Annotated in this window: 110 protein-coding genes, 3 tRNA genes, 1 other RNA gene and 2 pseudogenes (2 of these 116 running past the window's edge); 65 read left to right on the forward strand and 51 right to left on the reverse strand. The window is 69.2% G+C overall.

The window, feature by feature from the left end:
- From ACAG26_RS08000 to ACAG26_RS08010, 3 genes are all read left to right on the forward strand, one after another.
- Window positions 1–490 carry the 3' portion of a tRNA adenosine deaminase-associated protein gene (locus ACAG26_RS08000; RefSeq protein WP_370481003.1) on the forward strand. 32 nt of this gene lie to the left of the window's left edge, so only the last 490 of its 522 coding nucleotides appear in the window; the start codon falls outside the window, past its left edge; its stop codon occupies window positions 488–490.
- Between the two features lie 15 nt (window positions 491–505).
- Window positions 506–1,000 carry a nucleoside deaminase gene (locus tag ACAG26_RS08005; RefSeq protein ID WP_370481004.1) on the forward strand — a complete coding sequence of 165 codons (495 nt, stop codon included), beginning with the start codon at window positions 506–508 and terminating at the stop codon, window positions 998–1,000.
- 29 nt (window positions 1,001–1,029) lie between these two features.
- Window positions 1,030–1,120 (forward strand) — tRNA-Ser (locus tag ACAG26_RS08010).
- Between the two features lie 93 nt (window positions 1,121–1,213).
- On the opposite strand, the gene ACAG26_RS08015 is transcribed toward ACAG26_RS08010, so the two are convergent.
- Complete coding sequence (locus ACAG26_RS08015; protein WP_370481005.1) at window positions 1,214–1,981, reverse strand: aquaporin; 768 nt, start codon at window positions 1,979–1,981, stop codon at window positions 1,214–1,216.
- 162 nt (window positions 1,982–2,143) lie between these two features.
- Between ACAG26_RS08015 and ACAG26_RS08020 the strand changes: the two genes are divergently transcribed.
- Together ACAG26_RS08020 and ACAG26_RS08025 are read left to right on the forward strand one after the other, a co-directional pair.
- Window positions 2,144–3,502, forward strand: coding sequence for a wax ester/triacylglycerol synthase family O-acyltransferase (locus ACAG26_RS08020; protein ID WP_370481008.1), 1,359 nt, complete (start codon window positions 2,144–2,146; stop codon window positions 3,500–3,502).
- 4 nt (window positions 3,503–3,506) lie between these two features.
- Window positions 3,507–3,965 (forward strand): NUDIX domain-containing protein, encoded by a 459-nt coding sequence (locus ACAG26_RS08025; protein WP_370481010.1) that lies wholly within the window; start codon window positions 3,507–3,509, stop codon window positions 3,963–3,965.
- Window positions 3,966–3,982: 17 nt separating this feature from the next.
- On the opposite strand, the gene ACAG26_RS08030 is transcribed toward ACAG26_RS08025, so the two are convergent.
- Window positions 3,983–4,411 (reverse strand): lipoprotein LpqH, encoded by a 429-nt coding sequence (locus tag ACAG26_RS08030; RefSeq protein WP_370481011.1) that lies wholly within the window; start codon window positions 4,409–4,411, stop codon window positions 3,983–3,985.
- Between the two features lie 230 nt (window positions 4,412–4,641).
- Here ACAG26_RS08030 and ACAG26_RS08035 point away from each other — a divergent pair, with 230 nt between their 5' ends.
- Genes ACAG26_RS08035 through ACAG26_RS08045 form a run of 3 tightly spaced genes read left to right on the forward strand, consistent with a single transcriptional unit; the run spans window position 4,642 to window position 8,620 of the window.
- Window positions 4,642–5,283, forward strand: a complete 642-nt coding sequence (locus tag ACAG26_RS08035) for a TetR/AcrR family transcriptional regulator (RefSeq protein ID WP_370481012.1) — start codon at window positions 4,642–4,644, stop codon at window positions 5,281–5,283.
- Window positions 5,283–5,726 (forward strand): MmpS family protein, encoded by a 444-nt coding sequence (locus tag ACAG26_RS08040; protein WP_370481014.1) that lies wholly within the window; start codon window positions 5,283–5,285, stop codon window positions 5,724–5,726. The genes ACAG26_RS08035 and ACAG26_RS08040 overlap by 1 nt, the downstream gene beginning before the upstream one ends.
- Window positions 5,723–8,620 carry an RND family transporter gene (locus ACAG26_RS08045; protein WP_370481015.1) on the forward strand — a complete coding sequence of 966 codons (2,898 nt, stop codon included), beginning with the start codon at window positions 5,723–5,725 and terminating at the stop codon, window positions 8,618–8,620. Before ACAG26_RS08040 ends, ACAG26_RS08045 begins: the two co-directional genes overlap by 4 nt.
- A gap of 353 nt (window positions 8,621–8,973) precedes the next feature.
- Here the strand turns inward: ACAG26_RS08045 and ACAG26_RS08050 are convergent, their stop codons facing one another.
- The 7 genes from ACAG26_RS08050 to ACAG26_RS08080 all read right to left on the reverse strand — a co-directional run bounded on the left by ACAG26_RS08050 (window position 8,974) and on the right by ACAG26_RS08080 (window position 17,041).
- On the reverse strand, window positions 8,974–11,859 hold the full coding sequence (locus ACAG26_RS08050; RefSeq protein WP_370481016.1) for an RND family transporter: 2,886 nt from the start codon (window positions 11,857–11,859) through the stop codon (window positions 8,974–8,976).
- Entirely contained in the window at window positions 11,856–12,284 is a 429-nt protein-coding gene (locus tag ACAG26_RS08055; RefSeq protein WP_370481017.1) for an MmpS family protein, read from the reverse strand. Before ACAG26_RS08055 ends, ACAG26_RS08050 begins: the two co-directional genes overlap by 4 nt.
- 175 nt (window positions 12,285–12,459) lie before the next feature.
- Complete coding sequence (gene ligD / locus ACAG26_RS08060; RefSeq protein ID WP_370481018.1) at window positions 12,460–13,500, reverse strand: non-homologous end-joining DNA ligase; 1,041 nt, start codon at window positions 13,498–13,500, stop codon at window positions 12,460–12,462.
- The gene (locus ACAG26_RS08065) at window positions 13,500–14,555 is read right to left on the reverse strand and encodes an ATP-dependent DNA ligase (protein WP_370481019.1); all 1,056 of its coding nucleotides are present in this window, start codon (window positions 14,553–14,555) and stop codon (window positions 13,500–13,502) included. The genes ligD and ACAG26_RS08065 overlap by 1 nt, the downstream gene beginning before the upstream one ends.
- 99 nt (window positions 14,556–14,654) lie before the next feature.
- The gene (locus ACAG26_RS08070; protein WP_370481020.1) at window positions 14,655–15,887 is read right to left on the reverse strand and encodes a cytochrome P450; all 1,233 of its coding nucleotides are present in this window, start codon (window positions 15,885–15,887) and stop codon (window positions 14,655–14,657) included.
- Between the two features lie 78 nt (window positions 15,888–15,965).
- Complete coding sequence (locus ACAG26_RS08075) at window positions 15,966–16,871, reverse strand: hypothetical protein (RefSeq protein ID WP_370481021.1); 906 nt, start codon at window positions 16,869–16,871, stop codon at window positions 15,966–15,968.
- 84 nt (window positions 16,872–16,955) lie between these two features.
- A tRNA-Ser gene (locus ACAG26_RS08080) sits at window positions 16,956–17,041 on the reverse strand.
- 67 nt (window positions 17,042–17,108) lie between these two features.
- On the opposite strand from ACAG26_RS08080, the gene ffs reads away from it, so the two are divergent.
- From ffs to ACAG26_RS08095, 3 genes are all read left to right on the forward strand, one after another.
- Window positions 17,109–17,203: signal recognition particle sRNA small type (ffs, locus tag ACAG26_RS08085), an RNA gene on the forward strand.
- A 66-nt stretch (window positions 17,204–17,269) separates the two neighbouring features.
- Entirely contained in the window at window positions 17,270–18,562 is a 1,293-nt protein-coding gene (locus ACAG26_RS08090) for an aminotransferase class I/II-fold pyridoxal phosphate-dependent enzyme (protein WP_370481211.1), read from the forward strand.
- Between the two features lie 10 nt (window positions 18,563–18,572).
- Window positions 18,573–20,408, forward strand: a complete 1,836-nt coding sequence (locus ACAG26_RS08095; RefSeq protein WP_370481022.1) for a DNA polymerase III subunits gamma/tau — start codon at window positions 18,573–18,575, stop codon at window positions 20,406–20,408.
- A gap of 48 nt (window positions 20,409–20,456) precedes the next feature.
- Here ACAG26_RS08095 and ACAG26_RS08100 read toward each other — a convergent pair whose 3' ends face one another.
- Both ACAG26_RS08100 and ACAG26_RS08105 read right to left on the reverse strand, forming a co-directional pair.
- Window positions 20,457–21,770, reverse strand: a complete 1,314-nt coding sequence (locus ACAG26_RS08100; RefSeq protein WP_370481023.1) for a class I SAM-dependent methyltransferase — start codon at window positions 21,768–21,770, stop codon at window positions 20,457–20,459.
- Window positions 21,767–23,146: an FAD-binding protein gene (locus ACAG26_RS08105; protein WP_370481025.1), complete on the reverse strand. Its 1,380-nt coding sequence runs from the start codon at window positions 23,144–23,146 to the stop codon at window positions 21,767–21,769. The genes ACAG26_RS08100 and ACAG26_RS08105 overlap by 4 nt, the downstream gene beginning before the upstream one ends.
- A 91-nt stretch (window positions 23,147–23,237) precedes the next feature.
- Between ACAG26_RS08105 and ACAG26_RS08110 the strand changes: the two genes are divergently transcribed.
- Window positions 23,238–23,675, forward strand: a complete 438-nt coding sequence (locus ACAG26_RS08110; protein ID WP_370481027.1) for an SRPBCC family protein — start codon at window positions 23,238–23,240, stop codon at window positions 23,673–23,675.
- Between the two features lie 73 nt (window positions 23,676–23,748).
- Here ACAG26_RS08110 and ACAG26_RS08115 read toward each other — a convergent pair whose 3' ends face one another.
- The gene (locus ACAG26_RS08115) at window positions 23,749–24,474 is read right to left on the reverse strand and encodes an Rv3717 family N-acetylmuramoyl-L-alanine amidase (RefSeq protein WP_370481213.1); all 726 of its coding nucleotides are present in this window, start codon (window positions 24,472–24,474) and stop codon (window positions 23,749–23,751) included.
- A 134-nt stretch (window positions 24,475–24,608) separates the two neighbouring features.
- Here ACAG26_RS08115 and ACAG26_RS08120 point away from each other — a divergent pair, with 134 nt between their 5' ends.
- On the forward strand, window positions 24,609–24,944 hold the full coding sequence (locus ACAG26_RS08120) for a YbaB/EbfC family nucleoid-associated protein (protein ID WP_370481030.1): 336 nt from the start codon (window positions 24,609–24,611) through the stop codon (window positions 24,942–24,944).
- Window position 24,945: 1 nt separating this feature from the next.
- Entirely contained in the window at window positions 24,946–25,557 is a 612-nt protein-coding gene (gene recR, locus ACAG26_RS08125; RefSeq protein WP_071029143.1) for a recombination mediator RecR, read from the forward strand.
- A gap of 104 nt (window positions 25,558–25,661) precedes the next feature.
- Here recR and ACAG26_RS08130 read toward each other — a convergent pair whose 3' ends face one another.
- Complete coding sequence (locus ACAG26_RS08130) at window positions 25,662–26,375, reverse strand: type 1 glutamine amidotransferase (RefSeq protein ID WP_370481031.1); 714 nt, start codon at window positions 26,373–26,375, stop codon at window positions 25,662–25,664.
- Window positions 26,368–27,597, reverse strand: a complete 1,230-nt coding sequence (locus ACAG26_RS08135) for a MurT ligase domain-containing protein (protein WP_370481033.1) — start codon at window positions 27,595–27,597, stop codon at window positions 26,368–26,370. Before ACAG26_RS08135 ends, ACAG26_RS08130 begins: the two co-directional genes overlap by 8 nt.
- A 72-nt stretch (window positions 27,598–27,669) precedes the next feature.
- Between ACAG26_RS08135 and ACAG26_RS08140 the strand changes: the two genes are divergently transcribed.
- Entirely contained in the window at window positions 27,670–28,662 is a 993-nt protein-coding gene (locus tag ACAG26_RS08140) for a DEDDh family exonuclease (RefSeq protein ID WP_370481035.1), read from the forward strand.
- A 94-nt stretch (window positions 28,663–28,756) separates the two neighbouring features.
- On the opposite strand, the gene ACAG26_RS08145 is transcribed toward ACAG26_RS08140, so the two are convergent.
- The gene (locus ACAG26_RS08145; RefSeq protein ID WP_370481038.1) at window positions 28,757–29,302 is read right to left on the reverse strand and encodes a helix-turn-helix domain-containing protein; all 546 of its coding nucleotides are present in this window, start codon (window positions 29,300–29,302) and stop codon (window positions 28,757–28,759) included.
- 260 nt (window positions 29,303–29,562) lie between these two features.
- Here ACAG26_RS08145 and ACAG26_RS08150 point away from each other — a divergent pair, with 260 nt between their 5' ends.
- The gene (locus tag ACAG26_RS08150; protein WP_370481039.1) at window positions 29,563–30,876 is read left to right on the forward strand and encodes an AAA family ATPase; all 1,314 of its coding nucleotides are present in this window, start codon (window positions 29,563–29,565) and stop codon (window positions 30,874–30,876) included.
- On the opposite strand, the gene leuA is transcribed toward ACAG26_RS08150, so the two are convergent.
- The 3 genes from leuA to ACAG26_RS08165 form a co-directional block, all read right to left on the reverse strand.
- On the reverse strand, window positions 30,854–32,674 hold the full coding sequence (gene leuA / locus ACAG26_RS08155; RefSeq protein ID WP_370481042.1) for a 2-isopropylmalate synthase: 1,821 nt from the start codon (window positions 32,672–32,674) through the stop codon (window positions 30,854–30,856). The genes ACAG26_RS08150 and leuA overlap by 23 nt on opposite strands.
- 172 nt (window positions 32,675–32,846) lie before the next feature.
- Entirely contained in the window at window positions 32,847–34,076 is a 1,230-nt protein-coding gene (locus ACAG26_RS08160) for a hypothetical protein (protein WP_370481044.1), read from the reverse strand.
- A 35-nt stretch (window positions 34,077–34,111) separates the two neighbouring features.
- Window positions 34,112–34,672 carry a hypothetical protein gene (locus ACAG26_RS08165; protein ID WP_370481046.1) on the reverse strand — a complete coding sequence of 187 codons (561 nt, stop codon included), beginning with the start codon at window positions 34,670–34,672 and terminating at the stop codon, window positions 34,112–34,114.
- 223 nt (window positions 34,673–34,895) lie between these two features.
- Here ACAG26_RS08165 and ACAG26_RS08170 point away from each other — a divergent pair, with 223 nt between their 5' ends.
- The 11 genes from ACAG26_RS08170 (at window position 34,896) to egtE (ending at window position 45,525) form a co-directional block, all read left to right on the forward strand.
- Entirely contained in the window at window positions 34,896–36,161 is a 1,266-nt protein-coding gene (locus ACAG26_RS08170; protein WP_370481048.1) for an aspartate kinase, read from the forward strand.
- Window positions 36,161–37,204 (forward strand): aspartate-semialdehyde dehydrogenase, encoded by a 1,044-nt coding sequence (locus ACAG26_RS08175; protein ID WP_370481050.1) that lies wholly within the window; start codon window positions 36,161–36,163, stop codon window positions 37,202–37,204. The genes ACAG26_RS08170 and ACAG26_RS08175 overlap by 1 nt, the downstream gene beginning before the upstream one ends.
- Before the next feature lie 118 nt (window positions 37,205–37,322).
- Entirely contained in the window at window positions 37,323–38,363 is a 1,041-nt protein-coding gene (locus ACAG26_RS08180; protein WP_370481215.1) for a DUF4185 domain-containing protein, read from the forward strand.
- A gap of 78 nt (window positions 38,364–38,441) precedes the next feature.
- The gene (locus tag ACAG26_RS08185) at window positions 38,442–38,765 is read left to right on the forward strand and encodes a hypothetical protein (RefSeq protein ID WP_370481052.1); all 324 of its coding nucleotides are present in this window, start codon (window positions 38,442–38,444) and stop codon (window positions 38,763–38,765) included.
- 139 nt (window positions 38,766–38,904) lie between these two features.
- Window positions 38,905–39,240, forward strand: coding sequence for a hypothetical protein (locus ACAG26_RS08190; RefSeq protein ID WP_370481053.1), 336 nt, complete (start codon window positions 38,905–38,907; stop codon window positions 39,238–39,240).
- A gap of 143 nt (window positions 39,241–39,383) precedes the next feature.
- Complete coding sequence (locus ACAG26_RS08195; protein WP_370481054.1) at window positions 39,384–40,043, forward strand: sensor domain-containing protein; 660 nt, start codon at window positions 39,384–39,386, stop codon at window positions 40,041–40,043.
- Window positions 40,044–40,189: 146 nt separating this feature from the next.
- On the forward strand, window positions 40,190–41,482 hold the full coding sequence (gene egtA, locus ACAG26_RS08200; protein WP_370481218.1) for an ergothioneine biosynthesis glutamate--cysteine ligase EgtA: 1,293 nt from the start codon (window positions 40,190–40,192) through the stop codon (window positions 41,480–41,482).
- On the forward strand, window positions 41,479–42,759 hold the full coding sequence (egtB, locus tag ACAG26_RS08205; RefSeq protein ID WP_370481056.1) for an ergothioneine biosynthesis protein EgtB: 1,281 nt from the start codon (window positions 41,479–41,481) through the stop codon (window positions 42,757–42,759). The genes egtA and egtB overlap by 4 nt, the downstream gene beginning before the upstream one ends.
- A complete protein-coding gene (gene egtC / locus ACAG26_RS08210; protein WP_370481057.1) occupies window positions 42,759–43,448 on the forward strand; it encodes an ergothioneine biosynthesis protein EgtC in 690 nt (229 codons plus the stop codon). The genes egtB and egtC overlap by 1 nt, the downstream gene beginning before the upstream one ends.
- A complete protein-coding gene (gene egtD / locus ACAG26_RS08215) occupies window positions 43,448–44,413 on the forward strand; it encodes an L-histidine N(alpha)-methyltransferase (RefSeq protein ID WP_370481058.1) in 966 nt (321 codons plus the stop codon). The genes egtC and egtD overlap by 1 nt, the downstream gene beginning before the upstream one ends.
- Window positions 44,362–45,525: an ergothioneine biosynthesis PLP-dependent enzyme EgtE gene (gene egtE / locus ACAG26_RS08220; protein WP_370481059.1), complete on the forward strand. Its 1,164-nt coding sequence runs from the start codon at window positions 44,362–44,364 to the stop codon at window positions 45,523–45,525. The genes egtD and egtE overlap by 52 nt, the downstream gene beginning before the upstream one ends.
- Window positions 45,526–45,595: 70 nt before the next feature.
- Here the strand turns inward: egtE and ACAG26_RS08225 are convergent, their stop codons facing one another.
- Window positions 45,596–46,276 carry a class I SAM-dependent methyltransferase gene (locus ACAG26_RS08225; RefSeq protein WP_370481061.1) on the reverse strand — a complete coding sequence of 227 codons (681 nt, stop codon included), beginning with the start codon at window positions 46,274–46,276 and terminating at the stop codon, window positions 45,596–45,598.
- A 135-nt stretch (window positions 46,277–46,411) separates the two neighbouring features.
- On the opposite strand from ACAG26_RS08225, the pseudogene ACAG26_RS08230 reads away from it, so the two are divergent.
- From ACAG26_RS08230 to ACAG26_RS08240, 3 genes and pseudogenes are all read left to right on the forward strand, one after another.
- Window positions 46,412–46,678 (forward strand): annotated as a pseudogene (locus tag ACAG26_RS08230) (helix-turn-helix domain-containing protein); the annotation flags it as partial.
- Between the two features lie 211 nt (window positions 46,679–46,889).
- Window positions 46,890–47,309 (forward strand): hypothetical protein, encoded by a 420-nt coding sequence (locus tag ACAG26_RS08235; RefSeq protein ID WP_370481236.1) that lies wholly within the window; start codon window positions 46,890–46,892, stop codon window positions 47,307–47,309.
- Window positions 47,310–47,444: 135 nt separating this feature from the next.
- A complete protein-coding gene (locus ACAG26_RS08240; protein ID WP_370481220.1) occupies window positions 47,445–48,437 on the forward strand; it encodes an alpha/beta fold hydrolase in 993 nt (330 codons plus the stop codon).
- A 26-nt stretch (window positions 48,438–48,463) separates the two neighbouring features.
- Here ACAG26_RS08240 and ACAG26_RS08245 read toward each other — a convergent pair whose 3' ends face one another.
- From ACAG26_RS08245 to ACAG26_RS08255, 3 genes are all read right to left on the reverse strand, one after another.
- The gene (locus tag ACAG26_RS08245; protein WP_370481063.1) at window positions 48,464–51,088 is read right to left on the reverse strand and encodes a LuxR C-terminal-related transcriptional regulator; all 2,625 of its coding nucleotides are present in this window, start codon (window positions 51,086–51,088) and stop codon (window positions 48,464–48,466) included.
- A gap of 64 nt (window positions 51,089–51,152) precedes the next feature.
- Entirely contained in the window at window positions 51,153–51,356 is a 204-nt protein-coding gene (locus tag ACAG26_RS08250; RefSeq protein WP_370481065.1) for a hypothetical protein, read from the reverse strand.
- A gap of 75 nt (window positions 51,357–51,431) precedes the next feature.
- A complete protein-coding gene (locus tag ACAG26_RS08255) occupies window positions 51,432–52,919 on the reverse strand; it encodes a glutamate--cysteine ligase (RefSeq protein WP_370481067.1) in 1,488 nt (495 codons plus the stop codon).
- A gap of 80 nt (window positions 52,920–52,999) precedes the next feature.
- Here ACAG26_RS08255 and ACAG26_RS08260 point away from each other — a divergent pair, with 80 nt between their 5' ends.
- Together ACAG26_RS08260 and ACAG26_RS08265 are read left to right on the forward strand one after the other, a co-directional pair.
- Complete coding sequence (locus tag ACAG26_RS08260; protein ID WP_370481070.1) at window positions 53,000–53,233, forward strand: antitoxin; 234 nt, start codon at window positions 53,000–53,002, stop codon at window positions 53,231–53,233.
- Window positions 53,230–53,667, forward strand: a complete 438-nt coding sequence (locus tag ACAG26_RS08265; RefSeq protein WP_370481071.1) for a type II toxin-antitoxin system VapC family toxin — start codon at window positions 53,230–53,232, stop codon at window positions 53,665–53,667. The genes ACAG26_RS08260 and ACAG26_RS08265 overlap by 4 nt, the downstream gene beginning before the upstream one ends.
- Window position 53,668: 1 nt before the next feature.
- On the opposite strand, the gene ACAG26_RS08270 is transcribed toward ACAG26_RS08265, so the two are convergent.
- A complete protein-coding gene (locus tag ACAG26_RS08270) occupies window positions 53,669–54,445 on the reverse strand; it encodes a class I SAM-dependent methyltransferase (protein ID WP_370481222.1) in 777 nt (258 codons plus the stop codon).
- Between the two features lie 30 nt (window positions 54,446–54,475).
- Between ACAG26_RS08270 and glpK the strand changes: the two genes are divergently transcribed.
- Window positions 54,476–55,993, forward strand: coding sequence for a glycerol kinase GlpK (glpK, locus tag ACAG26_RS08275; protein WP_370481073.1), 1,518 nt, complete (start codon window positions 54,476–54,478; stop codon window positions 55,991–55,993).
- 89 nt (window positions 55,994–56,082) lie between these two features.
- Here the strand turns inward: glpK and ACAG26_RS08280 are convergent, their stop codons facing one another.
- Window positions 56,083–56,790: a PadR family transcriptional regulator gene (locus ACAG26_RS08280; protein ID WP_370481075.1), complete on the reverse strand. Its 708-nt coding sequence runs from the start codon at window positions 56,788–56,790 to the stop codon at window positions 56,083–56,085.
- A 97-nt stretch (window positions 56,791–56,887) separates the two neighbouring features.
- Window positions 56,888–57,757 carry an RDD family protein gene (locus ACAG26_RS08285; RefSeq protein WP_370481077.1) on the reverse strand — a complete coding sequence of 290 codons (870 nt, stop codon included), beginning with the start codon at window positions 57,755–57,757 and terminating at the stop codon, window positions 56,888–56,890.
- A 37-nt stretch (window positions 57,758–57,794) separates the two neighbouring features.
- Between ACAG26_RS08285 and ACAG26_RS08290 the strand changes: the two genes are divergently transcribed.
- Window positions 57,795–58,787 (forward strand): stage II sporulation protein M, encoded by a 993-nt coding sequence (locus ACAG26_RS08290; protein WP_370481079.1) that lies wholly within the window; start codon window positions 57,795–57,797, stop codon window positions 58,785–58,787.
- A 78-nt stretch (window positions 58,788–58,865) separates the two neighbouring features.
- Here the strand turns inward: ACAG26_RS08290 and ACAG26_RS08295 are convergent, their stop codons facing one another.
- Genes ACAG26_RS08295 through ACAG26_RS08315 form a run of 5 tightly spaced genes read right to left on the reverse strand, consistent with a single transcriptional unit; the run spans window position 58,866 to window position 64,123 of the window.
- The gene (locus ACAG26_RS08295) at window positions 58,866–60,188 is read right to left on the reverse strand and encodes a DUF58 domain-containing protein (protein ID WP_370481081.1); all 1,323 of its coding nucleotides are present in this window, start codon (window positions 60,186–60,188) and stop codon (window positions 58,866–58,868) included.
- Window positions 60,188–61,171, reverse strand: a complete 984-nt coding sequence (locus ACAG26_RS08300; protein WP_370481083.1) for an AAA family ATPase — start codon at window positions 61,169–61,171, stop codon at window positions 60,188–60,190. The genes ACAG26_RS08295 and ACAG26_RS08300 overlap by 1 nt, the downstream gene beginning before the upstream one ends.
- Complete coding sequence (locus tag ACAG26_RS08305; protein ID WP_370481086.1) at window positions 61,168–62,310, reverse strand: DUF4350 domain-containing protein; 1,143 nt, start codon at window positions 62,308–62,310, stop codon at window positions 61,168–61,170. The genes ACAG26_RS08300 and ACAG26_RS08305 overlap by 4 nt, the downstream gene beginning before the upstream one ends.
- Window positions 62,292–62,942: a DUF4129 domain-containing protein gene (locus tag ACAG26_RS08310; protein WP_370481088.1), complete on the reverse strand. Its 651-nt coding sequence runs from the start codon at window positions 62,940–62,942 to the stop codon at window positions 62,292–62,294. The genes ACAG26_RS08305 and ACAG26_RS08310 overlap by 19 nt, the downstream gene beginning before the upstream one ends.
- Window positions 62,943–62,947: 5 nt before the next feature.
- Window positions 62,948–64,123 (reverse strand): hypothetical protein, encoded by a 1,176-nt coding sequence (locus ACAG26_RS08315; RefSeq protein ID WP_370481090.1) that lies wholly within the window; start codon window positions 64,121–64,123, stop codon window positions 62,948–62,950.
- Between the two features lie 138 nt (window positions 64,124–64,261).
- On the opposite strand from ACAG26_RS08315, the gene ACAG26_RS08320 reads away from it, so the two are divergent.
- From ACAG26_RS08320 to frdD, 7 genes are all read left to right on the forward strand, one after another.
- Window positions 64,262–64,726, forward strand: coding sequence for a GatB/YqeY domain-containing protein (locus tag ACAG26_RS08320; protein ID WP_370481091.1), 465 nt, complete (start codon window positions 64,262–64,264; stop codon window positions 64,724–64,726).
- Window positions 64,723–66,525: a glycoside hydrolase family 15 protein gene (locus tag ACAG26_RS08325; protein WP_370481092.1), complete on the forward strand. Its 1,803-nt coding sequence runs from the start codon at window positions 64,723–64,725 to the stop codon at window positions 66,523–66,525. Before ACAG26_RS08320 ends, ACAG26_RS08325 begins: the two co-directional genes overlap by 4 nt.
- A 96-nt stretch (window positions 66,526–66,621) precedes the next feature.
- Window positions 66,622–66,855 carry a hypothetical protein gene (locus tag ACAG26_RS08330; RefSeq protein WP_370481094.1) on the forward strand — a complete coding sequence of 78 codons (234 nt, stop codon included), beginning with the start codon at window positions 66,622–66,624 and terminating at the stop codon, window positions 66,853–66,855.
- 9 nt (window positions 66,856–66,864) lie between these two features.
- The gene (gene frdA / locus ACAG26_RS08335; protein ID WP_370481096.1) at window positions 66,865–68,604 is read left to right on the forward strand and encodes a fumarate reductase (quinol) flavoprotein subunit; all 1,740 of its coding nucleotides are present in this window, start codon (window positions 66,865–66,867) and stop codon (window positions 68,602–68,604) included.
- 2 nt (window positions 68,605–68,606) lie between these two features.
- A complete protein-coding gene (locus ACAG26_RS08340; protein ID WP_370481098.1) occupies window positions 68,607–69,350 on the forward strand; it encodes a succinate dehydrogenase/fumarate reductase iron-sulfur subunit in 744 nt (247 codons plus the stop codon).
- Window positions 69,347–69,739 (forward strand): fumarate reductase subunit C, encoded by a 393-nt coding sequence (locus ACAG26_RS08345; RefSeq protein WP_370481100.1) that lies wholly within the window; start codon window positions 69,347–69,349, stop codon window positions 69,737–69,739. Before ACAG26_RS08340 ends, ACAG26_RS08345 begins: the two co-directional genes overlap by 4 nt.
- Entirely contained in the window at window positions 69,736–70,095 is a 360-nt protein-coding gene (gene frdD / locus ACAG26_RS08350; RefSeq protein WP_370481101.1) for a fumarate reductase subunit FrdD, read from the forward strand. The genes ACAG26_RS08345 and frdD overlap by 4 nt, the downstream gene beginning before the upstream one ends.
- Here frdD and ACAG26_RS08355 read toward each other — a convergent pair whose 3' ends face one another.
- Both ACAG26_RS08355 and ACAG26_RS08360 read right to left on the reverse strand, forming a co-directional pair.
- Entirely contained in the window at window positions 70,096–70,515 is a 420-nt protein-coding gene (locus tag ACAG26_RS08355; RefSeq protein WP_370481103.1) for a hypothetical protein, read from the reverse strand.
- A gap of 30 nt (window positions 70,516–70,545) precedes the next feature.
- On the reverse strand, window positions 70,546–70,938 hold the full coding sequence (locus tag ACAG26_RS08360) for a hypothetical protein (RefSeq protein WP_370481105.1): 393 nt from the start codon (window positions 70,936–70,938) through the stop codon (window positions 70,546–70,548).
- A 200-nt stretch (window positions 70,939–71,138) separates the two neighbouring features.
- Here ACAG26_RS08360 and ACAG26_RS08365 point away from each other — a divergent pair, with 200 nt between their 5' ends.
- Complete coding sequence (locus ACAG26_RS08365; RefSeq protein WP_370481106.1) at window positions 71,139–71,426, forward strand: hypothetical protein; 288 nt, start codon at window positions 71,139–71,141, stop codon at window positions 71,424–71,426.
- A gap of 50 nt (window positions 71,427–71,476) precedes the next feature.
- On the opposite strand, the gene ACAG26_RS08370 is transcribed toward ACAG26_RS08365, so the two are convergent.
- The 3 genes from ACAG26_RS08370 to ACAG26_RS08380 all read right to left on the reverse strand — a co-directional run bounded on the left by ACAG26_RS08370 (window position 71,477) and on the right by ACAG26_RS08380 (window position 73,880).
- Window positions 71,477–71,550: transfer RNA gene (locus ACAG26_RS08370), tRNA-Pro, on the reverse strand.
- Between the two features lie 288 nt (window positions 71,551–71,838).
- Window positions 71,839–72,945 (reverse strand): PLP-dependent cysteine synthase family protein, encoded by a 1,107-nt coding sequence (locus ACAG26_RS08375; protein WP_370481108.1) that lies wholly within the window; start codon window positions 72,943–72,945, stop codon window positions 71,839–71,841.
- The gene (locus tag ACAG26_RS08380; protein ID WP_370481110.1) at window positions 72,942–73,880 is read right to left on the reverse strand and encodes a metallophosphoesterase; all 939 of its coding nucleotides are present in this window, start codon (window positions 73,878–73,880) and stop codon (window positions 72,942–72,944) included. Before ACAG26_RS08380 ends, ACAG26_RS08375 begins: the two co-directional genes overlap by 4 nt.
- Before the next feature lie 137 nt (window positions 73,881–74,017).
- Between ACAG26_RS08380 and ACAG26_RS08385 the strand changes: the two genes are divergently transcribed.
- The 4 genes from ACAG26_RS08385 to ACAG26_RS08400 are packed head-to-tail and all read left to right on the forward strand — an operon-like array spanning window position 74,018 to window position 77,155.
- A complete protein-coding gene (locus tag ACAG26_RS08385) occupies window positions 74,018–74,803 on the forward strand; it encodes a prolipoprotein diacylglyceryl transferase (RefSeq protein ID WP_370481113.1) in 786 nt (261 codons plus the stop codon).
- Entirely contained in the window at window positions 74,800–75,222 is a 423-nt protein-coding gene (locus tag ACAG26_RS08390; RefSeq protein WP_370481115.1) for a hypothetical protein, read from the forward strand. The genes ACAG26_RS08385 and ACAG26_RS08390 overlap by 4 nt, the downstream gene beginning before the upstream one ends.
- 2 nt (window positions 75,223–75,224) lie before the next feature.
- A complete protein-coding gene (locus ACAG26_RS08395; RefSeq protein ID WP_370481118.1) occupies window positions 75,225–75,608 on the forward strand; it encodes a hypothetical protein in 384 nt (127 codons plus the stop codon).
- 8 nt (window positions 75,609–75,616) lie between these two features.
- Window positions 75,617–77,155: a radical SAM protein gene (locus ACAG26_RS08400; protein ID WP_370481121.1), complete on the forward strand. Its 1,539-nt coding sequence runs from the start codon at window positions 75,617–75,619 to the stop codon at window positions 77,153–77,155.
- A gap of 12 nt (window positions 77,156–77,167) precedes the next feature.
- Here ACAG26_RS08400 and ponA2 read toward each other — a convergent pair whose 3' ends face one another.
- Window positions 77,168–79,594, reverse strand: coding sequence for a transglycosylase/D,D-transpeptidase PonA2 (gene ponA2 / locus ACAG26_RS08405; protein ID WP_370481123.1), 2,427 nt, complete (start codon window positions 79,592–79,594; stop codon window positions 77,168–77,170).
- 324 nt (window positions 79,595–79,918) lie between these two features.
- Here ponA2 and ACAG26_RS08410 point away from each other — a divergent pair, with 324 nt between their 5' ends.
- Window positions 79,919–80,272, forward strand: coding sequence for a WhiB family transcriptional regulator (locus ACAG26_RS08410; protein WP_071026907.1), 354 nt, complete (start codon window positions 79,919–79,921; stop codon window positions 80,270–80,272).
- Window positions 80,273–80,398: 126 nt separating this feature from the next.
- On the opposite strand, the gene ACAG26_RS08415 is transcribed toward ACAG26_RS08410, so the two are convergent.
- On the reverse strand, window positions 80,399–81,547 hold the full coding sequence (locus ACAG26_RS08415; RefSeq protein WP_370481127.1) for an ArsA family ATPase: 1,149 nt from the start codon (window positions 81,545–81,547) through the stop codon (window positions 80,399–80,401).
- Window positions 81,544–82,575 (reverse strand): ArsA-related P-loop ATPase, encoded by a 1,032-nt coding sequence (locus ACAG26_RS08420; protein WP_370481130.1) that lies wholly within the window; start codon window positions 82,573–82,575, stop codon window positions 81,544–81,546. Before ACAG26_RS08420 ends, ACAG26_RS08415 begins: the two co-directional genes overlap by 4 nt.
- Window positions 82,576–82,676: 101 nt before the next feature.
- Here ACAG26_RS08420 and ACAG26_RS08425 point away from each other — a divergent pair, with 101 nt between their 5' ends.
- Genes ACAG26_RS08425 through ACAG26_RS08435 form a run of 3 tightly spaced genes read left to right on the forward strand, consistent with a single transcriptional unit; the run spans window position 82,677 to window position 84,070 of the window.
- On the forward strand, window positions 82,677–82,838 hold the full coding sequence (locus ACAG26_RS08425; RefSeq protein WP_095407091.1) for a DUF4177 domain-containing protein: 162 nt from the start codon (window positions 82,677–82,679) through the stop codon (window positions 82,836–82,838).
- On the forward strand, window positions 82,835–83,290 hold the full coding sequence (locus ACAG26_RS08430) for a RidA family protein (protein ID WP_370481136.1): 456 nt from the start codon (window positions 82,835–82,837) through the stop codon (window positions 83,288–83,290). Before ACAG26_RS08425 ends, ACAG26_RS08430 begins: the two co-directional genes overlap by 4 nt.
- Before the next feature lie 3 nt (window positions 83,291–83,293).
- Complete coding sequence (locus tag ACAG26_RS08435; protein ID WP_370481139.1) at window positions 83,294–84,070, forward strand: MBL fold metallo-hydrolase; 777 nt, start codon at window positions 83,294–83,296, stop codon at window positions 84,068–84,070.
- An 87-nt stretch (window positions 84,071–84,157) separates the two neighbouring features.
- On the opposite strand, the gene crp is transcribed toward ACAG26_RS08435, so the two are convergent.
- Together crp and ACAG26_RS08445 are read right to left on the reverse strand one after the other, a co-directional pair.
- Window positions 84,158–84,832: a cAMP-activated global transcriptional regulator CRP gene (crp, locus tag ACAG26_RS08440; RefSeq protein WP_059101725.1), complete on the reverse strand. Its 675-nt coding sequence runs from the start codon at window positions 84,830–84,832 to the stop codon at window positions 84,158–84,160.
- Between the two features lie 104 nt (window positions 84,833–84,936).
- Complete coding sequence (locus tag ACAG26_RS08445; RefSeq protein ID WP_370481225.1) at window positions 84,937–85,245, reverse strand: hypothetical protein; 309 nt, start codon at window positions 85,243–85,245, stop codon at window positions 84,937–84,939.
- A gap of 216 nt (window positions 85,246–85,461) precedes the next feature.
- Between ACAG26_RS08445 and nth the strand changes: the two genes are divergently transcribed.
- The 4 genes from nth to marP are packed head-to-tail and all read left to right on the forward strand — an operon-like array spanning window position 85,462 to window position 88,803.
- Window positions 85,462–86,142, forward strand: a complete 681-nt coding sequence (nth, locus tag ACAG26_RS08450) for an endonuclease III (RefSeq protein WP_370481228.1) — start codon at window positions 85,462–85,464, stop codon at window positions 86,140–86,142.
- A 21-nt stretch (window positions 86,143–86,163) separates the two neighbouring features.
- Complete coding sequence (locus ACAG26_RS08455; RefSeq protein ID WP_370481141.1) at window positions 86,164–86,796, forward strand: TlpA family protein disulfide reductase; 633 nt, start codon at window positions 86,164–86,166, stop codon at window positions 86,794–86,796.
- A 25-nt stretch (window positions 86,797–86,821) separates the two neighbouring features.
- A complete protein-coding gene (locus tag ACAG26_RS08460) occupies window positions 86,822–87,619 on the forward strand; it encodes a CoA pyrophosphatase (RefSeq protein ID WP_370481142.1) in 798 nt (265 codons plus the stop codon).
- Window positions 87,616–88,803 (forward strand): acid resistance serine protease MarP, encoded by a 1,188-nt coding sequence (gene marP, locus ACAG26_RS08465; RefSeq protein ID WP_370481144.1) that lies wholly within the window; start codon window positions 87,616–87,618, stop codon window positions 88,801–88,803. Before ACAG26_RS08460 ends, marP begins: the two co-directional genes overlap by 4 nt.
- Here the strand turns inward: marP and ACAG26_RS08470 are convergent.
- Window positions 88,796–89,752, reverse strand: coding sequence for an alpha/beta fold hydrolase (locus ACAG26_RS08470; RefSeq protein ID WP_370481146.1), 957 nt, complete (start codon window positions 89,750–89,752; stop codon window positions 88,796–88,798). The two genes, marP and ACAG26_RS08470, sit on opposite strands and share 8 nt — an antisense overlap.
- A complete protein-coding gene (locus ACAG26_RS08475; protein ID WP_370481147.1) occupies window positions 89,753–90,271 on the reverse strand; it encodes a phage holin family protein in 519 nt (172 codons plus the stop codon).
- Window positions 90,272–90,439: 168 nt separating this feature from the next.
- Between ACAG26_RS08475 and ACAG26_RS08480 the strand changes: the two genes are divergently transcribed.
- Window positions 90,440–91,153, forward strand: a complete 714-nt coding sequence (locus tag ACAG26_RS08480; RefSeq protein ID WP_370481149.1) for a S1 family peptidase — start codon at window positions 90,440–90,442, stop codon at window positions 91,151–91,153.
- 86 nt (window positions 91,154–91,239) lie between these two features.
- Here the strand turns inward: ACAG26_RS08480 and acs are convergent, their stop codons facing one another.
- Window positions 91,240–93,192 carry an acetate--CoA ligase gene (gene acs, locus ACAG26_RS08485; protein ID WP_370481150.1) on the reverse strand — a complete coding sequence of 651 codons (1,953 nt, stop codon included), beginning with the start codon at window positions 93,190–93,192 and terminating at the stop codon, window positions 91,240–91,242.
- An 89-nt stretch (window positions 93,193–93,281) separates the two neighbouring features.
- Here acs and ACAG26_RS08490 point away from each other — a divergent pair, with 89 nt between their 5' ends.
- Genes ACAG26_RS08490 through ACAG26_RS08510 form a run of 5 tightly spaced genes read left to right on the forward strand, consistent with a single transcriptional unit; the run spans window position 93,282 to window position 99,055 of the window.
- Window positions 93,282–94,895: an ABC transporter substrate-binding protein gene (locus ACAG26_RS08490; protein WP_370481152.1), complete on the forward strand. Its 1,614-nt coding sequence runs from the start codon at window positions 93,282–93,284 to the stop codon at window positions 94,893–94,895.
- Window position 94,896: 1 nt separating this feature from the next.
- Window positions 94,897–95,823 (forward strand): ABC transporter permease, encoded by a 927-nt coding sequence (locus ACAG26_RS08495; protein ID WP_370481154.1) that lies wholly within the window; start codon window positions 94,897–94,899, stop codon window positions 95,821–95,823.
- Window positions 95,816–96,685 (forward strand): ABC transporter permease, encoded by an 870-nt coding sequence (locus tag ACAG26_RS08500; RefSeq protein WP_370481156.1) that lies wholly within the window; start codon window positions 95,816–95,818, stop codon window positions 96,683–96,685. Before ACAG26_RS08495 ends, ACAG26_RS08500 begins: the two co-directional genes overlap by 8 nt.
- Window positions 96,673–98,310 carry a dipeptide ABC transporter ATP-binding protein gene (locus ACAG26_RS08505; RefSeq protein WP_370481159.1) on the forward strand — a complete coding sequence of 546 codons (1,638 nt, stop codon included), beginning with the start codon at window positions 96,673–96,675 and terminating at the stop codon, window positions 98,308–98,310. Before ACAG26_RS08500 ends, ACAG26_RS08505 begins: the two co-directional genes overlap by 13 nt.
- Window positions 98,300–99,055: an oxidoreductase gene (locus ACAG26_RS08510; RefSeq protein WP_370481161.1), complete on the forward strand. Its 756-nt coding sequence runs from the start codon at window positions 98,300–98,302 to the stop codon at window positions 99,053–99,055. Before ACAG26_RS08505 ends, ACAG26_RS08510 begins: the two co-directional genes overlap by 11 nt.
- 410 nt (window positions 99,056–99,465) lie before the next feature.
- Here the strand turns inward: ACAG26_RS08510 and ACAG26_RS08515 are convergent, their stop codons facing one another.
- Window positions 99,466–100,323 (reverse strand): HAD-IB family hydrolase, encoded by an 858-nt coding sequence (locus tag ACAG26_RS08515; RefSeq protein WP_370481162.1) that lies wholly within the window; start codon window positions 100,321–100,323, stop codon window positions 99,466–99,468.
- 438 nt (window positions 100,324–100,761) lie between these two features.
- Here ACAG26_RS08515 and ssd point away from each other — a divergent pair, with 438 nt between their 5' ends.
- The 3 genes and pseudogenes from ssd to ACAG26_RS08530 all read left to right on the forward strand — a co-directional run bounded on the left by ssd (window position 100,762) and on the right by ACAG26_RS08530 (window position 103,563).
- Complete coding sequence (gene ssd, locus ACAG26_RS08520; protein ID WP_370481164.1) at window positions 100,762–101,844, forward strand: septum site-determining protein Ssd; 1,083 nt, start codon at window positions 100,762–100,764, stop codon at window positions 101,842–101,844.
- Window positions 101,841–102,827: pseudogene (locus ACAG26_RS08525) on the forward strand (TadA family conjugal transfer-associated ATPase); the annotation flags it as partial. The gene ssd and the pseudogene ACAG26_RS08525, both read left to right, overlap by 4 nt.
- 205 nt (window positions 102,828–103,032) lie before the next feature.
- A complete protein-coding gene (locus ACAG26_RS08530; RefSeq protein WP_370481167.1) occupies window positions 103,033–103,563 on the forward strand; it encodes a hypothetical protein in 531 nt (176 codons plus the stop codon).
- A 16-nt stretch (window positions 103,564–103,579) separates the two neighbouring features.
- Here ACAG26_RS08530 and ACAG26_RS08535 read toward each other — a convergent pair whose 3' ends face one another.
- The 3 genes from ACAG26_RS08535 to ACAG26_RS08545 form a co-directional block, all read right to left on the reverse strand.
- Window positions 103,580–103,861 carry a hypothetical protein gene (locus tag ACAG26_RS08535; protein WP_370481169.1) on the reverse strand — a complete coding sequence of 94 codons (282 nt, stop codon included), beginning with the start codon at window positions 103,859–103,861 and terminating at the stop codon, window positions 103,580–103,582.
- A gap of 201 nt (window positions 103,862–104,062) precedes the next feature.
- Window positions 104,063–104,395, reverse strand: a complete 333-nt coding sequence (locus ACAG26_RS08540) for a tRNA-binding protein (protein WP_370481170.1) — start codon at window positions 104,393–104,395, stop codon at window positions 104,063–104,065.
- 73 nt (window positions 104,396–104,468) lie between these two features.
- Entirely contained in the window at window positions 104,469–105,629 is a 1,161-nt protein-coding gene (locus ACAG26_RS08545; protein ID WP_370481171.1) for an alpha-hydroxy-acid oxidizing protein, read from the reverse strand.
- 292 nt (window positions 105,630–105,921) lie between these two features.
- On the opposite strand from ACAG26_RS08545, the gene ACAG26_RS08550 reads away from it, so the two are divergent.
- Entirely contained in the window at window positions 105,922–106,587 is a 666-nt protein-coding gene (locus ACAG26_RS08550) for an HAD family hydrolase (protein ID WP_370481174.1), read from the forward strand.
- Window positions 106,588–106,703: 116 nt separating this feature from the next.
- Here the strand turns inward: ACAG26_RS08550 and ACAG26_RS08555 are convergent, their stop codons facing one another.
- Genes ACAG26_RS08555 through ACAG26_RS08565 form a run of 3 tightly spaced genes read right to left on the reverse strand, consistent with a single transcriptional unit; the run spans window position 106,704 to window position 108,855 of the window.
- The gene (locus tag ACAG26_RS08555; protein ID WP_370481176.1) at window positions 106,704–106,970 is read right to left on the reverse strand and encodes a F0F1 ATP synthase subunit C; all 267 of its coding nucleotides are present in this window, start codon (window positions 106,968–106,970) and stop codon (window positions 106,704–106,706) included.
- Between the two features lie 11 nt (window positions 106,971–106,981).
- Window positions 106,982–108,226: a glycosyltransferase gene (locus ACAG26_RS08560; protein WP_370481178.1), complete on the reverse strand. Its 1,245-nt coding sequence runs from the start codon at window positions 108,224–108,226 to the stop codon at window positions 106,982–106,984.
- The gene (locus ACAG26_RS08565) at window positions 108,223–108,855 is read right to left on the reverse strand and encodes a TetR/AcrR family transcriptional regulator (RefSeq protein ID WP_370481180.1); all 633 of its coding nucleotides are present in this window, start codon (window positions 108,853–108,855) and stop codon (window positions 108,223–108,225) included. The genes ACAG26_RS08560 and ACAG26_RS08565 overlap by 4 nt, the downstream gene beginning before the upstream one ends.
- A 326-nt stretch (window positions 108,856–109,181) precedes the next feature.
- Here ACAG26_RS08565 and ACAG26_RS08570 point away from each other — a divergent pair, with 326 nt between their 5' ends.
- Window positions 109,182–110,009, forward strand: coding sequence for a hypothetical protein (locus ACAG26_RS08570; protein ID WP_370481182.1), 828 nt, complete (start codon window positions 109,182–109,184; stop codon window positions 110,007–110,009).
- A gap of 144 nt (window positions 110,010–110,153) precedes the next feature.
- On the opposite strand, the gene ACAG26_RS08575 is transcribed toward ACAG26_RS08570, so the two are convergent.
- On the reverse strand, window positions 110,154–111,572 hold the 3' portion of the coding sequence (locus ACAG26_RS08575; RefSeq protein WP_071027599.1) for a phosphoenolpyruvate carboxykinase (GTP). 405 nt of this gene lie beyond the right edge of the window; the window shows 1,419 of its 1,824 coding nt (coding positions 406–1,824); its start codon lies beyond the right edge, outside the window; its stop codon occupies window positions 110,154–110,156.

The raw sequence follows: 111,572 nt of genomic DNA on the forward strand, positions 1-111,572 counted from the left end.
GTCCGCGGATATCCCGGACGGTTTCGGGGTGGCTGTGGTGCGTGAAGACGGCCGGTGGCGGTGTACGCCGATGCGGCCCAAGGCGCTGACGAGTCTGGCCGCCGCCGAGACCGAGCTGCGCGAATTACGCAGTGCTGGCGCTGTTTTCGGCTTGCTCGACATCGACGACGAGTTTTTCGTCATTCTGCGTCCGGCGCCCGCGGGAACCCGGCTGCTGTTGTCGGACGCCACCGCCGCACTGGACTACGACATCGCCGCGGAAGCGTTGGAGAACCTGGACGCCGAGATCGACCCGGAGGATCTGGAGGACGCCGACCCGTTCGAGGAAGGCGATCTCGGGTTGCTCGCCGATATCGGACTGCCCGAAGCGGTGCTCGGCGTGATCCTCGACGAAAGCGACCTGTATCCGGACGAGCAGCTGGGCCGGATCGCCCGGGAGATGGGCTTCGCCGAGGAGTTGTCGGCGGTGCTCGACCGCCTCGGTCGGTGAGCCGCGCCGACGACGATGCAGAGCGCGCAGCGCGATGAGGAGGAGCGGCGCGCGGTGACCGACGACGACCTGGTCCGCGCCGCGTTGGCGGCGGCGGCCACCGCGGACCCGCGCGATGTGCCGGTGGGGGCGGTGGTGGTCGGCGCCGACGGGACCATCCTGGCCCGCGCCGCCAACGCCCGTGAGGCGCTCGGCGACCCCACCGCGCACGCCGAGATTCTGGCGATGCGGGCGGCGGCGGCGGTGCTGGGCGACGGGTGGCGGCTGACCGGCGCCACCCTGGCCGTCACCGTGGAGCCGTGCACGATGTGCGCGGGTGCGCTGGTGATGGCGCGGGTCGCGCGGCTGGTGTTCGGTGCCTTCGAACCCAAGACCGGGGCGGTCGGTTCGCTGTGGGATGTGGTCCGCGACCGCCGGCTCACCCACCGGCCGGAGGTGCGCGGCGGCGTGTTGGCCGACGAGTGCGCCGCACCGCTGGAGGAGTTCTTCGCCCGGCAGCGATTGGGATGACGCGCCCTCGGTTCGGTAGGCTGTGCGGCGGTGGCGTGTCCGAGCGGCCTAAGGAGCACGCCTCGAAAGCGTGTGACGGGTAACCCCCGTCCGAGGGTTCAAATCCCTCCGCCACCGCCAAACTTGCCCGCTGCGGGCGTCGAGATCGACGCAACCGTGCGTTGCACTCGCGAATTTGCGCGCTGCCGTCGATCTCGGTGACCCGAGCAGGTCCTATGCGGCGGCTTCCGCCGCGTCGGCCGGCTCCTCGGCGCTGCGCGGCACCAGGTACAGGTGGGTCAGCGCCGCCACCACCCCGCCGACCAGGGGCGCCACGATAAACAGCCACAGCTGGGCCAGCGCGTCCCCGCCGACCAGGATCGCCGGGCCCAAACTGCGGGCCGGGTTGACCCCGGTACCGGTGAGCGGGATGCCGAGCAGGTGCACCGCGCCCAGCGCCAGCCCGATCGCCAGCGCGGCCGCCGTCGCGTTCCCGATCCGCGAGGTCACCGACAACACGACCAGCACGAAGATGAAGGTCAGCACCGCTTCGGCGGCGAAGGCGCCGGCCCACCCGATGCCGACCTGGGAGTTCTCGCCCCAGCCGTCGGTGCCCAGCCCGGTGCGGCCGGCCGCGTACTGCGAGCTGGAATGGAAGATGCCGTACAGGGCGGCGGCCCCGAGAATGCCGCCGACGAACTGGGCGACCCAGTAGCCCAGCCCCTCCACGATCGACATCCGCCCGCTACTGACGAACCCGATAGTGACCGCCGGGTTGATGTGCGCGCCCGAGATCGGGCCCAGCGCATAGGCCAGGATCAGCATGACCAGGCCGAACGCCAGCGCGGTGGCCACCACGCCGGCCGCGACGCTGCAGCCGGCGGCGCCGTCGATGAGCAGGCCACGGCCCCAGTCGCCAAACGACAACGTCGCGACGCCGACCCCGACGAAAACCAGGATCGCGGTGCCGAGGCACTCGGCGAATAGTTTGCGAGCATCCATGTCGACCTCCGTGCTAGGAGCGGTCAGTGCTGCTTTTCATGGTTGGTCGATCCGGCAGCTTGCACAGCACATTTGTGGAATCGTTATGAGGCCGACGCGGCGGGGAAATACAACGTTGCGCGAGACGAACGTTGGCACCGCGCGCGGACAGGGGAGTGATTGATGAAGCTGATGACGCCGACGGATTCGATCTTCCTGCTGGCCGAAACCCGCGAGCACCCCATGCATGTGGGGGGGTTGATGCTGTTCGAGCCGCCGCCGGGCGCCGGCCCGGAATTCGTCGGCGAGATCTACCACTCGATGATCACCCACCAGGACTTTCAACCCACGTTCCGGCAACGACCGGCAACGGTGCTGGGTGGGATCGCCAACGTGGGGTGGTCCTACGACGACGACATCGACGTCGACTACCATGTGCGCCGCTCGGCGCTGCCGGTGCCGGGCCGGGTCCGCGACCTGCTCGAGCTGACGTCGCTGCTGCACGGCAGCCTGCTGGACCGGCACCGCCCGCTCTGGGAAACGCACGTGGTGGAGGGGCTCAACGACGGCCGGTTCGCGGTGTACGTGAAGTTTCACCACGCCCTGGTCGACGGCGTCTCGGCGCTGCGGCTGGTGCAGCGCACGCTGTCGACCGATCCGCGCGACCCGCAGCTGCGCACGCCGTGGAGCCTGCCGCGCCGGCGGCGGCCGCAGCCCAGCGGCGCGTCCCTGCTGCAGACGCTGACCGGAACGGTGGGAAGTGTTGCCGCCCTGGGGCCCTCGACGGTGTCGCTGGCCCGCGCCGCGCTGTTCGAGCAGCAGCTGACCCTGCCGTTCGCGGCACCGCGCACCATGTTCAACGTCAAGATCGGCGGTGCGCGGCGGTGCGCGGCGCAGTCCTGGTCGGTGGATCGGGTCAAGGCCGTCAAGCGGGCCGCCGGGGTGACCGTCAACGACGTCGTGCTGGCGATGTGCGCCGGGGCGTTGCGGTACTACCTGGCCGAGCAGAACGCGTTGCCGGACGCGCCGTTGGTGGCGATGGTGCCGGTGAGTCTGCGCACCGAGGCCGAGGCCGACAGCGGCGGCAACATGGTCGGAACCATCCTGTGCAATCTGGGCACCGATACCGACGATCCCGCCCAACGCCTGGAGACCATCAGCGAATCCATGCGGCGCAATAAGAAGGTGTTTACCGAACTGCCGCGGCCGCAGGCGCTGGCGTTGTCCGCGCTCAATATGGCCCCGCTGGCGCTGGCGGCGATCCCCGGCTTCGTGTCCTCGACGCGGCCGCCGTTCAACATCGTCATCTCCAACGTGCCGGGCCCGGTCGAGCCGATGTACTGGCGCGGCGCTCGGCTCGACGGCAACTATCCGCTGTCCATCGCGCTGGACGGGCAGGCGTTGAACATCACGCTGGTGAACAACGCCGGCAACCTGGACTTCGGTCTGGTCGGCTGCCGTCGCTCGATCCCCCACCTGCAGCGGCTGCTCGGGCACCTGGAAACCGCGCTCAAAGACCTGGAACGCGCGGTCGGCGCCTAACCCGGTGCCGAAACTCAGCGCGGGCCTGCTGCTTTACCGGACGACGCACGGCGCCATCGAGGTGCTGCTCGCCCATCCGGGCGGCCCGTTCTGGGCGCGCAAGGACGACGGGGCCTGGTCCATCCCCAAAGGGGAATACACCGCCGGCGAAGACCCCTGGCATGCCGCGCAGCGCGAATTCACCGAGGAGGTCGGGCTGCCCCCGCCGCCGGGGCCCCGGACCGACCTCGGCACGCTGCGCCAGCCGAGCGGCAAGCAGCTGACCGCCTTCGCGGTGGCCGGTGACCTCGACCTCACCGATGCGCACAGCAACACCTTCGAGATGGAGTGGCCCAAAGGTTCCGGGCGGGTGCGGCAATTCCCGGAGGTGGATCGGGTCGGCTGGTTCACCCTCGCGCAGGCGCGGGTCAAGCTACTGAAAGGGCAAGTGCCCGTTCTGGATCGCCTCGAGACGGCGTGCTAACAGTGGGTCGTGCCCGGCTACGGGCAGGTCACGTCGACCTCAAACGGTTTGCTTTCCGGGTTGGCGACGGTGTCCAACTTGCTGGCGGTGCCGGAAATCTTGTACTGCTTACCGTCCTTGGTCGCCTTGGTTTCGGTCGCGGTGCCCGACACCGGCATGTCCTGCACATACATGAGTTGGGAGCCGTCGACATCGCCGAACACCACGCTGCGCACCTCGGGGGAATCGGTGTCACTGAGCATGGCGACCACCCCGGTGTTGGGGTCGCCGATGGTGATGGCCAGCGTTCCGTCGTGGCTGGCGCATTTAACGCCGCCCTGCGGGTGCTGTTCCTGGCCGCCGACGGTGACTTTTGCCTCGGGCTTGGAGCTGCCCTTCGAACACCCCGACAGGCCGGCGACCACGACCGTCAATCCGGCCACGGCAACCACCACTTCACGCTTCACCACGCTGCTCCTCTGCTGTTGTCGCGATCCGACCGCGCCGGACCGTCCCAGCATTGTGGCCTCTCCGACGGCGGGAAGCCACCGGCGCGGTGCGCGGGCGCTGCGCCACTACCGCAATGGCGATCGGGTGTGCGCTAGATCACATCACAGGACCGGGGGTGGTGTACGACACATTCTTGCAGTATCCTGAAAACTTGCATGACTCCGCAAGATAGGGCAGGTTTGGCGTCGTGTCGGAGATCGGGCTGCGCGAGCGTAAAAAGTTCGCCACCAAAGAGGCGTTGAGTCGGGCCGCACTGGAGTTGACGATCGAGCGCGGGCTGGACGCCGCCACCGCGGAATCGATCGCCGAAGCCGCCGGTGTGTCCACCCGCACGTTCCACAATTACTTTTCCAGCAAGGAAGATGCTGTGCTGTTCATGCTGGACAAGTCCGTGGAGGAGCTAGTCGAGCGGTTTGCTCAACGCAGCCCCGAGGAGCCCGTGCTGGATTCGCTGGAGTCCATCCTGGTCGGCTTCGTCGAATCCGCCGACGGCCTGGAGTGGATGATCGCGGTGACCCGGCTGATGGCCGACCATCCCGCGTTGATCGCCCGGCACGTGGCGCTATCGGACTCCAAATCCGACGCGATGCTCGCCGAGATCGGCCGGCGCACCGGCACCGACCCCGACGTCGACCTGTATCCCCGGCTCGTCTATCACACCACCGGGGCGATTGCCCGGGCCGCCCTCGAACTACACATCAACGGCGGCAACGACGGTGCGCCGCCGCGAGCGGTCCTGGTTGACGCGGTTCGCGACGGCTACGCCCAACTTCGTCGCGGCCTGCCGCAATCAGCATCGGTAATCGGTAAGCCGGAGGTGAGTGGGTAATGGACCGGGTGGCCTTCCGGGTGTTGGCGCGGGTGTGGATACCGCTGATCATGGTGGTGGTCATCGTCGTCGCCGGGTTCGCCGTGATGCGCATCCGCGGTATCTTCGGGTCCCACAAACTTGAGACCTACGCCGGCAGCATGTCGGACGACGACGTCAATTCCGACCCCAAACACGTGACGTACGAGATCTTCGGACCGCCGGGCACCATCGCCGACATCAACTACATCGACCAAGAGGGGCAACCCCACCAGGTCAATGGTGCCGAGGTGCCCTGGTCGTTCACGATCATCACGAACGCTCCGTCGATGACCGGCAACATTCTGGCGCAAGGCAATAGCAACGTCCTGGGCTGCCGGATCACTGCCAACGGTGAAGTCAAAGACGAGAGGACCTCACACGAAGTGAACGCCTACATCTACTGCTTCGCGAAGTCGGCATGAGCATCCTGCCTCCGCGCACCGCGTACGCGACGGATTCCCTGGCCCGGTGGATCCGCCGGCTCGCGGTGCCCATCCTGTTGATCTGGCTGGGCATCGTGTTCTTCGTCAACACCGCCGTGCCGCCACTGGAAGAGGTGGCGAAAGCCAATACGGTTTCCATGAGCCCCAAGAGCGCGCCGTCGGTGCAGGCGATGGAGCGGATGGGCAAGGTGTTCAAGGAATCTGATTCCGACAACATCGCCATGATCGTGCTGGAGGGCGACCAACCGCTGGGCGCCGATGCGCACAAGTACTACGCCGACTTGATGAAGCGGCTGGAGGCGGACACCAAACACGTCCAGCACATCCAGGACTTCTGGGGCGATCCGCTCACCGAGTCGGCGGCGCAAAGCAAGGACGGCAAGGCCACCTACGTTCAGCTGAACCTCGCCGGAAACATGGGGGAGTCGTTAGCGAACGAGTCCGCCGAGGCGGTTCGAAAGATCGTCGACGAAACGAAGCCGCCCAGCGGAGTCAAGGTCTACGTCACCGGTTTCGGGCCGCTGCAGGCCGACGTGCAGCACGCCGGTGACCGGACCATGGTGAAGATCACCGTGGTGACGTTCGTGGTGATCATCACCATGCTGCTGCTCGTCTACCGCTCAATCATCACCGTGATCGTCCTGCTGGTCATGGTGGGGCTGGAACTGTCCGCCGCCCGCGGCATCGTGGCCATGCTCGGGCACTATCACGTGATCGGCTTGTCGACCTTCGCGACCAACCTGCTGACCTCGCTGGCGATCGCGGCCGGGACCGACTACGGCATCTTCCTTTTCGGCCGCTATCAAGAGGCGCGTCAGGCCGGTGAAGACCGAGAATCCGCCTACTACACCATGTTCCATGGGACCGCCCATGTGATCCTGGGTTCGGGCCTGACCATCGCCGGCGCGACCTATTGCCTGAGCTTCACCCGGATGCCGTACTTCCAAACCCTGGGTGTGCCCTGCGCGGTGGGCATCCTGGTGGGTGTTGCGGTGGCGCTGACGCTGGGGCCGGCGGCCATTGCGGTGGGCGGCCGGTTCGGGCTGTTCGACCCCAAACGCAAAATGAGCACCCGCGGCTGGCGACGCGTGGCCACGATGATCGTGCGCTGGCCCGCACCGGTGTTGGCCGCCTCCTTGGCGATCGCCATCGTCGGCCTGGCGGCGCTGCCGGGGTACACGCCGAACTACGACGACCGCAAATACATCCCCCAAGACATTCCGGCCAACCAAGGGTTCGCCGCGGCCGATCGGCACTTCAATCAGTCCCGGATGAACCCCGAGATGCTGCTGATCGAAACCGACCACGACATGCGGAATTCGGCGGACTTTCTGGTCATCAACAAAATCGCCAAGGCCGTCTTCCAGGTGCCCGGCATCTCCCGGGTGCAGGCGATCACCCGACCGCAGGGCACACCGATCGAACACACCTCGATCCCGTTTTTGATCAGCATGCAAGGCGTGGGCCAGCTGCAGAACATGAAGCTGATGAAGGACCGCATGGCCGACATGGAGAAGCAGTCCGAGGAAATGGGCAAGACCGTCCAGACCATGAAGCACATGTATGCGTTGATGACCGAGCTGTCCGGCATCACCCACGACATGGTCGGTGAAATGCACAAGTTGCAGGGCACCATCCACGAGATGCGGGACCACATCGGCGACTTCGACGATTTCTGGCGGCCGATGCGCAACTACTTCTACTGGGAACCGCACTGCTACGACATCCCGATCTGCTGGTCGATCCGGTCCATCTTCGACGTCATCGACGGTATCGACGAAATGACCGACTCGATGGACACCATGATCGGCAGCATGGACCGGATGGACGCGCTGATGCCGCAGATGGTCGCGCAATTCGGGCCGATGATCGAAATCATGAGCAACATGCAGGTGATGATGCAGACCATGCACAGCACCATGTCGGGCATGTACAACCAAATGGACGAGATGAGCAAGGACTCGACGGCCATGGGGCAGGCGTTCGACGCCGCCAAAAACGACGACTCCTTCTACCTGCCACCGGAGGTCTTCGACAACCCCGACTTCAAGCGCGGCCTGAAGATGTTCTTGTCGCCGGACGGCAAGGCGGTCCGGATGATTATCTCCCACCGCGGCAACCCGATGACCGCCGAGGGCATCGCCCATGTGGACCCGATCAAAGAGGCCGCCGTCGAGGCGGTGAAGGGCACCCCGCTGGAGGACGCCACGATCTCGCTGGCCGGCACCGCGGCGACGTTCAAAGACATCAGCGAAGGCAACAAGTACGACTTGATGATCGCCGGGATCTCGGCGTTGTGCCTGATCTTCATGATCATGCTGATCATCACGCGGAGTTTCGTCGCCGCACTGGTCATCGTGGGGACCGTGGCGCTGTCGCTGGGGGCCTCGTTCGGTCTATCGGTGCTGATTTGGCAGTACATCCTGGGCATCGAATTGAACTGGATGGTGCTGGCGATGTCGGTGATCATCTTGTTGGCGGTCGGATCGGACTACAACCTGCTGCTGGTGTCGCGGTTCAAAGAGGAAATCCATGCCGGGCTCAACACCGGCATCATCCGCGCGATGGGCGGTACCGGCAAGGTGGTGACCTCCGCGGGCCTGGTGTTCGCCTTCACCATGGCCTCGATGGTGGTTAGCGACCTGCGGGTCATCGCTCAGGTGGGGACCGCGATCGGGCTCGGGTTGCTGTTCGACACGTTGATCGTGCGCTCCTTCATGACCCCGTCGATCGCGGCGCTGATGGGTCGGTGGTTCTGGTGGCCGATGAACGTGCGCAGCCGCCCCGCACCACCGACGGCGGTGCCGTCCAAGGACTCGGCCGTCGACGACGCGGTCACCGCCGAGCTACCGGTGTCCGCGGATCGGCGGTAGCGACCTCTCCCGCCTGCGCTTGAGGCCGTCGGGGATGGGCCTAGCGTGCCGAGACTGAAGCTAGGGCGCCGAGCCTGAGCTGACGGCGCCGAGACTGAGCCGGCGGCGTCGAGCCTGTACTGAGAGCGTGTTCCCCGCCGAATTTTCGCTCTGCGTTCAGGCTCGATGCCATGGATACAGTCTCGACGCGCTGGATGCAGGATGGGCGCCGTGAACAGTCTCGGCGCAGCAGCAGACCAGGGCAGCGAGGCGAAACCGCACCCACGCCAGCCGATCTCGCCGCGCCAGGAGCGCGTAACGCGCCGGCGCGGCCTTACCCGAGCCGCAGCGCCGGCGCGCCGGCCGGGCCGCCCTTACCGGGCGGCCACGGCCTCCTGCGGTTGCCGCTGCGGCACCGCTGCCGCCGGCCGGGTGCGCACCCGCTGCGGCCACCAGAACCACGGCCCCAGCAGCGCCGCGATCGACGGTGTCATGAACGACCGGATCACCAGAGTGTCGACGAGCAGACCCAGCCCGATCGTGGTGCCGACCTGCCCGATGATGCGCAGGTCGCTGATCACCATGGAAATCATGGTGAACGCGAACACCAAACCGGCTGAGGTGACCACGGACCCGCTGCCGCCCATCGAGCGGATGATGCCGGTCTTCAGGCCGGCATGGATCTCCTCTTTGAAGCGGGACACCAGCAGCAGGTTGTAGTCCGATCCGACCGCCAACAAGATGATCACCGACATCGCCAGCACCATCCAGTGCAGATTGAGCCCGACGAGGTGCTGCCAGATGAGCACCGACAGTCCAAACGAGGTGCCCAGCGACAGCAACACGGTGCCCACGATCACGGCCGCGGCCACCACACTTCCGGTCACCACCAGCATGATGATGAAGATCAGGCACAGCGACGAGATCCCGGCGATGATCAGGTCGTAGTTGGAGCCGTCCTGCATGTCCTTGAACATGGCCGCGGTGCCCCCCAAGAACACCTTGGAGCCTTCCCACGGCGTGCCCTTGAGCGCCTCGTGCACGGCTTTCTTGATCGGTTCGATGTGCGAGATGCCTTCCGGCGACATCGGGTCACCCTCGTGGGAGATGATGAACCGGATCGCCTTGCCGTCCGGCGAGATGAACATCTTGATGCCGCGCTTGAAATCGGGGTTGTCGAACGCTTCCGGCGGCAAATAGAACGAGTCGTCGTTTTTCGCGTCGTCAAACGCCTGCCCCATGGCGCTGGAGTTCTTTTGCATCTCCTGCGTCATGTCCTGCTGGCCGGCCTGGGTGGAGCGCATGGTCAGCATCAGGGACTTCATGGTCTCCATGGTGGAGATCATCGGCGGCATCAGCGCCACCATCTGCGGCATGAGGCGGTCGAGGTTGTCCATGTCGGGCAGGATGTCCTCGATGTCCCCGGTCATCTGATCGACGCCGTCGATCGCGTCGAAAATCGACCGCAGCGACCAGCACATCGGGATGTCGTAGCAGTGCGGCTCCCAGTAGAAGTAGTTGCGGATGGGCCGGAATTGATCGTCGAAATCGGCGATCTTGTCCCGCAAGTCCTCGATGTCGGAGACCATGGTGTGCATCTTGGTCACCATGTTGTGCGTGGTCGCCGCCATCTGCGTGGTGATGTTCATCATCTGGTGCATGGTGTTGATCGTCTTCTGCATCTCGTCGGCCTGCACCAGCATGTTGTCCATCAGGTTCTGCATGTACTTGTTGTTCAGCGTCTGGCCGGTGCCCTGCATGCTGATCGAAAACGGGATCGTCGAGTGGTTGATCGGGGTGCCCTGCGGCCGGGTGATCGTCTGCACCCGCCCGACTCCGGGCACCTTGAACACGGCCTTGGCCACCTTGTCGATCACCAGGAAGTCGGCCGGGTTGCGCAGATCGTGGTCGGTTTCGATCAGCAACAGTTCGGGGTTCATCCGGGCCTGGGAGAAATGCCGGTCAGCGGCCGCATACCCCACGTTCGCCGGAATGTCGGCGGGCAGGTAGTGGCGGTTGTTGTAGTCGGTTTTGTACCCGGGCAGGGCGAGCAACCCGACCAGGCAGACCGCCGTGGTGGCGATCAGCACGGCCCCCGGCCAGCGGACGACCAGGGCGCCGACCTTGCGCCAGCCGCGAATCCGCATCTGCCGCTTGGGATCCAACAGGCCGAAATGGCTGGCGACCACCACCACCGCCGCACCCATGGTGAGCGCGGCGAACACCACGACGATCATGCCGATCGCCAACGGGACACCCAGGGACTGGAAGTACGGCAGCCGGGTGAAGTGCAGGCAGAAGGTCGCGCCGGCAATCGTCAGGCCCGAGCCCAAGATCACGTGCCCGGTCCCGCGGTACATGGTGTAAAACGCGGTTTTTCGGTCTTCACCGTCCCCGCGGGCTTCCTGATAGCGGCCGAACAAGAAGATCGCGTAGTCGGTGGAGGCGGCGATGGCCAACATCACCAGCAGGTTCACCGCGAAGGTGGACAGGCCAATGATGTTGTAGAACCCGAGGAATGCGACCACGCCGCGGGCCGCGGCCAATTCCAGCACCACCATCAACAGCACCAGCAGCACCGTGACGATCGAGCGGTAGACGAACAGCAGCATGGTGATGATCACCACGAAGGTCAGCGCCGTGATCAGCTTGAGGCTGCGGTCACCGGCAATGTGCTGATCGGCGGTAAGGGGTGCGCCCCCGGTGGCATACGCTTTGACCCCGGGTGGTGCCGGGGTGTTCTTGAGGATGTCCTGGACCGACTCGACCGACTCGTTGGCCAGGCTCTCGCCCTGGTTACCGGCCAAATACACCTGGACGTAGGCGGCTTTGCCGTCCGGGCTCTGCGATCCCGAGGCGGTCAGCGGGTCGCTCCAGAAGTCCTCGACGTTCTCGACGTGTTTTGTGTCCGCCCGGAACTTGGCGACCAGTTCGTCGTAGTACTTGTGCGCGGCGTCGCCCAGCGGCTGTTCGCCTTCCAACACGATCATCGCCGAGCTGTCGGAGTCGAATTTCTGGAAGACCTTGCCGACTTCCTTCATCGAGATCATCGACGGCGCGTCTTGCGGGCTCATCGACACCGAGCGCATCTGGCCGACCTCATCGAGCTGAGGCACGACGACGTTCAGCAGGACGGTGACCGCGATCCAGATCAGGATGATCGGCACCGACAGGCGGCGGATCCAGCGTGCGATCGCGCCCTGGGCGGCCTGTCCGGGCAGCTCCAAGCCTTCGGTCGGGGCGTCCATCGGCGCGCTCATGCCGACTTCACAATGCAGAAGGTGTAGGCGTTCACTTCGTGGGAGATCCTTTCAGCCTTGACCACGCCGTCGACGGTGATCCGGCAGCCGATGGTGTCGCTGTGGCCCTGCGCCAGCAGGGTGGGACTCACCGCGGGGTCGGTGGTCTTCAACGTCAGCGACCACGGCAGGGTGGCGCCGTCGAGGCGCTGCGGTTTGGCGCTGAGGTCGAGGTAGTTGATGTCGGCCACGGTTCCGCTCGGGCTGAAGATGTCGTAGACCACGACCTTGGGATGGAACGGCTTGGTATCCTCAAACACCTCACCCGCCTGGCCGGCGCCGCCGGCGCCGAAGTAGCCACGGACCCGGTACACCGTGAACGTACCGACGGCGACGACCACCACAATGAGCAGCGGCATCCACACGCGTCTGACAGCGCGGAACATTGAAAACCTCAGCCCTCTCGTTTGTGTGCACGCTCACCGTCGAGCCGCGAACAGGTTGTTCGGTGCGCCGGCCGACATCGATGATTCGACGGTAAACCCTTACCGTCGTTCTTACCGTCGCCATAGATTAGTCGATCAAACTTCTTGCCGCTACACCGCCACTCGGGTTGTGACCTCACCCACCGGCGGGCGTCTTGCGGTCGGTATCGCGGCTGGGCTGCACCCGTTTGGGCTCGCCCGGCATCTTGGGGTAGTTGGGCGGATACGGCAGGTCCCCGAGCCCGCGGGCCTCATCGGCGACCACCATATCCAGCAGCGGTTCCAACGACTGTTCGACTTCGTCGAGGGTGCGCCACGGGTCGTCGCGGCGACGGACCAGCTCGGGCACGGTCGCGATGGTGTAGTCGTCGGGGTCGGCGTCGGCCAGGTCCTCCCAGCTCAGCGGGGTGGACACCGTCGCGATCGGGGTGCGGCGCACCGAGTACGCCGACGCCATGGTGCGGTCGCGCGCGTTTTGGTTGAAGTCGATGAAGATCCGCGCGCCGCGCTCCTCTTTCCACCACGACGTGGTGACCGCGTCCGGGGCGCGGCGTTCCAGTTCGCGGGCCAGCGCGATGCCGGCGCGGCGCACCTCGATGAAGTCCCAGTCGGTTTTGATCCGCAGGTAGACGTGGACGCCCCGGCCGCCGGACGTCTTGGCGAAACCCACCAGGCCGAGTTCGTCGAGCAGCGGCCGCAGCACGTCCACCGCGACCGCGCGGGCCTGCGCGAACCCGGTGCCGGGCTGCGGATCGAGGTCGATGCGCAGTTCGTCGGGGTGCTCGGTGTCCGGGCAGCGCACCTGCCACGGGTGCAGCGTGACGGTGCCCATCTGGGCCGCCCAGATGATGGCGGCCGGGTGGCTGACCTTCAGCGCGTCGGCGGTGCGCCCGGACGGGAAGGTGATCCGGCAGGTCTCCAGGTAGTCCGGGTGCCGCTGCGGGATCCGTTTCTGGTAGATCTCCTCGCCGTCGATGCCGTCGGGAAACCGCTGCAGATGGGTGGGTCGGTCCCGCAGGGTGGGCAGCATCGGCCCGCCGGCCACCGCCAGGTAGTAGTCGACGAGGTTGCGTTTGGTGCCGGCGGACCCGAGCCGGGGAAAGTACACCTTGTCCGGGTTGGTCAGCCGGACGGTGATGCCGTCGACGTCGAGTTCTTCCGCGCTGGCCGAAGCCATCACGACTCCAGCACGTCGTACAGGTCGTAGCTCAGCGGGACGTCGAGCTGGGCGAACGTGCACGATCGCGGGTCGCGGTCGGGGCGCCAGCGCACGAACCGCACCGTGTGCCGGAACCGCCGGCCGTCAACCACGTTGCCCTCCATCTGGTCGTAGGCCACCTCGGCCACCTTCTCCGGCCGGATCGGCACCCAGCGCTTGTCGGCGGCCGCGTTCCACCGGCTCGGTTCCCCCTCGTAGGTCACGTCCTCGCCGACGCGCAGCGGTTCCAACTCGGCCAACAGTGTGCGGCGGACTTTGACGGTGAACGACGCCGCGCCGCCCACCATCTGCAGCTCACCGTCGGCGCGGTACAGGCCCAGCAGCACCGACCCCACCCCCTCGCCGCTCTTGTGGATGCGGTAGCCGATCGCCACACAATCGGCGTCGCGGTGGTGTTTGACCTTCACCATCTCGCGTTTGCCGGGCTGGTAGTGCCCGTCGAGCCGCTTGGCGATCACCCCATCGAGACCGGCGCCCTCGAAGGTGCTCAGCCAGTGGGTGCCCAGCTCGGGGTCGTGGGTGACCCGAGTGAGGTGGCACCACTGCTTTTCGGTGATCGACTCGGCCAGCGCCGCGCGTCGCACCCGGAACGGCTCGTCGAGCAGGGAGGCGGTCCCGGTGGCCAGCGCGTCGAAGCCGATGAAGTGGGCGGGGGTCTGTTCGGCCAGCATCGTCACCCGGCTGGCCGCTGGGTGGATGCGCTGGCTCAGCGACTCCCAGTCCAGCCGGATGCGGCCGTCGACCCGGCGGGGGACGACGATTTCCCCGTCCAGTACGCAGCGGGTGGCCACCTCATCGCGCAGCGCGTCCAGCAGCTCCGGGAAGTAGCGGCCCAGCTCCTTGCCGTTGCGGGACTGCAGCACCACCTCGTCGCCGTCGCGGAACACCAGCGCGCGAAACCCGTCCCACTTCGGTTCGTACGACCACACCCCGGCGTCGTCGGGCACCCGGGCGGCCGCCTTGGCCAGCATCGGCTCGATCGGTGGCTGTACGGGCAGGTCCACGCGGTCCATCCTGGTCTATGGGGTGATGGTCACACCAGCCTCAACCGGTGCTCTACCGGTAGACCGGCCACGGGACCGGAACTCATCGCCGCCTGCGCACGGTCCGGCTCAGACCGCCACGGTGAAGGACGCCAGCCCGCGCAGCGTCACGTTCGGTTTGTACACCGGGTCGCTGTCGGCTCGCGCGTGCGGGAAGCGGCGGGTCACCGCCGACAGCGCCACCCCGGCCTCCAGCCGAGCCAGCGGCGCGCCGAGGCAGAAGTGCACCCCGCGTCCGAACGCCAGATGCCGGAACGGCCCACGGTCCGGGTCGAAGGCGTCGGGGTGCGCGAACTCGGCGGGATCGCGCTGGGCGGCGGCCAGCAGCAGCATCATGGTGTCGCCCTTGGCCACCGCGGTGTCACCGATCGTCAGGTCGTCGGCGGCGATCCGGGCCACCAACTGCACCGGCGGGTCATAGCGCAGCGTCTCCTCGATGATCACCGGGGCCCGGCCGGCGTCGGCGGCCAGCGCGGCCCACTGCCGGGGATGGCGCAGCATCGCCAAGATGGCATTGCCGATCAGGTTCACCGTGGTCTCGTGGCCAGCGACCAGCAGCAGGTTGCAGGTGGAGATGATCTCCTCCTCGGTGAGCTGGTCTCCGGCCTCCTCCACCGCGATCAGGGCCGACATCAGGTCCTCGCCGGGCCGGGAGCGGCGCTGCTCGATCAGGTCGTGCAGGTAGTCACGCAGCCACTGACCGGCCCGGATCCGGTCCTCCATGCGGTCCGGCAACCCGCTGCTGAAGGCGAAAAAGGGGTCCAGCGACTGGGCCAGCAGCGCCGACGCCTGGCTGAACCGCGGCTCGTCGTCCACCGGCACCCCCAGCAGCCGGCAGATCACCGCCACCGGCAGCGGATAGGCCAGGTCGTCGATGACGTCGAACCGGCCGCGTTCGGCGATCCGATCCAGCATCGCGTCCACCAACGCGGCGATCTCGGGTTGCAGCGCGTTGACGACTTTCGGCGCGAACGCCTTGCTGACCAGTCGGCGCAGCCGGGTGTGATCGGGCGGGTCGAGGAACAGGAAACCGGGTGGGCCCTGCGGGGACGGCAACTCACCGGCCGCGATCTGCTGCTGCGCAAAACCGGATTTGAGCCGGTCATTGGCCGACGACGGATGCCGCAGCGCCTCCTCGCAGTCCCGGTAGGTTGCGAACACGGTGAGGTTGGCCTCCGGCATGCGCAGCGGTCCGCGGTCACGGAACTGGGCGCACACCGGGTACGGGTCGGCGCGGTTGGCGGTGTCCAGCAGCTCGAGCAGCAGCCCGTGCGCCTCGGCGGTGTCCGGGACGGTCGTCATAACGCGGCGGGGGACTGGTTTGGCACCCGCACAGCCTAGGGAACCGGGGCCGGCCACGGGGCCCTCCCTCGGCGAGGCTTACTTGCGTTTGGTGGCGGACCGCGTCGTCGTGGAGGCCTGCCGGCCTCGGCCCGCCTTGCCCGACGGGCGACGGTTTTTCAGGCCCCCGGTCGGTGCGGGTTCGGCCTCGTCTGCCGTGGTCTTGGTGCCGGTCTTCCTGGCTCCCCACCACGACCGAGACTTCTTCTTCGGCTCCTCGGCGACGAGGGTTTCGTGGGTGACCGGGACTTCTCCGGAGTCGGCTGGTTCGGTGGGCTCCTCGTCGTCCTCGGCGGCTTCGGGCTCGGCCTCCGCGGTTTGTTCGGCTTCGGGTTCCTCGGCCTCGGGTTCCGGCTCCGCGGCGGCTGCCGCGTCGTCGTCGACCTCGGCTTCCTCGGTCTCTTCGGACTCGTCGGCGGTCTGTTCGGACTCCTCGGGGGTCTCCTCGGCCTGTTCGTCCTTCTTGCGACCGCGCCGGCGCTGCTTGGGCTCCTTGGGTTTGAGCGGTTTGGGCGGCGGCGGCGGCAGCTCGGCGACAAACGACAGGTAGAACGCGGCGATGCCGAGAAGGGCGACCGCGGCGGCGGCCCCGTAAATCCCGAACAACCACTGCCCGACGTTGTCCAGCGACAGCCAGATCTCGCTGATCGCGGTGCCGGCGATCAGCACACCGGCCAGCACGTGGCCCACGATCGACCAGATCCGCAACGTCAGCGCCAGCTGCGGGGTGCCGAACTCGGGTTTGCGGGTCCGCAGCAAGGTGAACAGCACCGGCAACGCGGCCAGCGCGATCAGCACCGCCCCCACGATCCGCAGCACCGTGCCCAGCGTGGGCGAGGTGGCGCCGGTCAGCTCCCACCAGCGTGGCAGCACGAACAGGAAGTACAAGACCGCGGCGAGGACCGAGAACGACGCGTGCCACACGACGGCGACGGTGCGCCCCATTGCTCTCCTCGGATCCATCGGCGACTAGCCCGAGGGGGCGACCAAACCCGATATCAGGCCTGGTCGCACCCCGCGGACCGTGTGCGGAGGATGCGGGATTTGAACCCGCGAGGGCTATTAACCCAACCCGCGTTCCAGGCGAGCGCCATAGGCCACTAGGCGAATCCTCCGTCGGCCATGGTAGCGGAGTCGGGCAAGACGGCTCACGGCCGTCACGAAGCCAGGTATTACACTCGCGGTGGACCCCGCGCGGCGTCTATCCTGTGAACTCCCCCAGGGCCGGAAGGCAGCAAGGGTCAATGGGCTCTGGCGGGTGCGCGGGGTCCCCCATATATCGGAGCCCGCGGGCGGCCCGGCCCAAGTCACTACCCACGGTGTTCGACGGTGAAAGGCGCATGGTGTCGTACAGCTCCCTTAGCCGTGCGGAGCTCGCGGCTCAGCACGGCCGCCATCAGCAGGACTATGCCGACCTGCAGGCCAAGAAGCTGGCCCTGGATCTGACCCGGGGCAAGCCGTCGCCCGACCAGCTGGATTTGTCCAACGCGCTGCTGAGCCTGCCCGGCGACGACTACCGCGACGGTGACGGCACCGACACCCGCAACTACGGCGGCCTGCACGGTCTGCCGGAATTGCGGGCCATCTTCGGCGAGCTGCTGTCCATCCCGGTGCCCAACCTGATCGCGGGCAACAACGCCAGCCTCGAGTTCATGCACGACGCGATCGTGTTCTCGATGCTGCACGGCGGCGTGGACTCCCCGCGGCCCTGGATGCGGGAGCCGAAGGTCAAGTTCCTGTGCCCGGTGCCCGGCTACGACCGGCATTTCGCAATCACCGAGTCGCTAGGCATCGAGATGATTCCGGTCCCGATGGGCGAAGACGGGCCGGACGTCGACTTGATCGAGGAACTGGTCGCCGTCGACCCCGCCATCAAGGGCATGTGGACGGTCCCGGTGTTCGCCAACCCGACCGGAACCACTTATTCCTGGGAGACCGTTCGCCGGCTTGTTCAGATGCGCACCGCGGCAAGTGATTTCCGATTGTTCTGGGACAACGCATATGCGGTGCACACGTTGACGCTGGACTTCCCGCGCCAGGTCGACGTGCTGGGGCTGGCCGCCAAAGCCGGAAACCCCAACCGGCCCTATGTCTTCGCGTCCACCTCGAAGATCACCTTCGCCGGCGCCGGGGTCAGCTTCTTCGGCGGGTCGTTGGGCAACATCGCCTGGTATCTGCAGCACGCGGGCAAGAAGTCGATCGGCCCGGACAAGGTCAACCAACTGCGTCACCTGCGGTTTTTCGGTGACGCCGACGGGGTGCGGCTGCAGATGCGGCGCCACCAGCAGCTGCTGGCGCCGAAATTCGCACTCGCGCTGGAGATCCTGGATCGCCGCCTCGGGGAGTCCAAGATCGCCTCGTGGACCGAACCCAAGGGCGGCTACTTCATCAGCCTGGACGTGCTGCCCGGGACCGCGCGGCGCACCGTTGCGCTGGCCCGCGACGCCGGGATCGCGGTCACCGAGGCGGGCGCGTCGTTCCCGTACCGGCAAGACCCCGACGACAAGAACATCCGGATCGCGCCGACCTTCCCGGCGCTGCCGGACCTGCGCGACGCGATCGACGGCCTGGCCACCTGTGCGCTGCTGGCCGGCACCGAGTCACTGCTGAACGCATCGGTCGGACCCGCTCGGTAGCCTGCAGACCGTGGCCCTTTACCGCAAGTATCGCCCGGCGACCTTCGCCGAAGTGGTGGGGCAAGAGCACGTCACCGAACCGCTGTCCACCGCGCTCACGGCCGGCCGGATCAACCACGCCTACCTGTTCTCCGGCCCGCGGGGCTGCGGCAAGACGTCGTCGGCGCGGATCCTGGCCCGCTCGCTGAACTGCGCGCAGGGCCCGACGGCCACCCCGTGCGGGGAGTGCGAGTCGTGCGTCGCGCTGGCCCCCAACGGGCCGGGCAGCGTCGACGTCGTCGAACTCGACGCGGCCAGCCACGGCGGCGTCGACGACACCCGGGAGTTGCGGGACCGGGCGTTCTACGCGCCGGCCCAGTCGCGCTACCGGATCTTCATCATCGACGAAGCGCACATGGTGACCACCGCGGGTTTCAACGCGCTGCTCAAGATCGTCGAGGAGCCGCCCGACCACCTGATCTTCGTGTTCGCCACCACCGAACCGGAGAAGGTGCTGCCCACCATCCGGTCGCGCACCCACCACTACCCGTTCCGGCTGCTGGCGCCGCGCACCATGCGCGAGTTGGTGCAGCGGATCTGCGAGCAGGAAGGCGTCGTCGCCGACGATGCGGTGTACCCGCTGGTGATCCGCGCCGGCGGCGGATCGCCCCGCGACACCCTGTCGGTGCTCGACCAGTTGCTGGCCGGGGCCGAAGGGGACCGGGTCAGCTACCAGCGGGCGCTGGGGCTGCTGGGTGCCACCGATATCGCGCTGATCGACGACGCTGTCGAGGCCTTGGCCGCCAGCGACGCCGCCGCCCTGTTCGGCGCGGTGGAATCGGTGATCGACGCCGGCCACGACCCCCGCCGCTTCGCCACCGACCTGCTGGAACGGTTCCGCGATCTCATTGTGCTGCAAGCGGTTCCCGACGCGGTGGGCAAGGGCGTGGTGGACGCGCCGGAGGACGTGCTGGACCGGATGCGGGATCAATCCGCCCGGTTCGGGGCGGCGACCTTGACCCGCTACGCCGAGGTGGTGCAGGCCGGGCTGGGTGAGATGCGCGGCGCGACGGCGCCCCGGCTGCTGCTGGAGGTGGTCTGTGCGCGGCTGCTGCTGCCGTCGGCCGCCGACACCGAGGCGGCGCTGCTGCAGCGCGTCGAACGCATCGAAAGCCGGCTGGACATGTCGATCCCGGCGCAGGAGACCGCGGGCCGGGCGGCGCCGGCCGAACCCGCCGTGGCGCCGCGGCAATACACCCGGCGATCCCAGGCACCCGAGCGCCCCGCCGAACCCGCGCCCAAGCCGCAGCCGGAACCCGCGCCCACGCCGCCGCCCGCGGCGGCGCCGCCGGAACCCGCGCCCGCGCCGGTGCAGACCGCCGCGGTGCCCGGCGAACCCGACGCCGCCGCGGTGCGCACCATGTGGCCCACGGTGCGCGACAAGGTGCGCCAACGCAGCCGCACCACCGAGGTGATGCTGGCCGGGGCCACCGTGCAGGCCGTGGAGGGTAACACCCTGGTCCTCGTGCATGAATCGGCACCGCTGGCCAAACGGCTGTGCGAGCAACGCAATACCGACGTCATTGCCGACGCGCTCAAAGACGCGCTGGGGGTCAATTGGCGGGTGCGCTGCGAGTCGGGGACGGCCGCCCCCGCCCCCGCCGCCGCGGCGCCGAGCGGCGGGACCGACCCGGCCCGGCGCGCCGCCGAGGCGCGGCGCGCCGAGGAAGAGCGCATGCTGGCCGAGGCCGATGCGGGCCGCGATGAGCCCGCCGCCGCGCGCCGCGACCCCGAAGAAGCCGCGTTGGAACTGCTGCAAAACGAGCTGGGTGCCCGTCGTATCGATCCGCCGAGTGGCCAGTTATGACACGTTTTCAGCGAAAAACCGTGTCATAACTGGCCACTCGGCACATAACTAGGGCCGCCACCACGGCCGCAGCGGCAGGCCGCCGTCGTTGCCACGGACGTCGACCTTGGCGGCCAGCACCTGATGCAGCTGAATCGCGTTCTGTTCGAAGCCCACCCGGGATCCGGCCATGTACAATCCCCACACTTTGGCGGTGGCCAGCCCGACCTCGGCGACGGCCTCATCCCAATGCTCGACCAGGTTGGCGCACCAGTCGCGCAGCGTCAGCGCGTAATGGTGGCGGATGTTCTCCTCGTGCAGCACCTCCAGCCCGACGTCCTGGATCTCGGTGATGATGCGTCCCGAGCCGGTCAGCTCCCCGTCGGGGAACACGTAACGGTCGATGAACCCGCCCGCGTTGGGTGCCGACTTGTTGTCGTGGCGGGTGATGCAGTGGTTGAGCAGCAGACCGCCGATGCGCAGCTTGGATTTGAGGAAGCCGAAGTAGGCGGGGTAGTTCGCCACCCCGATGTGTTCGGTGAGCCCGATCGAGGAGACGGCGTCAAAACCGCTTTCGGCGATGTCGCGATAGTCGCTGTGCCGCACCTCGGCCAGCCCGGCCAGGCCTTCGGCGTCGATGGCGCGTTGCGCCCACTTGGCCTGCTCGGCCGACAGCGTGGCACCGATGGCGCGGACCCCGTGCCGGGCGGCGTAGCGCACCATGCCGCCCCAGCCGCAGCCCACGTCGAGCAGCCGGTCACCGGGTTGCAGGTTCAGCTTGTCGAACACCAGCCGGTACTTGTTTTCCTGCGCCTGCTCCAGCGTCGCGTCGGCGTCCGGGTAAACCGCGCAGGTGTAGGTCATCGACGGACCCAGCACCCACTCGTAGAAGCTGTTGGACACGTCGTAGTGGTGGTGGATGGCCTCGGCGTCGCGGGTTTTGGAGTGCCGCAGCCCCTCGGCGATGCGCCGCCAGCGCGGCAGCGCCTCCTGCGGTGGCGGCGGGATCGGCACCAGATGTTCGACCCCGATCGACCGGATGATGCTGGCCAGCACCCGCGCCGGCGGCCGTTTGAAGTCCAGTTTGTCGGTCAGCGCGTTGAGCAGCTGGTAGGGATCGCCGGGGTGCACCCCGTGCGCTTCCAGGTCACCGGAGACGTAGGCGCGGGCCAGGCCCAGATCCCCGGGTGCGGTGGCCAGGTAGGTGGTGCCGCGCGGGGTCAGCAGATCCAGGCCCAACTCGGCGTCGTCGGGGCCGGCGCTGCTGCCGTCGTAGGCGGTGAACTTCAGTGGCAACTGGCCGCCGGAGGCGAAGATCTCCAGGATCTGGGCCAAGCTCAGCTTGCCGGTGGTGTGTGCTTGGTGCTCTTTGAATGTCGTCATCGTCGTTGCACCGCCTTTGCGTACAGGTCCAAGAGACGCGAATCGGGGTCGTAGGTTTTCTTCACCGTTTTGTAGGCCTCGCCGCCGTAGAGGTCGTCGAATTCCTCTGGGGTGTAGTAGGAGTCCGAGTACAGCGACTTGTGCCCATCGAGCTCGGTGACCTTGGCTTCGATCAGCCGGTTGGTGGCGCCTTCGGTGGCACCGGCCGGCACCGACGACCAGAACCCGACGTTGACGTAGCTGCGACCGGGCCGGATCGGGTACAGCGGCCAGCCGTCGTGATCGCGCAACCGCAACGGGCACAGCCAGACCGGCTCGATCGGCACCGTCGCGGTAAACCACGCCAAAAATTCCGCGCACCGCTCGATCGGGACCTCGATGTCTTGCACCACCCGCTCCAGCGGCGGGCGGTGGTGCCGCTTCTCAATCCGGTCGGCGAGGTGAAACCGCCGGTCTAGGGCCACCAGTTTCCAGTACACGCTGCTGCGCCGGTAGCGGCGCGGCCACAACCGCCGCAGCCGCGGGTTTTGCACGCCGAACGCGCGGGAGCACCAGAACCAGTCGGTGTCCCAGCGCCACAGGTAGTCGTGGATGGTCAGCCGGTCGTCCTTGACGCCGGTGTCGTGCTGGATGGACCGGTAGTAGATGCGTTGCCCGGTGTAGTCGCTGACCGGACCCGGGGTGCTGGTCTGCACGCCGATGCACAGGTAGCTTTCGTCGGCGCTGAACACCACGCCGTCGAGGTAATCCACCGGGGCGCCGTCGTACCCGCCGGTGTCGATGATGCGGTCCATCGCCGCGATCAGCTCGGGCAGCGTGTGAAACCGGATGTGCCGTAACGCCACAAACGGTTTGACCGATTCCAGCTCGATCCGCAGCCGGGTCGAATAGCCCAGCGTTCCATAGGAATTGGGGAAGGCGTGAAACAGGTCGGAATGCTGTTCGCGGGACGCGGTGACCAGTTCGCCGGTGCCGGTGAGAATGTCCATCTCCAGCACCGACTCGTGCGGTAGCCCGTTGCGGAACGACGCCGATTCGATACCCAGGCCGGTCACCGCCCCACCCAGAGTGATGGTCTTGAGCTGCGGCACCACCAGCGGCGACAAGCCGTAGGGCAGGGTCGCCGCCACCAGATCCTCGTAGGTGCACATGCCGGCCACGTCGGCGGTGTGGGCGTCGGGGTCGACGGAGATGACGCCGGTCAGGCCCGAGGTGTCCAGCCCGGGCGCATCCCGCTTGGCGCGCGCCCGAAACAGGTTGGAGGTGGGCTTGGCCAACCGCACCGACGCCGTCGCAGGAATGGACCGATAGCTCGCCAAAAGCCGCTGCACGCCCGCCGCGTGCGCCGCCAGTGCGTCATCTGCAGAAACAGACACACATATACGCTAGTCGGCGATAGCAGCCCGCGCACGAACGCCGCGTTTGCGCGCGCCGGGTCCGCACCCCGCAACGACAGGAGTTTGCCTGATGGGACAGGTCAGTGCAGCCAACACCGTCTTGATCAACGCCGAGCCCGACGCGGTGCTCGCCGCGATCGGCGACTACCAGCAGGTCCGGCCGAAGATTTTGTCGGACGCCTACAGCGAGTACCAGGTGCTGCAGGGCGGCCAGGGCCAGGGCACCATCGTCAAATGGAAGCTGCAGGCCACCAAGTCACGGGTGCGTGAGGTGCAGGCCAGCGTCGACGTGGCCGGCCACACCGTCATCGAGAAGGACGCGAACTCGACGATGGTCACCAACTGGACGGTGGCCCCGGCCGGTCCGGGCTCCAGCGTCACCGTGAAGACCACCTGGACCGGGGCCGGCGGCGTCAAGGGCTTCTTCGAGAAGACATTCGCGCCGCTGGGGCTGCGCCGGATCCAGGGCGAACTGCTGGCCAACCTGAAGAAGCAGGTGGAGGGCTAAGCGCCGCCGGCGAGCAGACGTAAAAGACCCCATTTCCGGCATGAAACGGGGGCCTTTGCGTCTGCTCGCGGACTTAGCGCACCTGGGACTGGGTGCCCAGAAAACCCGCGATCCCTTGGACCACCGCGTTGGCGTATTTTTGCCGACCCGCCTCGGTTTCCATCAACCCGGAATCCGCGGGGTTCTTCATGTTGCCCAGCTCGACCAGGATCGACGGGTACTGGGCCAGGTTCAGCCCGGCCAAATCCGAGCGGCCGTACAGCCCGTTCTGGCCGATGTAGGTGGCCGGCGGGATCCCCGCGGCCTGCAGCTGGTCGCGCATGATCTTGGCGAACTGCACCGACGGGCCCGCTTGCGCCTGGTTGAGCGGCGGCGCCGAATAGTTGACGTGGAATCCCCGGCCGTTCGGCGGGCCGCCGTCGGCGTGCAGGGACACGATCGCGTTGGGGTGCAGCGCGTTGGCCATCGCGGCGCGCTCATCCACACACGGCCCCAACGCGTTGTCGTTGCCGCGGGACATGGCGGTCCGCACCCCCAACGCGTTGAGCGCCTGACGGACCCGCAGCGTGGTGTCCCAGGTGAAGGTGTGTTCGGGGTAGCCGCTGCCCGAGGTGGTCCCGCTGGCCTGGCAGTCCTTGGTGCCGCCGCGACCGGTGGGCACCTGCCGGCCGATGGACCCGTCGTTGGCGCCGTTGTGGCCGGGGTCGAGGAACACGATCATGCCGGCGATGTTGGCGGGCACCGCCACCGAGATCGGGGGAAACAGGATTGAGGCCGCCACGAGTAGGCCGGTGACCATGGTGATCCCGACACGCGGGCTAACTGGTACACGCACGGCGTCACGGTAGCGCGGCGCGGACTACGCTGAATACCTCAAACCGCGCCAGATCCGCAGGCGAAACCAAGTCGAGACCACAACGCAAGGGGACTGTCATGCAACCCGGAGGCCAACCCGATATGTCGGCGTTGCTCGCCCAGGCACAACAGATGCAGCAGCAGCTGATGGCTGCCCAGCAGCAGCTCGCCAACTCCGAGGTGAACGGTCAGGCCGGTGGCGGTCTGGTGCAGGTCACCATGAAGGGCAGCGGTGAGGTGGTGGCCGTGACCATCGACCCCAAGGTCGTCGACCCCGACGACATCGAAACCCTGCAGGACCTGATCGTCGGGGCGCTGGCCGACGCGTCCAAGCAGGTCACCACCCTGACGCATGAGCGGCTCGGCCCGTTGGCCGGCGGCATGGGCGACGCGTTGGGTATGCCGGGGCTCTGACGTGTTTGAGGGGCCGGTTCAGGATCTGATCGACGAGCTCGGCAAGCTGCCGGGCATCGGCCCCAAGAGTGCGCAGCGGATCGCGTTTCACCTGCTCTCGGTGGAGCCGCCGGACATCGATCGGCTCACCGCGGCGCTGGGCAAGGTGCGCGACGGGGTGCGGTTCTGCGCGGTGTGCGGCAACGTCTCCGACGACGAACGCTGCCGGATCTGCGCGGATCCGCGCCGGGACGGCACGCTGGTGTGCGTGGTCGAGGAACCCAAGGATGTGCAGGCCGTGGAACGCACCCGCGAGTTCCGCGGCCGCTACCACGTGCTGGGCGGGGCGCTGGATCCGCTGTCCGGGATCGGTCCCGAGCAGCTGCGGATCCGCGAGCTGCTCAACCGGATCGGGGAACGGGTCGACGGGGTCGACATCGCCGAGGTCATCATCGCCACCGACCCCAACACCGAGGGGGAAGCGACCGCCACCTACCTGGTACGGGTGCTGCGCGATATCCCCGGTTTGACGGTCACGCGGATCGCGTCCGGGCTGCCGATGGGCGGTGACCTGGAGTTCGCCGACGAGTTGACGCTGGGCCGCGCGTTCACCGGCCGTCGCGCCATGGTGTGAGCGCTCCCGCCCTTTGCGCCGAGATCGACGTTTCGGAGAGCTTTTCTCGCGTTTTCCCTCGGAAACGTCGATCTCGGCGATGCCGGAGGCTGATGTCGGTGGCTTTAGACGCGCCGCGGTGCGGCCAGGCGCTCCCGGCGCAGCAACGCCACCTCGGGCAACTCCAGCGCCGGCAGGTCGCCCACCACCTTCGACAGCAGCAGGTCGGCGAACTCGGGGTTGCGGGCCAGGCACGGTCCGTGCAGGTAGGTGGCGAACACGCTGCCCTGCACCGCGCCGTCGAACCCGTCGCCGGCGCGGTTGCCGGCGCCCTTGGTCACCGCGCCCAGCGGTGTCGCCGCCGCACCGAGCAGGGTGCCGCCGCGGTGGTTCTCGAACCCGGTCAGCGGCGCCGACAACCCCGCCACCAGCGGCCGGCTGACCATCTCACCGATGCTGCGGGTGTCCTGCGGCGACGTGGTCACGTCCAGCAGCCCCACCCCCTCGACCCGTTCCCCGGCCGAGGTCTCATACCAGGCGCCGAGCACCTGGATCGCCGCGCAGATCGCCAGCACCGGCGCCCCGCGCGCCGCCGCGCGCTGCAGCCCCGGATGCCGGATCAGGTGCTGGGTGGCCAACCGTTGCGCGTAGTCTTCGGCGCCGCCCAACGTGTACAGGTCCAGGCTGTCGGGCACCGGGTCGTCCAGGGTGATTTCCACGATCTCGGCGGCCAGCCCGCGCAGCCGCAGCCGCTGCCGCAGCACCACCGCGTTGCCGCCGTCGCCGTAGGTGCCCATCACGTCGGGCAGCACCAGCCCGATCCGCACCGGGTCAGCCATGACGCTCCAGCACCCGATTCAGCTGCAGGAACGCCGTGTAGTTGGCGACCACCTCGACGTGGCCGGGCGGGCAGGATGCGATCGCGCGCACGGTGTCGTGCACCAGGGTGTGCTCGACCCCGGCGTAACCGAGCCGGACCGCCAGGTCGGTGCCCCGCTCCCCGGCCGCCACCACCGACGTCTCCTCGAAGTGCTCGAAGCGCACATCCCACAGCCAGGACAGGTCCTCGCCGTCGGGCACCTGCCCGTTGACCGCGATCACCACCCCGTCGGCGTGCTTGTCGACCATCGACAGCGCCTCCTGCCACCCGGCCGGGTTTTTCGCCAGCAGCATCCGGACGCGGTGGCCCCCGATCTGCACGGTGCGGTACCGCCCGGCGACCTCGTCGACCCCCGACACCGCGGCCACCGCCGCGGCCGGGTCGGCGCCCAGCGCGACGGCGGCGGCGACGGCTTGGGCGGCGTTGCCGCGGTTGACCGCCCCCGGCAGCGCCAACCGCATCGGCAGCGCCAACCCGTCCGGCCCGTACAGGGTGTCGTCGTCGAACCACCAGTGCGGGCTTGGCCGTTTGAAGTCGGCGCCGGTGGAATACCAGTGCGCCGGCTCGCGGACGATGACCTCCCCGCTGCGCGGACAGCTGACCGAGTCGTGTGCCCAGCCGCCGCCGGCGGCCACCCACACCACCCGCGGGCTGTCGTAGGCCGCCGACGTCATCAACACGTCGTCGCAGTTGGCGACCACCACCGCGTCGGGGTGCCGGGCCAGCCCGGCCCGCAGCGCCCGCTCGATCACGTTGATCTCACCGACCCGGTCCAGCTGGTCGCGGGACAAGTTGAGCAAGATGACGACCGCGGCCTCCACCGCATCCAAGACATGCGGGACGTGCATCTCGTCGACTTCCAGCGCCGCCAGCGCGGCGCCGCGGTCGGCGGCCAACGCGGCCACCAGGCCGGCGTCCATGTTGGCGCCCTCGGCGTTGGTGGCCACCGAGCCCAGGGTTCCCAGCGCGGCCGCGGTCATCCGGGTGGTGGTGGATTTCCCGTTGGTCCCGGTGACCACGACGGTGCGCCGGTCGGTGCCCAGCTGGCGCAGGATCGAGCGGTCCAGGGTCATCGCCACCAGGCCGCCGATCATCGCCCCGGCGCCGCGGCGGGTCACCCGCGACGCCCACCGCGCCCCCGCACCGGCGGCCAGGGCGAGGCGCCCACGGGTGGTGATCACCCGTGGAGTTTAAATACCGGACACGACGCGCAGCGACCGGGCTTTGTCGTTGCGGCGTGCCATCCTCAAGCTATGAGCAGCGTCGGATGGGGGCGGCCCGCCCACGAACCCGGGGCGGGCTGGGCGGTCGTCGACGTCGAAACTTCCGGCTTTAGGCCAGGTCAGGCGCGCATCATCAGCCTGGCCGCGTTAGCGCTGGACGCCGACGGACGGGTGGAGCACTCGGTGGTCAGCCTGCTCAACCCCGGCGTCGACCCGGGCCCGACCCACGTGCACGGGCTGACCGCGGCCATGCTGGAGGACCAACCCCAGTTCTCCGACATCGTCGGCGACGTCATCGAGGTGCTGAACGGGCGCACGCTGGTCGCGCACAACGTCGCGTTCGACTACGCCTTCCTGACCGCGGAGGCCGAACTCGTCGACGCCGAACTGCCGGTCGACACCGTGATGTGCACGGTTGAGCTGGCCCGGCGGCTGGACCTCGGCCTGGACAATCTGCGGTTGGAGACCCTCGCCGGGCACTGGGGCATCGCCCAGACCCGCGCCCATGACGCGTTTGACGACGCGCTGGTGCTGTCCCGGGTGCTGGACCCGGCGCTGCAGCGGGCCCGGGCCCGCGACGTGTGGCTGCCGGTGCGCCCGGTCGCCCGGCGCCGGTGGCCCAACGGGCGGGTCACCCACGATGAGCTGCGGCCGCTGAAAATGCTGGCCTCCCGGATGCCGTGCCCGTACCTGAACCCGGGCCGCTACGTGCGGGGCCGGCCGCTGGTGCAGGGCATGCGGGTCGCGCTGTCCGCCGAGTGCAGCCGCACCCACGAGGAGCTGGTGGAGCGGATCCTGCACGCCGGGCTGGCCTACAGCGACGGCGTCGACCCCGACACCTCGCTGGTGGTGTGCAACGAACCCCGGCCCGATCAGGGCAAGGGGTATCTGGCCCGCGAGCTGGGGGTGCCGGTGGTCTCCGACGCGCAGTTCATGGACAGCGTCGGCAGCGTCGCCGGGGGTACCGACATCGAGGAATTCACCGACGTCACCGCCCCCGCCGAGCAGTTCGCGTTGTTCTGAGCTGCGGGCGTGTCGAGATTGCGGCGGTGGTCGTGCATTGTCGAAAACCGCGACCCGCGACGCAATCTCAACGTCGCCCCGCGTGCTCGCTGGCTTAGGCGCTGCTCTCGGCCCAGGCCGCCGATTCGTCCACGCTGTCCGGATGCGGCTCCACGGGGTAGGGCCGCTGCTGCCCGTCCCGCGCGCCGCTCAGCGCGGCGATCAGCTCCTTGACCTTCACCGCCTCGTCGCCGGACACGGATTGGCCGGCTTCCAGCGCTTCGAGCACCTCGGCGCGAAGCCCCACCCCGGTCGCGATCTCCTGAAGCGACAGTTGAGCGCGGCGGCGCGCCACATACAGCTGCTGACCCAGGCTCGATCCCGGCGCGGCCGCCGCCCGAGTCATCAGCTCGTCGTAACGGGACCGGACCTCGGCGAGCGCCGCGATCACCGCCGGGGTGATCCGGGTCCGACCCGCGGCGGTCTGCAACATCGCCTGGACTCTGCGCAGCCCGGCCAGGATCGCGTGCACCCGGGGGTGGAATGACGCGACGTCGGGTTGCGGCAGGGACTCGATGGCGCAGGCGTGCAGCTGCAGCGCCGCCTCCGCGAGACCGACGATAATCGGCGCTTCGCCTTCATCGGGCGCAAATCCGGCCATGTAGGTCCCTCGATTCCCTGTGATATGTGTCCTAGCCGACAGCGCGTCATGGTAACCGTGCCGTGCCAGCTCCGGGTGGCCAGGGGGCGATGCGGGCGCCGGCGGGCGCGGCACCGAGACTTGGCTTGCCGCAGGCCGAGTCGCGGCATCTGCCCGCTCTGCTGGACGGGGAAATTCGGCGGTTGTTACTGTCGTCGCGTGGTCATCGGGTCGGGTCGACGCGGCGCTGAATTCGTATCGTTGCTGAGGATGAGCGGGGTATGAGCAACCCGGGTAAGGCCAATAGCAACGCTGCCACACCACCACCGGGCAACTCCCAGCAAACCGACACCGCTGCGCCGCGGCCGTTGCCGGCGGGCGCGGCCAACCCGCCACCGCAGAGCGTGCCTCCCGCACCCGGCACCATCGCGCCGGTCGCGATGGGCCTGGCTGTGAGCGTGCCCCCCGGCGCCGCCCAGCCGCCACCGCCGCGCCGCGAGGCGCCGCCGAAGGTGGCGGCCCCGCAGGGCATTCGGCCCCCGGACCGGGGAAACCCGGCGCCCCAACCTGGGCAGACACCCGCGGCGCCCACGGCGGCCGGATCGGCGGAGCCCGGCCCTCCGGGGCTGGCCGGCGACGAGCTGCGCACCGCCCGGCTCAACGCCGAACGGGATGCCCCGTCGGTCAACGGCTGGCGAAAACGGCTGCGGGCGGCCACCTTCGGGCTGGTCACCCTAGGCCCCTCGGCCGACGAACGGCGGGTTCGCGAGCTCACCGCCGCGGTCGACAGCGTGCTACCCGGCACCCACTCGGTGGTGGTGCTGGGCGGCAAAGGCGGGGCCGGCAAGACCTCCACCGCGATCGGGGTGGGTTCGACGTTCGCGCGGCTGCACCACAAGGTGGTGGCCATCGACGGCAATCCCGACATCGGGGCCAACCTGGGTGAGCGGATCGATCCGTCGGCGACCTCCTCCTACCGTGAGGTGCTGACCGACACCCGGATCGAGCGCTACGCCGACGTGCGCGCCCACATCGGGCAAAGCTCGGCCTCCGGGCTGGATGTGCTGGCCGCCAACCGCAACGTCAGCGACCGGAAACTGCTCGACGCCAAGACGTATCTGGCCGCCCACGAGATCCTGCGGCGGTTCTACTCGGTGCTGGTCACCGATTCCGGCACCAACGTCGAGCATCCGGTGGTCAAGGGCCTGCTGGACACCGCGGACGCGTTGGTCCTGGTCTCCGCCGGCACCCACGACAGCGCGCAAGCCACCGGCAAGGTGATGGACTGGCTCGCCGAGTCGCGGCACAGCGAGCTGCTCGCCCGCACCGTCGTCGTGCTCAACGACGTGACCGGGCGCGCCGAGGGCGCCACGACCCGCACCCTGGCCGAGGTGTTCGCCCGGCGGGTGGGCGCCAACCAGGTGTTCACGCTGCCGTATGACCCCCACCTCGCGGCGGGCGGCGGCGTCGACCTGGATCAGCTGCGGCGGGGTACGCGCCGGCGGTTCTTGGAGATCACCGCCGCGGTGGCGGCGCACTTCGCCGCGCCGGCGGCCAGACCCCAGGACGACGTCAGCCGCGCGCGGCGCGGTTGACCGCCGACACCACCGCCCGCAGCGACGCCGTGGTGATCGACGTCGCGATCCCCACCCCCCATACCGTCGCGCCGCTGATGGAGGCCTCCACGTAGGCCGCGGCCTGCGCTTCTTCCCCGGCGCTCATCGCGTGTTCGGAGTAGTCCAGGACGTTGACGTGGATCCCGACCTGGCCCAGCGCGTCGCAAAACGCCGCCAGCGGTCCGTTGCCGACCCCGCCGATCTCGGTTTCGGTCCCGTCGATCTTGACGACGGCCTCGATGCGGTCGGTGCCGCCGTCGACCTCCGCGGCGATCACCCGCTGGCGCATCCGCTCCAGCGGCCGCACCGGCGCCAGGTACTCCTCGGCGAACGCGTCCCACATCTCCTTGGGCGCGACCTCGCCGCCCTCACCGTCGGTGATCTTCTGAATCACCTGGGAGAACTCGATCTGCAGCCGGCGCGGCAACACCAGACCGTGATCGGCCTTCATGATGTAGGCCACCCCGCCCTTGCCGGACTGCGAGTTGACCCGGATCACCGCCTCGTAGGTGCGCCCGACGTCCTTGGGGTCGATCGGCAGGTAAGGGACCTGCCAGAGCATGTCGTCGACATCGGAATCGGCGGCGTCGGCGTCGATCTTCATGGCGTCCAGGCCCTTGTTGATCGCGTCCTGGTGGCTGCCCGAGAACGCGGTGTACACCAGGTCGCCGCCGTAAGGATGCCGCTCGGGCACCCGCAGCTGGTTGCAGTACTCCACCGTGCGGCGGATCTCGTCGATGTTGGCGAAGTCGATCTGCGGGTCCACCCCGCGACTGAACAGGTTCAGCCCCAACGTCACCAAGCAGACGTTGCCGGTGCGCTCCCCGTTGCCGAACAGGCAGCCCTCGATCCGGTCCGCGCCGGCCTGATACCCCAGCTCCGCGGCGGCCACCGCGGTGCCGCGGTCGTTGTGCGGGTGCAGGCTCAAGATCACCGCATCGCGGCGTTTTAGATTCCGGTGCATCCACTCGATCGAGTCGGCGTACACGTTGGGGGTGGCCATCTCCACCGTGGCCGGCAGGTTGAAGATGATCGGGTTGTCCGGGGTGGGCGCGATGACGTCGCCGACGGCGTCGCACACCTGCTTGGCGTATTCGAGTTCGGTGCCGGTGTAGGACTCCGGAGAGTACTCGAAGCGCCACCGGGTGCCCGGGTACTTGGCGGCCTGTTCGACGCATTTACGCGCACCCTGCACCGCGATCTCCTGCACCGCGGCCCGGTCGGCTTTGAACACCACCCGGCGCTGCAGGATCGACGTCGAATTGTAGAAGTGCACGATCACGTTCGGTGCGCCCTGACAGGCCTCGAAGGTGCGCTCGATCAGCTCGTCGCGGCACTGGGTCAGCACCTGAATGGTGACATCGTCGGGGATCACATTGGCCTCGATGATCTCGCGGACGAAGTCGAAGTCGGTTTGGCTGGCCGACGGGAAGCCGACCTCGATCTCCTTGTAACCCATCCGCACCAGCAGGTCGAACATGCGGCGTTTGCGGGCCGGGCTCATCGGGTCGATCAGGGCCTGGTTGCCGTCGCGCAGGTCGACCGCGCACCACAGCGGCGCCCGCTCGATCACCCGGTCGGGCCAGGTGCGGTCCGGCAGCCGGATCGGTTCGACTTCCTCGGCGAAGCTGCGGTACCGGTTGACCGGCATCGACGAGCCGCGCTGGGTGTTCCAGGCGGGCTGGCCGGGGTTGGGCGCGCCGGCGGGTTTGGTGATGGTTCGTCCCGACGTGAAAACGTCGGGCGAATCGGCGGGGGGTTCAGAAAAAGTGGTCATCGCTAGTGCTCCGGATTCGTCTGGATGGACTTCAGACCGGCGCATCGCAAACGCCCGCGACGGGAAGCCGGTCTGGATCAGACCCCGTCGCGGCGTCCGAGGAGGAGCACCCGCTGCACGTCGACCACTGTACCGTGCCGCGGCCGGGGGCCAAAACGACGCCCGAGTCAGCTCAGCTGGGTGGGCCTAGCCCGACGATCTCGCTGCTGGTGTGCGTGACCAGCGCGGGACCGATCTGTTCGAGTTGCCCGTACCCGCCGGGGGGCATCCGCCACAGCTGCTTGCAGGTGGCCAGGTCGGTGGCGACGGCGTCGGTTCCGTTTTTGAGCAACGCCACCCGGCCATCGGAGGCGAAGGAGGCATAGTCGCCACGCAGCGGGCAGGTCGGCACCGGCTTGCCAGTGGACAGATCCCAGCGCTGCCATTGATCGCTGGCCCGGTACCACAACTGGTCGCCGATGTTGCGAAACTGCGGGGCAATCCCGTAGCCGAGTCGGCCGGCCGGGATCTCGAGGATCTGCTGACCGGTTGCCGAAAAGACGTGAAATATTTTCTGGTCGAATGCGATTGGCATGCCGATGCCGTCCAGCAGGTTGTAGCCGGGCAACGGTTGTCGGTGCAGTAACTTGCCTGCGGTGTCGTAGAACAACACGCCGATACCGTCCGCGGAGTCGTATTCGTAGGCGAATCCGTCCGGGTAGGTGGTGGCCCGGCGCAACGTGGTGCCGCGCGGCGGGGTGGGGGTGAGTTCGGTGCCGTCGATGACGGAGAACACCCGCCACGTGGGGTCGTCGGGTTTGGGGATCTGGGTCAGTACGGTCGAATCCGTGGTGACCGGCCATCCGTTGCCCGGGGCGAACCAGGTGCGCTCGCCGCGTGGTCCGATGCCCCAGAGCCCCCGTTCGTCCTGGCCGGCGATCAGGTGGTTTCCCGCTACCTGGAACTGGTATCTGTCGGGCCCAGACGGGCGCCCATCGAGGCTGGTTTTGCCGCGGTAGCTGATGGTCCCGCGGGCCAGGTTGAGCGCCCAGATCTGGTCAGGTTCGTAGTCGTCCAGGCAAGCCGCGGTCGTATCGCCGGTCTGGTGGCAGCTGAGGTTGGTGCCGGCGCCGTCGAGTCGCAACGGCGTGAACAGTCGCCGCCCCGTCGACAGGTCGATGCCGTACACCCACTGCTGCGGGTGGTCCAGGCAGCCGGAGGTGTTGCAATCGGTTTTGAAGTAGGCGCGGTGGTCGGTTGTGGCGAATAGCTCGCCGAGGCTGACGGTGTCGGGAATGCCGAGCTCGGCGCGGGTGAGGTGCCAGGCCCGGACCAGTGGGCGATCCAAGCCGAAGCCGACCAGCGTGTGATCCGGTTGAGCCGACGAGGGCGTTGCCCCGAAGGCGATGGCGAGCGCCGTCACGACACCTACCGTGATCACCCCATGTCGACGTCGCATCAGAATGACCAGCTGCCCGCCGGTGACAGCACGAAGCCGTGGTTCATGATTGGGTCGGTGCAGGCCACACCGTCCTGGGTCACCGCGCAGGTAATACTGCTGGCGGACAGCTTGGACCCCGGCGTCAACCGGAATTGGTCGGGCGGGGCCGGGCAGTCGCCAGAGCCTCGGACGAAGGTGTACGTCCGGACACCTCGATACACCGGCGCGGTGTCCCCGGCCAGGGCGATGCCATCGCAGGCCTCTGGCTTTGACGCCGCGGTGTCCGGCATGCCGGGGATGACACCGGTGCAGGACGCGCCGTAGTGGATCGGACCGCCGTCTTGGTAGGGCCAGGAGCAGGACAGCGTCGGCGTTGTGAACCCGATGTGGGTGGATTTCAGCACCAGCCGCAGGTATGGCTTGGGGTCGACGGCGGTGAACGTGGACAGGTCCGGAAACCCCGGCGGCCCCTGGTCGGACGCGTGGCTGGGCGCCGGCGCGCCCGGCCGAGTGGGCGCCGGTGCACCGCAGCCCGCAAGTGTCGCGGCCAGGGTCAACCATGCGATCCGGACCCACACAGCACCGAATCTAGGTCACCCCGACGGTGGTGACGCGCACCAATGTGGCCCGCCGGTCAAGCCAACTCGGTTGATCCCGAGATCGCGGTGACATTCCGCCGAACGTTTTCTGCAGCGTCCCCATCCTGCCGACGTGGGGGCCGCGCCCCGGCACCCCGTATCCTGTGCTGTGGACGTGACCGCGACGACGCGGCTGAACGACCGAGACCCCGGAAGGATCGCAGTGGCACTCGTCGTGCAGAAGTACGGCGGATCGTCGGTGCAAGACGCCGACGCCGTCCGCCGGGTCGCTGAACGCATCGTCGAGACCAAAAAGCGGGGTAACGACGTCGTCGTGGTGTGCTCGGCGATGGGCGATACCACCGATGACCTGCTGGAACTGGCCCAGCAGGTGTGCCCCTCGCCGCCGGCTCGGGAACTGGACATGCTGCTGACCGCCGGGGAGCGGATCTCCAACGCGTTGGTGGCGATGGCGATCGAATCGCTGGGGTCGCAGGCGCGGTCGTTCACCGGGTCGCAGGCCGGGGTGATCACCACCGGCGCGCACGGCAAAGCCAAGATCATCGAGGTCACCCCCGGGCGGCTGCAGGCCGCCCTCGCGGACGGCCAGGTGGTGCTGGTCGCCGGGTTCCAGGGCGTCAGCCAGGACAGCAAGGACGTCACCACGCTGGGTCGCGGCGGGTCGGACACCACCGCGGTGGCGCTGGCCGCGGCCTTGAAAGCCGACGTCTGCGAGATCTACACCGACGTCGATGGCATCTTCACCGCCGACCCGCGCATCGTGCCCAACGCCCGCCGGCTGGACACCGTCACCTTTGAGGAGATGCTGGAGCTGGCCGCCTGCGGCGCCAAGGTGCTGATGCTGCGCTGCGTGGAGTACGCCCGCCGCTACCACCTGCCGGTGCATGTCCGGTCGTCGTACTCGGATAAGCCCGGCACCATTGTTTCCGGATCGATCGAGGACATCCCCATGGAAGACCCCATCCTGTCCGGCGTCGCTCACGACAAGAGCGAAGCCAAGGTGACCGTCGTCGGTATCCCCGACCTGCCCGGCTACGCGGCCCGGGTGTTCCGCGCGGCCGCCGACGCCGACATCAACATCGACATGGTGCTGCAGAACGTCTCCAAGATCGAGGACGGCAAAACCGACATCACCTTCACCTGCCCGCGGGAGAGCGGGCCGGCCGCGGTGGCCAAACTGGAGTCGCTGAAGAACGAGGTCGGTTTCACCGAGGTGCTCTACGACGACCACATCGGCAAGGTGTCGCTGATCGGGGCCGGGATGCGCAGCCACCCCGGCGTCACCGCCACGTTCTGCGAGGCGCTGGCGGATGCCGGCATCAACATCGACCTGATCTCCACCTCCGAGATCCGCATCTCGGTGCTGGTCCGGGACACCGACCTGGACAAGGCCGTCGTCGCCCTGCATGACGCGTTCGGGCTGGGCGGCGATGAGGAGGCGACCGTCTACGCCGGGACGGGGCGGTAATGGTTGCCCTGGGAGTCGTCGGCGCCACCGGTCAGGTGGGGCAGGTGATGCGCACCCTGCTCGAGGAACGCGACTTCCCGGCCACTAGCGTGCGGTTCTTCGCCTCGGCGCGCTCGCAGGGCCGCAAGTTGAGCTTCCGCGGCCAGGAGATCGAGGTCGAAGACACCGAAACCGCCGACCCGACCGGGTTGGACATCGCGTTGTTCTCCGCCGGCGCCACCATGTCCCGGGTGCAGGCCCCGCGGTTCGCCGCGGCCGGGGTGACGGTGATCGACAACTCCTCGGCCTGGCGCAAGGACCCCGACGTGCCGCTGGTGGTGTCCGAGGTCAACTTCGAGCGGGATGTCCGCGGTGCCGGGCCGCTCAAGAAGGGCATCATCGCCAACCCGAACTGCACCACGATGGCCGCGATGCCGGTGCTCAAGGTGCTGCACGACGAGGCGCAGCTGGTGCGGCTGGTGGTCTCCACCTACCAGGCGGTCTCCGGCAGCGGGCTGGCCGGCGTCGAGGAACTGGCCGGGCAGACCCGCGCGGTGGTGGACGGCGCCGAACAGCTGGTGCACGACGGGGCCGCGGTGAGCTTCCCGGCGCCGCACAAGTACGTGGCCCCGATCGCGTTCAACGTGGTGGCGCTGGCCGGGTCGTTGGTCGACGACGGCTCCGGGGAGACCGACGAGGACCAGAAACTGCGCAACGAGAGCCGCAAGATCCTCGGCGTGCCGGACCTGGCGGTCAGCGGCACCTGCGTGCGGGTGCCGGTGTTCACCGGGCACTCACTGTCGATCAACGCCGAATTCGCCCGACCGCTGTCCCCGGAACGGGCGACCGAGCTGCTGTCCACCGCGCCCGGCGTGAAACTGGTCGACGTGCCCACCCCGCTGGCCGCCGCCGGGGTCGATGAATCCCTGGTCGGCCGGATCCGCCCCGACCCGGGGGTGCCCGACGGGCGCGGGCTCGCGCTGTTCGTTTCCGGCGACAATCTGCGGAAGGGCGCGGCGCTGAACACGATTCAGATCGCCGAGTTGCTGGCCGCGACCCGCTGACCGGGGCGCCCCGTTACGCTGTCCGGCGATGGGCGTGCGGGGCAGGGTGATCGCTACGGCGCTGCTCGCGTGGGGCGGGCTGACCGCGACCACCGCGCACGCCGACCCGCCGGCGCCGATGCCCGAGCCGATTCTGCAGCCGCTGACCGAAGGCGAGGTGCTGCGCATCGGCCCGATGGCCGGCACCGGCACCGACACCCGCGACTACGGGATCGGCGCCACCGACCTGTGCGAGTTCATGGAGTTTCCCAGCGAGGTGCTGCAGATCTGCGGTGACAGCTTCGCCGGTGAGGGCGTCGGGTTCGGCGGCTGGTATTCGCCGATCGCGCTGCACGTCGACACCGACTCGGTCAACGACCCGACCGGCGTGCGCTACACCGGCGTCACCGGGGTGTGGCAGCCGCTGCTGGCCGACCCCACCCCGCCCGGGTCCTCGCAGCTGCCGGCCGGGGTGGTGCGCATCAACCGCAGCAACTATCTGCTGGTCACCACCACGACCAGCCTGGTGCCGCAGACCTCGCGGCTGGTGAAGGCCGAACCGGCGCGCGGACGCTGGTCAACCGTGCCGGGGTCGCAACGCGACGGCGGCTACCAGGATGGCCGGCAGTCCCAGATCAGCGGGTACTACGACCCGATCCCGACCGCCGACTCACCCGGCGGGTGGGTGTACATCGTGGCCGACAACTTCAACCGCAGCGCACCGATCGTGCTGTACCGGGCGCGGCCGGAGTCGTTCACCGACCGCTCGACGTGGCAGGGCTGGGCCGGCGGCGCGGAGGGCGGGTGGAACAAACCCCCGACACCGCTGTGGAATGAGCAGATCGGGGAGATGTGCATCCGGCAGATCGACGGCAAGACGGTGCTGTCGTATTTCAACGCCAGCACCGGCGACATGGAGGTCCGGGTCGCCAACGATCCGACGTCGCTGGGCAGCGCCCCGGTGACCACCGTGGTGCAGCACGACGAATGGCCGGAGCCGGCGGAAAGTTTGCCGCCGCCGTTCGACAATCGGCTCGCCCAGCCCTACGGCGGATACATCTCGCCGGGGTCGACGCTGGACGAGCTGCGGGTGTTTGTCAGCCAGTGGGACACCGAACCGCGCGAGCGGGCGCCGTACCGGGTCATCCAATTCGCGGTGAACCCGCTCAAGCCGGACTGATTCGACGCGTGCACCCGCATAGCGTTTTCATAGGCAGGACCTAGCTGGCACCATTTTGGCGCGCAGAAGATGCTAGGTATGAGTGAAACACCTGAAACCAGCAACGCGACTTCGGTCGCCACATCAACGCCAGCGCAGCACAAGCCGTACTGGCTCTACCGGCTCGCGGCCTGGGTCGTGATCGTCGCCGGGACCGTGTTCGTTGTCGCGGTCATCTTCTTCTCCGGGGCCGCGCTGACCCACCACCACGGCTGCCACCACCACGGCCATCACCACCACTCGATGGTGCAACCCGGCCACCACCACCGGCACCACCCCGGTCCGGGAGCCGGTGCCCCCGGCCGCGGCCCCGGCCAGCCGCCGACGTCGACCGCACCGTCGCTGGCCCCGCCCACCCCGTAGTTGCACCCCCAAGAACGCAAACGCCCCCACCCCCGACCCGGGGGCGTTTGCTTTTTTGGGGTAGCGCTCAAAAACGACACAGCGAATTCATTGACCGAACCCATCCGCGGCGACGCGTTGTTTTAGCATGATGAGCCTTATGACTGAAACACCCGAATCGAGCAGCCCGCCCCCGCCGCCGCCCCCGCCTCCGCCCGCGAAGCCGAGCCGGCTCTACCAGGCCGCCGCCTGGGTGGTGATCGTCGCCGGGATCGTGTTCATCGTCGCGGTGATCTTCTTCTCCGGTGCCGCACTGAGCCACCACCGCGATTGGCACAACCACCATCATCACGGCCCGTGCATGATGCATCACCCGGGACCGCCGGGACCGGGCCCGAACATGGGTCCGGACTTCTCGCCCGGTCCCGGTAACGGTCCCGGCGGACCGGGAGGCCCCGGAGTTCCACCACCTCCTCCCGCCCCGCCGCACCGCTAGCGGCTGGAGCCATGCCTTCCATGACTCGGCAACCGGGACCGCCAGCCACATGCCAAGGGCGGCGGCGCATTCGGTCATTTCGAGGTGACCCGGACCGCGCCAAGCTCGGCTGACGTCGGGTGGGCGTGCTTAAGATCAACGCCATGGGTAAGCCGGTGACACACGGGTGGGCCATCGCGCTTGCCGTGACGGGTTTCGCAGCGCTGGCCAGTACCGCGGTGGCCGCCGCGAATCCGTCGGAGCCAGGTGTGGTGTCCTACGCGGTGCTGGGCAAGGGGTCCGTCGGCAATATCGTCGGCGCGCCGATGGGCTTCGAATCGATCTCGCGCGAGCCCTACCAGGACTTCTGGGTGGACGACCCGGTCTGCAACAACTGGACCGACATCGGGTTACCCGAGGTGTACAACGACCCCGACCTGGCGTCGTTCAACAGCGCGGTCACCATGACCTCGGCCACCGACGACACCCACTTCGTCAAACAGGCGGTCGGCGTGTTCGCCACCGGGGACGCCGCGAACCGGGCGTTCCACCGGGTCACCGACCGCACCGGCGGCTGCTCGGGGCAGACCACCGGCCTGCACCTGGCGAACGGGTCCACCCAGACCTGGTCGTTCGACGGGGGGCCGCCCACCGCCACCGACGCGGCGTGGACCAAGCAGGAAGCCGGCACCGACCGGCGCTGTTTCTTCCAGACCCGGTTGCGGGAGAACGTGCTGCTGCAAGCCAAGGTGTGCCAGTCCGGCAACGCCGGCCCGGCGGTCAATGTGCTGGCCGGGGCGATGCAGAACACCCTGGGGCAGTAGTGGCACGCAATGTTTGGGTATCCGTAGCCAACGTGTCACCGGCGACGCACAGGAAGATGTCGGTGGCCCTCTGCAAGATGGAAGGTTAGGCGGCTATCAGCCGGGTAGCCGCGCACCAGCCAACGGCCCACCGGGTGGGCCCGGAGGTGTCCGTGGAGATGACGTCCGCCATAACGTCGCAGGTGTCGCAGCCGACCGAGGCCGCCGAAGGGGAGTTGGCCGGGGCGTCGGCGGCCGCCGAGCAGCTTGCCGACAGCTGCCTGATCGACGCCCCGCTGGGCCGCGTGGGCCTGGAGGTCGAAGCGCACTGCTATGACCTGGCCGACCCGGGCCGGCGGCCCGGCTGGGATGAACTCAGCGCGATTTTGAACGCGCTGCCGCCGCTGCCGGGAGGGTCGGTGGTCAGTGTCGAACCCGGCGGCGCGGTCGAGCTGTCCGGCCCGCCGCTGCCCGGCGCGGTCGCGGCGATCGAGGCGATGGCGCTCGACCAGGCGGTGCTGCGGTCGGCGTTCACCGCCGCCGGGCTGGGCTTGGTGCTGCTGGGCGCCGATCCGCTGCGGCCGGCGCGCCGGATCAACCCGGGCGCCCGGTACCAGGCCATGGAACGGTTCTTCACCGCCAGCTACACCGCGGTGGCCGGTGCGGCGATGATGACGTCGACGGCGTCGATCCAGGTGAACCTGGATGCCGGACCGCGGGCCGGGTGGGCGGCGCGGGTGTGGCTGGCGCACGCGCTGGGGCCCACGATGGTCGCGATCGCCGCCAACTCCCCGCTGCTGGGCGGCGCCTTCTCCGGGTGGCAGTCCACCCGGCAGCGGGTGTGGAGCCAGCTTGACGCCGCCCGCTGCGGGCCCATCCTGGGCGGCAGCGGCGCCGACCCCGGCATCGACTGGGCACGCTATGCGCTCAAGGCGCCGGTGATGCTGGTGCACAACCCGGACGCGGTGGCGATGACCCAGTACGTGCCGTTCGCCGACTGGGCCGACGGCCGCACCCTGCTGGGGGGTCGCCGGCCCACCGAGGCCGACCTGGACTATCACCTCACCACCCTGTTCCCGCCGGTGCGTCCGCGGCGCTGGTTGGAGATCCGCTACCTGGACAGCGTCGGCGACGCGCTGTGGCCGGCGGTGGTGTACACGCTGGTGACGTTGCTCGACGACCCGGACGCCGCCGATTTCGCCGCCGAAGCCGTGGAGCCCGTCGCCACCGCCTGGGACGTCGCGGCCCGGCTCGGCCTGGGGGACCGCCGGATCCACACCGCGGCCACCCGGTGCGTGAGCCTGGCCGCCGAACGCGCACCGACCCCGCTGCAGGACGCGATGGCGCGGTTGGTGCACCTGGTCGAGCGCGGCCGCTGCCCCGCCGACGACTTCGCCGACCGGGTGATCGAGGCTGGGATCGCACCCGCGGTCGCCCAGCTGGCGCAAGGACAGCAGTGAGTCCACGCGAAACATTGGCCGGTGACCTGATCCGGGCGCGGGAGCGCACCTTGGCGCTGGTCGACCTCGACGAGGCCGAGTTGTGTCGCCAATACGACCCGTTGATGAGCCCGCTGGTGTGGGATTTGGCGCACATCGGCCAGCAGGAGGAGCTGTGGCTGCTGCGCGGCGGCGACCCGGAGCGGCCCGGGCTGCTGCCGCCGGCGGTCGACGGGCTCTACGACGCGTTTGTGCACCCGCGCGCCAGCCGGGTCGAGCTGCCGCTGCTGTCCCCGACCGAGGCACTGCGGTACTGCCGGACCGTGCGGTCGGCGGCGCTGGACGCCCTCGACGCGCTGCCCGACGAAACCGACGCCGGTTTCGTGTTCGGGATGGTGGTCAGCCACGAACACCAGCACGACGAAACGATGCTGCAGGCGCTGAACCTGCGCACCGGGGCGCCGCTGCTGGATGCGGGGACCCCGCTGCCGGCCGGCCGGCCCGAGCTGGCCGGCACCTCGGTGCTGGTGCCCGGCGGGCCGTTCGTGCTCGGTGTCGACGCGGCCAGCGAACCGTTCGCGCTGGACAACGAACGCCCCGCACACCCGGTCGAGGTCCCGGCGTTTCGGATCGGTCGGGTCCCGGTCACCAACGGTGAATGGCGCGCCTTCATCGACGACGGCGGCTACCGCCAAGCCCGGTGGTGGTCGCCGCGCGGCTGGGAGCACCGGCAGCGCGCCGGACTGAGTGCGCCGCAGTTCTGGCACCCCGACCTGGCGACCCGCACCCGGTTCGGCCACGTCGAAGACATCCCCGCCGACGAGCCGGTGCAGCACGTCACCTACTTCGAGGCCGAGGCCTACGCGGCGTGGGCCGGGGCGCGGCTGCCCACCGAAATCGAATGGGAGAAGGCGTGCGCCTGGGATCCGCGCACCGAGACCCGGCGCCGCTACCCGTGGGGGTCGGCCGAGCCGTCGCCGGCGCACGCCAACCTCGGCGGCGGCGCCCGGCGCCCGGCCCCGATCGGCGCCTACCCGGCCGGGGCGTCGGCCTACGGCGCCGAACAGTTGCTCGGCGACGTGTGGGAATGGACCAGCTCGGAACTGCAACCCTGGCCCGGCTTTACGCCGATGATCTACCAGCGCTACACCCAGCCGTTCCTCGGCGGCGACTACCGGGTGCTGCGCGGCGGATCGTGGGCGGTGGCGGGCGAGATCCTGCGGCCCAGCTTCCGCAACTGGGATCACCCGTACCGGCGGCAGATCTTCGCCGGCCTCCGACTGGCCTGGGACGCCTGATGTGTCGGCACCTGGGCTGGCTGGGCGCCGCGGTATCGGTGTCGTCCCTGGTGTGCGACCCGCCCAACGGCCTTACGGTGCAGTCGTATGCGCCGCGCCGGCAAAAACACGGGCTGCTGAACGCCGACGGGTGGGGGGTCGGGTTTTTCGACGGCACCGAGCCGCGCCGCTGGCGCAGCCCGATGCCGCTGTGGGGCGACGCCTCGTTCGCGTCGGTCGCACCGGCGCTGCGCAGCCACTGCGTGGTGGCCGCGGTCCGCTCGGCGACCGTCGGCATGCCGATCGAAGCCAGCGCGACCGCACCGTTCACCGACGGCCACTGGCTGCTGTCCCACAACGGCGTCGTCGACCGCGCGACGCTGCCGGCCTCGGGCGCGGCCGAATCGGCCTGCGACAGCGCGGTGTTGGCCGCGGCGCTGTTCGCCCGCGGCGTCGACGCCCTCGGGGAATCCATTGCCGCGATCGGGGCAGGCGACCCGGGCGCCCGGCTCAACATCTTGGCCGGCAACGGCTCCCGGCTACTGGCCACCACCTGGGGCGACACCTTATCGCTGCTGCACCGCCCCGACGGCGTGGTGGTAGCCAGTGAACCCTACGACGACGACCCGGCCTGGCAAGACGTGCCGGACCGGCACCTGGTCACGGTCACCGAGGACCGGGTCACCCTGACGCCGCTGGAAGGATCGTGATGACCCTGTCGCTGTCGAACCACCTCGCCGCCGACGCCGCCCACCGGGCGCTGCGCCACGACGTGCGGCACGGGCTGCAGCGCTCACCGAAGTCGCTGCCGCCCAAATGGTTTTACGACTCGGTGGGCAGCGACCTGTTCGATCAGATCACCCGGCTGCCGGAGTACTACCCGACCCGCACCGAGGCGGCGATCCTGCGGGACCGATCCGCGGAGATCGCCGCGATCACCGGCGCGGACACCCTGGTCGAACTCGGCAGCGGCACCTCGGAGAAAACCCGGATGCTGCTGGACGCCCTGCACGCGGCCGGCACGCTGCGCCGCTTCGTGCCGTTCGACGTCGACGCCGGCATGCTGGAGGCCGCCGGAGCGGCGATCCAGCGCGAGTACCCCACGATCGAAACCGCGGCCGTCTGCGGGGATTTCGAGGAACACCTGGCCGAGATCCCGGGCGGGGGCCGGCGGCTGTTCGTGTTTTTAGGCTCGACGATCGGCAACCTGACCCCGCAGCCACGCGCCGAGTTCCTGGCGTCGCTGGCCGCGGTGCTGGCCCCCGGCGACAGCCTGCTGCTGGGCACCGACCTGGTCAAGGACACCGCCCGGCTGGTCCGCGCCTACGACGACGCCGCCGGGGTGACGGCGGCGTTCAACCGCAACGTGTTGGCGGTGATCAACCGGGAACTCGACGCCGACTTCGACCTCGACGCGTACACGCACGTGGCCCGCTGGAACGCCGACGCCGAACGCATCGAGATGTGGCTGCGGGCCACCAGCGCGCAGCGGGTGCGGATCGCGGCGCTGGAGTTGACCGTCGACTTCGGCGCCGGTGAAGAGATGCTCACCGAGGTGTCCTGCAAATTCCGTCCCGACGCGGTGGCCGCCGAGCTGGCCGCAGCCGGGTTACAACGCACCCGGTGGTGGACCGACCCCGCCGGCGACTTCGGGCTGTCACTGGCCGGCAAGTGAGCCAGTCGCTGGCCGACCGGTGGCGCGCGGCCCGGCCCGCCACGGCCGGCCCGCACCTGGACAGCGCGGCCTGCTCGCGGCAAAGCTTCGCCGCGCTGGAGGCCGCCGCCCGCCACGCCCGCCACGAAGCCGAACTCGGCGGATACGTCGCCGCCGAGGCGGCCGCGCCGGTGCTGGACGCCGGCCGCGCCGCGGTGGCGGCACTGTTCGGCATGCCCGACGCCGAAGTGGTGTTCACCACCGGCTCGTTGCAGGCGTTAAACCTGCTGTTGGACAGCTGGCCGGGCGGCCGCACGCTGGCCTGCCTGCCCGGCGAATACGGCCCCAACCTGGCGGTGATGACCGCGCACGGCTTCACCCGCCGGCTGCTGCCGGTCGACGACGACGGCCGGCTGCGGGTGCAGCAGGCCGCCGCCGAGCTGACCGCCGACCCGCCCGACCTGGTGCACCTGACCGCGCTGGCCAGCCACCGCGGCGTCGTGCAGCCGCTGGCCGAACTGGCGCGGGTGTGTATGCGGCTGGCGGTGCCGCTGATTGTCGACGCCGCCCAAGCCCTCGGCCAAGTGGACTGCGCGGTGGGCGCCGACGCGGCCTACACGTCGTCGCGCAAATGGATGGCCGGCCCGCGCGGGGTGGGCGCGCTGGCGCTGCGGCCCGGGCTGCTGGGCCGGCTGCGGCCCCGGCTGCTGCCGGCGGGGTCGGGGCTGACCGTCGCGCAGCGGCTCGAGTTCGGCGAAGCCAATGTGGCGGCCCGGGTGGGGTTTTCGGTGGCGCTGGGCGAGCACCTGGCCTGCGGTCCGGCGGCGGTGCGGGCCCGCCTGGCCGAGGTGGGCGCGCTGAGCCGCACCGTGCTGGCCGCGGTGCCCGGCTGGCGGGTGATCGAAGCGGTCGACGAGCCCAGCGCCATCACCACGCTGGCGCCGCCGCCCGGCGTCGACGTCGGGCACGTCCGGGCCGCATTGATCGCCCGGCACGGCATCGTCACCACCGCGGCGGGCGTCGAACGTGCGCCGCTGGAGATGAGCGAAGCCGTGCTGCGGGTGTCCCCGCACCTGGACTGTACGGCCGAAGATTTGGCGGCCCTCACCGCGGCGCTGACCGATCTCGGGTGAGCCACCCCGCCGAGATCGACGGCAGCGTGAGGAAGTTCGAGTGCGGCCGACGATAGCGTCGATCTCGGCGCTAACCCGACCGGGGCTTGTGCGCGCTCAGCAGGTACGCCGGCATCTTCATCCGCCCCTTGTCGTCGAGCGGGTGCGGCGGCGGTGCGGCCGCGGCGCCCGGCACCTGCGGCACGTTGGAGTGGATGTAGGCGGGGCGGATCTCGTCGATCTCGAAGTAGGTGCTGACCGCGGCGCGCAGCTCGTCCTCGTCGACCTCGTTGGGTTTGGTCGCCCAGTCGGCGGGGAAGGCGCCCTTGGCGAACACCAACACGTAGTAGTGGGCGCCGGGTGCGGCGGCGCGGTGCACCGAACGCAGGTAGCCGTCGCGGCCCTCGACCGGCAGCGAGTGAAACAGGGTGCTGTCGATGATCGTGTTGAACCGGCCGTCAAAGCCGGTGAACGCGGTGATATCGGCCTGCACGAACGTCGCGGTGCCCAACCCGCGGTCCTGGGCGGCCTTGGTGGCGGCGGCCACCGCGGTGGGGGTCAGGTCGATGCCGACCACGGTATAGCCCTGCGCGGCCAGCGCCAGCGACAATTCGGCGTAGCCGCAGCCGGCGTCGAGCACGTCGCTGCGGACCTTGCCGGCGGCGACCAGCGCGGCCAGCTCGGGCTGCGGTTCACCGATATTCCACGGCGGCGGCCCCTCGAAGACGCCCTGCTGCCGGTACGCGTCGTCCCAGTCCATCACCTCGGTCATGGGTCCGACCATACTCAGCGCAAGGCTGTCAGCGAGTAGACGGCGTCCGCAAATTGGGTAGTGCACTACGCGCGTTCCGCCCGGGTTACTCGGCGACACTTGATGGACAGCGCGGTGCCGGCCGAGAGGAGGTGCATGGTGCTTTCCGGGCAGCCACACCTACCTAGCGGTCCACTGGGGAAACCTGTTGGTGGGTGGCGCGTGAGTGCGTCGTCGGCGGCAGCGCTCAAGCACGGGGCGGCTGATGGTGGGGGCCGCCGGGGTGTGCTCGAGAGCGCGTTCGGGGTACTGGACATGCTGGGACGCGCCGACGCCGGGCTGGGTCTGACCGAGCTTGCCCGCGCGACCGGATTCGCCAAGACCACCGTCTACCGCCTGGCCGAGCAACTCATCGACGTCGGGGCGGTCCAACGCATCGAACACCGCTACTTCATCGGCCCCGTGATCGCCCGACTCGGCAGCTGCTGGCAACCCGACCCGCAGCTCAGGCAGGCCGCCTGCGAGCCGACACGGACCCTGGCCGCGTTAGCGCGGACGGCCGCGGCGGTGTACGTGCCCTACGAGGGGCGGGCGCGTCTGATCACCGCTGCGGTATGCCGGGAGAAGTCCTGGTGTGCCGCCGGTCGATTTGGATGGCGAACGCACCGCGGTCGGACGGGTGCTGTTCGCCAACCGCGGCGCCGCGGCGATCCCGCCCGCTCTGGGCCGGCCGCGATGGGACCGACGGGACCGGTTAGCGATCGTCATCGACGACCACGACGGCGCCGGTTTGAGCTGGGTCGCGGCGCCGGTGTGGCGGCCCGACGGCCGGTGCGCCGCCGCGGTGGCCGCCCTCGTCGACGCGCCCACGGTGTCACCGGGCCTGAAGGACCTGGTTACCTGCGCCGCCCGCCGAATCGGCCAGCAACTTCAGCTGGCCATCCCCGGCGCGGGGCGACCGGGACCGTACCGCAGCGAAACCCACGCCACCCCACTTGCGATGGCGGCAGCCTGGCCGCAGCCGTCGCCGAGTCCGAAGGTCTTCACCGGATGACCTGATCCAGCCGACCACCGGGCACAGAAAGGTGAAGTCCATGTCCTCGGCCTACCCGCCGATGTCGCCGCCCGCAGCGACATCGACGACTGCGAACAGCCGGGTTCGATGACGACCTGGGGCCGGGTGGCCAACGTGTCGCAGCGGCAAACGGAAGTCCGTCGGGCACGCTGCGCCAGCCCGGCGCTGGAGTTCCGCACCATCCACGGCTCCCGGTACGCATTCCGGATCGCCGGGTCCGGCCCGGCCATCGTGCTCATCCACGGCCTCGGGGGCAGCTCATCGACGTGGAACATGGTGCAGGCCAGGCTGGCTCGCCGGTTCACCGTGATTGCCCCCGATCTGCTGGGGCACGGCAAATCGGCCAGTACCGGGACCGACTCCTCGGCGTCGGCGTACGCTAACGCGCTGCGGGATTTGCTGTTGGTGCTGGGCATCGACCGGGTCACCATGGTGGGGCATTCGCTTGGAGGTGGTGTCGCCATTCAATTCGCGTACCAGTTCCCCGAATTGGTCCAGCGGCTGGTGCTCGTCGCCACCGGCGGGGTGTCTAGGGACGTGAGCATCGCCTTGCGGGTGGCGTCGCTGCCGATGGTCGGCGAAGCGCTTGTGGCGCTGCGCCTGCCGGGCGCGCTGCTGACGCTGCGGCTGGTCGGCCGGGTGGTCCGGCTGGCGGCGGGCTCGACCGGATTCGGCCTCGACCTTCCCCATGTGCTGCGGGCGCTGGGCGAGCTGAGCGACCCGGCGGCGTCGGCGTCCTTCGCCCGCAGGCTACGGGCGGTCGTCGACTGGCACGGCCAAATGATCACCATGCTGGATCGCTGCTATCTGACGGAACCCATTCCAACACAGCTCATTTGGGGTGAACGGGATTCGGTGATCCCGGTGCGGCACGCCCGGCTGGCCCATGCCGCCATGCCAGGTTCGCGGCTGGCGATCTTCGACCGCTGCGGGCATTTCCCCTTCCACGACGATCCGGACCGGTTTATCGACGTGGTGGAGCGTTTCATCGACTCCACCAAGGCCGCGGTCTACGACCTGGACCGGCTGCGGCAGTTGCTGCGCACCGGGCTCGCCAGCGCACCCCCGCGGCACCGGCCGCCAGCCGCGGTGCGGTGGGCGACGTAAGGCACCACCAACGCGGTCCGGCGGCGTCAGGTGCCGCGCACGGTGGCGGCAAGTTCGTCGCGACTGGAGATGCCAAGGACGCCGCAGGCCCGGTAGATGTGGCCTTCGACGGTGCGCACCGACGTCACCAGCCGGTCGGCGATCTGCTGGTTGCTCATCCCTTGCCCGATGAGCTGGGCAATCTCACGCTGGCGGGCGGTCAGCGGGGAGTCGAGGTCGCTGATCGCGGCAATGGCGGGGGTGTGCGCGCCGGTGAGGTCGGCGAGCCGGCGAGCGCGGGCCGCGGCGGTCAGTGAGGAGCCGCGCTGACCGCGGCGCTGGTAGACGACCGCCGCCTGGGCGGCGGCGTCGCCGGCCGTGACCGGATCTCCCATGGATTCACAGGCGGCCGACGCCGCGTCGAGACCGGGCCCGTCGCCGGCGGCCAGCGCGGCGGCGTGGGCGGCGGCAGCGGGGGCGCGCGGCCCGTCGACGGTCGGTGCCAACTCGGCCAGCCGGGTGACACCGCCCGAGTCCCCGAAGCGTGTCGCGGTCTGCAACGCCACCACTTCATACGCCCATTGGTGCCGCGTCGCGGCGAGCGCCGCCCCGTCGTGGGCGCGGGCTATCGCCGTCGAGGTGGCACCCTCGGCGGCGTCCACCCAGGCGCGGTCCAGGATCGCTTCGACGTCGAGGTACCCGTAGGCGGGGTGGGTGGCCGCCTCCAACTCCGCTAACCGCTGCCGGGCCAGGTCGGTGTGGCCGGCCATGGCGTGTGCCCGGACCAGGGCAAGCAAGCCCAAGTAGTCGTAACCCAAGGCGCTGACTCCCCTGAGTCCGGCGCGGGCCTCGTTGAGCAATCGGATCGCGATCGGCAACCGTCCGCGGGCCACGGCGCCGCAGCCGACCAGCGTCAGCCCGAACAGGTGCACCGGCCCCAACTCCCAGCGGGTGCGCGCGTGCTGCTCGGCAACGATCCGCTCGACCTCATCCAAATACCCGGCGGCCGCAAGCCCAGTGAGTTGAAAGCTGCACAACCCCTGCCGCAGGGACACCGCGTCGACCGCGTCGGCCGCACCGCGATAGCCGCGGTGCGCAGCATCGGCGATCTGATCGGCCCAGCCGAGGCTGCCCAGGGCGCCGACGAGCCCGTAGGTTGCGACGGCGACCATCGGGCCGGGAAGCGCGGCGTGGGCTAAGGCGCTTTGGGCGTAGGACAGCGCCTCCTCGGGTCGGCCCAGGCCGGCGCAGAACGCCGCCCGTATCGCCGTCACCGGGACACGCCGGTTGTCGTCGCCGATGGCGGCGTCGGTCCGATCCAGTACCGCCTCAGCCTGCGCCAGGCGACCCAGCCCCCAAAACAGGTTGGCCGCGCGCACACTGGTCGCGGCCGCGCGCTGGGCGTCGTCGGTGCACTCGGCCTCCAGCAGCTCCAACTCGCGTTCGGCGTCGTCGACGCGGCCGAGGCAGACGTGGGCATAGCTGCGGGCAAGTCGAGCGGGGAAGCCGCCGCCGCCCGCGGCCAGCGCGGCCCCGGCGAGCCGCTCACATGACGACATGTCGGAGAGCAAAAACGCGATCTGCGCGGCGGCGGTGAACAGCGCCGGGTTCGGCGGCAGGTCGGAGTCGATGGTGAGCATCGCGCGGCGCAGCGTGCGTTCCGCGCCGGTGTCCGGGGTTTTCGCCAGTGCGGTCGCGACCTGGCCGCGCAGCCGCCGCCGCTGCAGCTGCCCGGTGCGGGCCATGCGCAGCTCGCCGTAGAGCGGATGCGCGAGCCGCGCCGCCAGGTTGTCGCGGCCCACGGTCTCGACGGTGATGAGCCGGCGGGTTTCGGCTTGTTCGACCGCCCGAGTGCTGACCAGCGACGTCAGTTCGTCGACGGCCAGCGGCTCGGCGATCGCCAGCAGGTCCACCACCCGGCCGACCGGGCCGGGTAGCGCCCCCATCTGCGTCTCGATGAGGCTGGCCAGCGGCGAGGACAGGTCGGGCCCGGACCCCGACCAGCGCCACACCCCGTGCTCGGCGCGCAGCCGGTCCGCCGCGCGCTCCTGGTCGACCAGATGCCGCAGAAACAGCACCACGCCACGGCTGAGTTCCCACAGCCGGTGTGCGCTCAGCCCTTCCACCGGTCCGCCGAGCACCGCCTCCAGTAACTCGGTGGTCTCCGACTCCGACAGCGGTTGCAGGTCGATGCGCGGCAGGTAGCTGTCTTTCCACAGGGCGGTCACGGCGTCGGGCGCTAGCGCGCCGCTGCGCAGGGTGAGCACCACCGGCGCGGCGTGGGACAGCACCAGGTGGTGCAGCACCGCCGCGGACACGTCGTCGAGCAGGTGGGCGTCGTCGATCCCGATCAGGGGCACCGCGCCGGGTGGGGCAGCGGCCACGGCGGCAGCGGCTTGCGGGATGGTCCGAGCCTGATAGGTGCCGACCTCACCGACCAGTGGAGCGAGGGCCCCCAACGCCAGCGGCCGGGACGAATGCGTCGCCCCCACCCAGCGGACGGTGCGGCCGGAGCCGGCGCGGGTAAGGACCTCGCGGGCCAGGCGAGATTTACCCACACCCGCGGCTCCCGCTAACACCACCCCGGAGCCCGGGGCATGCACCGAGCCCAGCGCGGAACCGATCACTCCGAGCTCTTCACGACGCCCCACCAGGGGCCAGTCGGTGAGCATGAAATGGATGGTACGACCGCGACTCGGGCGTCGGGTGGTGATCGGCGGAGCGCGGACGGGCCTTTTAGCACGACAGTTGCTGGCTCATCAGGGCGGCCAGCTTGGCCTCCGCGATCCGCATGAACGGATCGAGAGCCTCCGGCTCGATGTCCAGGCGCTCGACGATCACCGCGTCGGTGGCGCCGTCGGTGCGCAACCGCAGCGCGGTCGCATACGCCGCCGGCAGCCGGCGCAGCGCCCGCTCCCGCTCGCCATCCGCGCCGTCCATCACCGGGCCTCGGTTCCTGCTCTCCGCACGGCAATCAGTGAAGCGCGGTGCGGGCAATCCGGGTCGAGTAATCAACTACGCATTTCCGGCCGGCGGCTCCCAGGTGTGCACCGGCTCGTTGCTGTGCATGCCCTGGCAGTACCGCTTGAGCATCTCGGCCAGCGCGGCGGGCCGGCTCATTCCGCCCTGCTGCAGCGCCCGCACCGTGGCCACCTGCCAGGCGGCGCCGTTGCGGCCGGTCTTCGCCCGGCCCTCGATGATCCCGAGGTAGCGGTCCCGCACCGCCGCGGACACCCCCCAGGACCGCAGCCCCTCGTCGGCCATCGGCAGCAGCCGGCGCAGCACCAGCTCGTCGGCGGCCACCTCGCCCAGCCCCGGCCAGTACAGTCGCGCCGCGATCCCGCGGCGCGCCGCCGCCAGGAAGTTGTCCTGTGCCGCAGCGAAACTCATCTTGGTCCACAGCGGCCGATCCTCCCGGGTCAACGTGCCCAGCATGCCGTAGTAGAAGGCGGCGTTGGCCAGCATGTCCACCACCGTCGGTCCGGACGGCAACACCCGGTTCTCCACCCGCAGGTGCGGGCGGCCGTCCACGACGTCATACACCGGCCGGTTCCACCGGTACACCGTGCCGTTGTGCAGCCGCAGTTCGGCCAGCTGCGGGGTGCGTCCCGCGGCCAGCTCGGACCGCGGATCCTCGTCGGACAGCTCGGGCAGCAGCGGCGGGAAGTAGCGGACGTTCTCCTCGAACAGGTCGAAGATCGAGGTGATCCACCGCTCGCCGAACCACACCCGCGGACGCACCCCCTGGACCTTCAGCTCCTCCGAGCGGGTGTCGGTGGCCTGGGTGAACAGTTCGATCCGGGTTTCCGACCACAGCTCATGGCCGAAGAAGTAGGGCGAGTTGGCGCCCAGCGCCAGCTGCGGCCCGGCCAGCACCTGCGCGCCGTTCCAGTTGTCGGCGAAATCCTCCGGGGCGACCTGCAGGTGCAATTGCATGCTGGTGCAGGCGGATTCGGGAGCGATGGTGGAGGTGTGCAGGCACACCCGCTCGGTGCCGGTGATATCGATGACGATGTCCTCGCCGCGGGTGGTGAAGATCGAGTCGTTGAGGGCGGCGTACCGGGTCGACTCGCTCATCCAGCCGCGGTCGAGGTGGTCGGGCATCAGCGTGGGCAGGATGCCGATGGTGACGATGTGGGTGCCGTCGGTGTTGGCCTTGGCTTCGGCGGCGTTGAGGCTGGCCCGCACCTCGTCCTCCAACTCCAGGCCGGAGTGCCCGGGCAGCGGCCGGGGCGCGACATTGAATTCGATGTTGTAGCGGCCCAATTCGCTCTGGTAGGCCGGGTCGGCGATGGCGGTCAGCACATTCTGGTTGGACATCGCCGGCTGGTAGTCGGCGCCGATCAGGTTGCATTCGATTTCCATGCCGGTCAACGGGCGATCGAACTCGAAGTCCGAGTGCGCCAGCATGGCTTCGAAGACGTCCAGGCACAGCTGCACCTTGCGCCGGTACTCGCGGCGATGCGTGCTGTTGTACGCCGTGCGTTCGACCTCGTCGCCCACACCGTCGATGCAACAGGGGCGGCGGTCGTTGCGCAACTAACGAGGCTGCATCAGATGCGATGGAGAGTAACATCAGATGTATGCGCACCACGATCGATCTCGACGACGACATCCTGCGGGTGCTCAAGCAACGACAGCGGGACGAGGGCAAGACGCTAGGACAATTGGTGTCCGAGCTGCTGGCGCAGGCCCTCGCTAACAAGCCCCAGGCACGCCTCGATGTGAGCTGGACGACCGCGGAGCTACGGCCCCGGGTCGACCTCGGCGACAAGGACGCGGTCTGGGCGGCGCTGGACCGGGCGGTCGAGGAATGAGCCAGACCTTCGACGTCAATGTGCTGGTGTACGCGACCGATCGCGGAAGCCCGTTTCATGGTCGGGCCAAGGCCCTCGTTGAGCGGTTTCTCGCCGGGCCCGAGCTGGTCTATTTGTTGTGGCCGGTGGCAATGGGTTACCTGCGCATCGTGACCCACCCGGCACTGCTGGATACGCCGCTGTCGCCGGAAGTGGCCGCCGGCAATATCGAGCAACTGGTCGCGCGGCCGCACATCCGGCAGGTCGGGGAAAGCGACGGGTTCTGGGCGGTGTATCGGCGGGTCGCAGATGCCGTGCGCCCCAAGGGTAACCTCGTGCCCGACGCGCACCTCGTCGCGTTAATGCGGCAGCACGGCATCGCCACCATCTGGACCCATGACCGTGACTTCCGCAAGTTCGAGGGCATCACGGTGCGTGACCCGTTCGCCGGCTGACCTACCGGCGCGACGCCACTACGACCTGCGGGTTGGGGCGCAGCGGCAGCGCGAATCCGCCGCCGCGCAACTCGACCCGGATCGCCGGATCGGCGTGGGCGGCCAGCGCCCGTAACGCCGACGGGCTGTAGGCGCGCAGCGAGCTGATCACCCCGTCGTGCGCGAGCGGGAGCACCGCCGCGAACGGCAGCATGGTGGCCAGCTGGATGACATGCAGCGGTGCCGGAGGGCGGGGCAGGTCGATGATCAGCAGCTTGTCGGCCACCCGGGTGCCCTCGGCGAAAACCCGGGACGCGGCGAGCGGGGGCAGGTGGTGAAAGCTCAGCGCGAACACCGCCAGATCGAACTGCCGGTCCGCGGCGTCGATGGCGGTGGCGTCCATCTCCCGCACCGTCGCGCGGGGATGCCGGCCCAGGTCGCCCGCGGCGATCGCGGTCACCGAGGTGGGCTCGATGTCGGTGACGGTGACCGCGGCGGTGGGATGGTTCTCCAGCAGCGCGCGGGACAGCGCACCGTGGCCGGCGCCCAACTCGAGGATCTTCGGGTCGGGCACCTCGGCGACCTCGGCCAGCGCCAGCCGCGCGAACCGCTGGTGGTCACCGAATAACGACCCGACCACCTCCAGCGACCGCACTACCTGCCGTTTGAGGTGGTCGACGTCGTCGCGGTCCAGGTACTCCGGCCGGTCGGTCTGCAGCCGCCGATCCAGGCAGGAGGCGTTAAAGCCGCCGCGCGGCATGCGGGCGATGTCGCGGGTTTCGCCGGGCATGTAAGACATCATGGACGATGCACCGGAAGGAGCAGCACGTTGGCCGACTTCGTCGCCTCCATCGACCAGGGCACCACCAGCACCCGCTGCATGATTTTCGACCACGACGGCGCCGAGGTGGGCCGTCACCAACTCGAACACGAACAGATCCTGCCGCGGGCCGGCTGGGTGGAGCACAACCCGTTCGAGATCTGGGAGCGCACCGCGGCGGCGCTGATCTCGGTGCTCAACACCACCAAACTGCAGGCCAGCGACCTGGCGGCGCTGGGCATCACCAACCAGCGGGAAACCACGCTGGTCTGGGACAAACACACCGGCCGCCCGTACTACAACGCCATCGTGTGGCAGGACACCCGCACCGACCACATCGCCTCGGCGCTGGACCGCGACGGTCGCGGCGACGTGATCCGGCGCAAGGCCGGATTGCCGCCCGCCACCTACTTTTCCGGCGGCAAGGTGCAGTGGATCTTGGAAAACGTCGACGGGGTGCGGGCGGCCGCCGACCGCGGTGACGCGCTGTTCGGCACCTGCGACAGCTGGGTGCTGTGGAATCTGACCGGCGGGCCGCGCGGCGGGGTCCACGTCACCGACGTCACGAATGCCAGTCGGACCATGTTGATGAACCTGGAAACCCTGGACTGGGACGACGAGCTGCTGTCGTTCTTCTCGATCCCGCGGTCGATGCTGCCGCGGATCGCGCCGTCCTCATCGCGGCGGCCGCACGGGGTTACCGCCGAACTGGGCCCGGCCGGCGGCGAGGTGCCGATCACCGGCATCCTCGGCGATCAGCAGGCGGCGACGGTGGGGCAGGTGTGCCTGGCTGCCGGTGAGGCCAAAAACACCTACGGCACCGGAAACTTCCTGCTGCTCAACACCGGTGAGAAGATCGTGCGGTCGGCCAACGGGTTGCTGACCACCGTCTGCTACCAGTTCGGTGACGCCAAACCGATCTACGCGCTGGAAGGCTCGATCGCCGTCACCGGCTCGGCGGTGCAGTGGCTGCGCGATCAGCTCGGCATCATCAGCGGTGCGGCGCAAAGCGAGTCGCTGGCCCGGCAGGTCGCCGACAACGGCGGCATGTACTTCGTGCCGGCGTTTTCCGGGCTGTTCGCCCCGTACTGGCGCTCCGATGCCCGCGGCGCGATCATCGGGTTGTCCCGGTTCAACACCAACGCGCACCTGGCCCGGGCGACCCTGGAGTCGATCTGCTATCAGAGCCGCGACGTGGTCGATGCGATGGAGGCCGACGCCGGGGTGCACCTGGAGGTGCTCAAGGTCGACGGCGGGATCACCGTCAACGACCTGTGCATGCAGATCCAGGCCGATGTGCTCGGCGTCGACGTGGTCAAGCCGGTGGTGTCGGAGACCACTGCGCTGGGTGCGGCCTACGCCGCGGGGCTGGGTGTCGGCTTCTGGCGCGACCCCGAGGACCTGCGGGCCAACTGGCAAGAGGACAAACGCTGGACGCCGAGTTGGAGCGAGGAGCAGCGCGCCGAGGCGTACGCCGGGTGGCGGAAGGCCGTGCAGCGCACCCTGGACTGGGTCGACGTGTCCTGAGTGTCCCTAGCGGACCGCCGAGTGGCACTCTCACGACGCATCGTCGGCGCGTCGCGTCGTGAGAGTGCCACTCGCGCCAGGGGCGGCCGTTATTCGGTTTCGCTGAGGATGTTGTAGACCTCGCGGCGGGCGTTGTTGACGATGTCGACAATGCGCTGCTGTTGTTCCGGGCTCGCGGCATGCGCCGATTGGGCCACCGCGCCGAACAGTTGACCGACCGCTTTGCGCAGGCTGACATGACCGGGGTCGGCGCCCTCGGTGATTTCCTCCCACGGCGGTGTCTCGACCTTGTCCGCGGCGGCGCGACCGTCCTCGGTCAGCTTGAAAAGCTTCTTGCTGCCGTCGGTTTCATTGGCGACGATCAGGCCTTCATCGACCAGCAGCTGCAGGGTGGGGTACACCGATCCGGGGCTGGGCCGCCACAGGTCCTGGCTGCGCTCGGCGATCTGGGTGATCATCTCGTAGCCGTGCATGGGCCGCTCGGCGAGCAGGACCAGGATGGCGGCGCGCACATCGCCGCGGCGACCGCGACGGCCGCCGGGACCGCGGTGTCCGCCGCGCGGTCCGGGTCCGAACCCGAAACCGGGACCGAAGCCCGGGCCAAAGCCGGGTCCGAAACCGAACGGTGGGCCGTCGTGTCCGGCGCCGTGGCCGCGCAGCTGGGCGCGCAGGTCCCGCCGGGCTTGGCGCCGGGCCTGGTGCATCGCGCGACGCTGCTGCGGACCGAAGCCAAAACCGAAGTCGCCGGCCGGGCGGTCCGCGAAGGGGCCCCCGAACGGGGGGAAGGGGAGAGTCATAGGTTGTCTCGCTTCTCGATAAGGAAGCACCCGATGCGCTTCCGATACGTTGACGATATATCGGAAACTATCGGTTGGCAACCGTGGGGCGGTCTGCTCAGTCCGGTGGCGCGAACCCGGTGCTTGTCGGCGACGACTCGACCGGTGCTGCCGCGGCCCCGTTACCGTGGGTCGGCGCCACGGCGGCGGGCGGCGCCGCGCCGGCCGCCGGGGCGACCGGTCCGGTGCGCGGCCGCAGCCGCGCGAGCTCCCGGCGGTGTCGTTCGGCCAGCACCGCCGCCAACATGAACTGCGGTGGGGTGCCCGGCGGGGGCGGCGGCGAGATCCGGGCCAGCACCTCACCGGCCAGCCGATACGCCAGCTGGTCACGCACCCGCGGATCGAGTTGTGGTGCGCGGGACAGGAATTGGCGGGCCACCTCGGCCTGCTCGGGCCGCAGCCCGGACAGTTGCAGCGACGACGCCCACCACGCCAGCGCCGGGGGCATCACCGGCGGCGGCGCCATCCGCGGGCCGCGTTCGCTGATTACCACGGTGCCCGCGAACAGATCGCCGATCCGCTTGCCCCGCGGCGAGATCAGGCTGCAGATCACGGCGGGGCTGCCGGCCAACATCCAGATCTCCACCACTGACGCCAACGCTCGAAACACCGCCTGCCGGAAGCGTTCCGGGCTGCCATCATCGCAGACCACGCGCAGACCCATCGCGATCTTGCCCAGCGATCGGCCGCGCGTCGTGGTCTCGCAGATGACCGGGTAGCCGACCTGGACCAGCACGGTGAAGATGATCAGGATCGCCGCGGACAGCGCCTTGTCGAATTGGAACAGCGTGAACGACCACAGCAGCACGCCCACGACGTAGCCGGTGAACATCACCACGATGTCGATCAGCGCGCCGATGGCCCGCACCGGCAGCTGGGCGATCTTGACGTCGAGTTCGACGGCGTCCCCGGTCACCACCTGCGACATACCGCAACGCTACCGGCTGCGCAGCTACCCTGACCCGGTGGATGTCGACGCGTTCGTGCTGGCCCACCGCGCCACCTGGGACCGGCTCGACTGGCTGGTCAAGAAGCGTCGGCGGTTGACCGGTGCCGAAGTCGACGAGCTCGTCGAGCTGTACCAGCGGGTGTCGACCCATCTGTCCATGCTGCGGTCCGCCTCCTCGGATTCCGCGCTGGTCGGCGGGCTGTCTAGCCTGGTGGCGCGGGCGCGCGCCGCGGTCACCGGCGCGCACGCGCCACTGTGGCGTGAGTTCACCCATTTTTGGCGGGTGTCGTTCCCGGTGGTGGCCTACCGCGCACGGTGGTGGTGGTTGGCGACCGCGGCGGCGTTCGTCTCGGTCACCGTGGTGATCGCGGTCTGGGTCGCCCGCAACCCCGAGGTGCAGGCCACCATCGGTACCCCGACCCAGATCGGCGATCTGATCAACCACGATTTCGCCTCGTATTACAGCGAGGACCCGTCGCCGTCGTTCTTCTTGCATGTGTTCGTCAACAACGTCAAGGTGGCCCTCACCGGGATCGGCTGCGCGATCCTGTTGGGTCTCCCGGTCCCGTTCATGCTGTTTTCGAACGCGGCCAATATCGGCGTTATCGCCGGGCTGATGTTTCCCGCCGGCAAGGGCGGCTTCATGCTGAGCATGCTCACCCCGCACGGGCTGCTGGAGCTGACGGCGGTGTTCCTGGCTGCGGCGGCGGGGATGCGGCTGGGTTGGACGGCGATCGCGCCGGGGGATCGGCCGCGCGGTCAGGCGCTGGCCGAGCAGGCCCGCGCGGTGATCGCGGTCGCCGCCGGACTGGTGGCGATGCTGCTGGTGGCGGGGTTGATCGAAGCGTTCGTGACACCGGCGCGGTGGCCGACGGTGGTACGGATCGGCATCGGCGTGCTGGCCGAGGCCGCGTTCCTGGGCTACATCGGGTATTTCGGCCGAAAAGCCGACATCGCCGGGCAGACCGGCGATGTCGAGGACGCCCCCGACGTGCTGCCCACCCGATAGCGACGCCGAGCAGACGCAAAAGCCCCCTTTTCCAACGAGATTAGGGCGCTTTTGCGTCTGCTCGCGGCGGTCGGCAAATTACAGCCGGCCGGCGGCCTTCATGGCCAGGTAGCGGTCGGCCAGCGCGGGGGCCAGCTCGTCGGGCGCGGCGTCGACGACCTCCACGCCGACGTGCCGCAGCCGCGACGCCATCGCCCGGCGGTCATTGCGGGCGCGTTCGGCGGCCGCCGCGTCATACACCGCGGCGGCGTCGGAGCGTTCGGCCGCCAGCCGGTCCACCCGCGGATCGGCGACCGCGGCCAGCAGCACCTGATGCTTGGTCGATAACTGCGGCAACACCGGCAGCAGCCCCTCGTCCAGGGCGCTGGGGTTGAGGTCGGTCAGCAACACCACCAGGGCGCGGCGCCGGACCCGGCGTGCGATGGCGGCAACCATTGCGGTGGCGTCGGATTCGACGAGGGTCGGCTGCAGCGGGGCCATCGCCTCGACCAGTCGCGGCAGCAGTTCGGTGCGGCCCGCGCCGAACACCCCGGCGCGGGTCACCCGGTCGTGGGCCAGGAAGTCCACATGGTCACCGGCGCGGGCCGCCAGGGCGGCCAGCAGCAGCGCGGCGTCCATCGACCAGTCCAGCCGCGGCCAACCGCCCGGGTCGCCGGCGGTGGGGTCCACGCCGACCCGGCCGGCCGCGGTGCGGCCGGTGTCGAGCACGACGACGACGCGGCGGTCGCGCTCGGGGCGCCAGGTGCGCACCACCACGTCGGCGCGACGCGCGGTGGCCCGCCAGTCGATGGAGCGGACGTCGTCGCCGACGACGTATTCGCGCAGCGAGTCGAATTCGGTGCCCTGGCCGCGGATCAGCACCGGCAGCAGCCCGTCGAGTTCGCGTAACCGGGCCAGCCGGGACGGCAGATGCTTGCGGGACAGGAACGGCGGCAGGATGCGGACCTGCCCGGGCACCGTGGTGGAGCGCTGGCGGCCGGCCAGCCCCAGCGGCCCGACCGATCGCGCGGTGACCGACGCGGCCGGCTGGTCGCCGCGGCGCACCGGCCGCAGCAAGGTGGTCAGCTGCGCGGCCGACCCCGCGGCGAGGTTGATGCGGCGGCTGCGCGGTGTGGCGCGGGCGCTGGGCGGCCACGCGTCGCGCACCCGGCCGCGGAACCGGCGTCGCCCCGCGTTGTGGATCGTCAACGTGGACGGCACCGGTTCCCCCAGCCGCGCCGACGTGTCCGGGGAGCGGGTGAAGCGCAACGCCCGCGGGCTGGCCGCCAACCCGACGTCGATCGCCACCGCGACCGCCAACGCGGCCAACAGCGCGACGAACGCGGTGGCCGGCCACGGCGACAGCGTGATCGGCACCGCACCGATCAACGCCACCAGCGCGGTGCGCCCGGTCAGGACCACTAGCGGGGCACCGGGACCGAGGCCAAGATGCCCTCCAGGACGGCGTCGGGGGTGGCGCCCTCGAGTTCGGCCTCCGGGCGCAGCGCCACCCGGTGCCGCAGCGTCGGGCGGGCCATGGCCTTGATGTCGTCCGGGGTGACGTAGTTGCGCCCGGACAGCCACGCCCAGGACCGGGCCGTGGCCAGCAGGGCGGTCGCGCCGCGCGGCGAAACACCCAAGTGCAGGGCCGGGGAGTTGCGGGTGGCGGCCACCAGGTCGACGGTGTAGGCCAGCACCTCGTCGGCGACCCGCACCTGCTGCACCGCCGCCCGGGCGGCCGCCAGCTCGGTGGGCCCGGCCACCGGGGTGATCGCCGACAGGTCGCGGGGATCGAAGCCGTGCGCATGCTTGGCCAGGATGGCGATCTCGGAGTCCCGCGACGGCAACGGCACGTTGAGCTTGAGCAGGAACCGGTCCAACTGCGCCTCGGGCAGCTGGTAGGTGCCTTCGTATTCGATCGGGTTCTGGGTGGCGGCCACGATGAACGGGTCCGGCAGCGGCTTGGCTTCGCCGTCCACGCTGATTTGCCGCTCTTCCATGGCTTCCAGCAGCGCGGCCTGGGTTTTCGGCGGGGTGCGGTTGATCTCGTCGGCCAGCATCAGGTTGGTGAACACCGGGCCGGCGCGGAACTCGAACGCCGCGGTGCGGGTGTCGTAGACCAGCGAACCGGTGATGTCACCGGGCATCAGGTCCGGGGTGAACTGCACCCGCTTGAACTCCAGGTGCAGGGCGGCGGCCAAGGCACGCACCAGCAGCGTCTTGGCCACCCCGGGAACGCCTTCGAGCAGCACGTGGCCACGGCACAGCAGCGCGACCACCAGCCCGCTGATCGCGGCATCCTGTCCGACCACCACTTTGGCGATTTCGGCGCGTAACGCCAGCAGCGCGTTCCGCGCCGTCTCGCTCGCCTGCGCCTGGGGACCGGCCGGGGAAGTCTGTGTCACGAGTGGCTGACCTGCCTTTCGATGTCGTCGAGGTCATGAGCAAGCTGTAGCAGGCCGGTGTCGGAATCCGGTGGGGGGCCGAACAGGATGTGCTGCATCACCGCCGGGTTCGCCCCGCTGCGCTGGGCGACGGCCATCGCCACCGCCGGTTGCGGCGCAGTGCCGGCCAGCCCGAGGCGGGGCAGCAGCCGCTGCAGCGTCGCGGTCCGCAGTGCTTGGGCGGCGCGGTCGCGGGCCCGCCGCGACCGGTACAGCCGACCGCGGCCCTCGACGGTCTCCGAGGCCCGCACCACCACCGGCAGTTGCTCGGCCACCAGCGGGCCGAGGCGCCGACCCTTCCACAGCGCCAGCAGCAGCACCACCAGCCCCAGCTGCCAGACCAGCCAGCTGACATTGTCCGGGATCAAATCGAGGATGCTTGCCGCACCGGATGATTCGCCCTCAACGTGCTGGGGTGCATACCAGATCAACCGCGGTCGGGCACCGGCGAGGTTCATCGCCAGGGCGGCGTTGCCCTCGCTGAGCAGCCCCTTGTTCATCAGGAAGTAGGCGCTGCCGACCACGGTGACGGTGCGCCCGCGGTCTCGGTAGCTGACCACGGCGCCGTCATAGCAGCTGATCACCGGCCGGTCGGCGGTGTAGGTTTCGGCGCTGTACAAATCCACCGGTCCGGCCTGATTTGCCGCACGCAACCCGCACGACGGCCGGTGCGTGACGATGGCGACGCTGCGCGGTTTGATGTCGGGGGCCAGCGCCTCGCGGGCGCGTCCGGTGGGTGCCACCAGCAGCCGGTCCCCAGGAACGTCGGCCAGCCGCTGCAGCAGCTTGTTGGTCAGTTGCGGCGTTTCGGCGATCAACAGCTGGGTATCGGGGCGGGCTTGGTGCTCGACGGCACCGATGTTGTCGGCGAGCACGACGTCCACACCGTGATCGCGCAGCAACGCCACCAACGCGTGGCCGCCGTCGGAACCGGTCGACGTCGGATCCATCGGGCCGCCGGGCCGGGGCGCGGTCAGATAGGCGCTCAGCGCGGCCACCGCGACGATGACGATCAGCGCCAGCGCCGTCCACCACCAGGTGCGGCCACGGGGGCCGGTGGGCGGCCGGGTGGCGACCGCGGTCACCGGATCTGAACCCATCGATCCGGGGCCGGCCCGGCGGCGACGGGCGGACCGCCGGCAGGGTGCGAGCGCAGGTGGTCGTCGAGGTCGGCGACCACCCGGTAGCCGGCGGGGGTACCGGGCAGCTCGCCGTAGCTGACATCGTTGAACGCCGCGGCGGCGCTGCCCAACTCGGCGGCCAGCTGGGGTAGCGCGTCCCCGGCGTCGCGGGCCAACTCATTGGCGGTGCGTCCCGGGACCGCAGTGAGCACGCCGTCTTCCTCCAACTGACGTGCGACGGCACGAAGCCGATGCCGGATCGCGCCCGCCCAGTCGGCCACGGCCGCGCAGCCCTCGGCGGTGGCACGATGCTCGGCGGCGCCCAGCTCGGCGGGACCGAACAGCCGGTAGTCACCGCCGCGGTTGGTGCGCAGCGTGCGTCGCGCGATGCGAATCGTCACCACCGCGGCGGCGATCAGCCCAATCAACAGCACGCTGAGGGTGAACCACCCGCCGGGCACCGTGGAACCATGCGCCGCCAGGTGGCGCAGCATCCGCTCGATGCCGTCGATGAAGCGTTGGGAGGGCGAGTCTTTGGGATAGATCGGCTTGCTGAGTTCGCGCTGCGCTGCTTGATGCGCGGCGTCGCGATCGATGTCGATGGCGGGCATCAGTGTCACACCGGCCGGGTCAGCCACAAGACGTCGGTGGAGTCCGTCGCCGTTGGTGGGTGGGCAGCGCCGGTCTGCAGCACCAGGTCGAAGGCCTCGGCCCGGATCCGCCGGTCGGTGTAGAGCAGCACCACCACGCCGGCGCTGAACGGGGCGGTGATGACCTGCCCGATTGTCGACCCCACCGTCGAGAGCGCGGACGCCAGCGGCGCCGGTGTGGTCGAGCCCGAGCTGACGGTCAGCAGCGCACCGGCGATGCTGAACGGTGACCCCACCACGCTGGCGACCAGATAGGCGACCAGGCCGGCCAACAACAAGATGCCCAGCACCCGCCAGAAGCTGTTGCGGACCAACGCGAACGACCGGCGCGCCGCGGCAAGGATCGGGAGCTGCTCCAGCACGATCAACGGTGACGCGAAGCTCAACATGGTGTACAGGTAGCCGTAGCCGGCGATGGCCGCGGGTACCAGCAGCAGACCGAGCAGGATCGCGGCGGCCGGCCCGCCGGCGGTGCCCGCGGCGACCAGGATCAGCGTCACCACCCCGGCCGCCGCCACGGTGCCCAGACCCATCAGCGCGGCCAGGCCGATCAGCGGCAGCAACCGGCCGCGCACCTTGGTCCACGCGTCGGCGACGGTGATCGAGGAACCAAACACGGCCCGGCCAACGACCACGGTCAACAGGCCGTTGAGCACGACGCCGCCCAACCCCGTCGCGATCACCCCCGCGATGACGCTGAGCATCGACACGGCCACGTCGCTGCCGGACAGGTCGGGGGCAGGTCCCTGCGCCGACCGGTTGAGTGCGGCCAGCGGCCCGATGTTGACCGCGAGCAGCACCAGTTGCATGGCGACGACCACCACGGTCGTCAGCCCCAGCGCGGCTTTCGGATTGGTGCGGATGTAGCCGACGGCACCGTTGAAGATGTCGCTGAGTGACAGCGGCCGCAGCGGGATCACCCCGGGCTTGAGCGCCGGCGGCGGACCAACTGGGAAATAGCCGTGCGGTGCAGCACCGCCCGGTGGCGGATAGCCCGGCGGCCCGTAACCCGGCGGCGGATAACCGGGTGGCCCGTAACCCGGCGGGGGGTAGCCGGGGTAGCCGTAACCCGGCGGCGGGTAGCCCGGTGGCCCGTAACCGGGCGGCGGGTAACCAGGGCTACCGGGCGGCGGCGGGCTCACCACGCGGAGCGCCCGGCAGCGACGTCGTCGGTGCGGAACATGGCTCCCATCCTGTCCGACCGGGGCGGCGTTTCTCAACGTTTCGCGAAGCCAGCCGGGTACCGGTGCGCGGCCGTCGGCCAGCGTAGCGTTTGCACCATGGCGGAACTCAAAGCCCAGTTGCGGGCCGATCTGACCGATGCGATGAAAGCACAGGACAAGTTGCGCACCGCGACCCTGCGGATGTTGCTGGCGGCGATTCAAACCGAAGAGGTCTCCGGCAAGCAGGCGCGCGAGCTGTCCGACGACGAGGTGCTCAAGGTGTTGGCCCGGGAATCCCGCAAGCGGGCGGAGGCGGCCGAGATCTACACCCAAAACGGCCGCGGTGAGCTGGCCGCCGAGGAACACGCCGAGGCGCGCATCATCGACGAGTACCTGCCGCCGCCGCTATCCGACGGTGAGGTGGCCGATGTCGTCGACACCGCGCTGGCCCAGGTCGCCGAACAACTCGGTGAGCGGCCCGGCATGAAACAGATGGGCCTGGTGATGAAAGCCGCCACCGCGATCACGGCGGGCAAGGTCGACGGCGCCCGGCTGGCCGCCGCGGTCAAGGGACGCCTTTGACCGCGCGGATCGAGGACTACGCGCTGCTCGGTGACCTGCACACGGCTGCGTTGCTCGGCCGCGACGGCAGCATCGACTGGTTGTGCCTGCCCCGGTTCGATTCGCCGGCGTGTTTTGCGGCGCTGCTGCACGACGAGTCCGCCGGCTACTGGCGGCTCGCCCCCGCCGGCCACGGCCCGGCCACCCGGCGCAGTTACCGCGGTGACACGCTGATCGTGGACACCGAGTGGGACACCGATTCTGGCTCGGTGCGGGTCACCGATTTCATGTCGCCGCGCGGTCACGCCGCCGACCTGGTCCGGATCGTCGAAGGGCTGTCCGGGCGGGTGTCGATGCGGATGGATTTGGTGATCCGATTCGACTACGGGCACGTGGTGCCCTGGATCCGGCGCAGCGACTACGGGCTCGTCGCGGTCGCCGGGCCGGACACCCTGTGCCTGAGCACCCCGGTCAAGGTGCGCGGCGAGCACCTGTCCACCGTCGCGGAGTTCGAGGTGGCCGCCGGCGAGCGGGTGCCGTTCGTGCTCAACCACGTCGAATCGCATCGCCTGCCCGACGCGGTGCGCTCGGAGGCCGAACGCGCACTGGCCAAGACCGAGGCGTTTTGGCAGAACTGGATCGACCGATGCAGCTACCGCGGTGAGTGGTCGGCCGCGGTGCGCCGTGCCCTGATCACGCTCAAGGCGCTCACCTACGCCCCGACCGGCGGTATCCTTGCCGCCGCGACCACGTCGCTTCCCGAAGCCATTGGCGGAGTCCGTAATTGGGACTATCGGTACTGCTGGTTGCGGGACGCCACCTTCACCCTGCAAGCACTGCTGGGCACCGGCTACATCGACGAAGCCAAGGCGTGGCGGGACTGGCTGGTCCGGGCGGTCGCCGGCGATCCGGCGAAGCTACAGATCATGTACGGCCTCGACGGCACCCGGCGGCTGCCCGAACTGACCCTGGACTGGCTGTCAGGGTATGAAGGCTCGGCACCGGTGCGGATCGGCAATGAGGCCGCCGGCCAGTTCCAGCTCGACGTGTGGGGCGAGGTCCTCGACGGCCTGCACCTGGCGCGCGAAGCCGGGATGGAGGCGGTGGAAACCGCCTGGGATATCCAGCGGGCGCTGTTGGACTTCCTGGAAGGCAATTGGGACCAGCCGGACTCCTCGTTGTGGGAAGTTCGCGGCCCCAGAAGGCATTTCGTGCACTCGAAGGTGATGGCGTGGGCGGGGATCGACCGTGCCGTGCACACGGTGGAAACCCAGGGGCTGGACGGTCCGCTGGACCGGTGGCGCGCGCTGGCCGACCGCATCCACGCCGACGTCTGCCAGCATGGGTATGACGCCGAACGCAACACCTTCACCCAGTTCTACGACTCGGCCGGCCTGGATGCCGCCCTGTTGCTGATTCCCCGGGTCGGCTTCTTGCCGTGGGACGATCCGCGGGTAATCGGCACCGTCGACGCCGTGCAAAACGAGCTGGCCAACGATGGCTTCCTGATGCGCTACGGCGCCGACCCGCAAGGCTCCGTCGACGGCCTGCCCGGCAGCGAGGGTGCGTTTTTGGTGTGTACGTTCTGGCTGGCCGACGCGCTGCACGGCATCGGTCGCCGCGACGAGGCCCGCACCCTGTTCGAGCGGCTGCTGGGGCTGCGTAACGACGTCGGGTTGCTCAGCGAGGAATACGACACCGTCGCACGCCGACAGGTGGGCAACATCCCGCAGGCGTTCAGCATGGTCGGCCTGGTCAACACCGCCCGTCAGCTCGGTGGCGCATCGACACAAACCCGCAACGGCGACCCGCGCCGGTAGCCAGCGCGCGATCGTCCGGGGCGCTGGACGCGCAGTCCCGCAAAGCCTACCCTGAATGTGACCTAAGTCACGTTCAAGATCTTAGGGGGCGGGATGATGGTTGCCACCACAACCCACTTTCCCAAACAGAAGGCGCCATGCGGGCGGATGGCCGAGGGCGATCACCACATCGAAGGTGACGACGAGGGCCTCGCCTACAACGACCTCAGGTTCTCCTGCGGCTGTCGCGAGATCCGGCACGTCTATCACGACGGATCCGTGCGGTCGCGCACCATTCGACACGACGGCAAAGTGTTACGCGACGAGCACAGCGGTGACCACGAGGCGTGAGACGCGGCAATGACCGCGTCGCACAATATCGTGGTGGTCGGCGGCGGAGCCGCCGGCCTACGCGCCGCCATCGCCATCGCCGAAACCAACCCGCGCCTCAGCATTGCGGTCGTCTCCAAGGTCTATCCGATGCGCAGCCATACCGTCTCGGCGGAGGGCGGTGCGGCCGCGGTCGCCGGTGACGACGACAGCCTCGACGAACACGCCTACGACACGGTTTCCGGCAGCGACTGGTTGTGTGACCAAGACGCGGTCGAAGCTTTCGTGGCCGAAGCGCCACGCGAATTGCTGCAGCTGGAGCATTGGGGCTGCCCATGGAGCCGTAAACCGGACGGACGCATCGCGGTTCGCGCATTCGGCGGAATGAAGAAGAAGCGCACCTGGTTCGCCGCCGACAAGACCGGGTTTCACATGCTGCACACACTGTTTCAGCGGATCCTGGCCTACCCGGACATCGTGCGCTACGACGAGTGGTTCGCCACCACCCTGCTCGTCGACGACGGACGGGTCGGTGGGGTGGTCGCCGTCGAGCTGGCCACCGGACGCATCGAAACCATCCTCGCGGACGCGGTGCTGGTCTGCACCGGCGGATGCGGGCGGGTATTTCCGTTCACCACCAACGCCAACATCAGCACCGGGGACGGCATGGCGCTCGCCTTCCGGGCCGGCGCACCGCTGAAGGACATGGAGTTCGTCCAGTACCACCCCACCGGGCTGCCGTTCACCGGCATCTTGGTCACCGAAGCCGCACGCGCGGAAGGTGGTTGGCTGCTCAACAAGGACGGCTACCGCTACCTGCAGGATTACGACCTCGGCACCCCCACCCCCGAACCGAAGCTGCGCAGCATGGAACTCGGGCCGCGGGGCCGGTTGTCGCAGGCGTTCGTGCACGAACAGGAGAAAGGGCGCACCGTCGAGACCCCGTACGGCCATGTCGTCTACCTCGACCTACGGCACCTGGGTGCCGAGCTGATCGACGCCAAGTTGCCGTTCGTGCGGGAACTGTGCCGCGACTATCAACACATCGACCCGGTCACCGAACTGATCCCGGTACGGCCCGTGGTGCATTACATGATGGGCGGTGTCCATACCGACATCGACGGCGCCACACCGCTGCCCGGGCTGTTTGCGGCCGGCGAAACGGCTTGCGTCAGCATCAACGGCGCCAACCGGCTGGGATCGAACTCGCTGCCGGAGTGCCTGGTCTTCGGCGCCCGGGCGGGCCGGGCCGCCGCCCAGTACGCGTCGACGGTCGGGGCCGCCTCGCCGGCGGTGCAGACGCAGGCCGGCGCCGAGGAGCAGCGGCTGCAACGCGAACTCGCCCGCCGCGCCGAGGGACGTGAACGTATCGCCGACATCCGGTCCGAGATGCAGACCATCATGGAAACCGCCGCCGGGATCTATCGCGACGGGCCTGCCCTGACCAAGGCCGCCGACCAAATCCGGGTGTTGCAAGAGCGATTCGCCAATGCCGGCATCGACGACCACAGCCGCACCTTCAACACCGAGCTGACCGCGCTGCTCGAATTGGCGGGGATGCTCGACATCGCCCAGGCGATCATCGAATCTGCGTTGCAGCGCGAAGAATCCCGTGGCGCCCACCAGCGCACCGATTTTACGCATCGCGACGACGACCGTTTCTTGGCGCACACCGTGGTTCATCGCGAACCCGACGGAACCGCGCGGGTCGACTACCTTCCGGTCACGATCACGCGCTGGCCTCCGGGGGAACGGGTGTATGGGAGGTAGTGATGGCAGACCGAATCGCCATGGAAGTGTTGCGGTACCGACCCGAGATCGAATCCGCGCCCGCGGTGCAGACCTACGAGGTGCCCTTCGATCGCCAATGGGCGATCCTGGACGGCCTGAACTACATCAAGGATCAGCTGGACGGGACGCTGAGCTTCCGGTGGTCGTGCCGGATGGGGATCTGCGGCAGCTGCGGGATGACCGTCAACGGGGACCCCCAACTGGGCTGCGCGACGTTTTTGGTCGACTACCTGCCCGGCCCGGTGCGGGTGGAGCCGCTGCGCAACTTCCCGGTGATCCGCGACCTGGTCGTCGATATCAGCGACTTCATGGCCAAACTCCCGACCGTCAAGCCGTGGATCATCCGCGACGACGAGCAGCCTCTCGACGACGGTGAATACCGGCAGACCCCCGCCGAATTGGACGAATTCAAGCAGTTCAGCATGTGCATTAACTGCATGCTGTGCTACGCGGCGTGCCCGGTGTACGCGTTGGATCCGCACTTCCTGGGTCCGGCGGCGATCGCGCTGGGGCAGCGCTACAACCTGGATTCGCGGGACGACGGCGCCGCCGACCGGCGCGATGTGCTGGCGGCGGCAGACGGGGCGTGGGCGTGCACGAATGTGGGCGAATGCTCCACGGCCTGCCCGAAGGGGGTTGATCCGGCCGGCGCCATCCAACGCTACAAGCTGACCGCAGCGACCCACTCGGTCAAGCAGCTGCTGCTTCCCCGGGGTGCACGATGACCACCGCCGCGCGCCCGTATCGCCAGCCGTTCCCCAGGTTTTGGTGGGCTAGGCGGCGCTCGTATCTGGTGTACATGCTGCGCGAAATCAGCTGCGTCTTCGTGGCCTGGTTCGTGGTGTTTCTGCTGGCGTTGGTGCACGCGGTCGGTGCCGGCCCGGAGGCCTACCGGCGCTTCCTGGACTTCAGCGCCCAGCCAGCGGTGGTGGCGCTGAACGTCGTCACCCTGGCGTTCGTGCTGCTGCACGCGGTGACCTGGTTCAGTGTGGCGCCGCGGGCCATGGTGCTGCATCTGCGGGGACGCCGGGTGCCGGCCCGTGCGGTGCTGGCCGGGCACTACGCGGCGTGGCTGGTGATCTCGGCGTTCGTGGCCTGGCTGGTGCTGAAATGAGCGCGCCGCGCCGGCACGTTGCCGAGCCGTTTCTGTGGCTGCTGTTCAGCGCCGGCGGCATGGCGGCGGCGCTGGTGCTGCCCATCCTGGTGGTGTTGTTCGGGGTGGTGTTCCCGCTCGGCTGGCTCGACGCGCCGGACTATGCGCACCTGTCAGCGGTGCTGGGCCACCCGCTGACAAAGCTGGTGCTGTTCGGCGTGTTCCTGCTCGCCCTGTTCCATTGGGCGCACCGGTTCCGGTTCACCGTCGAGCACGGGCTGAAGCTGGGCCGATTCGACCCGGCGATCGCGCTGTGCTGTTACGGCGCCGCCGCGGTGGGGTCGATCGTGGCGGGCTGGGTGTTGCTCGGCGTGTAATCACCCATTGGTGGACACCAACGGGACAACGCTGCGGCTCCACACCTCGCGGACCGCGATACCTAGCAGGACCAGCACGGCAGTGGTGATCGAGCCCAATTGCAGGCTGCCGCCAGCGGATCCGGCTCGCTCATGCAGCGCAAAAAGGACGATGACGGCGCCCAGGAAGGGGGCAGCCGCCGTCGCGAGGCCGAACCACCACCGGCGCAACAGCACGGCGTCAACGATCGCGGCGATGACCACGATTACCAGCGCGATCCACGCCGCGGCCACCAACACGTTCGCGACGCAGAACCCGTCCGCCGGTGCCGGGTCGGCGTAGCGCCGCGGTAGAACTGCGCCCGCCGGCAGTTCCCCCAGCAACCGGCCGACGATGAACACCCACCAGCCGACATGGCCGAGCACTCTCGACACCCGCATGGCGGAAGGGTATCGGCCGGCGGGCCACCATCAGCTTGGATGGGGAATCCAATCCCACGCGTGCAGGACAGCCCACGCGCCAAACCCCGCCGCGACCGCGGCGAATACCAGTACAGGAATCCCAGTCACGAGGTTGCGCCGAAGCAGAACCGCCACGACCGCAAACATCAAGCCCGCCTGCAACCAGACGGCGGCCGTTTGCAGCGGTCCCTCCTCGAAAAGCCGCGCAACCGGAATGTAAACCGGCCAAATCAACCAGATGGCGGCGAACAGCGCCACATACGCCGAGACGACAGATAAACCGGTGAGCATGAGGCTCTTGGCGAACGTGTGGATCCGAGGCGCTTCGCGGTCCGTTCGCAGCAGCATCCAGCTGGCCAAGACGCAGACCACCGCGCCCAAAAACACCCAGTCCAGCCACACGCAGGACAGTATCGGTTTAGCTGCGAACGCGGCTGACCTCGGGGTTCCCCGTCTTACACTTCGCGCTCGCGCGGTGGCTGAAACCGCGCGCGACCGGCGATGGCTTGGCGTGCCGTTTGGGTGCGCTGCTGCAACGGGTAACCCGACAGCACCCGTGGATGGCCGCGCCCTCGATAGGGACGGACGAAGGAACACAAACGATGAGCGCAGACAACCAACCAACCGAGAACACCAACCAACAGCAGCCGAGGTACGAGTCGCCGCAGACCGATGAACAAGGCAGCGCCAAAGCCCACCGGGTCGAGCAGGCCTACACCGAGCGCCCGACGGTCGTGATGCCCGGTACCGGCGGAACCGTCGCCGGCACCGCTATCAACGACTGGCTCGACGAGGAGGGCAACCCGAAATTCGGCGAGCCAGGTGAGGCCCCACACGCGCAGGACAGCCCTAAGGATGACACGGGCCAACCGCAAGAGCCGCCCGATTAACCCGATGCCCTGGCCGGATCGGTCAGAGCCCGCTGCCGTGATGACAAGTGTCGGGGTGGCGGGATTCGAACCCACGACCTCTTCGTCCCGAACGAAGCACGCTACCAAGCTGCGCCACACCCCGCGTGAAGCCTCGACAGCCTATCGCACCGGCGGGCCCACCCACCAAATGCGGTGCCCCGCTGCGCGGGCGCGGCGTAGATCACATCCCTGACCGCGCAACTGATGGCCCACAGTTGGGCGTGGCATATAGGCATCGACCAGCGACGTTAGGCAGACTGGCTAATAACGCTGTTGTCGGGGCAGAGGAGCGGATCATGACGGCTTTGGGCGCCGCGGTGTACGGCGGATTCTTCGGCTTGGCCGCGCTCTGGCTGGCGGCGACCTCCCCGGAGAAGACGGCCGAGGAGGATCACTCCCAGGCGGCGGACCGCTCGAACGCGGCGAGCGTCGCGGCCGGCGCGGCCATGTCCAGCCCCTGCTGCGCCACCCAGTCGTCGCAGAAGTAGGTGTCGGCGTAGCGGTCGCCGCTATCGGCCAGCAGCGTGATCACCGATCCGCTGCGCCCCGCGGCGACCATCTCCGCGAGCAGCCCAAACGCCCCCCACACATTGGTGCCCGTTGACGCCCCGACCCGGCGGCCCAGCACCGCGCTGACATGGCGGGCGGCGGCCACCGACGCGGCGTCGGGCACCGACACCATCCGATCCACCACATCGGGCAGAAACGATGGCTCCACCCGCGGCCGGCCGATGCCCTCAATGCGCGACGACCCGCCGGTGACCAGGTCGTAGCGGCGTTCGGCGTAGGCCGGGAAGAACGCGGAGTTCTCCGGGTCCACCACGCACAGCCGGGTGGCGTGTCGCCGGTAGCGGATGTAGCGCCCGATGGTGGCGCTGGTGCCGCCGGTGCCCGCCCCCACCACGATCCAGTCCGGGATCGGATGGCGCTCATCGTGCATCTGCACATAGATCGACTCGGCGATGTTGTTGTTGCCGCGCCAGTCGGTGGCCCGCTCGGCGTTGGTGAACTGGTCGAGGTAATGCCCGCCGGTCTCGGCGGCCAGCCGTTCAGCCTCGGCGTAGACCTCACCGGACTGGTGCACGAAATGGCACCGGCCGCCCTGGGCTTCGATCAATGCCACCTTGGTGGCGCTGGTGGAGGCCGGCATCACCGCGATGAACGGCAGCCCCAGCAGCGCTGCGAAGTACGCCTCGGACACCGCCGTGGAACCCGACGACGCTTCGACCACGGTGGTACCCGCACCGATCCACCCGTTGCACAGCGCGTAGAGGAACAGGGAGCGGGCCAGCCGATGTTTGAGGCTGCCGGTGATGTGGGTGGTCTCGTCCTTGAGGTACAGCGCGACGTCGGCCTCGGCGCCCCACGCCGCCGGCAGCGGGTAGCGCAGCAGGTGGGTGTCGGCGCTGCGCCGGGCGTCGGCTTCGATCAACCGGATCGCGTTGTCGGTCCAGTCGCGCGGCCGCGCGTGCGCGGCGAGCCGGGTCTGCGGCGTCAACGCGCCGAAACGGTGGGCTGCGATCGATCGAGGGTGGTCGCCGAGTCATGGCCGCCGGTCGGCGCCGCCACCAGCGTCAGCAAGGTGGCCTCCGGGCGACAGCAGAACCGCAGCGGCGCGAACGGGGAGGTGCCGATCCCGGCGGACACGTGCAACGCCATGTGCGCCCCCCACCGCGACGCCCCCTTGGCGCGGGAGCGATCCAAACCGGAGTTGGTGATCAGCGCACCGTAGAACGGCAGGCACAGCTGGCCGCCGTGGGTGTGCCCGGCCATCACCAACTGGTAGCCGTCGGCGGCGAACCGGTCCAGCACCCGCGGCTCCGGCGAATGGGTCAACCCCAACCGCAAATTGGCGGCCGGGCTGGCCGGGCCGGCGATGGTCTCGTAGCGGTCCCGGTTGATGTGCGGGTCGTCGACCCCGGCCGCCGCGATCCGCAGCCCCGCCACCTCGAACTCGCGCCGGTTGTGGGTGAGGTCCAGCCAGCCCCGTTCGGAGAACGCCGCCCGCAGGTCCTGCCAGGGCAGCGGCTCCCCGTGGGTGCGGTGCGTGGGTTTGGTCAGGTAGTTCACCGGGTTCTTCAGCCGCGGGCCGAAGTAGTCGTTGCTGCCGAACACGAAGACGCCGGGCACCGATAGCAGCTCACCCAGCGTTTGGACGACCGCCGGCACCGCCTTCGGGTGGGCCAGGTTATCGCCGGTGTTGACCACCAGGTCGGGTTCCCAGCGCGCCAGCTCCCGCAGCCAGGCCTGCTTGTAGCGCTGCTGTGGGCGCATGTGGATGTCGCTGATGTGCAGCACCCGCAGCGGCGACGAGCCGGGGGTCAGCACCGGCATCGTCACTTCCCGCACCACGAACGCGTTGCGTTCGATGATCGACGCGTAGCCGATCCCGAGCGCGGCCGATCCCAGAACGGCGGCGGCGGACCTTGTCACAGCGGGTGGTGCAGACATGTTGGCAGCCTACTGCGCGGCGTCGACGGGCGTGACGCCCCGCGCAACGATCTGGGCCGACGTTGCGCATCGGGTCGGTTTCGGCCAGCGCTGCCGTTCGCCCCGCATAGGCTGGCGGGGTGATGCCGCAGTGGCGGATCGGCCCGCTGCTTTTGCCCGTGCACGGCGCGTTCGTCGGCCTCGGGGTGCTGGCCGCGACGGCGGTGTTCTTCGCCGAAGCCCGTCGCCGCGACGCGCTGACCGAACAGTCCCTGGTCGCGGTCACCGGTGCGCTGGTCGGCGGCGCGGTGGGGATGCGACTCTCCGGCTGGGCCCGCCACCTCGACCTGCGGGAAAACCCGACCCTGATGCAGGCCTGGCAGTTCGGCTCCCGCAGCATCCTGGGTGGGCTGTTGGGCGCCTACCTGGGGGTGCTGCTGGCCAAGCGGATCGGCGGCTTCCGCGGAAAAACCGGCGACCTTTTCGCCCCCGCGGTGGCGTTGGGCATGGCCATCGGGCGGATCGGCTGCCACCTCACCGAGGCGCCCGGGCGGCCCACCGGGCTGGTGTGGGGCATCCATGCGCCCGCCACCACACCGCACTGCCCCGGCTGCCTGACCGGTCAGCCGATGCATCCGTCGTTCCTCTACGAGATCGCCTTCCAGCTGGCGGCGTTCGCGGCGCTGCTGTGGCTGCGCCGCGGGATCACCCGGCCCGGGGAACTGTTCGTCCTCTACATCGCCGGCTACGCGGTATTTCGGTTCGCCGTCGAATTCGTCCGAGCCAATGACACCGTCTGGCTGGGATTGACCCGGCCGCAGTGGTTTTTGCTGCCGACCCTGATCGTCGTCGGGTTCCGGTTGAGCTACGGCTACCGGCACGGCTACTACGACGCGGTGCTTCGACGGCAGGAGGCACCGGCGTGAGTGCCCCGCCGCCACCGCCGGACCCGGAGCGGCGGCCACCATCTCCGCAGCCGCCGTACGGGTATCCCTACCCGCCCTACGGCTACCCGTACCCGCCCTACCCCGGCCCACCGCCGCGGCCACGCGGATCCGGTGCGAAAACCCTGACCATCTTCGGGATGGCCGCCGCCGGGGTGCTGCTCGCCGCAGTGATCTACGTCGTGGTCGGATTCATCGCGCCCGGCTTCCGGATCGGGACCATCAGCCTGTTCGTGATCGCGTTCGCCGGCGGCGGCGGGCTGCTGGCGGTACGTAAACCGTGGGCGACCGGCCTGGGCTGCGGGTTGATGATCGGCTGGGCGCTCACCACCGTCGTCGCGCTGACCGTGGGCGTGGTGGGTGAGATCGCGCGCGCCTGCACCGAACTGATGGAGGGTTAGAGATGAGCAATCCACCACCCCCGGGACCGCCGCCACCCGGCGGCTGGCCGCCACACCCCGGGTGGCAGCCGCCACCACGCAAGTCGACGGGGGAGGTCGTCGGGTTCGCGGTCGTCGGCGCATTCCTGTACTTCGTGATCAATGTGGTCGTCTGGTTCACCGTCGTGAACGCCGTTTCCCACGTGGCCTCGAAAACGGTCGTTGGCCTCACCAACGCGGTGGTGCTCGCCGTCATCGCGTTCGGTGTCGGTGGCGCGCTGCTCGCGGTGCACACACCCCGGGCGAGGGGCCTGGGACTCGGGCTGATGATCGGGTGGGGGATCGCGTCGATCCTGTCGGTGGGCTTGTGCACCGGCGTGAACCCGGCCATGTATGGGTATCTGTGATGAACGGCATGGAGCTGCGTGGCGACCGGATACTGCGCTACGTCAACGCCTTCTGCCCGCACTGCCACACCGAACAGCCGGACCGCCCGTTGCGCGACGTTGCCCGGCTCAGCGGCTGGCTGGCCGAGCGGGACGGGCGGGTCTGGCTGGAGCGGGGCTGCCCGGCGCACGGGCTGGTCCGCACCCTCTACGACGAGGACCCAGAGATCCTGGCCTACCTGGAGGAGTGGACCGCACCGAGCAAGGCCCACACGCCGGACACCCCCGGCAACTTCGACCCGATCCCGGCGGCGTATCTACGCGGCCTGCCCGAAATGCAAACCCAGCACACCTGCATCCTGTTGGAGGACATCGCCGAAACCTGCAACCTGCGTTGCCCGACCTGCTTCACCGACTCCTCACCGGATCTGCGCAACGTGGTCGCGATCGAGGAGGTGCTGGCCAACGTCGATCAGCGGCTGGACCGGGAGAACGGCCGGCTCGACGTGCTCATGCTGTCCGGCGGCGAACCCACCTTGCATCCGCAGCTGCCGGAGTTGCTCACCGAGCTCACCGCCCGGCCGATCACCCGGATCCTGGTCAACAGCAACGGGGTGCGGATCGCCACCGACGACGGCCTGCTGGACCTGCTCACCGCACACCGGGAGCGGGTCGAGGTGTACCTGCAATACGACGGGCACAGCCTGGCCGCCCACCACCATCACCGCGGCGGCGACCTGCGGCGCACCAAGCAGGCCGCCCTGCACCGGCTTTCGCGCCGCGAGATCTTCACCACGCTGGTGATGACGGCGGCACTGGGGGTCAACGACGGCGAGATCGGTGACGTCATCAAGGTGGCGTTGGACACCCCGTTCGTGGGCGGGGTGTCGATTCAGCCGCAGTTCTCCTCGGGACGCTCGGGACGCATCGATCCGCTCGACCGGCTCACCCATACCGGGGTGCTCAAGCGGTTGGCCCCGCAGACCGCCGGCCTGGTCGGCTGGCGGGACCTGACCGCGCTGCCGTGTTCGCACCCGCACTGCTGCTCGGTGGGTTACCTGCTGCGCGACGACACCAACCAGTGGCGCTCCCTGGTCGCGCTGATCGGCCACGACCGGCTCAAACAGCAGCTGGGACTGGTCGCCAACCGGATCGCCGATGCCGAACTGCCGCGCGGGTTGCAGCTGGCCGTGCGGGAATCGCTGCTGGGTCTGCTGTCCGAGCGGTCCTCGCTGTCCGACCCGCAGCTCGCTCAGATCTGGCGCAACATCTGCGAGAACTGCGACCTGGGCATGTCCACCCTGCTGACCCTGGCCGCCACCGCGCTGCCCGGGCGGCGGCACAAGCTGCGCCGGTTGTTCGGTGAGCGGATGGTCCGCCTCACGGTCAAACCGTTCATGGATCTCTCGACGATGCTCGAGGAGCGGCTGGTGCAGTGCTGCGTGCACGTCGGTACCCGCGCCACCCAAGATCAGTGCGCACCGTTTTGCGCCGTGCAGGCCTGGCCCCAGTTGAGCCGTCAACGGGTGGCCGTGGCGGCCGGGCGGCTGCTGCCGGTGGTGCGCTGATCCTCGAGCCGGTTACGGCGGCGGGGGCGGGGGTTCGCCCGGGGGTGGCGGCATGATCGGCACCGTGATCGGCGGCAGCCCCGGGATCTCCACGACCGTCATCTCCACCGGCGGCAGATTGACCGGCGGCGGGGGCGGTGGCGGCGGGATGCCGTTACTGACCTCGATGGTGATGATCGACCCCGGAATCGTCTGGCCGTTGGGAGCCGTCCCGACCACCGTGCCGGACTTGGAGCTGCTGTTGACCCAGTTGGGCTGCTCGGCGACCTGGAAACCGGCCTCGGTCAACCGTTGCCGGGCCTGGTCCACCTCCAGGCCGGTGACGCTGGGCACCTTCGAGTTGGGGCCGCCCTCCACGTACCGCGGATCGGTCGGCGGCAGCTTCACCTCACCGAAACTGTTGGCGATCGGTTTCATTGCGGTGAACCAGGTGCGGGCCGGTTCGTTACCGCCGAACAGGTCGCCGTCACCGCAGTGCCGCAGTGGGAACGAGCAGAGATCGGTCGGTGTGCTGGAGTCGTCATAGACGTAGTTGGCGGCGGCGTAGTGGCTGGTGAAGCCCACGAAGCTGGAGGACCGATGCGCCTCGGTGGTCCCGGTCTTCCCCGACACCGGCAGGTCCCAGCCCGCGGCACCGGCTGCGCCGGAGGCGGTTCCGCCGCCCTGGGCGTCCTTGCTCAGTGCGTTGGCCAGCGTGTTCGCCAACCCCTGCGGCACTACCTGATCACAGGTTTCGGTGGTCACCGCAACCTCGTTGCCGTCGCGGTCGATCAGCTTGTCGATCGGGCTGGGCGGGCACCACACCCCGCCGGAGGCCAGGGTGGCCGCGACGTTGGACAGCTCCAGGGCGTTCACCTCGATCGGTCCCAGGGTGAACGACCCGATGTTCTGCCGTTTGACGAAGTCGGCCAGGCTCTCGTCGCTGTCCGGGTCGTAGTCGCGGGAAGTACCCGGGTCGGTGTAGGAGCGCAGCCCCAGTTTGACCGCCATGTCCACCGTGCGCGGCACCCCGACCTGCTGGATCAGTTTGGCGAACGCGGTGTTCGGCGAGGTGGCCAACGCGTCGGTCACGCTCATCGACCCCCGATAGCCGGCGGCGTTGAGGACGCACCACGTCTCTTTCGGGCACCCCTTGGCGCCGCCGCTGCCCATGCCCTTGGCCTGGAAGCGGGCCGGCACCTCGAGTTGGGCGTTGATGCCCATCCCCATCTCCAGCGCCGCCGCGGTGGTGAAGATCTTGAACACCGACCCGGCGCCGTCGCCGACTAGCGAGAACGGCTGCGGCCGCATGGTTTCGCCGAGATCGCTGTTGAGCCCGTAGGTGCGGTTGCTGGCCATCGCCAGCACCTGGTGGCTGGTCTTGCCCGGTTTGATCACGCTCATCACGCTGGCGACGCCCTCCAGCGTCGGGCTGGCGAATTGGTCGACGGCGGCTTTGACCGGGATCTGCACGTCGGGATCCAACGTGGTGCGGATCAGGTAACCGCCGCGGGCCACCTGCTCCTTACTGATCCCGGCCCGGGCCAGGTATTCCTGCACGTAATCGCAGAAAAAGGCGCGGTCGCCGGCCGCGATGCAGCCGCGCGGCAGCTCGTTGGGCTGCGGCAGGATGCCCAGCGGCTCGGCTTTGGCGGCCTGCAATTCGTTAACCGGCCCGGCCTGGTTTTCGATCATGGTGTCGAGCACCACGTTTCGCCGGGCCAGCGCGCCCTCGGGGTTGGTGTAGGGGTTGAGTGCGCTGGTGGACTGCACCATGCCCGCCAGCAGGGCCGCCTGCTGCCAGTTCAGCTCGGCGGCGTCCACCCCGAAATAGGTCTGCGCGGCATCCTGGATGCCGAACGCGCCGTTGCCGAATGACACCAGGTTGAGGTAGCGGGTCAGGATCTCCGGCTTTTTCAGGGTCTTGTCCAGCGTCAGCGCCATCCGGATCTCGCGCAGCTTGCGCGCCGGGGTGGTTTCGATGGCCGCGCGTTTCTCGGCGTCGGTCTGCGCGGTGACCAACAGCTGGTAGTTCTTCACGTACTGCTGTTCGATCGTCGACCCGCCCCGGGTGTCGGAGTCGCCGGACGCGTACCCGGCCAGCCCGGTCAGCGTGCCTTTCCAGTCCACCCCGCTGTGCTCGGCAAACCGTTTGTCCTCGATTGAGACGATTGCCAGTTTCATGGTGTTGGCGATTTTGTCGCCGGGCACCTCGAAGCGGCGTTGCGAGTAGAGCCAGGCGATCGTGTTGCCCTTGGCGTCGACCATCGTGGTCACCGCGGGCACCTCGCCCTGCAGCAGTTGGGCCGACCCGTTGGCCACCACGTCGGAGGCCCGGTTGGACATCAGCCCGACTCCGCCTACGGCCGGAAAGAGCAAAGCTGCGACCAGGACGCCGGCAAGCAGACAGCACCCGGCCAGCTTGATCACCGTGAGTCCGGCCGGGGGGCGCTCCGACATGGGTACCACACTAGCGACGCCACCAGCGGCACCCCAGAGATGACCCCGAACAGAGCGTCCGACGAAATTTTCCGCGGCGTTACCAGATAACCGCGCCGCTCACGGCGAATCGCCGCTGCCCGGGGCCGCCATCATGATCGGACGGGACGCCCGTCCCAAAAAAGGGGCTTTGAAACTGTTGCGCAAATGCGAGCTGACCACCTAACTTAGACACACAGTGCGACTCAGGTAACACTGACCTGCGCAATGTGGCGTAGATCGCATCCAGCGTCTGCGCCGGAGTAGGGGAGCCGCCCGTGCGGCGGCCAGGAGGAAGGATCGCTGGTGTCAGCTACACGGCCCATGGCGCGAAGGACAACCACAGCAACCACTCGCACTGCAGTCCAGAGCGCCGAGGCCGAGACCCGGATCGCCTGGGTGTCCAAGGCCCTGTGTCGAACTACTGACCCCGATGAATTGTTTGTCCGCGGCGCCGCCCAGCGCAAGGCCGCGGTGATCTGCCGCCACTGCCCGGTGATCCTGGAGTGCGGCGCCGACGCGCTGGATAACCGCGTCGAGTTCGGGGTTTGGGGCGGGATGACCGAACGCCAGCGCCGCGCCCTGCTCAAGCAGCACCCCGAGGTGGTGTCGTGGGCGGACTTCTTCGCTGTACAGCGCAAGCACCGCAGCGCTGGCTAACTCTGCTTAGGTCCTAGCGGGTTCTAAGGTCGTCTTAGTGCCGAGATCGACACCAGCGCGGAAAAGCTCGAGAAGGCGCCTCGGTAGCGTCGATCTCGATGCGCGTGCTCGATGCGCGTCGAGTCCTCAGCCGGCGGCAGACGTCAACTGGTCGGCGATCGCGCGCAGCGCCTCCAAATCGGAGACGTCGAACGGGAGCGAGGGCACCCCGACGATCGCGACGTGGGGGTTGGCCCCGGTGAACCGGGACAGCAGCCGGACCTCCCGCTTGGCGGTCGAACCGCGGTTGGCGTGAACCTGCAACACCGCGGCCGTCAGCGTCGTGGCATCGTCGGTGTCCGCCTTGTCCTGCAGGGTCTCGGTGCCGTCGATGGCGCGCTCCACCGGCAGATTGCACAGCAGCGGGTGGGTGCGGTTGAGGATCAAGCCGGCCAGCGGCATCCGCTCCTGCGAGAGCCGGTCGACGAAGAACGACGCCTCGCGCAGCGCGTCCGGCTCGGCCGCGGACACCACCACGAACTGGGTGCCGTGCCGCTTGAGCAGGTCGTAGGTGCGGTCCGCCTTTTCCCGGAACCCGCCGAAGGTGGCGTCCAGAGACTGAACGAAACCCGCGGCATCGGACAGCATCTGGGATCCGAGCACGGTCGACAGCGCCTTCATCGCCAGCCCGACCGCGCCGGTCACCAGCCGCCCGATGCCGCGCCCGGGACCCAGCAGCAGCTTCCACAGCCGGCTGTCCATGAAGCTGCCCAGCCGCTTGGGCGCATCCAGGAAGTCCAGCGCGTTGCGGGACGGCGGGGTGTCCACCACCACCAGGTCCCACCGGTCCTCGCCCAGCAGCTGACCCAGCTTCTCCATGGCCATGTACTCCTGCGTACCGGCGAGTGAGGTGGCCACCGTCTGATAGAACTGGTTGTCCAGAATCGCTTGTGCCCGTTCGGGTCCGGAGTATTGCATCACCATCTCGTCGAAGGTGCGGCGCATGTCGAGCATCATCGCGTACAGCTCGCCGGACACCTCGTCGGGCAGCGGCACCCGCTGCGGGGTGTTGCCAAGGTCGTTGATGCCCAACGCCTGCGCCAACCGCTTCGCCGGGTCGATGGTGAGCACCACCACCGTGCGGCCGTATTCGGCGGCCCGCAGCGCCATCGACGCGGCCGTGGTGGTCTTGCCCACCCCGCCGGCACCGCAGCACACCACCACCCGGTTGCTGGTGTCGGACAGGATCGCGCCGACGTCCAGGGCCGGGGGCTTGCTGGTCGGGTTGGGACTCATCGAACCCCCTGCTGGGCAAGTATTTCGGAGAGCTCGTAAAGGCTGCCGAGGTCGACGCCGTCGGCGATCATCGGCAGCTCCAACCGCGGCACATGCAGCCGCTCCAGCTGCTCGGCGGTCTCGGCGCGGGCGGTGATCCGGGTGGCGTGCTGGATCGTCTCGGTCAGCAGGCCGGCGAAGTCGTCGTCGCTCAACGTGATCCCGGCGGCGGTGAGCCCGGCCCGCACCGCGTCGGCGTCGACCACCCCCTCGGCGGCCTTCGCGAGGTCGTCGGGGGCCAGATAGGCCGGAATGTTGCGGTTGACGATGACGCTGCCGATCGGCAGTTCCAGCTCGTTGAGCTCGTCGATCGCCTCCATGGTCTCCTGCATGGGCAGCGCCTCGAGCAGCGTCACCAGGTGCACCGCGGTCTGATCGGAGTGCAGCAGCTTGACCACGCCGTCGGCCTGGGAGTGCACCGGGCCGCCCTTGGCCAGCTCGGACACCGCCTTGGTGACGTCCAGGAACCGCGCGATGCGGCCGGTGGGCGGCGCATCGACGACGACCGCGTCGTACACCGGATGCTTGTTCTTGGCGCCCTTGTCCAGGCGGATGACGGCTTCCTTGATCTTGCCGGTCAGCAGCACGTCGCGCAGGCCCGGGGCGATCGTGGTGGCGAACTCGATGGCCCCGATCCGGCGCATCGCCCGCCCGGCGATGCCCAGGTTGTAGAACATGTCGAGGTATTCCAAGAACGCGGCCTCGATATCGATCGCCAGCGCGTTGACCTGGCCGCCGCCGTCGGCGGTGGCGATCTTTAGCTCCTGATACGGCAACGGGGGGACGTCGAAGAGCTGCGCAATGCCTTGGCGCCCTTCGACTTCCACCAACAGCACCTTGCGGCCGCCGGCGGCCAGCGCCAGTGCCAGCGCGGCCGCGACCGTCGACTTGCCGGTACCGCCTTTTCCGGTGATGAAATGCAGGCGGGCCTTGGACAAACGCGACGGCCAGCCAATAGGGCTGTCGCCGCTCGGTGTGGGTGCCACCACTGCATGCTAACCAAGCTGCCCGGCTCCTCCTCACGCCGCTCCGCGGCGCGCATCGTCGCCGGGCGCCAAGGCCGTTGCGGGCTTACCGATAAGCTCACGTTATGAGCCAACGGACCACGTGGGAGTATGCGACCGTTCCCCTGCTGACCCATGCGACCAAGCAGATCCTCGACCAGTGGGGCGAGGACGGCTGGGAGCTGGTCACGGTGATGCCCGGCCCGACCGGTGAGCAACTGGTGGCCTACCTCAAACGACCGAAATGAGCGCGTCGGCCCGGCTGGCCGAGCTCGGCCTGGAGCTGCCGCCGGTGGTGACGCCGCTGGCGTCCTACGTACCGGCGGTGCGCACCGGAAACCTCGTCTACACCTCCGGCCAGCTGCCGATGGAGGGGGGCAAACTCGCCGGCACCGGCAAGGTCGGCGCCGAGATCAGCCCGGAGCAGGGTGCGGCGCTGGCGCGCACCTGTGCGCTCAACGCGTTGGCCGCGGTGGACGCGCTGGTCGGAGTCGACGCGGTGACCCGGGTGGTCAAGGTGGTCGGCTTCGTGGCGTCGGCACCCGGATTCCACGGCCAGCCGGGCGTGATCAACGGCGCGTCCAACCTGCTGGGCGAGGTGTTCGGGGACAGCGGCGCGCACGCCCGGTCCGCGGTGGGGGTGGCCGAGCTGCCGCTGGACGCGCCGGTGGAGGTCGAATTGATCGTCGAAGTTGGGTGACCGGTGGCGCTGTCTCACCCCGCCTACGGTCAGCTGCGACCGGTCACCGCCACCGCCTCGGTGGTGCTGGCCGATAACCCCGGGTTGATGACGCTGGACGGCACCAACACCTGGGTGCTGCGCGGGCCGGGCAGCGACGAGGTGGTGATCGTCGATCCCGGGCCCGACGACGCCGAGCACATCGCGCGGGTCGCCGAGGTCGGCCGGGTGGCGCTGGTGCTGATCAGCCACCGGCATTTCGACCACACCGACGGCATCGACAAGCTGGTCGACGCCACCGGGGCCACCGTGCGCGCGGTGGGCAGCGGGTTTTTACGCGGCCTGGGGGGACCGTTGACCGACGGCGAGGTGATCGACGCCGCCGGGCTGCGGATCACGGTGATGGCCACCCCCGGGCACACCGCCGACTCGCTGTCGTTCGTCCTCGAGGATGCGGTGCTGACCGCGGACACCGTGCTGGGCCGCGGCACCACCGTCATCGACACCGAGGACGGCAGCTTGGGCGACTATCTGACGTCGCTGCGCCGGCTGCGCGGCCTGGGCCCCCGGATGGTGCTGCCGGGCCACGGCCCGGAGCTGCCCAACCTGGACGCCGTCGCGTCGGGATACCTCGCGCACCGTGAGCAGCGGCTGAACCAGGTGCGCTCCGCGCTGGGTGAACTCGGCGAGGACGCCACCGCGCGCCAGATCGTCGAACACGTCTACATCGACGTCGACGAGGAGCTGTGGGGCGCCGCGGAATGGTCGGTGCAGGCCCAGCTGGACTATCTGCGTCGGTGACCCTCGGGCTGCGCCGAGATCGACGCTACCGAGGAAAATGCCGAGGACACGCCGCGCTAACGTTGATCTCGACGCGATGGGAACGATCTACCGCGCCCGGCGCGCCAACCGCTCCGAGTCGGAGATCAGCACGCTCTTGCCCTCCAACCGGATCCAGCCGCGGTGGGCGAAGTCGGCCAGCGCCTTGTTCACCGTCTCCCGCGAGGCGCCCACCAGCTGAGCGATCTCCTCCTGGGTGAGGTCGTGGGTGACCCGCAGGGCGCCGCCCTCTTGGGTGCCGAACCGCTGGGCCAGCTGCAGCAGCTGCTTGGCGACCCGGCCGGGCACGTCGGTGAAGATCAGGTCGGCGAGGTTGTTGTTGGTGCGCCGCAGCCGGCGGGCCAGTACCCGCAGCAGCTGCTCGGCGATCTCCGGGCGGTCGGCGATCCAGGCCCGCAGCGCGTCGCGGTCCATCGACACCGCGCGCACCTCGGTGATCGTGGTCGCGCTGGAGGTCCGGGGGCCGGGGTCAAAGATCGACAACTCGCCGAACATGTCCGACGGGCCCATGATGGTCAGCAGGTTCTCCCGGCCGTCCGGGGACCGGCGGCCGATCTTCACCTTGCCGGAAATGATGATGTACAGCCGGTCGCCCGGTTCCCCTTCGGCGAACACCGTGTGTCCGCGTGGGAAGTCGACGGGTTGCAATTGCTTGGTCAGCGCGGCGACGGCGCTGGGTTCAACCCCCTGGAAGATTCCGGCCCTCGCCAGGATCTCGTCCACGTTGCCCCTTAAGTGCTCTTCTGATGTGTGAAAACTCGCATGCCAACCCCTACATAGGTTAGCGAATCTAAGTCTAGAGGTAGGCCCGGACCGACGTGCCAACGCTACACACGATCGGCCTGTTTAGTCGGCCGAAACTGCGGATTTGCCCGTGAATGTATCTGTCGCCGGGCCGGCACCCCGAGCCCGACCGCCGGCGGCGGGGACACCGGGGGGATCCAGTCCAGGGTGGTGTCGAGCTGCTCGAGACGGCGCCGCTGGAAGCACTCGAGCGCTTCGGGCATCCCGTCGCGGGCCAACGTGCCCACCTCGTCGGCTTCGGCCTGGTCGAGAAACTCCGCGACGTCGGCCGCCGTGACGGTGTCGTCGTTAAGGCCGGTTTCCAGCCGTTCCAGTCCGATGGCGGCCAGCATCAGCAACCCCGGGATGACGGCCACTAGCAACCAAGACACAAGGAGCAAGTAAACACGGGCAAGGTCTCGGTGGGATCACGAATTAGTACCCTGTCGTAGGTGACAGTGGCCAAGCCTTCCTCCGGCGCTCAATCGGCGCCCGCCGCCGCGGGTGGCAAAGTCGCCCGGCGCTGGGCCGAAGAGACCCGCCTCGGATTGGTGCGCCGCGCCCGTCGCATGAATCGCGCACTGGCGCAAGCGTTTCCGGAAGTACGTTGCGAGCTGGACTTCACCACGCCGCTCGAGTTGACGGTGGCCACCATCCTGTCGGCGCAGAGCACCGATAAGCGCGTCAACCTGACCACCCCGGCGTTGTTCGCCCGATATCGGACCGCGCTGGACTACGCCCAGGCCAACCGCGCCGAACTCGAAGACCTCATCCGTCCCACTGGTTTCTTCCGTAACAAGGCAACCTCGTTGATCGGCCTCGGGCAAGCTTTGGTGGAGCGGTTCGACGGGGAGGTGCCGGCCACCATGGCCGAGCTGGTCACCCTGCCCGGGGTGGGCCGCAAAACCGCCAACGTCATCCTCGGCAACGCCTTCGATGTCCCCGGCATCACCGTCGACACCCACTTCGGGCGGCTGGTGCGGCGCTGGCGGTGGACCGCCGAGGAGGATCCGGTCAAGGTCGAACACGCCGTCGGCGAACTCATCGAACGCAACCAGTGGACGCTGCTCAGCCACCGGGTGATCTTCCACGGCCGCCGGGTCTGTCATGCCCGCAAACCGGCCTGCGGGGTGTGTGTGCTGGCCAAGGACTGCCCGTCGTTCGGGCTGGGCCCCACCGACCCGCTGATCGCCGCGGCCCTGGTCAAAGGCCCGGAGACCGAGCATCTGCTGGCCCTGGCCGGGCTGTAGCGCGGCGTCGGCGGCGCGGCCGTGAGCACCTCAACCCGCTGGACCCTCGCGGTGATCACCGTGATCGCCGCGCTGATCGCCGCGCTGGTGTTCGCCCTGCGCGACACCGCCCCCCGGCCCGGGGCGCCGCCGCCGACGGCGGCTGACCGCGAACACCGCGACGCCGACACCGACGCGGCGCTGCGCGAACCCCGCCGGCGCGCCGGCTTGCCGCCGTGTCCCACCGGCGCGGACACCGACGGGCCGGGCCCGCTGCACGGGGTCCTCGTCGAATGCGCGGCCACCGGCGCGCCGGTCGACGTCGGCCGGGCGGTGGCCGGCCGCCGGGTGGTACTGAATCTGTGGGCGTACTGGTGCCAGCCGTGCCGGGCCGAGCTGCCCGCGATGGCCGAATATCAACGCCGCGTCGGGCCCGGCGTGACGGTGCTGACGGTGCATCAGGACGAGAACGAGACCGCCGGGCTGCTGCGGTTGGCCGAGCTGGGGGTGCGGCTGCCGACCCTGCAGGACGGCCAGCGCCGGGTCGCCGCCGCGCTGCGGGTCCCTAATGTGATGCCCGCGACAGTGGTGTTGGCGGCGGACGGTACCGTTGCGCAGGTCCTGCCGCGAGCATTCGCCAGCGCTGACGAGATCGCTGCCGCGGTCGGTGGCTAGGCGTGATGGGAAAGGTGAGGCGTCGGTGAGCGCTGGTGGTACGCCCCCGCACTCGGGACCGAACGCGTCCCCAGCGGTTCCGCTGACCCCCGGCGTCAGCCCCGCCTGGCTGCGCCCGCTGGTCGACAACGTGGGGCAGATCCCGGCCGCCTACCGCCGCCGGCTGCCCGCCGATGTGCTGGCGCTGGTGACCGCGGCCAAAGCCACCGCGGCACTGCGCCGCAACGGACGCGACGCGGCGGTGCTGGTGCTGTTTTCCGGACCCGAATCGTCGGCCGGTGTTCCCGACGAGGCCGACCTGCTGGTCACCGTGCGGGCCTCCACCCTGCGCCATCATGCCGGTCAGGCCGCGTTCCCCGGCGGCGCATCCGACCCCGACGACAACGGTCCGGTGGCCACCGCGCTGCGGGAGGCCCGCGAGGAAACCGGTGTCGACCCGGCCCGGCTGCATCCGCTGGCGACGATGGAGCGGACGTTCATCGCGCCGTCGGGCTTCCACGTGGTGCCGGTGCTGGCCTACTCACCCGATCCGGGTCCGGTGACCGTCGTCGACGAAGCCGAGACCGCGATCGTGGCGCGGGTCCCGCTGCGCGCCTTCATCAATCCGGAGAACCGCCTGATGGTGTACCGCCGCGCGCACGGCCACCGCTGGGCCGGGCCGGCGTTCCTGCTCAACGAGATGCTGGTGTGGGGCTTCACCGGCCAGGTGATCTCCGCGATGCTGGACGTGGCCGGCTGGGCGCAGCCCTGGGACACCGCCGACGTCCGGGAACTGGACGCGGCGATGGCGCTGGTCGACAACGGAGGCGGTACACGACGATGACCTCGTCACAGTGGCTGGATATCGCGGTGCTGGCCGTCGCGTTCGTGGCGGCGGTCTCGGGCTGGCGCTCCGGCGCATTGGGCTCGGTGTTGTCGTTCGTCGGGGTGGCGCTGGGCGCGGTCGCCGGCGTGCTGCTGGCCCCGCACCTGGTCAGCCACGTCACCGGGGCCCGGCCCAAGTTGTTCGCCGCCCTGTTTCTGATCCTGTCCATGGTGGTGGTCGGCGAGGTCGCCGGGGTGGTGCTGGGCCGGGCGGTGCGCGGCGCGATCCACAGCCGCGCCGTGCGGGGCCTCGACTCGCTGATCGGGGTGGCGCTGCAGCTGGTGGTGGTGCTGGTGGCGGCCTGGTTGCTGGCGACGCCGTTGACCTCGTCGGATCAGCCGAGCTTGGCGGCCGCGGTGCGCGGATCCCGGGTGTTGGCGGAGGTCAACGATGTCGCGCCCCCCTGGCTGAAAACCGTGCCGAAGCGGGTGTCGGCGCTGCTGGACAACTCCGGGCTGCCCGACGTGTTGGAGCCGTTCAGCCGCACCCCGATCGTGGCCGTGGATGCACCGGATGCGGCGCTGTCCGACAACCCGGTGGTGACGGCCACCGAGCCCAGCGTGGTCAAGATCCGCGGCGTGGCGACCAGCTGCCAGAAGGTGTTGGAGGGCACCGGGTTTGTGGTCGCCCCCAGCCGGGTGATGACCAACGCCCACGTGGTGGCGGGCTCCAACAGCGTCACCGTGGAAGCCGAGGGCAAACCCTACGACGCGACGGTGGTGTCCTTCGACCCCGAGGTCGACATCGCGATCCTCGCGGTGCCCGATCTGCCGCCGTCGCCGCTGGCGTTCGTCGACTCACCGGCGCGATCGGACACCAACGCCATCGTGCTGGGCTATCCCGGCGGCGGCGGTTTCGAAGCGACCCCGGCGCGGATCCGGGAGATCATCGAACTCAACGGTCCCGACATCTACCGCAATGCGACGGTCACCCGTGAGGTGTACACGATCCGCGGCACTGTGCGCCAAGGCAATTCCGGCGGCCCGCTGATCGACGTCAACGGCAAGGTGTTGGGCGTGGTGTTCGGCGCCGCCGTCGACGACAACGACACCGGTTTCGTGTTGACCGCCAAAGAGGTGGCCCGACAGTTGGCCAAGATCGGTGACACCACGGCGGTGTCCACCGAGACGTGTGTCAGCTGAGCCCCTGGTGCACCCGCCGCAAGAACCGGGATAGCTGCGCGTTGACCTGCTCGGGTGCTTCTTCGTGGCTGAAATGGCCTGCGCCGGCGACCGATACGTAGCGCCCGTGCGGCGCGTAGCGCCGGGTGCGCTCGACCGGGTCGGCCAACACGTACGGGTCGGCGTCCCCGTGCACGTGCAGCAACGGGATGGCCACGCCGCGCTTCATGGCTTTCATGAACCGGCGGCCCTCGTCGCGCAACTGGCTGCGCACCGCCCAACGCTGATATTCCAGCGCGCAGTGCGCGGCCGACGGTATCTGAATGGCCCGCCGCAGATGACCGACGGTTTCGCAGAAGTCTTCGCTGGCCTGCCATTTGGCGGTGGAGCGGCTGCGCACCAGCCGTTCGATCTCGGCGGCGTCGGCGCGGGTCAGCACGTGTTCGGGCCACATCGGCAGCTGATAGCGCAACAGCCACGGCAGCAGGGCCCGACGCTGATCGGGCCGGGCCAGCATGGAGGCGCGCAACGCCGCCGGATGCGGTGAGCTGATCACCGCGATGGCCCGGACCAGCCGCGGATGCAGCAGTGCGGTGGCCCAGCACACCAGGCCGCCGTCGGCGTGGCCGACCAGGGTCGCCGACGAGTGCCCGAGGGCGCGGATCAACCCGGCGGTGTCGCCGGCCAGTGTCCAGCCGTCATAGCCGCGGGGCGGTTTGTCGCTGCCGCCGTAGCCCCGCAGGTCGACCGCCACCACCCGCGCGTTCGCCAGCCCGCGCAGCTGATGCCGCCACGACCACCAGAACGAGCCGAACCCGTGCAGCAGGATGACCAGCGGTTGGGTGGGCGGCGGCGGTGCACCTTGCGGGTTTGCCGCCTCGACGACGTGGAACCGAATTCCGTTGGCGTGGATGTCCAGATGCCGCCACGGCCCGTCGATGCGGGTGATCGACGGGTCCGGTGCGGCCATCTACCAGCCCGACGGATCGGTGGGCGTCCGCCCCTCGACCGCGGCCGGGGCGGGCTTGGTGTGGTCGGGGCGCAACGCGGTGCGGGTCTCTTTGACCGACGCGATCGTCTCCCGCGGCCCCCGGATCCGGCGCACCTTCAAATACCCGAACACCGCCAGCGCCCCGGTGACCAGCACCATGATCCCGAACACGATGGCGAACGCCACCCAGCGCCACAGCCAGGTGTCGAGCAGTTCGGCGAGAAAGAAGAAGAAAAAGAAGGTGGAGTAAAACAGCACCACCAGCGCGGCGATGAAAAAGACGCTGCCGGTCAACCCCTTCTTGACGTCGCGGGTGATCTCGGCGCGGGCGAGCTCGACTTCGGCGCGTACCAGCGTCGAGACCTGGGTCGTCGCCTCCTTGACCAGATCGCCGAGCGAAGGATCACCGGCCACGGCGTGCGGGTCGACCAGGGGGATCGCGGTCAAGGTGCCCGGCACCCCGTTCTTGCGGTCGGCGTTGCTTGAAGCCTTGCTCACTCCACGGTCCTCCCGGTTCGCTGTCCTCGCGGGTTATGTTGCCATGCGGTGCCGGGCGGCACGAGGCTAACCGCGGTGAGGCCCGAGCAAGCGACGCCTGTTGCTTGTGTGGTCAGGTTAGACTGCGCGCTAGTACCCGGGTCGGCCTCGTTGACGGGAGTCAGGGCATTGCAGATCGCACACCGCTGGGGGCTTCGCGTTGCCGCCGCACTGGTGGCTCTCGCCGCGGTGGCGGCACCGGGCTGGCCGACCGGCCCGGCCATCGCCGCCGATAACAAGGTGGCGCTGGGCGGTGGCGCCGGAATCGTCGTCGACGTCGACACGCTGTGCACGCTGACCACGATCGGCCACGACAACACCGGCGCCCTGATCGGGTTCACCTCCGCGCACTGCGGCGGGCCCGGCGCCCAGGTCGCCGCCGAGGGCGCCGAGGGCAACGGCCCGGTGGGCACCATGGTGGCCGGCAACGACAACCTGGACTATGCGGTGATCCGGTTCGATCCGGCCAAGGTGAACCCGGTGGCCAACTTCGACGGCTTCGCGATCAACGGCATCGGTCCCGATCCGGCGTTCGGCCAGGTGGCCTGCAAACAGGGCCGCACCACCGGCAACTCGTGCGGCGTCACCTGGGGGCCCGGGCAAGATCCGGGCACCATCGTCATGCAGGTGTGTGGGCAGCCCGGCGACTCCGGGGGACCGGTCACCGTCAACAACATGCTGGTCGGCATGATCCACGGTGCGTTCAGCGATGCGCTGCCGACGTGTGTGGTCAAGTACATTCCGCTGCACACCCCGGCGGTGGTGATGTCGATCAACGCGGTCATCGACGACGTCAACAGCAAGAACCGGCCCGGCGCCGGCTTCGTGCCCATCCCGGCCTAATCGGCCGAGCGCCGACTGTGCGGTGTCATACGCCTGCACCCGCGTTTGGCGTATAAAGCCGCACACTCGGCGGCACCGGCGGCCAGCTACTTGGCGGCCCGGATCGCTTCGAACACACCGGGATCCAGCAGCGTCGAGGTATCCCCGAGCTCGCGGCCGTCGGCGACGTCGCGCAGCAGCCGGCGCATGATCTTGCCGCTGCGGGTCTTGGGCAACTCGGGCACCACGTGGATCTCGCGTGGCCGGGCGATCGGTGAGATCTCCCGAGCCACCTGGGCGCGCAGCTCGTCGACCATCTGCTCGCCGCGGTCGGCGTGGGAGCCCTCCAGCACCACGAACGCGCAGATCCCTTGCCCGGTCTGCTCATCGGTGGCGCCGACCACCGCCGCCTCGGCCACCCCGGAATGGCCGACCAGCGCCGACTCCACTTCCGCGGTGGAGATCCGGTGCCCGGACACGTTCATCACATCGTCGATGCGGCCCAACACCCAGATGTCGCCGTCGGCGTCGTAGCGGGCGCCGTCGCCGGCGAAATACCAACCCTGCGCGGCGAACCGGGACCAGTAGGTGTCCACGAAACGCTCCGGGTCGCCCCAGATGCCGCGCGCCATCGCCGGCCACGGTTCGTCCAGCACCAGGTACCCGCTGGGTTGTTCGCCGTGGTCGCCGCCCGGTGCCAGCCGGTTGCCGTCGTCGTCGACGATGCGCGCCGAAATCCCGGGCAGCGGGGTCATCGCCGCGCCCGGCTTGGTGGCGGTGATCCCGGGCAGCGGCGAGATCATCGTCGCGCCGGTCTCGGTCTGCCACCAGGTGTCGACCACCGGCGTGCATCCGGCACCGATGACGGTGCGATACCACCGCCACGCTTCGGGGTTGATCGGCTCACCGACCGAGCCCAGCAACCGCAGGCTGGACAGGTCGTGTTTGTCCGGGATCTCCCGGCCCCACTTCATGAAGGTGCGGATCAACGTAGGGGCGGTGTAATACGTTGTCACACCGTATTTTTCGATGATGTCGAAATGCCGGTGACCGTCGGGGAAGTCCGGGGTGCCCTCGTAGAGGACTTCGGTGACCCCGTTGGCCAGCGGGCCGTAGACGGCGTAGGTGTGCCCGGTGACCCAGCCGACGTCGGCGGTGCACCAGAACACGTCGGTGTCGGCTTTGACGTCGAAGATGTAGTGGTGGGTGTAGGCGGCTTGGGTCAGGTAGCCGCCGCTGGTGTGCACGATGCCCTTCGGCTTGCCGGTGGTGCCCGAGGTGTACAGCAAAAACAGCGGATGCTCGGCCTCGAACGCCGCCGGGGTGTGCCGATCGGACGCCGCGCCGACGATATCGTGCCACCACAGGTCGCGGCCCGCCGTCCAGGCCACGTCGCCGCCGGTACGGCGCACCACCAGCACATGTTCGACGGTGTCGGCGCCGGCCACCGCCTCGTCCACGGCGCTTTTCAGCGGGGCGGGTTTGCCGCGCCGGTACTGCCCGTCGGCGGTGATCACCAGCTTCGCCTCGGCGTCGTCGATCCGGGCTCGCAGCGCGGCGGCGGAGAAGCCGGCGAACACCACGCTGTGCAACACCCCCAGCCGCGCGCAGGCCAGCATCGCGATGATGGTCTCGGGGATCATCGGCAAATAGATCGCCACCCGGTCCCCGGCGACCAAACCCAACTCGGTCAACGCGTTGGCGGCCCGGGACACCTCGGCGAGCAGGTCGGCGTAGCTGAGGCTGCGGGCATCCCCGACCGGCTCGCCCTCCCAGTGGATGGCCACCCGGTCGCCGTGGCCGGCCTGCACGTGGCGGTCCACGCAGTTGTAGGCCACGTTGAGGGTGCCGTCGGCGAACCACCGCGCGAACGGGGCCGCCGACCAGTCCAGTACCTGGGTAAACGGCGTCGCCCAGGACAGCCGGTGGGCCTGCTCAGCCCAAAACGCCAGCCGGTCCTGCTCGGCCGCCCGGTACAGCTCGGGACCCGCGTTGGTCTGCGCGGCGAACGTTGCGGGCGGCGGGTACGACGCCGGCGCGTCGGGATGCGTCTCGGTCACGCCACGAGCCTAATCACCGCGGCTGAACGTCGGCGTGTCGCCGTCGGCCGCCCCCGAAGCCCCCCGCGGTACCCCTTACTGTCGCTGGCATGCGTGCGAAGCGTGCCGCGGCGGTGCTGGCCGCCGGATTGCTGGTGCTCGCAGCGCTGGCCGGCTGCGGGGCCGGCGGCACCGACACCGACCTGGTGGTGGTCAACGCCGGGGAGCCGCAGAACCCGTTGATTCCCACCAACACCAACGAGACCAACGGCGCACGGATTCTGGAGCGGCTCTTCGCCGGGTTGGTGTCCTACGACGCGACCGGCGCCCCGGCGCTGGAGGTCGCGCAGGCCATCGAGACCCGCGACAACCTCAACTACCGGATCACGATCAAACCCGGCTGGACGTTCACCGACGGGTCGCCGGTGACGGCCCACTCGTTCGTTGACGCGTGGAATTACGGCGCCCTGACCACCCACGCCCAGCTGCAGCAGAGCTTCTTTAGCGCGATCGACGGCTACGACCAGCTGGCCGCGCCGACCCCGACCGCGCAGACGATGTCGGGACTGCACGTGGTCAGCGACACCGAATTCACGGTGCGGCTCAAGGCCCCGACCATCGACTTCACCCTGCGGCTGGGATCCACGCCGTTCTTGCCGTTGCCGCGGGCCGCCTTCGACGATATGACCGCCTTTGGTCGCCGCCCGATCGGCAACGGGCCCTACCGGATGGACGACGCGCAACCGCACCCCTGGCAGCACAACGTCAAAATCGACCTGGTACCCAACCCCGGCTACCACGGCAACCGGGTCGCCCAGAACCGCGGGCTGCGGTTCATTCTGTACGCCAACCTGGAGACCGCCTACGCCGACCTGCTGGCCGGCAACCTCGACGTGCTCGACACCGTGCCGCCCAGCGCGCTGCCGACCTACCGTCGTGAACTCGGCGACCGCGCGATCAGCGGATCGGTGGCGGTCAACCAGAGTCTGGACACGCCGCTGCGGCTGCCGCATTTCGGCGGCGAGGAAGGCCGGCTGCGTCGGCTGGCGCTGTCGGCGGCGATCAACCGGCCGCAGATCTGCCGCCGGATATTCGCCGACACCCGGGTCCCGGCGCGCGACTTCACCGCCCGATCGCTGCCCGGCTTCGACCCGAACCTGCCCGGAAACGACGCCCTGGTCTACGATCCGCAACGCGCCCAACGACTATGGGCGCAGGCCGACACCATCTCCGCGTGGTCCGGCCGGTACCTGATCGCCTACAACGCCGACGGCGGGCATCAGGAATGGGTGGACGCGGTGGCCAACAGCATCAAAAACACCCTCGGTATCGACGCCGCCGGGGCGCCGCAACCCACCTTCGCGGGGTTTCGCACCCAGATCAGCCAGCACACCATGGGCACCGCGTTTCGCGCCGGCTGGCAGGGCGACTATCCCTCGCTGCTGGAATTCCTCGAACCGCTGTTCGTCACCGGTGCCGGCGCCAACGACATCGGCTACTCCAATCCGCGGTTCGACGCGGCGCTGCAGACCGCGCTGGCCGCACCCACCCTGGACCAGGCGCACCTGTTGACCAACGCCGCGCAGCGAATCCTGTTGCATGACATGCCCGTTGTCGCGCTGTGGGACTACGCCACCGCGGCCGGGCACTCGACGGCGGTCCGCGACGTCACGATCGCTTGGAACGGCATGCCCGACTACGAGCACATCGTCAAGGACGGCTGACATGATCAGCTACCTCGGCCGGCGGCTGCTGGTGATGATCCCGGTGTTCTTCGGGGCGACGCTGCTGATCTACGGTCTGGTGTTTCTGCTGCCCGGCGACCCGATCGCGGCGCTGGGCGGGGACCGGGCGGTCAGCCCGGCGGTCGCCGCCCAACTGCGGGCCCAATACCACCTCGATGACCCATTCTGGCTGCAGTACGTCAAGTACCTGCAGGGCCTGACCCGGGGTGACCTGGGCCAGTCGTTTTCCGGCTTGCCGATCAGCGAGGTGCTGGCGCAAGCGTTTCCGGTGACGATCCGGTTAGCCCTGGTCGCGCTGGCGGTGGAGGCGGCCCTCGGGGTTGGGCTGGGCGTGATCGCCGGGCTGCGCAAGGGCGGCCTCTTCGATGCCAGCGTGCTGCTGACCAGCCTGGTCATCATCGCCGTGCCGATTTTCGTGCTCGGCTTCATCGCCCAGTACGTCGTCGGCGTCAAGCTCGGGCTCGCCCCGGCCACGGTCGGGGACCAGCCGACGTTGCGTCGTTTGCTGCTACCGGGTTTCGTGCTCGGGGCGGTGTCGTTTGCCTACGTGGTGCGGCTGACCCGGTCGGCGGTGGCCGCCAACGCCCACGCCGACTATGTGCGCACCGCCACCGCCACCGGGCTGTCCCGGCCGCGGGTGGTCGTCGTGCACATCCTGCGCAACTCACTGATCCCGGTGGTGACGTTTTTGGGCGCCGACCTCGGCGCGCTGATGGGCGGCGCGGTGGTCACCGAGGGCATCTTCAACATCCACGGCGTCGGCGGAGCCCTGTACCAGGCGGTCATCCGGCAGGAGGCGCCGACGGTGGTGGCGATCGTGACGGTGCTGGTGGTGGTGTATCTGCTCGCCAACCTGATGGTGGACCTGCTGTACGCGGCCCTGGACCCCCGGATCCGGTATGGCTGAACGGTTGCCGGCCGGTTTTTGGCGGGACACCTGGCGCGGCCTGCGGCGGCGACCCAAGTTCGTGGTCGCCGGGCTGCTGATCCTGCTGGTGGTCACCGCAGCGCTGGTTCCGGGCCTGTTCACCGGGATCGACCCCGGCTACGCCGATCCCGACCAGAGCATGCTCGGCCCGTCGGCGGCGCACTGGTTCGGCACCGACCTGCAGGGCCACGACATCTACGCCCGCACCATCTACGGGGCCCGGGCGTCGATCACCGTGGGCGTGGGCGCCACCGTGGCGGTGCTGCTGGTCGGCGGGGCGCTGGGGGCGCTGGCCGGCTTCTACGGCGGCTGGATCGACGCGGCGGTGTCCCGGGTCACCGACGTGTTCTTCGGCATCCCACTGTTGTTGGCGGCCATTGTGCTGATGCAGGTGATGGCGCACCGCACGGTGTGGACGGTGATCGCCATCCTGGCCTTGTTCGGCTGGCCGCAGCTGGCCCGCATCACCCGCGGCGCGGTGCTGGAGGTGCGGGCCAGTGACTATGTGCTGGCCGCCGAAGCGTTGGGGCTGGGCCGATTCCACACCCTGACCCGGCACGTGGTGCCCAACGCCATCGGCCCGGTGATCGCCGTGGCCAGCATCGCGCTCGGATTGTTCATCGTCACCGAGGCCACGCTGTCCTACCTGGGGGTGGGGCTGCCGCCGTCGGTGGTGTCCTGGGGCGGCGATATCAACCTGGCGCAGAGCCGATTACGGTCGGGGTCGACCGTACTGTTCTACCCGGCCGGCGCGCTGGCGCTTACCGTGCTGGCCTTCATGATGATGGGCGACGCGCTGCGCGACGCCCTGGACCCGGCGTCGCGGGCATGGCGCACATGACCGCGCTGCTGACCGTGGACAACCTGGAAGTCCGGTTCGGCGCGGGGCCCCCGGCGGTCCGCGGTGCCCGGCTCAGCGTGGCCGCCGGTCAAACCGTCGCGGTGGTCGGCGAGTCGGGTTCGGGCAAATCCACCACGGCGGCGGCGATTCTGGGGCTGCTGCCGCCGGGCGGCCGCATCACCGGCGGGACGATCACCTTCGACGGCGTCGACATCACCGGCGCTGACCGGCGGCGGCTGGGGGCGATCCGGGGCGCCGGCATCGGCTTCGTCCCGCAGGACCCGATGACCAACCTGAACCCGGTGTGGAAGGTCGGCTTCCAGATCCGCCAGGCGCTGCGCGCCAACAGCATCGACCGCCGGGCGGTCCGGCAGCGGGCGGTGGACCTGCTCGCCGAGGCCGGCATGCCCGATCCGGCGACCCACGCGTACCGCTATCCGCACCAGCTGTCCGGCGGGATGTGCCAGCGCGCGCTGATCGCCCTCGGATTGGCGGGCCAGCCGCGGCTGCTGATCGCCGACGAGCCCACCTCGGCCCTGGATGTCACCGTGCAGCGACAGGTGCTCGACGGGCTGCAGCGGCTCACCAGCGAGCTGGGCACCGCCGTGCTGCTGATCACCCACGACCTGGCGCTGGCGGCCGAACGGGCCGAGGAGCTGGTCGTGATGCACGACGGGAGGGTGGTGGAAACCGGTCCCGCACAGCGGGTCTTGACCCAGCCGCAGCACCCCTACACCCGCAAGCTGGTGGGCGCGGCACCGTCGCTGGCGGCGCGGCGGCCCAGGCCGCCGGTGCCCGAGCCGGCCGGCCGCGGCGGCGAGCTGTTGGCGGTCAGCGGGCTGACCAAAATCTATCCGGGTGGGCCACCGTGGCGGCGCACCGAATTTCGGGCCGTCGACGACGTGTCGTTCACCGTGGCGCGCGGCACCACCGTGGCGGTCGCCGGCGAATCCGGCTCGGGCAAGTCCACCCTGGCGCGGATGGTGCTGGGCCTGCTGCCGCCCACCGCCGGGACCGTGGTGTTCGACGGCCAACCGATCACCGGGCTGGACCGGCGGGCGGTGTTGGCGTTTCGGCGCCGGGTGCAGCCGGTGTTTCAAAACCCCTACAGCAGCCTGGATCCGATGTATTCGGTGTTTCGGATCATCGAGGAGCCGCTGCGCATTCACCGGATCGGGGGGCGCCGGGAACGGGACCGCGCGGTGCGGGAGCTGGCGGACCAGGTGGCGCTGCCGGCCTCGGTGCTGGACCGGTTGCCGCGGGAGCTGTCCGGCGGGCAACGCCAACGGGTCGCGATCGCCCGAGCGTTGGCGCTGCGACCGCAGCTGCTGGTCTGCGACGAAGCGGTCTCGGCGCTGGATGTCGTGGTGCAGGCCCAGATCCTGGACCTGCTCGCCGGGCTGCAGGCCAGCCTGGGCCTGGCGTACCTGTTCATCAGCCACGACCTGGCCGTCATCCGGCAGATCGCCGACGACGTGCTGGTGATGCGGGGCGGAAAGGTGGTCGAGCATGCGCCCACCGAGGCGGTGTTCACCGCGCCGGCCCACGACTACACCGCCCGGCTGGTGGCGGCCATTCCCGGGTTGCCTCGCCCCAGCGGCTATCGTGGCGCCGATGAGCACTGACCCGCTGGCGCCGCTGATGGACCTGCCCGGGGTGGCCGCCGCCTGCGATCAGGCGCGCGACGCGCTGGGCCGGGCCCACCGGCATAAGGCCAACCTGCGCGGCTGGCCGGTGACCGCCGCCGAAGCCGCGCTGCGCGCGGCCCGGGCGTCGTCGGTGCTGGACGGCGGCCCGGTGCAGCTGGACGACTCGGCCACCGCCGATCCGGTCTTCGCCGGCGCGCTGCGCGTGACGCAGGCGCTGGAGGGCGGGGAGACCAGCCTGGTGGGGGTGTGGCGGCGGGCACCGCTGCAGGCGCTGGCGCGGCTGCACATGCTGGCCGCCGCCGACCAGGTCGACGAGGACAAGCTGGGCCGGCCCCGCGCCGAGGCCGAGGTCGGGCCCCGGCTGGAGTTGCTGGCCGAGATCGTCACCGGCGCGACGCAGGCGCCGGCTCCGGTGGTGGCCGCCGTCGCCCACGGGGAACTGCTGACGCTGGCACCGTTCGGCAGCGCCGACGGCGTGGTGGCGCGTGCGGTGTCGCGGCTGGTGACCATGGCCAGCGGGCTGGACCCGCACGGGCTCGGGGTGCCGGAGGTGAGCTGGATGCGCCGCGCCGGCGATTACCGCGCCGCCGCGCGCGACTTCGCCGCCGGCACCCCCGACGGGGTGGCCGCCTGGATCCTGCTGTGCTGCCGGGCGCTGAAAGACGGGGCGACCGAGGCGTTGTCGATTGCTGAGTCGACCGCCAACACCTCGTCGCACTGACCGGTCCACACACGCAAAGCGGGCGACGCTCCGTAAATTACGGCTCGCCGCCCGCTAGCACGGAACTCAGTTACCAAGCGTGCAACCATGGGCTGCGTGGGTGGCCTCGGCGATCTTGCAATGCGCCCCGGCTGCGACCCCACCCAAAGGGCCGCCGAATCCGTCCGCTTTTCGCAATTACGCAGGCCCGCAACACTTCTGCCATATTCGCGGCTGTAGCTCCGCGTGGGTACCGGGATCCGTGCTAGGTCGCCTGGTTCGGGAGGTCGAGCCTTCTCTTCCGGATCGACCTTGGCCTCCCCGGGCTTCCGTGGTTCCTTTGTACTACGTGACCACAGTCACATCAAGGGCCAATTGTGTGGCGGTGGCCGAGCCGAGATTGGATCGTGACTGCCGGAGGTTGCTGGGACTTAGAACGCGAACCGGCGCAGCAGCGAGTAGGTGAGCGCCCCGGCCGCCAGCGCGCTGGCGCCCACCACCGCCGTCGTCGCCACCGCGGCGCCCGACGGCGCCGGCAGCCGGTCCCGCAGCGACACCGGCCGCGAGAAGGTGAGCACCGGCCAGTCCCGGGCCATCGCCTCCTTGCGCAGCGCCCGATCGGGATTCACCGCGGCCGGGTGGCCGACGACCTCCAGCATGGGCAGGTCGGTGATCGAATCGGAATAGGCGTAGCAGTGTTCGAGCGGATACCCCTCCCGCGCGGCCAGTTCCCGGATGGCCTGCACCTTGCCTTCCCCGTAGCAATAGAACGCCACCTCGCCGGTGTACTTGCCGTCTTCGACCACCATCCGGGTGGCCATCGCGTGGGTGGCGCCCAGCGCGCGTGCGATCGGGGCGACGATCTCCTCCCCGGAGGCCGAGACCACCACGACGTCGCGGCCGCACAGCTTGTGGTCGGCGATCAGCTCCGCGGCTTCGGCGAACACCAGCGGAGTGACGATCTGGTCCAGGGTTTCGGCGACAATCGCCTTGACCTGTTCCACATCCCAGCCGGTGCACATATTGGTCAGATGACTGCGCATTCGGTCCATCTGATCGTGGTCGGCACCGGAGAGCAGGAAAAGGAATTGGGCGTAGCTGGATTCGAGTACGGTTCGGCGGCTAATCAGTCCTTGGTCGAAGAAGGGTTTGCTGAACGCCAGCGTGCTGGACTTGGCGATCACCGTCTTATCAAGATCGAAAAAGGCGGCCGTGCGAGTCGGCGCACCGGTGGTTGCCGGTGCTTGCGAGGGGATTTGCTGCGGGGCGCCCGAGTCGGAGGCGGTCACCGATCCAGCATAGGGCGGCGGTGCCGCGGGTCGCGACGTTGTGTAGGAAATGGCAGTTCACGGTGGGTGCCGACGGCCACACCGACCGCCCCGTAGCGGTGGTGCGCCGTGCTGTCTGTGGCAAGCAGTACTTGCGCTCGCCCGCGTTGTCGTGTGTATAGTGAGCATTACTCGGCCTAGTCCGAGGGTGTATCAGTCCGACCCCCCGGGGCTGATGCACGACGACCCTCGCCTCCTCCCCCCCTGGCGGGGGTCGTCCCTTATCTCCAGTAAATTCTTCGCCGGTTTCAGCCAATGCCGTGCTGGAACGTGTTGCAGAAACACGGATTCGGGCGCTGCGCCGGTTCTCGGTGCACAGTTGGACGCCGATCCACAGCCCCGCGCCGACGGCCCGGTCGGTGACTGGCGCAGCGCGACAGCACCCGGCACGGTGGGCCGGTGTTGTCCACCGCCGGCGTCTTGGCCATGGTGACCGAACCCGCGCTGCGCGAGGAAGCAGACCGGGTCGGCGCCGCGGTCGGCGTGCGGGTCATCCATGCCGGGGCCGGGCCGCCGACGGTGAGCCGCAAGACCTGGATCGCCGCCCTGGCCGTGCTGCTGGACGAGCCGGCCGCGCACCGGTGCGCGCGGGCCCTGCTGCCGCGGCGGGCCCATGTGGTGCTGGCCACCGGCGCCCCGCCGCGCACCTCGACGTGGGAAGCGGCGATCGCGGTCGGCGCCCAACGCGTGGTGACGCTGCCCGCCGAGGGGCATGCACTGGTTCGCGAGCTTGCCGAGGCGGCCGAATTCGCCGGCGGCGACCGAAGGTGCGGCCAGGTGGTGGCCGTCGTCGGCGGGCGCGGCGGGGCCGGCGCCTCGCTGTTCGCCGCCGCGCTGGCGCAGACCGTCGGTGATGCGCTGCTGGTCGACCTCGACCCGTACGGGGGCGGCATCGACCTGCTGGTCGGCAGCGAAAACAAGCCGGGTTTGCGGTGGCCGGATCTGGCCGTGCAGGGCGGACGGGTGGACTGGTCGGCGGTGCGGGAAGCGCTGCCGCGCCATCGCGGCATCAGTGTGCTGTCCGGTATTCGGCCCGGCTGTCCGCCGGAGCCGACGGCGGTGGACGCGGTGCTCGACGCCGCGCGCCGCGGCGGCGTGACCGCGGTCTGCGACGTGCCGCGCGGCGGCACCGACGCCGGCGAAACCGCGCTGCACGCCGCAGATCTCGTCGTCGCGGTGAGCAGCTGCGATGTGCGGGCCTGTGCCGCGAGCGCGGCGACCGGCGCGGCGCTGTCCGCGCTCAACCCCAACGTGGGGCTGGTGGTGCGCGGGCCGTCGCCCGGCGGGCTGCGCGCCGGGGAGGTCGCCGACATCGTCGGCCTGCCGCTGTTGGCGGCGATGCGCGCCGAGCCGCGCATCGCCGAACAACTCGACCGCGGCGGTTTACGGCTGCCGCGCCGCGCGGCGCTCACCGCGGCCGCCCGCCGGGTACTGGCGGTGCTGGCCGCGGGCGGACACGTGCAACGGGCCGGGCCGGCATGACCGGGTCGCTGATCGAGCGGGTTCGGGAGCGGTTGGCCACCGAATCCGCCCCGCTGCGGCCCGCGGTGGTCGCGGCCGCGATTCGCGCCGAGTCCGGCGGTGTGCTCGGCGACACCGAAGTGCTCACCAATCTGCGGCTGCTGCAGACCGAGCTGACCGGCGCGGGCATCCTCGAGCCGTTGCTGTGCGCCGCCGCCACCACCGATGTTCTGGTCACCGCACCGGATGCCGTGTGGGTCGACGACGGCCAGGGTTTGCGACGCACCTCGATCCGGTTTGCCGACGAGGCGGCGGTCCGGCGCCTGGCGCAGCGACTGGCGCTGGCCGCCGGGCGCCGCCTCGACGACGCGCAACCCTGGGTGGACGGTCAGTTGACCGGCATCGGCACCGGTGAGTTCGCGGTGCGCCTGCACGCCATCCTGCCGCCGATCGCGGCCGACGGAACCTGCCTGTCGCTGCGGGTGCTGCGGCCGGCCAGCCAGGGGCTGACCGCACTGACCGCGGCCGGCGCGATCGCCGCGGACGCGGCGGAGCTGCTGGCGCGCATCATTGCGGCGCGGCTGGCGTTTCTGGTGTCGGGCGGCACCGGGGCCGGGAAGACCACGCTGCTGGCCGCCCTGCTGGGCGCGGTCGCCCCCGAGGAACGGATCGTGTGTGTGGAGGACGCCGCCGAGTTGGCGCCCCGGCATCCGCACCTGGTCAAGCTGGTCGCGCGCCGGGCCAACGTGGAAGGCGTCGGCGAGGTGACGGTGCGCCAGCTGGTCCGGCAGGCGCTGCGGATGCGCCCGGACCGCATCGTGGTCGGCGAGGTCCGCGGCGCCGAAGTGGTCGACCTGCTGGCGGCGTTGAACACCGGGCACGACGGCGGGGCGGGCACCGTGCACGCCAACAATCCGGCCGAGGTTCCGGCCCGGTTGGAGGCGTTGGCCGCATTGGGCGGGCTGGACCGTGCCGCGCTGCACAGTCAGCTCGCCGCCGCCGTGTTATCTGTAGGGCGACTCAGGGTGTATCCGACTGTGTCTGATGGTGAGGTTTGACGGTTCACGGGGCGTGGGGAACATGGTTATCTGTAGGGCTGTATCCGATGGTTTGTGGGCTGGCACGGTGAATCCTGGGCGGCCACGATCGGGGTAACGCACTAACGCACAAGTGGTGTGAGTAGCACCACTCGCTCCTTACCCTCGACATATGCCGGTCACCAGTCGCTACGAGGTTGCGCGGCGCGCCGGTGTGCGGATGGCGACGCTGCGGGAGTGGTTCGCGGCCGGACTGCTACCCGAGCGCGGTCCGTGGACGGTGCGGCAAATCCGCGAAGCCGAGTTCCGGGCCAGAGGAGGCATCCGCCGCGGCCCGCGCAAAGGGCACGGCACCTATGCCCGCTGGCGCTACGGCTGCCACTGCGACGATTGTTGCGCAGCGCGGCGTGCCCTCCACAACAAGTACAGACAGGCTGCCGCGGTCGCTCGCTGGAAGGTGCTCGGCCCGCAGCTGTGCGAGCTGCTGGCCGCCGGCGCCCGATACCGTGACGCGGCTGTCCAGGTGGGGGCGACGACGCGGGAGGTGGCCGCGTACCGGCGCCGCGACCCGGCCTTCGCGGAGCGGCTCGACGCCGCGCTGACTGCGGGTCGTGACCCGAACCTGGTGCATGGCGGAGGACCCGGGTGGCAAGCAGGATGCCGATGCCCCGAATGCCGGGCCTACCACGAGGCTCACCGGTAGATTGCGCGCCCCAGACTCACTCTCCGGGCGCGGGCGATGACACGGCGATTGTGTCTGGTTCGCCGAGGATGCGTTCGATGACCGCCCGCTGCTGCTGGCTCAGCATGTCCGCTGTGTAACCATCGATGGCGATCGCCCACCACACGGTGCGGTTGAGCGGGCAGTTGGGACACGTGCGGGGACTGATCACGCCGAGTGCGCCTATCCGCGGCGGGTAGTCCCAGCCGACAGCGTGAGCCTCATCCGGTGTGAGGATTTCCTCGACGCCGCACACCTCGCAGATGTGCCTCAGCTGCATGGCTGTGACGGTAATGGCGGGTGCGGACAGTTGTGAACGCGATCGGGCATAGGCCGTTTGAGTAGCGTTCACCTCACGACGGGGCAGGGGCTTGCTTGGCGGCATTGGACCTGCCCCGTTTCGATTTCAGCATCAATAAGTGAATGCCGGCGTTGCGGGGCGAAGGTGGTGTTGCGTCGGCGCGGTGGAAGCGTGACCGGCTTAACCCACGCGGTCGCCCGGTTGTGCATCCGAATCCGGGCGAATCAAGAGCACCCTTCCGTCGGAGTAGGTCCCGAGAACTAGGACCTCCGAGCGGACCGGGCCGATTTGGCGCGGCGGAAAGTTCACGACGCCAAGGACCATTCGATTGAGCAGTTCGTCGCGAGAGTAGTTTACGATCTGGGCCGAAGATCGCTTGAGCCCGATCTCGGGACCGAAGTCGACACGCAGCTTCCATGCCGGGCGTCTGGCTTCTGGGAAGTCGTCCACTTCGATCACGCGACCTACCCTGATATCTACGGCTGCGAACTGCTCGAACGGCACAGATTCCACGCTCAGACAGTATCGCTATCAGCCGTTGAGGCGGGCGCCCGCTGGGGCGACCGATAACCGTGGTGGTCGTGTGTTACTCGACGCGCCGCAATGCCTCGGGGGTAAGGTCAGCCAGGCTGGGGTAGCCGTCGATGGCCATGATCAGGTCGGCCTCGGCCAGTAGCGAGCGCAGCACGTGCACGACGCCGCCGGCGCCGCCCAGCGCCAGCCCGTAGGCGTACGGGCGGCCGATGCCCACTGCGGTCGCTCCCAGGGCGAGGGCTTTGATGATGTCGGCGCCGCTGCGGATCCCGGAGTCGAATAGCACCGGCAGCCCGTCGGCGGCCTGCACCAGGGCGGGCAGGCAGTCCAGTGTCGGTAGGCCGCCGTTGGCGTGGCGGCCGCCGTGGTTGGAGCAGTAGATGCCGTCGACTCCGCCGTCTTTGGCGCGGCGCGCATCGTCGGGGTGACAGATGCCCTTGACGATCAGCGGGAGGGCGGTCAGCGAGCGCAGCCACGGCAGGTCATCCCAGGTCAGCGGATTGTTCCAGATTTGCGACCAGTGCCGCATGGTGGCTTGCGGATCCTGCTCGGGCGGCTGGGCCAGAGCGGCCCGAAACACCGGGTCGGACGTGTAGTTGGCCAGGCAGTGCCCGCGCAGCGGGGGAGAGTATGCCGTCGCCAGATCGCGCGGGCGCCACCCGGTCACCGACTGGTCCAGAGCGATGACGATGGCTTGATACCCGGCGGCCTCGGCGCGGTGCACCAAACTGGCGGCCAGTTCCCGGTCCTTCGGCACATACAGCTGGAAGAACCCTGGGGTGTCGCCGAATTCGGCGGCCACATCCTCCAGCGGATCGGCGGTGAACGTGGACACCATCATCGGCACTCCGGTGGTAGCGGCGGCGCGGGCGGTGGCCAAGTCGCCGTGGCCGTCCTGGGTGCAAATGCCGATAACGCCGATCGGGGCCATGAACATCGGCGCCGGTAACGTCATGCCGAACAGCTGCACCGACAGGTCGCGGTCGGCGGCGCCGACGAACATCCGCGGGATCAACCCCCAGCGCTCGAACGCGGCGACATTGGCCCGCTGGGTGTGTTCATCACCAGCACCACCGGCGACATAGGACCACACCTGTGGCGGCATCGCCGCCGAGGCCTTAGTCTCCAAGTCGGCGTAGGCCATCGGCAGCGACGGCGCCACCCCGGACAAGGCCTGCAGATAGATCTCTGACTGGTAGTCGCCAAATGCCACGGCCGCTAGCCTGCCGCCGTCGCCGAATCTTATGCAACATCTTTTCCGCTACCGGTCGCTCGCGGCCCGAAACAGCGCTCGCGGATAGATCTGATTGTCAGGTGGGCCTGTCCTTGTCGCGGGGCAAGGGGCACAAGGGGCCGGCGAGCCACGTCATGACGCGTGTGTCGCTGGTGTCGACCACCTCACGGGTGAAGCGTTTGCTGGTTCGCAAGGTGCGGGGTTTTATTCTGCCGCGGTTTGCGGTCAAACTGTGACGGCCGAGGAACTCACGTCGGCATAATTGGCGGCCATGACGCTTCCGCCGCAGGTGAGTGCCATTGTTTTCGACTGCGATGGGCTGCTTCTTGACACCGAGACTTGCTGGTCACGTGCGGAAGCCGCCTTGTTCGCCGACTACGGATTTGGCTTCGGCCCAGCCGAGAAGGACCTGCTCATCGGGCGAACCCTCGCGGCGGCGTGCGACAACATGGCCGAGTATTTCGGCCGCCCCGGCATCGGTGTGCAGCTTCAGAGCGAGCTCAGTCGTCGCGTTGAGGCCGAACTCGCAGGTCACGTCGAGCCGATGCCCGGCGCTCGACAGCTCCTTGAACATCTTGGCGGCAAAATCCCACTCGCTGTAGCCACGAACAGCCCCCGCGCCATGCTCACCGCTGCGCTGACATCGTCTGGTCTTCTACAGTTCTTCGAGGTGTCGGTCGCCGCCGACGAAGTCGCTCGGCCCAAGCCTGACCCGCAGATTTACCTGGAGGCCTTCGCACGCCTTGACGCTGCTGCGCGTACTGGTGTGGCGTTCGAAGATTCCGCAACGGGAGTTGCCGCGGCACGTGCCGCGGGCACGTTTCTCATCACCGTGCCGTCCCAACCCGGAAAGCAACTGGACGGCGACGTCGTCACGAATACCCTCAACGACGCCGCGCTCGTCGAATGGGCGCAAACCGTTAAATGTCTGCCGTGAACGTTCGTGCCGACACTGGCGAGCTGCTGGCCGCCGGCGCCCGGTACGGTGACGCGGCCGTCCAGGTGGGGCCACGACGCGACCGAGCGGTCGGCGCGTTACTCACCTGCGACGAGTTAGGTGCCTGGAGTGGCGAACACGAATAGCGCCATGAACGCGAGGTTGATGAAGAACATCGCTTCGACGAGACCGACGGTGATGAGGAAGGGCGCGAACATTCGTTGTTGGGCCTCGGGTTGGCGGGCCACCCCAGCGACGAGCTGGGCGCCGGCCATGCCGTCACCGATCCCTGCGCCGATAGCTCCGCCGGCCATCATGAGCCCGCCGCCGGCGAGAGCTCCGGCGGTGATGATCGCGTGGACAAGGCCAGGGTCTGCGGCCATGACGCCTCCTTCTAAATGGGTTGGCGGAGCAGGGTCTCGACGGCGGCAATCACGGGTGCGGTGCCGTCCTCGCGGGAGATGCGCGAACCGAGCTGACGGGCGTTGCGCCGCAGCTGCGGGTCGCTGACGGCGACGCGCATTGCGTCAGCCAGTCGCTCGGCGGTGAGTTGTCGCTGGTTGATGGTGGTGGCGCTGACCCCGAGTTGGGAGAGGCGTGTGGCCCAGAACGCGCCGTCGCCGTATGCGGGCAACCCGATGGTGGGCACTCCGGCGCGAAGACCAGCCCCGGTGGTGCCTGCACCGCAGTGATGCGCCACAGCGGCTACGTGAGGGAACAGCCAGTCGTGTGGGGCTTCGCCGATGGACAGCATGTGCTCATCGGCGCAGTGCAGGCCGGTCCAGCCGGCCTGCACGATGACGCGGACACCGGCGAGTCGCGCTGCGCGGTCAATCGTGTCCGACAGCTGCTTGGCACGCGCCGGGGTGGTCACCATGCTACCGAACCCGATAAACACCGGGGGTGAACAGGCGGCAAGGAAATCGGTCAGTTCGGTTGGTGGTTCCCAGTTTCCGGCGTTGGCGGGCCACCAATATCCGGTCACCTCTAGGCCGGGTCGCCAGTCGGGCGGTCGGGGCGCCACGAGCGGCGAATACCCGTGCAGGACAGCCCACTGGCTTTTGGTGCGGTGTTTGCGTAACCGGCGCGTGGATGTTCGTGGCAGTCCGAGCTGGCGACGAAAACCTGCGACCACACCACCGTAGAGCCGGTCGATTAGCCACGCACCGGAGTCGGCGGCCCACCGGTTGCCCGCCGCACCAGCTGACCATGCGCCGAGCACCGCCGGCGGATACTGCGCGGTGGCCGACAGTGGCTGCATCCGCACCCCCAGCGAGGGAATTCCCTTGGCCGCGGCCAAGGGATGTCCGACCAGCTCGGCGAACGGGGACAGCAGCAGGACGTCGGCGGGCTGATCTGCCACCGCGGCCAGGATGTCGTTGCCCAAGGCTCGCATGCCCGCCGGTGACGCGAAGGCCGCCAGGCTTTTCCACGGCGCCACTTCAGTGTCGTGGGCGGCGCGCGGTAGTTCTGCGGGCAGCTCGTAAAACCCTAAGCCGCAGCCAAGAATCAGCTCGGCGAATGGGGTGTAGGCGGCGATGGCCACCCGGTGGCCGGCGTGTTGCAGGGCGACGCCGACTCCGGTGAGCGGGGCGACGTCGCCGCGGCTGCCGACAGCGATGATGACGACGCTGCTCATCGCGTTGCCTCTACCGCCTGGCCGAAGAGCGTGACCAGGTCCTCGCCGTAGCCGTGGACGTCGAAGTCGGGATCGCGCAGGATCTTTTCCACCACGCCGTTGACTGCGCCGCGCACGGCCAGTGCGATCGAGGCGACGGGAAAGTCGCCGAATTCGCCATCTCGCTGCCCCGCCGTCAAAATGGCGGTCGGATCCAGCGCGGCCAGTTCAGCGCGCAACTCGGGGCTGAGTCCGAGTTCATCGAAGCGGCGCCCGTCGCTGGGCCGATAACTCATTCCCAACTGGGTCAGTGCCGCCAGATGTGGGCGGTGGGTGTCGAAGTAGCCCACGCTGGCGCGGATATAAGCGGCGAGCTTGTCGGCCGCGGTGGACTGCGCCTCGATCGCCGGCACGACCACCGCGAGCGCGGCGCGATACATCTCCTCGAGGACGGCGTCGACCAGCTTGTCCTTACTACCGAAGTGATACAGCACCGCACTCATCGCCACTCCCACCCGCTCGGCGATCTTGCGGATCGACGTTTGCGCCCACCCGACCTCAGCGATCACCTCGATTGCGCACGCCACGATTTGGGCCCGCCGCGCCGACTGGGTGAACGTCATCGCCTCCCCGCGCCCATCAGATCGCATAATCAGATATTAGATCAATTGATCAGCCAGTGGAAGCCGGCAGTGTTCGCAAGGTGATGTTCACCCCACGGATGGGATCGCCATCGCCAGGGCCGAACACGGGGGACGAGCAGTTGCCTGCCCGTCGGTGAATCTTACTGTTACTTTAGAGTACGTTTATTTTTCTTATTTTTGGTGTACGGTCGCTCGTCATGGGCTTGAGAAGCCCTTGCGGCGGCGGTGGTCCCCTGGCTCGCTTCGTGGTCCCGATGCCGCGCCCGTGCCGCCAACGGAAGGGGCCGTGGGTGAAGGAAATCGGTGAACGCGCTGTTGTCCTGGGTGCCGGGATGGCGGGACTGCTGGCCGCGCGGGTGCTGTCCGAGTTCTACGAGGCGGTCACGGTGGTGGAGCGCGACAGGCTGCCGAACCGCCCTACCCATCGCCGGGGTGTGCCGCAAGGGCGTCATCTGCACAACCTTTCGAGCCGCGGCGCGCACGTGTTGGCTGAACTATTTCCCGGACTACTCGACGAACTCGCCGCGGCAGGAGCGGTCGTCGCGGACGGTGACTTGTCGCGGATCTACGCGCGTGTCGGTTGCTACGAATTCACACGTTCGGGTACGTTGGCCGATCCCGCGGCCTTGATGCTGTGTCTGGCGACTCGGCCGTTTCTGGAGTTCCACGTGCGCCGACGCATCATGGACCTGTCCAATGTGACGGTTCTGGACGGGCATGCTGTGGCCGAACCGCTTGGGGCCGCCGCTGCGATCACCGGGGTGCGCGTCGTCGACCGCGACAACGGAAACGCCGCAGCACTGGATGCTGACCTGGTGGTCGATGCCATGGGCCGCGCTTCGCGCACCCCCGCCTTCTTGGAAGGGCTGGGCTGTGGCCGGCCCACCCAGACGCGGTGGGCAACCAGAGTGCCGTATTCCAGTCAGCGGCTACGCATCCCAACCGGACGCATCCGCGAGCAGCTGGTGGCGTCCCGGGTTGCGCACTGCGCGGTCTTGCTCGTAGCAGGCGAACAGGACAGCTGGACGCTGGCAGTCGGTCGGCCCATCGACGCCGGCGGTGAGCCCAGCGACATCGCCACCATGTTGGCAGTGGCCGAGGATCTGCTGCCCCCGGAAATCATGGGCGGGCTGCGCAGGGACGTGTTGAAAACTCCTTGACGCCTGCTGGCGGGTGGTGGGCTCGGTAGGTCGGGAACGCGATCGTGCGGATTTGGGAACGTTCCCGGGCCGGTGCTTGGGACAGCCCGCCCAAACCGGAGATTGTCGCGTGAGGCCGCCAGCGTAGTGGCCGGGCGTGACCGGTCATTGGCTGGGCAGCCGCCTCTTGAGGGCGGCGAGTTCTTCCCGAAGCGCAATCGGCAGGGTGTCGCCACCGATGGTGGTGTACCACTGGTCGATCAGCTGGGTTTCGGCTATCCACTCCGCATCGGAGACCTCCAGTGCGGCGGTGATCGTGGCGGGGTCGACGTCCAGCCCGCTTAGGTCCAGGTCCGTGGCGGTGGGCACGTATCCGATCGGCGTCTGCTGGGCCGCTGCGTGACCATCGATCCGCTGCAGTGCCCATTTGAGGATTCGGGAGTTCTCCCCGAACCCGGGCCACAGGAACTTGTTGTCGGCGTCGCGGCGGAACCAGTTGACGTAGAAGATCTTCGGTAGCCGTTCGGGTTCGGTCTTGGTGCCGATGTCTAGCCAGTGGGCGAAGTAGTCGGCCACGTTGTATCCGAGGAACGGCAGCATCGCCATCGGATCGCGGCGCACCACGCCGACCTTGCCGCTGGCGGCCGCAGTGGTTTCCGACGAAAGAATCGACGCGAGGAACACCCCGTGCTGCCAGTTCAGTGATTGGGTCACCAGGGGAATGGTGCTCGCACGTCGGCCGCCGAAGAAGATCGCCGAAATCGGCACCCCGGCGGGATCGTTCCATTCCGGGGCAACGGTGGGACATTGCGCAATCGGGGTGCAATACCGCGAGTTTGGATGCGCGGCAGGTTCGTTGCTGGTCGGAGTCCAGTCCCGGCGTCGCCAGTCCATCAGATGGGCGGGCACTTTTTCGGTCATGCCCTCCCACCAGATGTCGCCGTCGTCGGTGAGCGCAACATTGGTGAAGATCGAGTTGCCCTTGTCGATGGTGGCCATCGCGTGCGGGTTGGTCTGCGCGCCGGTGCCGGGAGCGACACCGAAGAATCCGGCTTCGGGGTTGACCGCGTAAAGCCGCCCGTCATCGCCGAACCGCATCCAGGCGATGTCGTCGCCGATGGTTTCGGCTGTCCAGCCGTCGATGGTGGGTTCGAGCATCGCCAGGTTCGTCTTCCCGCACGAGGACGGGAACGCTGCCGCGATGTAGTGCACCTTCTTCTCGGGCGAGGTGAGTTTCAGGATGAGCATGTGCTCGGCCAACCAACCCTCCTCGTTGGCCATCTTCGATGCGATCCGCAGCGAGAAGCACTTCTTGCCCAGCAGCGCGTTGCCGCCGTATCCCGAACCGTAACTCCAGATCGTGCGCTCTTCGGGGAAGTGGGAAATGTACTTGACGTGATCGCACGGCCAGGCCGTGTCGGGTTGGCCTGCTGGTAACGGTGCACCGACGGAGTGCAGGCACTTGACGAATTCAGTGCCGGCGGCGAGTTTCTCCCACACCGGTGTGCCCGAGCGGGTCATGATCTGCATCGAGGCGGCCACATACGCCGAGTCGGTCACCTGCACCCCGAACTTTGGCTCGGG

The sequence above is a fragment of the Mycobacterium sp. pUA109 genome (assembly GCF_041287095.1).
Taxonomy (GTDB): domain Bacteria; phylum Actinomycetota; class Actinomycetes; order Mycobacteriales; family Mycobacteriaceae; genus Mycobacterium.

Bases quoted from the DNA above. Each gene is read 5' to 3' on its own strand.
- ACAG26_RS08395 (WP_370481118.1), top strand. From the start codon at position 75,225: ATGAGCAATCCACCACCCCCGGGACCGCCGCCACCCGGCGGCTGGCCG.
- ACAG26_RS08115 (WP_370481213.1), bottom strand. From the start codon at position 24,474: ATGGTCACCGGCCTACTCGTGGCGGCCTCAATCCTGTTTCCCCCGATC.
- ACAG26_RS08400 (WP_370481121.1), top strand. From the start codon at position 75,617: ATGGAGCTGCGTGGCGACCGGATACTGCGCTACGTCAACGCCTTCTGC.
- ACAG26_RS08500 (WP_370481156.1), top strand. From the start codon at position 95,816: ATGGCTGAACGGTTGCCGGCCGGTTTTTGGCGGGACACCTGGCGCGGC.
- ACAG26_RS08260 (WP_370481070.1), top strand. From the start codon at position 53,000: ATGCGCACCACGATCGATCTCGACGACGACATCCTGCGGGTGCTCAAG.
- ACAG26_RS08130 (WP_370481031.1), bottom strand. From the start codon at position 26,375: ATGGCTGACCCGGTGCGGATCGGGCTGGTGCTGCCCGACGTGATGGGC.
- ACAG26_RS08065 (WP_370481019.1), bottom strand. From the start codon at position 14,555: ATGGACCGCGTGGACCTGCCCGTACAGCCACCGATCGAGCCGATGCTG.
- ponA2 (WP_370481123.1), bottom strand. From the start codon at position 79,594: ATGTCGGAGCGCCCCCCGGCCGGACTCACGGTGATCAAGCTGGCCGGG.
- ACAG26_RS08270 (WP_370481222.1), bottom strand. From the start codon at position 54,445: ATGTCTTACATGCCCGGCGAAACCCGCGACATCGCCCGCATGCCGCGC.
- ACAG26_RS08565 (WP_370481180.1), bottom strand. From the start codon at position 108,855: ATGCGATCTGATGGGCGCGGGGAGGCGATGACGTTCACCCAGTCGGCG.
- ACAG26_RS08330 (WP_370481094.1), top strand. From the start codon at position 66,622: ATGGTTGCCACCACAACCCACTTTCCCAAACAGAAGGCGCCATGCGGG.
- ACAG26_RS08550 (WP_370481174.1), top strand. From the start codon at position 105,922: ATGACGCTTCCGCCGCAGGTGAGTGCCATTGTTTTCGACTGCGATGGG.
- ACAG26_RS08265 (WP_370481071.1), top strand. From the start codon at position 53,230: ATGAGCCAGACCTTCGACGTCAATGTGCTGGTGTACGCGACCGATCGC.
- ACAG26_RS08005 (WP_370481004.1), top strand. From the start codon at position 506: ATGCAGAGCGCGCAGCGCGATGAGGAGGAGCGGCGCGCGGTGACCGAC.
- ACAG26_RS08560 (WP_370481178.1), bottom strand. From the start codon at position 108,226: ATGAGCAGCGTCGTCATCATCGCTGTCGGCAGCCGCGGCGACGTCGCC.
- ACAG26_RS08445 (WP_370481225.1), bottom strand. From the start codon at position 85,245: ATGCTGGCCGCCATCGGACTGGAACGGCTGGAAACCGGCCTTAACGAC.
- ACAG26_RS08250 (WP_370481065.1), bottom strand. From the start codon at position 51,356: ATGGACGGCGCGGATGGCGAGCGGGAGCGGGCGCTGCGCCGGCTGCCG.
- ACAG26_RS08180 (WP_370481215.1), top strand. From the start codon at position 37,323: ATGCCCGAGCCGATTCTGCAGCCGCTGACCGAAGGCGAGGTGCTGCGC.
- ACAG26_RS08495 (WP_370481154.1), top strand. From the start codon at position 94,897: ATGATCAGCTACCTCGGCCGGCGGCTGCTGGTGATGATCCCGGTGTTC.
- ACAG26_RS08100 (WP_370481023.1), bottom strand. From the start codon at position 21,770: ATGACGACATTCAAAGAGCACCAAGCACACACCACCGGCAAGCTGAGC.
- ACAG26_RS08340 (WP_370481098.1), top strand. From the start codon at position 68,607: ATGGCAGACCGAATCGCCATGGAAGTGTTGCGGTACCGACCCGAGATC.
- ACAG26_RS08470 (WP_370481146.1), bottom strand. From the start codon at position 89,752: ATGGCCGCACCGGACCCGTCGATCACCCGCATCGACGGGCCGTGGCGG.
- ACAG26_RS08415 (WP_370481127.1), bottom strand. From the start codon at position 81,547: ATGAGTCCCAACCCGACCAGCAAGCCCCCGGCCCTGGACGTCGGCGCG.
- ACAG26_RS08570 (WP_370481182.1), top strand. From the start codon at position 109,182: ATGGCGGGACTGCTGGCCGCGCGGGTGCTGTCCGAGTTCTACGAGGCG.
- ACAG26_RS08320 (WP_370481091.1), top strand. From the start codon at position 64,262: ATGGCGGAACTCAAAGCCCAGTTGCGGGCCGATCTGACCGATGCGATG.
- ACAG26_RS08305 (WP_370481086.1), bottom strand. From the start codon at position 62,310: ATGGGTTCAGATCCGGTGACCGCGGTCGCCACCCGGCCGCCCACCGGC.
- ACAG26_RS08015 (WP_370481005.1), bottom strand. From the start codon at position 1,981: ATGGATGCTCGCAAACTATTCGCCGAGTGCCTCGGCACCGCGATCCTG.
- ACAG26_RS08040 (WP_370481014.1), top strand. From the start codon at position 5,283: ATGGACCGGGTGGCCTTCCGGGTGTTGGCGCGGGTGTGGATACCGCTG.
- ACAG26_RS08175 (WP_370481050.1), top strand. From the start codon at position 36,161: ATGGTTGCCCTGGGAGTCGTCGGCGCCACCGGTCAGGTGGGGCAGGTG.
- ACAG26_RS08355 (WP_370481103.1), bottom strand. From the start codon at position 70,515: ATGCGGGTGTCGAGAGTGCTCGGCCATGTCGGCTGGTGGGTGTTCATC.
- ACAG26_RS08430 (WP_370481136.1), top strand. From the start codon at position 82,835: ATGAGCGCGTCGGCCCGGCTGGCCGAGCTCGGCCTGGAGCTGCCGCCG.
- ACAG26_RS08110 (WP_370481027.1), top strand. From the start codon at position 23,238: ATGGGACAGGTCAGTGCAGCCAACACCGTCTTGATCAACGCCGAGCCC.
- ACAG26_RS08140 (WP_370481035.1), top strand. From the start codon at position 27,670: ATGAGCAGCGTCGGATGGGGGCGGCCCGCCCACGAACCCGGGGCGGGC.
- ACAG26_RS08490 (WP_370481152.1), top strand. From the start codon at position 93,282: ATGCGTGCGAAGCGTGCCGCGGCGGTGCTGGCCGCCGGATTGCTGGTG.
- ACAG26_RS08050 (WP_370481016.1), bottom strand. From the start codon at position 11,859: ATGAGCGCGCCGATGGACGCCCCGACCGAAGGCTTGGAGCTGCCCGGA.
- ligD (WP_370481018.1), bottom strand. From the start codon at position 13,500: ATGGCTTCGGCCAGCGCGGAAGAACTCGACGTCGACGGCATCACCGTC.
- leuA (WP_370481042.1), bottom strand. From the start codon at position 32,674: ATGACCACTTTTTCTGAACCCCCCGCCGATTCGCCCGACGTTTTCACG.
- ACAG26_RS08070 (WP_370481020.1), bottom strand. From the start codon at position 15,887: ATGACGACCGTCCCGGACACCGCCGAGGCGCACGGGCTGCTGCTCGAG.
- ACAG26_RS08505 (WP_370481159.1), top strand. From the start codon at position 96,673: ATGGCGCACATGACCGCGCTGCTGACCGTGGACAACCTGGAAGTCCGG.
- frdD (WP_370481101.1), top strand. From the start codon at position 69,736: ATGAGCGCGCCGCGCCGGCACGTTGCCGAGCCGTTTCTGTGGCTGCTG.
- ACAG26_RS08120 (WP_370481030.1), top strand. From the start codon at position 24,609: ATGCAACCCGGAGGCCAACCCGATATGTCGGCGTTGCTCGCCCAGGCA.
- ACAG26_RS08365 (WP_370481106.1), top strand. From the start codon at position 71,139: ATGAGCGCAGACAACCAACCAACCGAGAACACCAACCAACAGCAGCCG.
- ACAG26_RS08245 (WP_370481063.1), bottom strand. From the start codon at position 51,088: ATGCTCACCGACTGGCCCCTGGTGGGGCGTCGTGAAGAGCTCGGAGTG.
- ACAG26_RS08225 (WP_370481061.1), bottom strand. From the start codon at position 46,276: ATGACCGAGGTGATGGACTGGGACGACGCGTACCGGCAGCAGGGCGTC.
- ACAG26_RS08530 (WP_370481167.1), top strand. From the start codon at position 103,033: ATGCCGGTCACCAGTCGCTACGAGGTTGCGCGGCGCGCCGGTGTGCGG.
- ACAG26_RS08555 (WP_370481176.1), bottom strand. From the start codon at position 106,970: ATGGCCGCAGACCCTGGCCTTGTCCACGCGATCATCACCGCCGGAGCT.
- ACAG26_RS08535 (WP_370481169.1), bottom strand. From the start codon at position 103,861: ATGCAGCTGAGGCACATCTGCGAGGTGTGCGGCGTCGAGGAAATCCTC.
- ACAG26_RS08045 (WP_370481015.1), top strand. From the start codon at position 5,723: ATGAGCATCCTGCCTCCGCGCACCGCGTACGCGACGGATTCCCTGGCC.
- ACAG26_RS08145 (WP_370481038.1), bottom strand. From the start codon at position 29,302: ATGGCCGGATTTGCGCCCGATGAAGGCGAAGCGCCGATTATCGTCGGT.
- ACAG26_RS08195 (WP_370481054.1), top strand. From the start codon at position 39,384: ATGGGTAAGCCGGTGACACACGGGTGGGCCATCGCGCTTGCCGTGACG.
- ACAG26_RS08310 (WP_370481088.1), bottom strand. From the start codon at position 62,942: ATGCCCGCCATCGACATCGATCGCGACGCCGCGCATCAAGCAGCGCAG.
- ACAG26_RS08020 (WP_370481008.1), top strand. From the start codon at position 2,144: ATGAAGCTGATGACGCCGACGGATTCGATCTTCCTGCTGGCCGAAACC.
- ACAG26_RS08075 (WP_370481021.1), bottom strand. From the start codon at position 16,871: ATGGGGCGCACCGTCGCCGTCGTGTGGCACGCGTCGTTCTCGGTCCTC.
- ACAG26_RS08285 (WP_370481077.1), bottom strand. From the start codon at position 57,757: ATGTCGCAGGTGGTGACCGGGGACGCCGTCGAACTCGACGTCAAGATC.
- ACAG26_RS08280 (WP_370481075.1), bottom strand. From the start codon at position 56,790: ATGACTCTCCCCTTCCCCCCGTTCGGGGGCCCCTTCGCGGACCGCCCG.
- ACAG26_RS08510 (WP_370481161.1), top strand. From the start codon at position 98,300: ATGAGCACTGACCCGCTGGCGCCGCTGATGGACCTGCCCGGGGTGGCC.
- egtD (WP_370481058.1), top strand. From the start codon at position 43,448: ATGACCCTGTCGCTGTCGAACCACCTCGCCGCCGACGCCGCCCACCGG.
- ACAG26_RS08345 (WP_370481100.1), top strand. From the start codon at position 69,347: ATGACCACCGCCGCGCGCCCGTATCGCCAGCCGTTCCCCAGGTTTTGG.
- ACAG26_RS08150 (WP_370481039.1), top strand. From the start codon at position 29,563: ATGAGCAACCCGGGTAAGGCCAATAGCAACGCTGCCACACCACCACCG.
- ACAG26_RS08055 (WP_370481017.1), bottom strand. From the start codon at position 12,284: ATGTTCCGCGCTGTCAGACGCGTGTGGATGCCGCTGCTCATTGTGGTG.
- ACAG26_RS08190 (WP_370481053.1), top strand. From the start codon at position 38,905: ATGACTGAAACACCCGAATCGAGCAGCCCGCCCCCGCCGCCGCCCCCG.
- nth (WP_370481228.1), top strand. From the start codon at position 85,462: ATGAATCGCGCACTGGCGCAAGCGTTTCCGGAAGTACGTTGCGAGCTG.
- frdA (WP_370481096.1), top strand. From the start codon at position 66,865: ATGACCGCGTCGCACAATATCGTGGTGGTCGGCGGCGGAGCCGCCGGC.
- ACAG26_RS08185 (WP_370481052.1), top strand. From the start codon at position 38,442: ATGAGTGAAACACCTGAAACCAGCAACGCGACTTCGGTCGCCACATCA.
- ACAG26_RS08425 (WP_095407091.1), top strand. From the start codon at position 82,677: ATGAGCCAACGGACCACGTGGGAGTATGCGACCGTTCCCCTGCTGACC.
- egtC (WP_370481057.1), top strand. From the start codon at position 42,759: ATGTGTCGGCACCTGGGCTGGCTGGGCGCCGCGGTATCGGTGTCGTCC.
- marP (WP_370481144.1), top strand. From the start codon at position 87,616: ATGACCTCGTCACAGTGGCTGGATATCGCGGTGCTGGCCGTCGCGTTC.